The 112,934-nt window shown below is 63.9% G+C and carries 110 protein-coding genes, 2 tRNA genes and 2 pseudogenes (2 of these 114 cut by a window edge); 39 read left to right on the top strand and 75 right to left on the bottom strand.

Annotated features, from left to right (window positions below; genetic code table 11):
- Positions 1–666, bottom strand: partial view of a glucose 1-dehydrogenase gene (locus RX331_RS04040; protein ID WP_317255360.1) — the 5' portion only. It extends 138 nt beyond the left edge of the window; the window shows 666 of its 804 coding nt (coding positions 1–666); its start codon is at positions 664–666; its stop codon lies beyond the left edge, outside the window.
- Between the two features lie 253 nt (positions 667–919).
- Between RX331_RS04040 and RX331_RS04035 the strand changes: the two genes are divergently transcribed.
- The 3 genes from RX331_RS04035 (at position 920) to RX331_RS04025 (ending at position 5,590) form a co-directional block, all read left to right on the top strand.
- A complete protein-coding gene (locus tag RX331_RS04035; RefSeq protein ID WP_317255359.1) occupies positions 920–2,947 on the top strand; it encodes a TRAP transporter fused permease subunit in 2,028 nt (675 codons plus the stop codon).
- Between the two features lie 28 nt (positions 2,948–2,975).
- The gene (locus RX331_RS04030; RefSeq protein ID WP_317255358.1) at positions 2,976–3,941 is read left to right on the top strand and encodes a TAXI family TRAP transporter solute-binding subunit; all 966 of its coding nucleotides are present in this window, start codon (positions 2,976–2,978) and stop codon (positions 3,939–3,941) included.
- A gap of 428 nt (positions 3,942–4,369) precedes the next feature.
- Entirely contained in the window at positions 4,370–5,590 is a 1,221-nt protein-coding gene (locus RX331_RS04025; RefSeq protein WP_317255357.1) for an EAL domain-containing protein, read from the top strand.
- A 7-nt stretch (positions 5,591–5,597) separates the two neighbouring features.
- Here the strand turns inward: RX331_RS04025 and RX331_RS04020 are convergent, their stop codons facing one another.
- On the bottom strand, positions 5,598–6,074 hold the full coding sequence (locus tag RX331_RS04020; RefSeq protein WP_317255356.1) for a hypothetical protein: 477 nt from the start codon (positions 6,072–6,074) through the stop codon (positions 5,598–5,600).
- Between the two features lie 212 nt (positions 6,075–6,286).
- On the opposite strand from RX331_RS04020, the gene RX331_RS04015 reads away from it, so the two are divergent.
- Complete coding sequence (locus RX331_RS04015; RefSeq protein WP_317255355.1) at positions 6,287–6,589, top strand: hypothetical protein; 303 nt, start codon at positions 6,287–6,289, stop codon at positions 6,587–6,589.
- Positions 6,590–6,731: 142 nt separating this feature from the next.
- On the opposite strand, the gene RX331_RS04010 is transcribed toward RX331_RS04015, so the two are convergent.
- The 3 genes from RX331_RS04010 to RX331_RS04000 form a co-directional block, all read right to left on the bottom strand.
- Positions 6,732–7,925, bottom strand: coding sequence for a hypothetical protein (locus tag RX331_RS04010; protein WP_410708112.1), 1,194 nt, complete (start codon positions 7,923–7,925; stop codon positions 6,732–6,734).
- Positions 7,926–8,183: 258 nt separating this feature from the next.
- Positions 8,184–9,158, bottom strand: a complete 975-nt coding sequence (locus tag RX331_RS04005) for a tripartite tricarboxylate transporter substrate binding protein (RefSeq protein WP_317255354.1) — start codon at positions 9,156–9,158, stop codon at positions 8,184–8,186.
- Between the two features lie 192 nt (positions 9,159–9,350).
- Positions 9,351–9,980 carry a CoA pyrophosphatase gene (locus RX331_RS04000; RefSeq protein ID WP_317255352.1) on the bottom strand — a complete coding sequence of 210 codons (630 nt, stop codon included), beginning with the start codon at positions 9,978–9,980 and terminating at the stop codon, positions 9,351–9,353.
- A gap of 79 nt (positions 9,981–10,059) precedes the next feature.
- Between RX331_RS04000 and RX331_RS03995 the strand changes: the two genes are divergently transcribed.
- From RX331_RS03995 to RX331_RS03985, 3 genes are all read left to right on the top strand, one after another.
- Entirely contained in the window at positions 10,060–10,485 is a 426-nt protein-coding gene (locus RX331_RS03995) for a PaaI family thioesterase (RefSeq protein WP_317255351.1), read from the top strand.
- Positions 10,486–10,631: 146 nt separating this feature from the next.
- Positions 10,632–11,642 (top strand): aldo/keto reductase, encoded by a 1,011-nt coding sequence (locus RX331_RS03990; protein ID WP_317255350.1) that lies wholly within the window; start codon positions 10,632–10,634, stop codon positions 11,640–11,642.
- 127 nt (positions 11,643–11,769) lie between these two features.
- Positions 11,770–12,012, top strand: a complete 243-nt coding sequence (locus tag RX331_RS03985; protein ID WP_317258004.1) for a PilZ domain-containing protein — start codon at positions 11,770–11,772, stop codon at positions 12,010–12,012.
- Positions 12,013–12,131: 119 nt separating this feature from the next.
- On the opposite strand, the gene RX331_RS03980 is transcribed toward RX331_RS03985, so the two are convergent.
- Together RX331_RS03980 and RX331_RS03975 are read right to left on the bottom strand one after the other, a co-directional pair.
- Complete coding sequence (locus tag RX331_RS03980) at positions 12,132–12,422, bottom strand: hypothetical protein (protein WP_283031922.1); 291 nt, start codon at positions 12,420–12,422, stop codon at positions 12,132–12,134.
- Positions 12,423–12,637: 215 nt separating this feature from the next.
- Positions 12,638–12,826, bottom strand: a complete 189-nt coding sequence (locus RX331_RS03975) for a hypothetical protein (protein ID WP_317255349.1) — start codon at positions 12,824–12,826, stop codon at positions 12,638–12,640.
- 170 nt (positions 12,827–12,996) lie between these two features.
- Here RX331_RS03975 and RX331_RS03970 point away from each other — a divergent pair, with 170 nt between their 5' ends.
- Together RX331_RS03970 and RX331_RS03965 are read left to right on the top strand one after the other, a co-directional pair.
- Entirely contained in the window at positions 12,997–13,287 is a 291-nt protein-coding gene (locus RX331_RS03970; protein WP_317255348.1) for a hypothetical protein, read from the top strand.
- A 116-nt stretch (positions 13,288–13,403) separates the two neighbouring features.
- Positions 13,404–13,631 carry a hypothetical protein gene (locus RX331_RS03965; protein ID WP_317255347.1) on the top strand — a complete coding sequence of 76 codons (228 nt, stop codon included), beginning with the start codon at positions 13,404–13,406 and terminating at the stop codon, positions 13,629–13,631.
- 136 nt (positions 13,632–13,767) lie between these two features.
- Here RX331_RS03965 and RX331_RS03960 read toward each other — a convergent pair whose 3' ends face one another.
- From RX331_RS03960 to RX331_RS03950, 3 genes are all read right to left on the bottom strand, one after another.
- Complete coding sequence (locus RX331_RS03960; protein WP_317255346.1) at positions 13,768–14,052, bottom strand: hypothetical protein; 285 nt, start codon at positions 14,050–14,052, stop codon at positions 13,768–13,770.
- Between the two features lie 636 nt (positions 14,053–14,688).
- Positions 14,689–16,620: a M48 family metalloprotease gene (locus RX331_RS03955; protein WP_317255345.1), complete on the bottom strand. Its 1,932-nt coding sequence runs from the start codon at positions 16,618–16,620 to the stop codon at positions 14,689–14,691.
- Between the two features lie 21 nt (positions 16,621–16,641).
- Entirely contained in the window at positions 16,642–17,289 is a 648-nt protein-coding gene (locus tag RX331_RS03950) for a LemA family protein (RefSeq protein ID WP_317255344.1), read from the bottom strand.
- Between the two features lie 139 nt (positions 17,290–17,428).
- Between RX331_RS03950 and RX331_RS03945 the strand changes: the two are divergent.
- Positions 17,429–17,630: pseudogene (locus RX331_RS03945) on the top strand (HigA family addiction module antitoxin); the annotation flags it as partial.
- An 891-nt stretch (positions 17,631–18,521) separates the two neighbouring features.
- Here the strand turns inward: RX331_RS03945 and RX331_RS03940 are convergent.
- The 20 genes and pseudogenes from RX331_RS03940 to RX331_RS03845 form a co-directional block, all read right to left on the bottom strand.
- The gene (locus tag RX331_RS03940) at positions 18,522–19,703 is read right to left on the bottom strand and encodes a PHB depolymerase family esterase (protein ID WP_317255342.1); all 1,182 of its coding nucleotides are present in this window, start codon (positions 19,701–19,703) and stop codon (positions 18,522–18,524) included.
- 5 nt (positions 19,704–19,708) lie between these two features.
- On the bottom strand, positions 19,709–20,128 hold the full coding sequence (locus tag RX331_RS03935) for a CopG family transcriptional regulator (protein WP_317255341.1): 420 nt from the start codon (positions 20,126–20,128) through the stop codon (positions 19,709–19,711).
- Between the two features lie 776 nt (positions 20,129–20,904).
- The gene (locus RX331_RS03930) at positions 20,905–23,556 is read right to left on the bottom strand and encodes an EAL domain-containing protein (RefSeq protein WP_317255340.1); all 2,652 of its coding nucleotides are present in this window, start codon (positions 23,554–23,556) and stop codon (positions 20,905–20,907) included.
- A 350-nt stretch (positions 23,557–23,906) separates the two neighbouring features.
- Positions 23,907–24,329: a DUF1810 domain-containing protein gene (locus RX331_RS03925; protein WP_317255339.1), complete on the bottom strand. Its 423-nt coding sequence runs from the start codon at positions 24,327–24,329 to the stop codon at positions 23,907–23,909.
- The gene (locus RX331_RS03920; RefSeq protein ID WP_317255338.1) at positions 24,322–24,777 is read right to left on the bottom strand and encodes an NUDIX domain-containing protein; all 456 of its coding nucleotides are present in this window, start codon (positions 24,775–24,777) and stop codon (positions 24,322–24,324) included. The genes RX331_RS03925 and RX331_RS03920 overlap by 8 nt, the downstream gene beginning before the upstream one ends.
- 136 nt (positions 24,778–24,913) lie before the next feature.
- Positions 24,914–25,462, bottom strand: a complete 549-nt coding sequence (locus tag RX331_RS03915) for a DUF488 domain-containing protein (RefSeq protein ID WP_317255337.1) — start codon at positions 25,460–25,462, stop codon at positions 24,914–24,916.
- A 12-nt stretch (positions 25,463–25,474) separates the two neighbouring features.
- Positions 25,475–25,684, bottom strand: coding sequence for a DUF2945 domain-containing protein (locus RX331_RS03910; RefSeq protein WP_317255336.1), 210 nt, complete (start codon positions 25,682–25,684; stop codon positions 25,475–25,477).
- A 180-nt stretch (positions 25,685–25,864) separates the two neighbouring features.
- Positions 25,865–25,940 (bottom strand) — tRNA-Phe (locus tag RX331_RS03905).
- A 139-nt stretch (positions 25,941–26,079) separates the two neighbouring features.
- Positions 26,080–26,274: a DNA gyrase inhibitor YacG gene (gene yacG / locus RX331_RS03900; protein ID WP_317255335.1), complete on the bottom strand. Its 195-nt coding sequence runs from the start codon at positions 26,272–26,274 to the stop codon at positions 26,080–26,082.
- Positions 26,264–26,887 carry a Maf-like protein gene (locus RX331_RS03895; protein ID WP_283031906.1) on the bottom strand — a complete coding sequence of 208 codons (624 nt, stop codon included), beginning with the start codon at positions 26,885–26,887 and terminating at the stop codon, positions 26,264–26,266. The genes yacG and RX331_RS03895 overlap by 11 nt, the downstream gene beginning before the upstream one ends.
- A gap of 283 nt (positions 26,888–27,170) precedes the next feature.
- A complete protein-coding gene (locus RX331_RS03890; protein WP_317255334.1) occupies positions 27,171–27,635 on the bottom strand; it encodes an arsenate reductase ArsC in 465 nt (154 codons plus the stop codon).
- 44 nt (positions 27,636–27,679) lie between these two features.
- A complete protein-coding gene (locus RX331_RS03885) occupies positions 27,680–28,183 on the bottom strand; it encodes a UPF0262 family protein (protein ID WP_317255333.1) in 504 nt (167 codons plus the stop codon).
- The gene (gene hisD, locus RX331_RS03880) at positions 28,180–29,475 is read right to left on the bottom strand and encodes a histidinol dehydrogenase (RefSeq protein WP_317255332.1); all 1,296 of its coding nucleotides are present in this window, start codon (positions 29,473–29,475) and stop codon (positions 28,180–28,182) included. Before hisD ends, RX331_RS03885 begins: the two co-directional genes overlap by 4 nt.
- A 164-nt stretch (positions 29,476–29,639) precedes the next feature.
- The gene (locus RX331_RS03875) at positions 29,640–30,092 is read right to left on the bottom strand and encodes a DUF2948 family protein (RefSeq protein ID WP_317255331.1); all 453 of its coding nucleotides are present in this window, start codon (positions 30,090–30,092) and stop codon (positions 29,640–29,642) included.
- A 35-nt stretch (positions 30,093–30,127) separates the two neighbouring features.
- Entirely contained in the window at positions 30,128–31,417 is a 1,290-nt protein-coding gene (murA, locus tag RX331_RS03870) for a UDP-N-acetylglucosamine 1-carboxyvinyltransferase (protein WP_317255330.1), read from the bottom strand.
- Between the two features lie 225 nt (positions 31,418–31,642).
- Positions 31,643–32,467 (bottom strand): alpha/beta hydrolase, encoded by an 825-nt coding sequence (locus RX331_RS03865; protein WP_317255329.1) that lies wholly within the window; start codon positions 32,465–32,467, stop codon positions 31,643–31,645.
- A gap of 88 nt (positions 32,468–32,555) precedes the next feature.
- Positions 32,556–33,056 carry a hypothetical protein gene (locus RX331_RS03860; RefSeq protein ID WP_317255328.1) on the bottom strand — a complete coding sequence of 167 codons (501 nt, stop codon included), beginning with the start codon at positions 33,054–33,056 and terminating at the stop codon, positions 32,556–32,558.
- 193 nt (positions 33,057–33,249) lie between these two features.
- Positions 33,250–33,561, bottom strand: a complete 312-nt coding sequence (locus RX331_RS03855; RefSeq protein ID WP_317255327.1) for a UBP-type zinc finger domain-containing protein — start codon at positions 33,559–33,561, stop codon at positions 33,250–33,252.
- 18 nt (positions 33,562–33,579) lie between these two features.
- Positions 33,580–35,218: pseudogene (locus RX331_RS03850) on the bottom strand (FAD-dependent oxidoreductase).
- Between the two features lie 69 nt (positions 35,219–35,287).
- Positions 35,288–35,482 carry a hypothetical protein gene (locus RX331_RS03845; RefSeq protein ID WP_317255326.1) on the bottom strand — a complete coding sequence of 65 codons (195 nt, stop codon included), beginning with the start codon at positions 35,480–35,482 and terminating at the stop codon, positions 35,288–35,290.
- Positions 35,483–35,790: 308 nt separating this feature from the next.
- Between RX331_RS03845 and RX331_RS03840 the strand changes: the two genes are divergently transcribed.
- A tRNA-Thr gene (locus RX331_RS03840) sits at positions 35,791–35,865 on the top strand.
- A gap of 158 nt (positions 35,866–36,023) precedes the next feature.
- On the opposite strand, the gene RX331_RS03835 is transcribed toward RX331_RS03840, so the two are convergent.
- The 3 genes from RX331_RS03835 to RX331_RS03825 form a co-directional block, all read right to left on the bottom strand.
- Positions 36,024–36,191 carry a hypothetical protein gene (locus RX331_RS03835; protein ID WP_317255325.1) on the bottom strand — a complete coding sequence of 56 codons (168 nt, stop codon included), beginning with the start codon at positions 36,189–36,191 and terminating at the stop codon, positions 36,024–36,026.
- Between the two features lie 119 nt (positions 36,192–36,310).
- On the bottom strand, positions 36,311–36,481 hold the full coding sequence (locus RX331_RS03830; protein ID WP_317255324.1) for a hypothetical protein: 171 nt from the start codon (positions 36,479–36,481) through the stop codon (positions 36,311–36,313).
- A 152-nt stretch (positions 36,482–36,633) separates the two neighbouring features.
- On the bottom strand, positions 36,634–37,674 hold the full coding sequence (locus RX331_RS03825) for an HD-GYP domain-containing protein (protein WP_317255323.1): 1,041 nt from the start codon (positions 37,672–37,674) through the stop codon (positions 36,634–36,636).
- A 340-nt stretch (positions 37,675–38,014) separates the two neighbouring features.
- Here RX331_RS03825 and RX331_RS03820 point away from each other — a divergent pair, with 340 nt between their 5' ends.
- The gene (locus tag RX331_RS03820) at positions 38,015–39,004 is read left to right on the top strand and encodes a family 16 glycosylhydrolase (RefSeq protein ID WP_410708108.1); all 990 of its coding nucleotides are present in this window, start codon (positions 38,015–38,017) and stop codon (positions 39,002–39,004) included.
- A gap of 2 nt (positions 39,005–39,006) precedes the next feature.
- Positions 39,007–40,467 (top strand): GH1 family beta-glucosidase, encoded by a 1,461-nt coding sequence (locus RX331_RS03815; RefSeq protein WP_317255322.1) that lies wholly within the window; start codon positions 39,007–39,009, stop codon positions 40,465–40,467.
- Here RX331_RS03815 and RX331_RS03810 read toward each other — a convergent pair.
- Positions 40,464–40,697 carry a hypothetical protein gene (locus RX331_RS03810; protein ID WP_317255321.1) on the bottom strand — a complete coding sequence of 78 codons (234 nt, stop codon included), beginning with the start codon at positions 40,695–40,697 and terminating at the stop codon, positions 40,464–40,466. The two genes, RX331_RS03815 and RX331_RS03810, sit on opposite strands and share 4 nt — an antisense overlap.
- Before the next feature lie 102 nt (positions 40,698–40,799).
- Between RX331_RS03810 and RX331_RS03805 the strand changes: the two genes are divergently transcribed.
- From RX331_RS03805 to RX331_RS03790, 4 genes are all read left to right on the top strand, one after another.
- The gene (locus RX331_RS03805) at positions 40,800–41,120 is read left to right on the top strand and encodes a hypothetical protein (protein ID WP_317255319.1); all 321 of its coding nucleotides are present in this window, start codon (positions 40,800–40,802) and stop codon (positions 41,118–41,120) included.
- 435 nt (positions 41,121–41,555) lie between these two features.
- Positions 41,556–42,284 carry an outer membrane protein gene (locus RX331_RS03800; RefSeq protein WP_317255318.1) on the top strand — a complete coding sequence of 243 codons (729 nt, stop codon included), beginning with the start codon at positions 41,556–41,558 and terminating at the stop codon, positions 42,282–42,284.
- 224 nt (positions 42,285–42,508) lie between these two features.
- Entirely contained in the window at positions 42,509–44,635 is a 2,127-nt protein-coding gene (locus RX331_RS03795) for a HAMP domain-containing methyl-accepting chemotaxis protein (RefSeq protein WP_317255317.1), read from the top strand.
- Between the two features lie 173 nt (positions 44,636–44,808).
- Entirely contained in the window at positions 44,809–45,870 is a 1,062-nt protein-coding gene (locus RX331_RS03790) for an MBL fold metallo-hydrolase (RefSeq protein WP_317255316.1), read from the top strand.
- Between the two features lie 104 nt (positions 45,871–45,974).
- Here the strand turns inward: RX331_RS03790 and RX331_RS03785 are convergent, their stop codons facing one another.
- Together RX331_RS03785 and RX331_RS03780 are read right to left on the bottom strand one after the other, a co-directional pair.
- Entirely contained in the window at positions 45,975–46,292 is a 318-nt protein-coding gene (locus RX331_RS03785) for an addiction module antidote protein (RefSeq protein ID WP_317258002.1), read from the bottom strand.
- Complete coding sequence (locus RX331_RS03780) at positions 46,292–46,612, bottom strand: type II toxin-antitoxin system RelE/ParE family toxin (protein ID WP_317255315.1); 321 nt, start codon at positions 46,610–46,612, stop codon at positions 46,292–46,294. Before RX331_RS03780 ends, RX331_RS03785 begins: the two co-directional genes overlap by 1 nt.
- 126 nt (positions 46,613–46,738) lie before the next feature.
- On the opposite strand from RX331_RS03780, the gene hemA reads away from it, so the two are divergent.
- Together hemA and RX331_RS03770 are read left to right on the top strand one after the other, a co-directional pair.
- On the top strand, positions 46,739–47,968 hold the full coding sequence (hemA, locus tag RX331_RS03775; protein ID WP_317255314.1) for a 5-aminolevulinate synthase: 1,230 nt from the start codon (positions 46,739–46,741) through the stop codon (positions 47,966–47,968).
- Positions 47,969–48,127: 159 nt separating this feature from the next.
- Positions 48,128–51,637, top strand: a complete 3,510-nt coding sequence (locus RX331_RS03770; RefSeq protein WP_317255313.1) for a PAS domain-containing hybrid sensor histidine kinase/response regulator — start codon at positions 48,128–48,130, stop codon at positions 51,635–51,637.
- Between the two features lie 21 nt (positions 51,638–51,658).
- Here the strand turns inward: RX331_RS03770 and RX331_RS03765 are convergent, their stop codons facing one another.
- A complete protein-coding gene (locus RX331_RS03765; RefSeq protein WP_317255312.1) occupies positions 51,659–52,330 on the bottom strand; it encodes an HAD-IA family hydrolase in 672 nt (223 codons plus the stop codon).
- A gap of 7 nt (positions 52,331–52,337) precedes the next feature.
- Positions 52,338–53,012 (bottom strand): response regulator transcription factor, encoded by a 675-nt coding sequence (locus tag RX331_RS03760; protein WP_317255311.1) that lies wholly within the window; start codon positions 53,010–53,012, stop codon positions 52,338–52,340.
- Between the two features lie 345 nt (positions 53,013–53,357).
- Here RX331_RS03760 and RX331_RS03755 point away from each other — a divergent pair, with 345 nt between their 5' ends.
- The gene (locus RX331_RS03755) at positions 53,358–54,980 is read left to right on the top strand and encodes an MFS transporter (RefSeq protein ID WP_317258001.1); all 1,623 of its coding nucleotides are present in this window, start codon (positions 53,358–53,360) and stop codon (positions 54,978–54,980) included.
- Positions 54,981–55,071: 91 nt separating this feature from the next.
- Here RX331_RS03755 and RX331_RS03750 read toward each other — a convergent pair whose 3' ends face one another.
- From RX331_RS03750 to RX331_RS03740, 3 genes are all read right to left on the bottom strand, one after another.
- Positions 55,072–55,545: a secondary thiamine-phosphate synthase enzyme YjbQ gene (locus RX331_RS03750; RefSeq protein ID WP_317255310.1), complete on the bottom strand. Its 474-nt coding sequence runs from the start codon at positions 55,543–55,545 to the stop codon at positions 55,072–55,074.
- Between the two features lie 170 nt (positions 55,546–55,715).
- Positions 55,716–56,252, bottom strand: coding sequence for a hypothetical protein (locus tag RX331_RS03745; protein WP_410708105.1), 537 nt, complete (start codon positions 56,250–56,252; stop codon positions 55,716–55,718).
- Between the two features lie 166 nt (positions 56,253–56,418).
- A complete protein-coding gene (locus RX331_RS03740; protein ID WP_317255309.1) occupies positions 56,419–57,042 on the bottom strand; it encodes a 2-hydroxychromene-2-carboxylate isomerase in 624 nt (207 codons plus the stop codon).
- A 276-nt stretch (positions 57,043–57,318) separates the two neighbouring features.
- Here RX331_RS03740 and RX331_RS03735 point away from each other — a divergent pair, with 276 nt between their 5' ends.
- The 5 genes from RX331_RS03735 to RX331_RS03715 all read left to right on the top strand — a co-directional run bounded on the left by RX331_RS03735 (position 57,319) and on the right by RX331_RS03715 (position 59,899).
- Positions 57,319–57,690, top strand: coding sequence for an AtpZ/AtpI family protein (locus RX331_RS03735; protein ID WP_317257999.1), 372 nt, complete (start codon positions 57,319–57,321; stop codon positions 57,688–57,690).
- Between the two features lie 69 nt (positions 57,691–57,759).
- Complete coding sequence (locus RX331_RS03730) at positions 57,760–58,515, top strand: F0F1 ATP synthase subunit A (protein ID WP_317255308.1); 756 nt, start codon at positions 57,760–57,762, stop codon at positions 58,513–58,515.
- Positions 58,516–58,570: 55 nt separating this feature from the next.
- A complete protein-coding gene (locus RX331_RS03725; protein ID WP_028348038.1) occupies positions 58,571–58,801 on the top strand; it encodes a F0F1 ATP synthase subunit C in 231 nt (76 codons plus the stop codon).
- A gap of 57 nt (positions 58,802–58,858) precedes the next feature.
- Complete coding sequence (locus RX331_RS03720; RefSeq protein ID WP_317255307.1) at positions 58,859–59,407, top strand: F0F1 ATP synthase subunit B'; 549 nt, start codon at positions 58,859–58,861, stop codon at positions 59,405–59,407.
- Between the two features lie 6 nt (positions 59,408–59,413).
- A complete protein-coding gene (locus RX331_RS03715; protein WP_317255306.1) occupies positions 59,414–59,899 on the top strand; it encodes an ATP F0F1 synthase subunit B in 486 nt (161 codons plus the stop codon).
- A gap of 68 nt (positions 59,900–59,967) precedes the next feature.
- On the opposite strand, the gene RX331_RS03710 is transcribed toward RX331_RS03715, so the two are convergent.
- The 10 genes from RX331_RS03710 to RX331_RS03665 form a co-directional block, all read right to left on the bottom strand.
- Positions 59,968–60,576, bottom strand: a complete 609-nt coding sequence (locus tag RX331_RS03710; protein WP_317257998.1) for a hypothetical protein — start codon at positions 60,574–60,576, stop codon at positions 59,968–59,970.
- A gap of 130 nt (positions 60,577–60,706) precedes the next feature.
- Complete coding sequence (locus RX331_RS03705) at positions 60,707–61,294, bottom strand: GNAT family protein (protein ID WP_317255305.1); 588 nt, start codon at positions 61,292–61,294, stop codon at positions 60,707–60,709.
- 215 nt (positions 61,295–61,509) lie between these two features.
- On the bottom strand, positions 61,510–62,799 hold the full coding sequence (locus RX331_RS03700) for a pitrilysin family protein (protein ID WP_317255304.1): 1,290 nt from the start codon (positions 62,797–62,799) through the stop codon (positions 61,510–61,512).
- Entirely contained in the window at positions 62,796–64,214 is a 1,419-nt protein-coding gene (gene thrC / locus RX331_RS03695) for a threonine synthase (protein ID WP_317255303.1), read from the bottom strand. Before thrC ends, RX331_RS03700 begins: the two co-directional genes overlap by 4 nt.
- Positions 64,215–64,557: 343 nt before the next feature.
- Positions 64,558–65,829 (bottom strand): lipoprotein-releasing ABC transporter permease subunit, encoded by a 1,272-nt coding sequence (locus RX331_RS03690; protein WP_317255302.1) that lies wholly within the window; start codon positions 65,827–65,829, stop codon positions 64,558–64,560.
- A 117-nt stretch (positions 65,830–65,946) separates the two neighbouring features.
- On the bottom strand, positions 65,947–68,154 hold the full coding sequence (gene paoC, locus RX331_RS03685) for an aldehyde oxidoreductase molybdenum-binding subunit PaoC (RefSeq protein WP_317255301.1): 2,208 nt from the start codon (positions 68,152–68,154) through the stop codon (positions 65,947–65,949).
- Between the two features lie 3 nt (positions 68,155–68,157).
- Positions 68,158–69,108 (bottom strand): xanthine dehydrogenase family protein subunit M, encoded by a 951-nt coding sequence (locus RX331_RS03680; protein ID WP_317255300.1) that lies wholly within the window; start codon positions 69,106–69,108, stop codon positions 68,158–68,160.
- Positions 69,105–69,755: an aldehyde dehydrogenase iron-sulfur subunit PaoA gene (gene paoA, locus RX331_RS03675; protein ID WP_317255299.1), complete on the bottom strand. Its 651-nt coding sequence runs from the start codon at positions 69,753–69,755 to the stop codon at positions 69,105–69,107. Before paoA ends, RX331_RS03680 begins: the two co-directional genes overlap by 4 nt.
- Positions 69,756–69,954: 199 nt before the next feature.
- Positions 69,955–70,167, bottom strand: coding sequence for a hypothetical protein (locus tag RX331_RS03670; RefSeq protein ID WP_317257997.1), 213 nt, complete (start codon positions 70,165–70,167; stop codon positions 69,955–69,957).
- Between the two features lie 128 nt (positions 70,168–70,295).
- Entirely contained in the window at positions 70,296–70,508 is a 213-nt protein-coding gene (locus RX331_RS03665; RefSeq protein WP_317255298.1) for a hypothetical protein, read from the bottom strand.
- Positions 70,509–70,709: 201 nt separating this feature from the next.
- Here RX331_RS03665 and RX331_RS03660 point away from each other — a divergent pair, with 201 nt between their 5' ends.
- Positions 70,710–70,946 carry a hypothetical protein gene (locus RX331_RS03660; protein WP_317255297.1) on the top strand — a complete coding sequence of 79 codons (237 nt, stop codon included), beginning with the start codon at positions 70,710–70,712 and terminating at the stop codon, positions 70,944–70,946.
- Between the two features lie 123 nt (positions 70,947–71,069).
- On the opposite strand, the gene RX331_RS03655 is transcribed toward RX331_RS03660, so the two are convergent.
- The gene (locus tag RX331_RS03655) at positions 71,070–71,714 is read right to left on the bottom strand and encodes a response regulator transcription factor (protein ID WP_317255296.1); all 645 of its coding nucleotides are present in this window, start codon (positions 71,712–71,714) and stop codon (positions 71,070–71,072) included.
- A gap of 117 nt (positions 71,715–71,831) precedes the next feature.
- Between RX331_RS03655 and RX331_RS03650 the strand changes: the two genes are divergently transcribed.
- The gene (locus RX331_RS03650) at positions 71,832–73,139 is read left to right on the top strand and encodes a histidine kinase (protein WP_317255295.1); all 1,308 of its coding nucleotides are present in this window, start codon (positions 71,832–71,834) and stop codon (positions 73,137–73,139) included.
- An 18-nt stretch (positions 73,140–73,157) separates the two neighbouring features.
- Here RX331_RS03650 and RX331_RS03645 read toward each other — a convergent pair whose 3' ends face one another.
- From RX331_RS03645 to RX331_RS03635, 3 genes are all read right to left on the bottom strand, one after another.
- Positions 73,158–73,601 carry a nuclear transport factor 2 family protein gene (locus RX331_RS03645; RefSeq protein WP_317255294.1) on the bottom strand — a complete coding sequence of 148 codons (444 nt, stop codon included), beginning with the start codon at positions 73,599–73,601 and terminating at the stop codon, positions 73,158–73,160.
- 120 nt (positions 73,602–73,721) lie between these two features.
- The gene (locus RX331_RS03640; RefSeq protein WP_317255293.1) at positions 73,722–74,486 is read right to left on the bottom strand and encodes an SURF1 family protein; all 765 of its coding nucleotides are present in this window, start codon (positions 74,484–74,486) and stop codon (positions 73,722–73,724) included.
- Complete coding sequence (locus RX331_RS03635) at positions 74,483–74,869, bottom strand: DUF983 domain-containing protein (RefSeq protein WP_317255292.1); 387 nt, start codon at positions 74,867–74,869, stop codon at positions 74,483–74,485. Before RX331_RS03635 ends, RX331_RS03640 begins: the two co-directional genes overlap by 4 nt.
- A gap of 641 nt (positions 74,870–75,510) precedes the next feature.
- On the opposite strand from RX331_RS03635, the gene RX331_RS03630 reads away from it, so the two are divergent.
- A complete protein-coding gene (locus RX331_RS03630; RefSeq protein WP_317255291.1) occupies positions 75,511–77,088 on the top strand; it encodes a hypothetical protein in 1,578 nt (525 codons plus the stop codon).
- A 128-nt stretch (positions 77,089–77,216) separates the two neighbouring features.
- Here the strand turns inward: RX331_RS03630 and RX331_RS03625 are convergent, their stop codons facing one another.
- From RX331_RS03625 to coxB, 6 genes are all read right to left on the bottom strand, one after another.
- A complete protein-coding gene (locus tag RX331_RS03625) occupies positions 77,217–78,110 on the bottom strand; it encodes a cytochrome c oxidase subunit 3 (RefSeq protein WP_317255290.1) in 894 nt (297 codons plus the stop codon).
- A 105-nt stretch (positions 78,111–78,215) separates the two neighbouring features.
- Positions 78,216–78,860 carry a cytochrome c oxidase assembly protein gene (locus RX331_RS03620; protein ID WP_317255289.1) on the bottom strand — a complete coding sequence of 215 codons (645 nt, stop codon included), beginning with the start codon at positions 78,858–78,860 and terminating at the stop codon, positions 78,216–78,218.
- A gap of 5 nt (positions 78,861–78,865) precedes the next feature.
- Complete coding sequence (locus RX331_RS03615; RefSeq protein WP_283031857.1) at positions 78,866–79,030, bottom strand: CoxF protein; 165 nt, start codon at positions 79,028–79,030, stop codon at positions 78,866–78,868.
- A gap of 18 nt (positions 79,031–79,048) precedes the next feature.
- Complete coding sequence (locus RX331_RS03610) at positions 79,049–79,987, bottom strand: heme o synthase (protein ID WP_317255288.1); 939 nt, start codon at positions 79,985–79,987, stop codon at positions 79,049–79,051.
- Between the two features lie 59 nt (positions 79,988–80,046).
- Positions 80,047–81,666 (bottom strand): cytochrome c oxidase subunit I, encoded by a 1,620-nt coding sequence (ctaD, locus tag RX331_RS03605; RefSeq protein WP_317255287.1) that lies wholly within the window; start codon positions 81,664–81,666, stop codon positions 80,047–80,049.
- Positions 81,667–81,738: 72 nt separating this feature from the next.
- Positions 81,739–82,575: a cytochrome c oxidase subunit II gene (gene coxB / locus RX331_RS03600; protein WP_317255286.1), complete on the bottom strand. Its 837-nt coding sequence runs from the start codon at positions 82,573–82,575 to the stop codon at positions 81,739–81,741.
- A gap of 538 nt (positions 82,576–83,113) precedes the next feature.
- Here coxB and RX331_RS03595 point away from each other — a divergent pair.
- The 4 genes from RX331_RS03595 to RX331_RS03580 all read left to right on the top strand — a co-directional run bounded on the left by RX331_RS03595 (position 83,114) and on the right by RX331_RS03580 (position 86,707).
- Entirely contained in the window at positions 83,114–83,650 is a 537-nt protein-coding gene (locus RX331_RS03595) for an invasion associated locus B family protein (protein WP_317257996.1), read from the top strand.
- A 97-nt stretch (positions 83,651–83,747) separates the two neighbouring features.
- Entirely contained in the window at positions 83,748–85,172 is a 1,425-nt protein-coding gene (tldD, locus tag RX331_RS03590; RefSeq protein ID WP_317255285.1) for a metalloprotease TldD, read from the top strand.
- Positions 85,173–85,222: 50 nt separating this feature from the next.
- Positions 85,223–85,957, top strand: coding sequence for a signal peptidase I (gene lepB / locus RX331_RS03585; protein ID WP_317257995.1), 735 nt, complete (start codon positions 85,223–85,225; stop codon positions 85,955–85,957).
- A 183-nt stretch (positions 85,958–86,140) separates the two neighbouring features.
- Complete coding sequence (locus RX331_RS03580; protein WP_317255284.1) at positions 86,141–86,707, top strand: nucleotidyltransferase family protein; 567 nt, start codon at positions 86,141–86,143, stop codon at positions 86,705–86,707.
- A 21-nt stretch (positions 86,708–86,728) separates the two neighbouring features.
- Here RX331_RS03580 and RX331_RS03575 read toward each other — a convergent pair whose 3' ends face one another.
- From RX331_RS03575 to RX331_RS03565, 3 genes are all read right to left on the bottom strand, one after another.
- On the bottom strand, positions 86,729–87,283 hold the full coding sequence (locus tag RX331_RS03575; RefSeq protein ID WP_317255283.1) for a PAN domain-containing protein: 555 nt from the start codon (positions 87,281–87,283) through the stop codon (positions 86,729–86,731).
- Positions 87,284–87,484: 201 nt separating this feature from the next.
- Positions 87,485–88,855: a glutamate--cysteine ligase gene (locus RX331_RS03570; RefSeq protein ID WP_317255282.1), complete on the bottom strand. Its 1,371-nt coding sequence runs from the start codon at positions 88,853–88,855 to the stop codon at positions 87,485–87,487.
- 96 nt (positions 88,856–88,951) lie between these two features.
- Entirely contained in the window at positions 88,952–89,440 is a 489-nt protein-coding gene (locus tag RX331_RS03565) for a MarR family winged helix-turn-helix transcriptional regulator (RefSeq protein WP_317255281.1), read from the bottom strand.
- A 121-nt stretch (positions 89,441–89,561) separates the two neighbouring features.
- On the opposite strand from RX331_RS03565, the gene gstA reads away from it, so the two are divergent.
- On the top strand, positions 89,562–90,176 hold the full coding sequence (gstA, locus tag RX331_RS03560; RefSeq protein ID WP_317255280.1) for a glutathione transferase GstA: 615 nt from the start codon (positions 89,562–89,564) through the stop codon (positions 90,174–90,176).
- A gap of 177 nt (positions 90,177–90,353) precedes the next feature.
- On the opposite strand, the gene RX331_RS03555 is transcribed toward gstA, so the two are convergent.
- From RX331_RS03555 to RX331_RS03540, 4 genes are all read right to left on the bottom strand, one after another.
- Entirely contained in the window at positions 90,354–92,567 is a 2,214-nt protein-coding gene (locus RX331_RS03555; RefSeq protein ID WP_317255279.1) for an FAD-dependent oxidoreductase, read from the bottom strand.
- 160 nt (positions 92,568–92,727) lie between these two features.
- Positions 92,728–93,936 (bottom strand): acetyl-CoA C-acetyltransferase, encoded by a 1,209-nt coding sequence (locus RX331_RS03550; RefSeq protein ID WP_317255278.1) that lies wholly within the window; start codon positions 93,934–93,936, stop codon positions 92,728–92,730.
- 62 nt (positions 93,937–93,998) lie between these two features.
- Positions 93,999–95,789 carry an acyl-CoA dehydrogenase C-terminal domain-containing protein gene (locus tag RX331_RS03545; protein ID WP_317255277.1) on the bottom strand — a complete coding sequence of 597 codons (1,791 nt, stop codon included), beginning with the start codon at positions 95,787–95,789 and terminating at the stop codon, positions 93,999–94,001.
- A gap of 178 nt (positions 95,790–95,967) precedes the next feature.
- On the bottom strand, positions 95,968–96,357 hold the full coding sequence (locus tag RX331_RS03540) for a nuclear transport factor 2 family protein (protein WP_317255276.1): 390 nt from the start codon (positions 96,355–96,357) through the stop codon (positions 95,968–95,970).
- A 129-nt stretch (positions 96,358–96,486) separates the two neighbouring features.
- Between RX331_RS03540 and RX331_RS03535 the strand changes: the two genes are divergently transcribed.
- From RX331_RS03535 to RX331_RS03515, 5 genes are all read left to right on the top strand, one after another.
- Positions 96,487–97,083, top strand: coding sequence for a PadR family transcriptional regulator (locus tag RX331_RS03535; protein ID WP_317255275.1), 597 nt, complete (start codon positions 96,487–96,489; stop codon positions 97,081–97,083).
- Positions 97,084–97,273: 190 nt separating this feature from the next.
- Positions 97,274–100,582 carry a hypothetical protein gene (locus RX331_RS03530; RefSeq protein ID WP_317255274.1) on the top strand — a complete coding sequence of 1,103 codons (3,309 nt, stop codon included), beginning with the start codon at positions 97,274–97,276 and terminating at the stop codon, positions 100,580–100,582.
- 386 nt (positions 100,583–100,968) lie between these two features.
- Positions 100,969–101,679 (top strand): hypothetical protein, encoded by a 711-nt coding sequence (locus RX331_RS03525; RefSeq protein ID WP_317255273.1) that lies wholly within the window; start codon positions 100,969–100,971, stop codon positions 101,677–101,679.
- A 220-nt stretch (positions 101,680–101,899) separates the two neighbouring features.
- Positions 101,900–102,826, top strand: a complete 927-nt coding sequence (locus tag RX331_RS03520) for a sulfite exporter TauE/SafE family protein (protein WP_317255272.1) — start codon at positions 101,900–101,902, stop codon at positions 102,824–102,826.
- 17 nt (positions 102,827–102,843) lie between these two features.
- Entirely contained in the window at positions 102,844–103,605 is a 762-nt protein-coding gene (locus RX331_RS03515) for a TIGR02186 family protein (RefSeq protein WP_317257994.1), read from the top strand.
- Positions 103,606–103,690: 85 nt separating this feature from the next.
- Here RX331_RS03515 and RX331_RS03510 read toward each other — a convergent pair whose 3' ends face one another.
- From RX331_RS03510 to RX331_RS03500, 3 genes are all read right to left on the bottom strand, one after another.
- Positions 103,691–105,052, bottom strand: coding sequence for an Nramp family divalent metal transporter (locus tag RX331_RS03510; RefSeq protein WP_317255271.1), 1,362 nt, complete (start codon positions 105,050–105,052; stop codon positions 103,691–103,693).
- Between the two features lie 92 nt (positions 105,053–105,144).
- A complete protein-coding gene (locus RX331_RS03505; RefSeq protein WP_317255270.1) occupies positions 105,145–105,924 on the bottom strand; it encodes an MBL fold metallo-hydrolase in 780 nt (259 codons plus the stop codon).
- Positions 105,921–106,850 carry a DMT family transporter gene (locus RX331_RS03500; protein WP_317255269.1) on the bottom strand — a complete coding sequence of 310 codons (930 nt, stop codon included), beginning with the start codon at positions 106,848–106,850 and terminating at the stop codon, positions 105,921–105,923. The genes RX331_RS03505 and RX331_RS03500 overlap by 4 nt, the downstream gene beginning before the upstream one ends.
- Before the next feature lie 97 nt (positions 106,851–106,947).
- On the opposite strand from RX331_RS03500, the gene RX331_RS03495 reads away from it, so the two are divergent.
- A complete protein-coding gene (locus RX331_RS03495) occupies positions 106,948–107,811 on the top strand; it encodes a LysR family transcriptional regulator (protein ID WP_317255268.1) in 864 nt (287 codons plus the stop codon).
- Between the two features lie 218 nt (positions 107,812–108,029).
- Here RX331_RS03495 and pdeM read toward each other — a convergent pair whose 3' ends face one another.
- The 4 genes from pdeM to RX331_RS03475 form a co-directional block, all read right to left on the bottom strand.
- Positions 108,030–108,701: a ligase-associated DNA damage response endonuclease PdeM gene (pdeM, locus tag RX331_RS03490; protein ID WP_317255267.1), complete on the bottom strand. Its 672-nt coding sequence runs from the start codon at positions 108,699–108,701 to the stop codon at positions 108,030–108,032.
- Between the two features lie 51 nt (positions 108,702–108,752).
- On the bottom strand, positions 108,753–111,329 hold the full coding sequence (locus RX331_RS03485; protein ID WP_410708101.1) for a ligase-associated DNA damage response DEXH box helicase: 2,577 nt from the start codon (positions 111,327–111,329) through the stop codon (positions 108,753–108,755).
- A gap of 201 nt (positions 111,330–111,530) precedes the next feature.
- Positions 111,531–112,760, bottom strand: a complete 1,230-nt coding sequence (locus tag RX331_RS03480; RefSeq protein WP_317255265.1) for an ABC transporter substrate-binding protein — start codon at positions 112,758–112,760, stop codon at positions 111,531–111,533.
- 106 nt (positions 112,761–112,866) lie between these two features.
- Positions 112,867–112,934 carry the 3' end of a class I SAM-dependent DNA methyltransferase gene (locus RX331_RS03475; RefSeq protein ID WP_317255264.1) on the bottom strand. It continues 859 nt past the right edge of the window, so only the last 68 of its 927 coding nucleotides appear in the window; its start codon lies off the right edge, out of view; the stop codon is at positions 112,867–112,869.

The following is a 112,934-nucleotide window of genomic DNA, read 5'->3' as shown; positions in this document are numbered from 1 at the left end:
GTCGCGCGCCCGCCACATCGCCTCGACGTCGCCGCCGGAATAGCTGGCGGCAAGCCCCGCCGAATGCGCGACCATCGGCGTCTTCATCAGGCCGGGCAGGATGCAGTTGACGCGGACATGATCCTTCGCGAACTGCACGGCCGTAGTGCGCGTCATCTGGTTCATCGCCGCCTTCGAGGCGCCGTAGGTGACGTAGGAAATGCCGACATGGCGGATCGAGGCGATCGAGGAGATGTTGATGATCGAGCCGCCGCCCTGCTTCTGCATGATCGGAATGACATGCTTCATAGCGAAATAGGCGCTCTTGAGATTGACCGCGAACACGCGGTCCCATTCCGCTTCGGTCACCTCGACGACGCTGCCCATCTCGGCGATGCCGACATTGTTGTCGAGCACGTCGATGCGGCCATAGGCTTTCAGGCAGGCCGTCACCATCGCCTCGACCTCGGCCTCGCGCGAGACGTCGGCGGTGAAGGCCGTCGCCTTGCCACCCTCGCCTGCGATGATATCCACGGTCTCCTGCGCCGCGGCGGCGTTGCGGTCGACGCAAAATACCTGCGCGCCCTCGCGCGCGAAGGTCACCGCGGTCGCCTTGCCATTGCCCCATCCGGGGCCGATCGAGCCCGCGCCGACCACCATCGCCGTCTTGCCCTTGAGCCGTTCCATCGACTTTCTTCTCCCTGGTTAAGTGTTTTCCCGTAGCCCGGACGCGCGTGACGTCCGGAAGTCCAGCCTGGCGTTTCCCCGGCTATCGCTTTGCGCATCTGGCGAGCCCGGGTCAAGCCTCCGAAAAGCTAACGAGACACGCGCGATATGGGCCTACAAGGCCCTTGCCACGGTTGCCCAAAATGGACTGAATGCGCCCCGCGAAAGGCCCGCGGAAGCCGGGTCTGGGAATAGACAGGTCCCCGGGGAAAGCATGGCTCAAGACAAGACAACGCCGCCCAATGATGAAGTCGTCGCGGTTTCCGACGAAGCGCTGCAAAAGGCAGAAGCCTTCGTCGAAGCGGAAGAAGGCGCCGCCAACCGCCTGATGGGGTGGGCAGGAAAGATCTCGACCACGATTGCCGTGGTCATGAGCCTGTTTCACCTCTATGCGGCCTACGCCATCGTTCCGACCCAGGAACTTCGCTATACCCACGTCGCGTTCACGCTGGTCCTGAGCTTCCTGCTGTTTCCGCTGGCGACACGCTTTCGCAACCGCGTGCGCTGGTGGGACATCGTGCCCGGCATCGTTGCGGTCGCGACCATCATCTATGCGCTGTGGGGCGGCGAGGATTTCACTGACCGCGCCACCGTGCCCGACCGCTGGGACGTGATCGTCGGTGTGGTTTTCATCGTGCTGCTGCTGGAGGCGACGCGGCGTACCACCGGCGCGATCATGCCCGTGGTGTCGCTGCTGTTCATCGCCTATGCGATGCTGGGACCCTACCTGCCGGCGCCGTGGACTCACCGCGGCTATGACCTCGCCCGCCTGGTCGGCCACCTCTTCATTACGCTGGAGGGCATTTTCGGCGTCGCCGTCGACGTGTCGGCAACGCTGATCATCCTGTTCACGATCTATGGCGCGTTCCTACAGCATTCCGGTGCCGGCAAGTTCTTCATCGATTTCTCGCTGGCCTTGATGGGCGGCAAGCCGAACAGCGCCGGCCGCACCGTGGTGCTGTCGTCGTTCCTGCTCGGCGGCCCCTCCGGCTCGGGTGTCGCCACCACCGTGATGATCGGCACCGTGGCGTATCCAATGATGGCCAAAGCGGGCTTCGAGCGGAACGCCGCGGGCGGCCTGCTCGCCGCCGGCGGATTGGGGGCGATTCTGTCGCCGCCGGTGCTTGGCGCCGCCGCGTTCCTGATCGCCGAGTTTCTCAAGATCAGCTATCTCGACGTGATCTGGATGGCGACCATCCCGACCTGTCTCTACTACATGTCGCTGCTGTTCATGGTCGAACTGGACGCCAAGAAGTTCGGCGCCAAGGACGTCACGTTCAAGCCGGAATTGTCACTCGGCGAAATGACCAGGCGCTACGGCTTCCACTTCATCTCGCTGCTCGCCGTCGTCGTCTTCATGGTGATCGGCTACTCGCCGACACTGTCGGTGTTCTACGCCATCTGCGTCACCTTCGCGCTGAGCTTCCTGCGCAAGGAGACTGCGCTGATGCCGAGCAAGCTGGTCAAGGCGCTGGCTGACGGCTCGATCGGCGCGCTCAATGCCGCCGCCACCTGCGCCTGCGCCGGCATCGTGGTCGGCGTCGTGACGCTGACGGGCCTCGGGCTGAAATTCTCGTCGATTGTCATCAGCTATGCCGGCGGCAGCCTGCTGCTGACCGCGATCTATACCTCGCTGATCGTCTGGATCATCGGACTCGCCGTGCCGGTGACCGCCTCCTACATCATCTGCGCTGTCATCGCTGCGCCGGCGCTGATCAAGTTAGGGGTGCCCGATTACGCTGCGCATATGTTCATCTTCTATTACGCGGTGCTGTCCGAGGTCTCCCCGCCGACCGCGCTGTCGCCGTTCGCGGCCGCCGCCATCACCGGCGGCGATCCCTACAGGACCACGCTGCAGTCCTGGAAATACACGCTGCCGGCGTTCCTGGTGCCGTTCGTGTTCGTGCTCGACCCGCAAGGCCCCGGCCTCTTGCTGTCGATTCCGAAGGGCGGGTCCTGGGTCGATATCGTCGAGATCACAATCAAGACGACCTTCGGCCTTTTGGCGCTGGCGGCGTTTGCCCAGAACTGGGCGCTGCGACAAAATACAGCGGTCGAGCGCGGCCTACTTCTGCTATCGGGGTTGCTGCTGGTGTTCCCGAGCCTGATCGAGGCGATTGTCGAAGGGATCATCGGCCGCGATATCAGCTACACCTACGTGCCGGGCCTGATCATCGGCCTCGGCGTGGTGCTGTGGCAGGCGAGGACACGGTCGCGCACGCGGCCGGCGCTAACAACGTAAGTCAGGGAAGCGATTGAGGATGAAAAAAATGAAGAAGACCGTAGCCATACTGGCCATGACGATTTCTGCCACGCTCGCCTTCGCAGGCGCGAGCCACGCGCAGCAAAAGACGATGTCGATCGGCACCGGCGGCACCGGCGGCGTCTATTATCCGCTCGGCGGCGCCGTAGCCAACGTGCTCTCGAAAAACCTTCCCAACGTGCAGGCCACCGCGGAAGTGACCGGTGGCTCGGTCGACAATCTCAAGCTGATCGGCGCGGGGAAAAGCGAGATGGGCTTCACGATGGCTGACGCCGCCCTCGATGCTTTGCAAGGGCAGGACAAGTTCAAGAGCGGCAAGGTGCCGCTGCAGGCGCTGCTCGTGGTCTATCCGAACCGCATGCATGTGGTGACGGTGGAAGGCCGCGGCATCAACACCATGGCCGACCTGAAGGGCAAGCGTGTGTCGACTGGGTCGCCCGGCAGCGCCACCGAAGTGATGGCCTTCCGCGTCATTGAAGCCGCTGGCCTCGACAAGGACAAGGACATGAAGCGCGAGCGGCTCGGCGTCGCCGAATCCGTCAACGGGGTCAAGGACGGCAAGATCGACGCCTTCTTCTGGGTCGGCGGCATTCCGACCGCCGCAGTGACCGATCTCGCGGCAACGCCCGGCATCAAGATGAAGCTGATCGACCATGGCGACCTGGCCGAGAAGATGAACGCCAAATACGGCAAGCTCTACTCGCCGAGCACGATCAAGGCTGGCTCCTATCCCGGCTACGACAAGGATAATTCCATCACTGAGGTCTGGAATCTGATCGTGACCGGCGACAAGATGAGCAACGAGGACGCCTACACTATCGTCAAGACGCTGGTCGAGAAGAAGGCCGATATCGTCGCCGTGCACAAGGAAGCCGAGAGTTTTTCGCTCGACAACCAGGTGCAGGACCGTTCACCGATTCCGTTCCATCCTGGCGCACTGAAATATTTCAAGGAGAAGGGCATCGGCGGCTAGCTTCGCCGGCCGCGACACGGAAGCGATATTTGAACGGAGACCGCGGCCCGACGGCCGCGGTCTTTTTTTGGGACGCAAGCTTGCGTGCAGTGCGTCATTGCTGCTTCTGCGAAGGAGCGCGCACGTATTTGAGTGGGATATTCTCGAGGCGCCAACGTCGCGGCATCAACGCACGGTCACAGGCGTTAACATGCGGGGCTGACCAATTTTTGCACAGGCAAGGCATCGGCGCAGCGAAGTCCAATGAAATCAACCGATCAGCCATCTGATCGGGCTGAGCCGCGACATCGGACAATCCCCTGAATGCATTATTCTCGCCTGCGGCTTTAACCCTACTGAAGTAATCATGTGAGCTGTCACAAAATTCCATCATTGCGACCTCAACGGGGATGTACCACTGGCGCCGGGGTATCTGTTGGGAGGGCGGCATGGAGCAAATCAACTTCAGCGAGTACTCGCGCGCAGGGCATTTCGGGCATCGGAAGCTGACGCCCCGGGCCTGCGTCGTGGACAGCAAGAAGCATCTTCGGCTGTTCCTTTCTGACGCACTCGAGGACCTCGGCTTCATCACCTGCGAATGCGGCCAGGCCGGCGATCTGGCCGGGCTGCTGCAGTCCGAGCAGCCGGATCTGATCGTGCTCAGCGTGTGCGTCGACGGGCTCAATGTCGGCGAGATTCTCGAAGCCATCGTCCGCAAGAATTTTGGTGGCAAGGTTCTCGTGATCGGCCAGCCGGATTCGATCATGGTCAAGGCGGTCAGGCAGATCGGCGAGGAATACGGAATCGCCATGCTGGCTTCGCTTCCGACGCCGTTCGGCACGGCGAGCCTGCGCGCGACCGTCGCGGAGCTGTTGCCGGCCGAACCGGCGCCAAGCCCCGCCGTCGATGTCGCCGAAGCCCTGAAGGCCGGCTGGCTCGAATTGTGGTATCAGCAGAAGATCAACGCGCGCACGCTGATGCCGAATGGCGCGGAGGCGCTGGTGCGGATGCGGCACCCGGCATGGGGCGTGGTGCCACCGGCTTACTTTATTCCCGACGACAAGGACCCGCATTTTCGAGCGCTGTCGGATTTCGTGGTCGGGCGCGCGATCGAGGACTGGCGCTATCTGCTGGAGAGCCAGGGCCCGGTCGATCTGTCGGTCAATCTTCCCGTGACGTTCTTCGGCAATACTGAGGCGGTGCGCGACCTCTGCCGCGCCATGCCGGCCCATCCGGCTTTCGGTGGGCTCGTGATCGAAATCGACAGCAGCGAGGTCATCGACCATCCGGAGCTTGCGGTCGATGCCGCGCGGCGGCTGCGCCTGCACAATATCGCGATCGCCATCGACAATGTCGGCGCGGAATGGCCGTCGCTGCTGGAGATCAGCAATTTCCCGTTCGCCGAATTGAAGGTCGACCCGAAATACATCGATGGCTGCGCGGATGACCGGCTAAAGCAGACGGTATGCCGAAGCATCATCGAATTGGCCCGCAACAACGAAGCTCGCGTGGTCGCGCAGGGTATCGGAACCCGAGCCGATTACCTCGCCACACACGACATGGGCTTCGATCTGGTCCAGGGCCAGTTGTTCGGCAAACCGGTGGCGGTGCGGAAATTTGCCCGCTCCCGTCCGCAGCTCGCAAGTGCCGCCGCCGGCAGCACGTCCTGAGCCGGGTTCACTCGAACTTCATGTCGATGCATTTCGCGATGTCGGAGCCGAGGCCGGACGAGATGATGATGCAGCCGCGTACCTTCAGATTATTGTTGTCGCTGGCCCACACCGCATAGCCGCCGGGACCGAAGAACGAGTTGGTGTTCGGCGACTCGGTCTCGGTAGCATCGAACGAATATTCCCCGTCGGTATCGAAGATGCGCGGCTTCCTGGCGCAGCTGCCGTCGGCCTGCACGTTGATGACTTCCTTGTTGTCGCGCGTCAGCGCCAGCGAGACCTGGCAGCGGAAATATTCCGAAGTCTTGGTGTTGAACACATACGCGAAGGATTTGCAGGTCGCCGTATTGAGCTTTCCCGGGGCCAAACCGCGGCTGCAGGCGATCCGCTGATTGTTGGAGAGCTTGAAATTATCGGCCGCTGCGGAAGCGAGCGTCATGAATGACAGCGCAACACCGAGACCGATCTTCATGACGTGGTTCATCCGAATCATCCCCTGACCTTTTCCGCATTGCATGCTTGTAGCGGGAAAGGCGAACATAGTCGCGAAGTCGAATGCGGGAAATCACAAAGTCTAATTCAGAAGGTCTCAAGGCGATGTGATGCGTCGAAGGTGCCAATTGACTGCACAATGCCGTTCGTGATTTGTTCAAAGCCTGGGGCAAGGCGCCGAACGGCTGATGGGGAGGATGGATGATGACGAGGGTTTCAACGAAAGCACTGTTGACGGCGGCCGTGCTGGCGGGATTTTCGACCGGCGCATTCGCGCAAGCCGCGCCGACACCCTGGGAGCTGAAGCCGGACATGGGCTATGCCTATGGCAAGGACGGCAAGACGCTTTCCTACAAGATGGGCACCAACAATGCGGGCCTCTTGCTCAAGGGCGCCAAGAAGGTGCCAAGGGGCACGCTGTTCTTCATCGGCCAGAATGGACAGCTCTACATGCGTAGCGGTCCCTATCTCGAGGGCGACGGCAGCTTCATGTTCGGCTCGAATTGAGCGGTGTTGCGATAAGCCATGCTGTCATCATCTGCGAAGGCGGATGATCCAGTACGCCGCGCTGGTCATGGCCTTTCCGATAGCGCCGATTACTGTCATGCCAGGCCTTCGCGGGGCATGACAAGCTGGCGCTGCAGCATGACTAAAACGCCGCCGCCAGCTCCTTTGCGCCGGGCTTGCTGCTGTTGAAATCCATCCGCTCGTCGGTCACCGCCAACAGCTTGGCCACGGTGTTGTGGCGGATCGCGACGGGGTTGCGCTCATAGCCGCCGCGCTGGAAGAAGTTCGAGGTCGGCACCTGCTCGCGCATCGCCTGCGGCATCGTCACCATATCGAGGCCGGTGCCGTCGCCGGTCAGGTTCATCATTTCGAGTTCGGCCGCGGTCAGTGGACGATTGTAACCCTTGGCGCGCGCGAAGATCACCGACGTCAGCAGCTTGTGAGTCTGCAGCATCGGCCCGACATCGACATCGAGCACCATGGCGTGCACCGCCCAGCCCTGCGGCGTATTGGCGAGCTTTTCGTGCTCCGACCAGGTGTCCGGCACCGAGCGCGTGAACGCCACCATCTTCTTCAGCACGGCAAGCTTGTGCTCCATCGCCTTGCGCGGCGCCCCCGACAGCTGCGCGGTCCGCGCCGTCAGCTCCTTGATGAATTCGTGGCCCTGCTCGGCCAAAAGTTCGACGCTGTTGGTGGTCAGGAGCTGGTTGTAGCCGATCGCGGTCGAAATCGCGCGCGAGCCCGGCTTGGCGGGATTGAGCCCCGACTGCATGTCGTAATTGCCGTTGCCGCCGGTCTCGAACGAATAGACCCGTATCGCCTGCTCGCGCGTCAGGCCGGCGGCCAGCGCGTAGCGCGCATAGGCACGCTTGAATTCGACTTCGGATGACGGCCGTTGCGGCACGAACTGGAAATGATCGGCGGCGGCCTTGAGGAAATCGGCCACCACCGGCAGCGGCTTGCGCTCGCGGGGCGGCTTTTCTTCTTCCGGCTCCGGGCTGACCGGCCTCCTCGGACCGGTGTAGACCGGCGGCTGCGTCAGCACGTAATCGTCGAGCGTGATGGTCTGGCGCTCCCGGCGCTTGGCGTTGCGGCCCTTTCGCTTCTCGGAGATCGCCGTCCAATAGGCGCCCGCCTCCTCTTCGAACGCGGCGCGCGCCTCCTGATACTCTTTCAGCTTGCGGCGATATTCGGCGATGGCCTGCGGCGAGGCGGCTTGCGCCATTGCGTCGGCGGCTGAAGACGGCAGCGGCTCGCTTGCCGCGGCAGGCAGCGCACCCGCCAATAGGGCGAGCGCGACACATCCGGACCCCATGCGAATCAAAGGCAGGCGCATACCACCCTTGTAGCAAGCGAGCCTGCGAAGTCAGCCCCTGAAGGGAGCGACAATAGGTGGCGTTCTTCTTCCTTCTCCCCTTGTGGGAGAAGGTGGATCGACGACGCGAAGCGGCGGCGAGACGGATGAGGGGTCTGTCTCCGCGGAGAGAACCCCTCATCCGGCGCCATAGCCGATGCGAAGCATCGGCGTTCTAAGAGACGGCGGCCAAAGGCCGCCTATGCCAACTTCTCCCACAAGGGGAGAAGGGAAGAGCCGTCACTCCTGCTCGACACCGCTCGCTCTGACGAGCTGCGACCACTTCTTCTCGTCCTTGTCGATGAATTCGGCGTAATCTTCCGGCGTCCCGGGCGTGATCTCGGTCCCGTCATTGCCGAGCTGCCTCTTCACTTCCTCGCTGGCAAGCGCATTACGCAGCGTCTTGTTGAGCTTGTCGACAACCGGGCGCGGCGTGCCGGCCGGCGCGACCAGCCCGTAATAAAGCGAGGCATCAAAGCTCCCGAGGCCCGCCTCGACCATCGTCGGCACCTCCGGCAACAGGCCCGAACGCGTGACGCTGGTGACCGCGAGCGCGCGCAATTTGCCGGCGGCGACATTGGCATGCGAAGCCGGGATCGGCGCAAATGCCATCGGGATGTGGCCGCCGAGCAGATCCGTCAGGGCCGGCCCGGTGCCTCTGTAAGGGATGTGCCCGAGCTTGATGCCGGCAGCGCGGGCAAAATATTCGCCGGTGATGTGGCTGGCGGTGCCGGCGCCCGCCGAGCCGAAATTGACCTTCTCGGGATTGGCTTTCGCATAAGCGATCAGATCGGCAACGGTCTTGGCCGGGAACGAGGGATGCACCACCAGCGAATTCGGTGCGTTGCCGATCATGCCGATCGGCGCGAAATCCTTGCGCGGATCATATCCGGGATTCTTGTAGAGCGAGGGGCCGATCGCCAGCGTGCCGGTGTAGCCGAGCAGCAGCGTGTAGCCATCGGGCTCGCTCTTCGCGACCGCCTTGGTGCCGACCGTGCCCCCGGCACCAGGGCGATTGTCGACCACGACCTTCTCGCCGAGCAGTTCGCTCATCTTGTCGGCGATGGCGCGGCCGACGATCGAGGTGCTGCCGCCCGGCGCGAACGGAATGACGAGCGTAATGGCGCGGGCGGGATAGTTTTGGGCGTGGGCTGCGGGCGCGATCAGGCCGAGGATAATAACGGCGGCACAAATCCACTTGTTGCGCGAGGGCATGATGGGCGAACTCCCGGACTGTTTTTCTTGTTGGTCCGACATCGTCGCCTAAACGATCGACGTGCGCAACCCGGGCTACTGCAGTACGGGCAGCGAAGCGTGCCCACCATCGCTGTTGGCGCGCTCATCAAGCATGGTGGGCACGGCGCTCACGCGCCTTTGCCCACCCTACCGCACTTTCGCGATGACGGATCACCGCCATGCAAACACCGGCTGTTCCAGCTCCGCCACGCGCGTATCGCGGCCCGCGAGCACTTCGGCAAACTGATAGATCAGCGCCGCCGTCGGCGCGTGGATGTGCTGGCCAGCATGGTGGAAGCGAATCACGCGCCGCGTGCTTTCGGGAATCATAGCGAAGCTGAAGACGTCGGTGCGCTCGATGTCGTCGAGCGCGACGCGATGCACGGAGGCGACCTCCGCCGGATTGGGGACGATATCGGCGACGGCGCCGACCCAGACCACCACAGGCGTGATCAGATAGCCCGAGCGCGTCGGATAATCGTCGAGCAGGCCAAGCACGTCAGTTTCGCGCAAGGCGACGCCGAGTTCTTCGTGCAGCTCGCGCAGCGCCGCCTGCGCCTGCGTCTCGCCGTCGTCGCAGCGACCGCCCGGCAGCGCCCATTGGGCGGCGTGGGAGCGCAGGGTCGCCGCGCGACGGGTCAGGAGAAACGCGGTGCCGCCACCCGTCTCCGCCTCGGTCAGCGCAAAGGCCACCGCAGCGCGCTTCAGGCCCGACGTCGCCTCGGCAGATGGTGCCCGCGTGAACGCCGCGCAGAGCTCTGCGATTTTCCGCCGTGTGGTATCGTCAAATGACCGGGCCATCCTGCTTGACTACAACATCGGCGCATCGGATGAAACGATCCGGACAGCATGACAGATCGCAGGAAACGGAACGCACGACATGACAGCCAAAGCCGCGGACAAGCTCAAATCCGACGGCTGGAAGATCGTCGAGACGTCAGGCTTCCTGCACCTGATCGGCCCACTCTGGCAGCGCGTGGTCGACGGCACGCATGAATATGCGCTGCTGACCGAGGACAAACACCACAACCGACGCGGCCTGGTGCAGGGCGGCGTGATCATGACATTTGCGGATCGAACCTGCGGCATGACCGCCCGCTTCGTGTCAGGCAAGCCGACGCTGGCGACCGTGCAGCTCGATACCCACTTCGTCGAGGCCGGCAAGATCGGCGAGCTTCTGGTGTCTAAGCCGCATGTGGTACGCTCCACCCGCAGCCTGATTTTCATCACGACGGAAGTGACCGTCGATAAGCGCTGTATCGCGATGGCGAGCGGCGTGTTCAAGATATTGAAGAGCGAGGGGTAGGTTGTGTCATTGCGAGCCAACGGGTCGCGCGAACGCGCGCCCGATGACAGGCTCCGCGAAGCAATCCATCTGTCCGCTTGCTGAGACATGGATTGCTTCGTCGCTTCGCTCCTCGCAATGACGGGCATACGAAGGAGACGAGTCCCATGCAATACCGCCAACTCGGCCGCAGCGGCCTGAAGATTTCGCCGATCTGTCTGGGCACCATGATGTTCGGCGGCCCGACCGATGAAGCGACCTCCTCGCGCATCGTCACGAAGGCGCGCGAGGCCGGCATCAATTTCATCGACACCGCCGACGCGTACAATGGCGGCCAGTCCGAGCAGGTGGTCGGCCGCGCGATCTCGAACCAGCGCGCGGGCTGGATCCTCGCCACCAAACTCGCCAACCCAATCGGCGACGACCCCAATCGCGGCGGGCTGTCGCGGCGCTGGGTGATGCAGGCGGCGGAGGAGAGCCTGACGCGGCTCGGCACCGATGTCATCGACATCTACTATCTGCACAAGGAAGACCACGCGACGCCGCTGGAGGAGACGGTGCGCGCGATGGGCGATTTGATGCGGCAGGGCAAGATCCGCTATTTCGGCGTTTCGAACTATCGCGCCTGGCGCGTCGCCGAGATCTGCAACATCTGCGACGACAACGGCATCGATCGCCCGATCGTCAGCCAGCCCTATTACAACGCCATGAACCGCATGCCCGAGGTCGAGCACTTCCCGGCCTGCGGCTATTACGGGCTCGGCATCGTGCCCTATAGCCCGCTGGCGCGCGGCGTGCTGACCGGCAAGTACGCGCCGGACGCGGCACCGGACAAGGAAACCCGCGCCGGCCGCGCCGATAAGCGGATGATGCAGACCGAATGGCGGCCGGAATCGCTCAAGCTCGCACAGCAGATCAAGCAGCACGCCGAGGCCCGCGGCATCACCGCCGGGCAGTTCGCGGTCTCCTGGGTGCTGAACTCGTCCTTCGTGAGCGGGGTCATCGCCGGCCCGCGTACCGAGGCGCAATGGGACGATTACATCAAGGCGCTCGACTACCGTTTCACGGCGGAGGACGAGGCTCTGGTCGATCGCCTCGTCGTGAGTGGCCACCCCTCGACGCCGGGCTTCAACGACCCGGCCTATCCGATCGAGGGACGGCGGGCGCGGACGGGCTAGCGTCGGCCACTAGCGCTCGGTGCGGCCGCTAGCCATCACCCTTCGTTGTATAGCAGCCGGAATTCGCGGTAACGGGATAGTAACGCCCGTGGCGGATTCTTACCCGTTCATCGCGGAGGTCCATGCGGTGGACGAGCACAGAACAACACCACGGCGCCGGCTGTTGAAGACTGGCAAGATGTCGTTCGGCGGCGGAGCAATCGATTGCACGGTGCGTAACCTTTCCGAGACCGGCGCCGCGCTCGAGGTCAGCTCCCCCGTCGGCATTCCCGAACACTTCACGCTGGTGATCGAGGTCAACCATATCCACGTGCCATGCCGCGTCGTCTGGCGGAAGGAGACGCGGATCGGGGTTCATTTCGAATCCTGACCGGCGCGCAGGCATCTCCCGGGCATCCGGCCATCGCCGCCGCGCGCGGCACGCGGCCGCACGCGACACATCTCTTGGTTCAGCCTTGACGATCCAGCCGCGCTAGCGGCCTCGCAGCATCAGTGCCTGGACTCCAGGTTGATCATGACGCCGGTCGGCTCGGGTTCATGCGGCGACAGCTTCGTCAGGGTCTCGTCGCTCCAATAAGCGAGGTTGACGATCATGCCAACGGGCGTCTCCGGCTCGGATGTCTCGGCCGGCTCCAGCACGTTGAGGCCGCCGCTGTCGATGAAGAACGTGTGATCGCCAAACATGCTGCTCAGTTGCGGAACCACCGGATGATCGTCGGGCAACGCCTGCGCCTCGAATTGCGTCAACGCGCGCTCCACCTGTGCCGAGTTCAATTTCATGCACGACTCCTTCACTTGGCTTCTGGTTCTCACTTGGCTTCTGGTTGCTTCAATCCGCTCGCTCTGGCGCGATTGAATTCGGGACAGTGGGGGCTGTTTCCGCCACTTCAACCCGGCAACGGAATTAAATTGGCAATGTTCCGCCATCCGCTGTTTGAACTTCGCTGGATAGCGGCGGGGAACAGGATGGAACACGCGTGTGCGCGGCGGGGCGGCTATTTCCCGTCGGGAATGGGATGGCGTCTCGCCAGCTCATCGATCGGCAGATGCGCCTCGGCATCATCAAGCGCGAAGCGGACGATGACATCCTGACGGCCGATCTGGCCCCACAGCCCCTCCGACGACCATTTCTGCGGCATCGGGCCGCGCAGACCTTCGACCCAGACAAAATACCATTCGGTCATGGATGCACCTTATCAGGCCCGCTGACGCCGCGACCGGCCCTGTTCATACCAGGCCATTTTAGGCATTTCGCCGCGGAAATCAGCCATTTCAAGGCCTCGCACCCGGGAGGGTTGAACCTTTTCCGGCAGGGCCGCGACAATCCGGATCATTGCCTCGAGGATCGCCCGTCATGAATTCGCCAGAGCCAGCCGCCCGGCCTGCCTCGCACAGCAGTTCCGCCCGCCGCATTGCGGTGGCGGTCGTTCTCGGCGGACTGGTCTTCGCCGTGCTGTGGATCACGATGTTCAGCATGGTCGTCTCGATGCTGATCGGCACGACCTGCTGCGTCGTGATCGTTGCCGCAAGTAACCTCTCTGACGTGGTTGAACTGCTGCTCGATGCGGTGGCGTTCGTCGTCTTCGGCATCGCTGCCGTGATCGCGGCGATCTTCGGCGCTATCTTCAGCATCTTTGGATTTTAGCCGCGCGCGTCGCGTCGCACGCCATCGGTCGCTGGATGGCGCTGTGCTTGCCACCCAAATCGAGGCCAGGCTTACGGGGCACGGGAACGGAGCGCACTTGACGACGTTCGTCCTTCATGACTGAGACGACGCCAGCCATCCTTGCCAACTCCTTCCAGATCGCCTGGGACTATCTGGAGCGAACGGGCGAGCTCGGGAACCCCGATCAGACCGCGCAGCACCTGCTCGACACCATCGAGGCGCTGCTCCGGGAGGGCGAGCGACGGCCGCTGCTGCTGTCCAACAAGGCGATTGCCGCCTACCAGCGCTTCCGGGCGGAGCAAGGCCTGCCGATGGCCTCGTAGGGACAGGGCATTAGACACGCTCAGACATGCCGTGCGAATGCGTTTATGCGGGCGGACTCGAGGAGCCTGACGCGGGCCCGGCTCCTCAAGAGCAAATCCTCTAAAGCCAGGCTCTCGAAGCCCCTTCCACGCGCCGTTAGCGCCGCGCCGTGTTCCGCCGATTATACGGCGAGCGGTTCACCGGCCGCAAAGAAATCCCCTCGCGCTGCGCCTTGCTGGCGATCGACGCCGGCGGACGCTGCATCTTGAGGCTGATTACGCCCGTCGGCGTGTTCGCCTTGACCAGCGAGCGAAGCTGCTTCACCTCCTTGTCGCTCCACGGCTGGCGCGAACGGCGCTTGTATTTCGGGTCTGTCTTGCGCGGCCCCTTCTTGCCGATCGGTGATCCCTGCCGTTTCCATGCAGATTGTCGTGCTGCCATGAGTACCTCCTGATGAGGGTATTAAGGCGCGAATCGGCCTAACTGTTCCTGAGGCTCACATGAGGGAAATGAGACGCGCGATGGGCATCGGCCAAAGACTGGATCTCGCTTCCGCCCGTTGAAACTTCGACGGATGGACCACCGATCCAGTGATACGCCTGCCGCGCCCATAGGCCCACCCAACCAAATATCGAAAACAACCCCATGCACAGTAGCCGGGAGCTGCCGGCATCTTGGCGGGCACATTGCGAACCATTTGACACGTCGGGCAAATCACCGGCACGATGGCATCATTGGCGCGGGAAAATCCGGCGATCAAAGCCGCATGGTGTGGCAGGAACCGCATTCAAATGCTTAGATCGCCGCCCAAGGGGCGCATGCGGTCAGCCAATGCTGTGGTACGTGATCTTCATTTCGGTCGCCACGACCGGCGCGTTTGCGTGGTTTGCGCTCGAGCTCGTTGGCCGTCCGGTTCGAAAGTTCTTCGATCTGCGGCGGACCGTGCGCGATCAAATGCTTGTCCTGGCCGATGTCCCGACGCCGCAGGCGCGCGAGACCTGCGTCACGTCGGAACAGATCCGGCAATACGACCGGGACCTGAAAAGAGCGCGCAAGGCACAGGGCGTCTTGCGTGATCTAGCCTCGCAAATGTTCGCATTCGCCGAGAGCGAAAGAGCGGCGTGTATCGCCCTCAGGCCGTTTGGTTTTGATCCCTCGACGGCTGGCAGCGGCCTGATCAAGCTCGCCAATGCGCTCGACCGCCATGGGCCTGAGCGCGCCAGATTTCACAAGAATGTGGCGAGCGCATTGCGGCTTTAGCCAACCCGCTGGCTCAAGCCTTCCTTCGCCCGAACTCCCTGGCTGGACTGTGAACGTCCTGCCGCCACGGCGGGGGTGGCGGGCTCGCCCGCTCGAAGCTGGCTGTCGTGATGGGTCGGGCGCGGCCGGGCGGGAGATGATCTGTTTTGGCTCGACGTGGCCGAACAGGCGCCGCAGCAGCTTGGGTCTGAAGATGCCAATGAGCACCAAGGTGAACAACAGAAGCGGCATGGTGTTCGACGGAAGCTCAGGGCGCTCCGTGGCGCGCGCCGATGAAGCGACCATGCCACCCGGCCGCTGGCTATTGAAAGTGCCGGTGCGGTTCGCCGGCGGCTCGGCAACCTTATAGGCATTCGCGGGCGGAAGGACCGGCTTGTCCTTGGCACCGGGGCATTTGCCGTCCGGATAGGACGGACCGGAGCAGAACGGCCCTGAATTGACCATGCGGGCGATGTCGACCATCTCGGCCGGATTGAACGTGCCGATCAGCCGGGTGAGATTACCGTCCTTTGGCCACCAAATGTAGAGTGCGACGATGCAGCTCACGGCAAGCGGGATCATCAGCTTGGGCGCCAGGCCGATGACGTTGCGGCGCTCGTTCAGTTGCCACTCTTCCCAGGCGATGCAGGCGTTGTGGTATTCGCGGAACGTCTCGCGATCGGTGAGATACAGCCAAAGAATGTTGGTGGCGGGCGGCCGCGGCTTCTCGAGCGGCTTGCCTGACGCATCGAGCGGATAATTCAACGCGGCCGATCGCGGGCGGCGTCCGAACTGCGGCTGCGCCGGGCCCCGGCTGTCGCGGCGCGACCGCGCGGGATTCATCAGCTCCTGCCCCAGCGTGGCGATGGCATCCAGCCTGTCGTTGATGCTGGGATGGCTGCCGGCGTCATGATCGGCCGACCCATCGAACAGCAGGCCCTCGACGCGCGCGCTGCCGTGGAAGGCGCCGCGGCCGCCGATCTTGCTGATGGCGCTGATCAAGGCTTCAGGAAAATGCGTGACCCTGATCGCCTCGCCGTCGGCAACATGATCGCGGCCGAGCTTCAGACTGCGCCGCGCGGCACGCGCCAGCCGCAGCGACAGCGTCGTCGCCGCGGTGCCGGCAAGCAGCACGATCAGCATCGGCGGCATCGCCAGCGGAATGATCATCTGGCGCCAGTCCTCGAACCGCAGTGGATTGTTCATCCGCATGATGACGGCGGTTCGCATCAAGGCGTGATTGGCGGCCAGGAGTTTCGTATCGCCGTGGCGGATGTGCGAGGCCTCATGGGCGAGCACGGCCGCCAGCTCGTCATCGTCGAGCCTCTCCAGCAGACCGCGCGTGACCGCAATCAGCCCCGCCGTCGGCCCCTCGCCCACCGTCACGGCATTGGGTTCGCTGGCCTCGATCACGCCGAAGCGCGGCAGGCGCACGCCGAGCGCGGTGCATTGCTCCTCGGCGATTTGCACGAAGCGCGGCTCGTCCCCGCGCGACACGAGCCGCACGCCGAGCGTCTCCATCACCGCCTTGGCATGGCCGCGATACATCCACCAGAACATGAAGCCGGTCAGCGCGGCGATCGGCAGCGCATAGCGGACGGCATAGCCGACCGGGTTCGAGAGGATGGTGTGCTCCTGGTCCCACATCAGCAGCGGCATCGTCAGCACAAACGCGCCGATCACCTCGAAGGAGACGATATAGGCCAGCACCAGCCACGCCGTGCAGCGCCGGTTATGCGCGGCATGCGTGATGTAGCCGTGAACCGCCATTGCGCCGGCTCCCTTGGGGGATCAGAGGTTGACCTTGACCGGCTCTGCGAATTCCGAGCGGCGCTCGCCGAGCGTGAATTTTTCTCGCGCAGTATTGGCGCCCAACCGGGCGATGAGGTTGCCGGGGAAGGCGCGGCGAACGCCGTTCAATTCCTCGACCGCCAGATTATAGAACTTGCGCGCCGCCGTGATGCGATCCTCGATCCGGATCAGGTCGTTGCGCAGCGTAGAGTAATGCGCGGCGCTGGCCAGCGCCGGATATTTTTCGCTGACGGTGAAGAGGTTTTGCAGCACATTGGCGATCTGCGTATCGGTCTGGATCACCCCACCGCCGCTGCTGAGCGCTTCCAGCGCGTCGATGCGGGAGTCCAGCACATCCCGGATCACGTCGTGCTCCTTCGCCGCGAAGGCGCGGACCACCTCGACCAGATTGCCGATCAAGGTGTGCCGTTCGATCAGCAGCGCATCGACATCGCCGAACGCGGCATCCGCCCGCTCGTCGAGCTGGCCGATCAACGCATGGTGCGAACGGATCTTTAAGCCGAGCCAGAGCACGGCGCCGGCCAGAAGCCACAGCCACCAGTGATCCAGCGCAAAGTTGGCAGCGCGGGCAAGGCGCCCAGAGAAGTCGATCGCTTGAAGGAAGGTTTCGCCGGAGGCTGAAGACATGACAATGGTTTCCTGAAATATGTTTTTCGGAAACCTGTACATTCGGCCGGCTAAGAATCTGCGCTGGCGATGGTTCAAATTGTAACGAGTTCGGTGAGGTCGGTTAAAAGAAGCACCGACTATCACTAGGAGCTTGCAGATGGCAAAGAAACTTCCGCCGATTCACCCCGGCGAAATCTTGCGGGAAGAATTTCTCGTTTCGCTTAAGCTGACACCTTACGATGTCGCCGCTGCGCTACACGTGCCGCGCATCCGGATCGAACGCATCGCGCGCGAAGAATCCCGTGACGGCCGATACGGCGCTGCGGCTAGGCAAGTTCTTCAAGACCGGGGCGGCGTTCTAGCTAGATGAACATTCAGGCATGCTGCGATTCTCGAAACGGCCGAAGACGTGCTCGCACCGCAGATCAAGAAGATCGCGGCTTACAAGGCGGCATGAGCGACAAGTAGCCGGCATGAGCGAAGCGATATGCGGGACGCGACCAGGATCCGGATGTCGCTTCGCTCATCCGGGCTACGCTTGCTACACCTTCTGGAATTAGTCGTATCAAGAGGTTAGGATATAGCGTGGCCCGCGTTTCTTAGGAGGTCCGATCATGACACGGCACCCTTTTCTCGCCGTTGCGCTGATTGGCACCGGAGTGCTCCTCAACTCACCTTCCGACGCACAGCTTTTGCGATGCGAAGACAGAGCCGCGAATTGCCTGGGCAGGTGTACCGACAGGCTAGCTGGGATAAGCGACTGGGGACGCATGAACAAATGTTGGCGCTGCGACCGGCAAGTGGTGAAATGCATGATCGACGCGAACCTGCGCCGGCATAGTACCGACTGAACTCGATGCGCATGCCCGTGCCGGCGTGCCTGGAGGCGGTATGCCCCCTCTAACCGCAAGTCTTGTCGCCGTCTTGCTGATGGCTTGTCCTGCCGTTGCGAATGCGCAACCGAATTGCGAAGCGATACCTCGCGGACCGGCACGCACCGACTGCTACCTCGCCCTGGCGCAGTTCTATCGCGCGCAATCGGATCTTGCCGCGGACAGGGCACTCGCACAATCAGACGCCGCCTGGTATCGGGCAATTACCGGGACAGATCCTCCAAAATACAAACCGCGTCGGCGACGATAGAGCAGCAAGTAGCCTGCACCGAAGCGATAGGCAGGATCAGCGCAACCAGCAAGAACGCGGATGTCGCTTCTCTCATCCGGTTAACGCTTACTGTCGGTGCTTTCCCTTCACCTCGCATGAGACGTCGGCAGTGAATGCTCGAGGAAGAAGCGCAGCATTTCCTTCGTCGCATCCGGTCCTCGCGGATCGGTGTAGGAGCCGGCAGGGCTGCCTCCCGACCATGCGTGCCCAGCGCCGTGGACGTTCCAGTGCTCAGAGATTGCGCGCCCGCTCGCGTCGATGTGGATGGTGCGGGTATAGGCGTGCCCTCCAGGTATCCGCCCGCGATGCACCTTCGTTTTGGTGTTCGTTGTTTTTATGGACTGCTCGAGAATTTGATGGCTATTGCTTGGATGCACCGTAATGTCGCGATCGCCGTGAAAGGCGATGGTCGGCACAGCTGGTCCACCATCTAAAATTCCGTTGCCATCCGCGCCCTGTCGCATGGCGACAAACGCCGAGGGAAGATCAACCGCGGCCCCACAGGCCAGGCCAGAATGTACGCCGATTGCGGCGTAGAGATCGTTGTAAGTTGCCCCCATGATCGCCGCAGCCGCCGCTCCGGCCGACAGTCCACCAACATAGACGCGCTTTGCGTCAACCGAATAATCGTGCATGACTTGGCGAGTGATGCCCGCGATAAGCGAAGGTTCACCTCTGCCCCGCTGCTGGTCCTCTGCGCGAAACCAGTTCCAGCATTTCGCGTGGTTTGCATCGCTGGGCTGTGCTGGATAGACCACAAAGCAGGATTTTTCTTCCGCGATGAAGTTCATCCTCGTACCAGCGGCGAAATCGTCCGGGGATTGGGTGCAGCCGTGCAGCATCACGATCAAGGGAAGCGATCGGTCCTGATGGCGGCTGGGGATGAAGAGCTTGTAGGCACGGCTTCCCGCCGGATTGCTGTAGGTACCTTCGATGAACCGTGTGCCGTCAGGCACGATATCTGAGGGCGACAGCGGCTTGCGCCCAGGCACAGTCCGCAGGTTGAACCTACGGCGCTGCTTTGTGCGATCGAGCAACTCGCGGTGCAAGCGAGGCTCCGCCCGCGCCAGCTCCGGGCTATTCTCCTCAATGGCATTGGCCTTCGCGTCAATGATTGACGGCTGTTTGAGTGTGGGCTGACGGGCGGGCGATATCGGGTCCGGCGCGCTTTCACCGCGCAGCATGCGTTGCAGCAGCTCGGTGGCCTCGACGAGGCGGCCAGCGCGGGTGAGGCGTGTGGCTTCTCCAATCATGTCGTGTCTTAGCATTGCGTTCACCGCGTTCTGTCAGCGAGGGCGGTCTTGACCGCCGGACTGGCCTGCAAAGCGCCCAGCACGCAAATGGAGGCAATTGTGGCGCGAGCGAGTTCGGGCGTGACGTCTTGAGCGATACTGGCAAGCCCCAGAACGTTGATGTGCAGCATCTCCCCGGCTCGCCCCGCTGCTTCGAGATCCTCTCGGCTGAAGTGCCTTAGACCCAGATCCAAATTCTTTCGGGTCGCTGACCGCTTGAGGACGTCCGCGTGACGTTCCAGTTGGTTGCGGATTGCGGTTCGGATGAAATCGGTTCGGTTCGAATAGAAACCTTCCTGAACCATCAGGTCGACCTGGCCAAGATCGACGTAGCCAAGATTGATCGTGATCTTTTCGCTGTCCGAGGGCTTTGGCCGAAGTTCGCTGACGTTGTTTGTCATGATCCAGACCCATCCATTATCCATCCACATGGATGGTGTAGGGATGGATAGTTCGTTTGTCAAGCGTGCCGGAAAGCCGGTGGGTTCTCCTTCTTTGACGTGCAAGGGGAGGTGAAATCATGTTTCCGATCTTTTCCGCGAGCGCCGCTTTCAGAAAGTCGATTGGCGGCGTGCTGGAAAATGCGGGGTACGGGCCGCATGAATTGGCGTGAATCGCCTTTGAACATCCCGATTTTCGACTGCGCCGCTAGGCACAGTTAGCGGCAAGCTCTTTCCCAGCCTTGATTGTGCCCGCGCCAGATCAAACAGGCATACATATTCGATCTCATGCCGAAGGTGAGCGTAGCGCAGCGTCTCATCCAGGCGATTTGCCATCTACTTCTACGAATGGACAGAGGAACCGGATGGCAGTTCGAACCTCGTCAGCAAACTCGTACTTATTGAGGCCCCCTGAAATTAGGCGAACAGGCCGGGGCGCTGGGCGCGGTTTGTGCGATCCTCGCCAACAGTACCGCACGGTTCTGTCCCCAGAGGTCTGCTCGACCTGACGAGCGTTGCCGCGGTTCCGGAAGAATTCGTCATAGGGCGATATAGCGATAGCTGCGCAAGCTTGCTGGATCTGGAAGCGTTAGCAATCCATCTTGCCGTTATTCGTTGGAGTCTCGACGAGTTCGCGCCCAGCGCACTAAATTCAGCGATTTTGCGCTCGCCCTGCGCGCTTCGCATTCAATGACTGTCATCGTAATACATTCGGTTAACATGCAGCGGAGATGCCGCTACGCAACCGCCTGCCGCTCCTTCGCGGACACCGCCGGCAGCAACAATTCCCCGAACGGCACCGGCTCGCTGAAGAAATTCCCCTGGCCGAGGCCAATGCCGAGCGCGCGGATCTTTTCGAGCTGTTCGTGGCTTTCGACGCCCTCGGCGACGATCGAGAGGTTCAAGGTCCTGGCGAGCTGGACGATTGACCCGAGCACGGCAACCGTCTCGGAGCGGCCGATCCTCTCGATGAAGGACTTGTCGATCTTGACCTTGTTGAACGGGAAAGCGGTCAGATAGGACAGCGATGAATAGCCGACGCCGAAATCGTCGAGCGCAATTGAAATGCCGAGGTTCTTCAGGCGTTCGAGGGTCTTGAGATTCTCCTGGCTGTCGGCGAGGAAAACGCTCTCGGTGATCTCAAGCTCCAGCCGGGCCGGTGCAAGGCCGCTGTCGGCCAGGGCGCGCGTCACGGATTCGACGAGATTGCCGCTGGCGAACTGCAGCGCGGACAAATTGACCGCGACCTTGACGTCGTCCGGCAGCCTCACCGCATCGCGACACGCCTTGGCGAGCACGAGATTGCCGAGCTCGACGATCAGCCCGCCCTCTTCCGCCGCCGGAATGAATTCGGCCGGAGCGATCAGGCCTCTGATCGCGTGGCGCCAGCGCGCCAGCGCCTCGACCGATGTCGCGCGGCCGGTGCCGAGCTCAAGCACCGGCTGATAGAACACCTCGATCTCGTCGCGCCAGATCGCCTCGCGCAGCTCGATTTCGAGAATGTTGCGCTCGTCGGCTTCGGCCCTGAGCTCCGCCGAGTAGAGATGGAAGCAATTCCGGCCGGCGTTCTTCGACTTGTAGAGCGCCAGATCGGTATTGCGCAGGATTTCATCGATGCGCGTGCCATGCTCGGGCACCATGGCGACGCCGATACTGCATCCGATCACGACCGGGTGGCCGTCGATTTCATAGGGTTCGGCAATGGCCTGGACCAGCCGGCCGGCCAGCTTTGCGGCGCCGTCCCGCAGGGTGGATAGTCCTGGCGACATGACCAGCGCAAACTCGTCACCGCCGATCCTGGCCGCGATATCGACATCGGTGGCCTGCGCCTTGATACGGCCGGCGACCTGCTTCAGCAGCGCGTCGCCGCAGTGGTGACCGAGCGCATCATTGACGAACTTGAACTTGTCGAGATCGAGCAGGAGTACCGCAAACGGCGTATGGTCCTGCGAATACTTCTCCAGCGCATAGTCAAGCGACGCCCTGAACAGGTTGCGATTGGCGAGCCCGGTAAGGCCGTCATAGTGAGCCAGCCGCTCGATCCGGTCCTCGGAAGCCTTGCGCTCGGTGATGTCTTCATGCGTCGCGACCCAGCCGCCGCTCTCGCGCCGGCCATAGGAAATATAGATGGCGCGCCCGTCAGGAAACTGCACCGTGTTCGAAGTGTGCTCTGCCTCCGCGAGCCGGCCCTTCAAATCGGCCAGATAGGCATCGAGATCGCGCACGGCGTCCTGGTTTGCAAACACCTCCCGGAAATCCATGCCGATCCTGATCTTGTCAGGCGAAAGCCCGTAGGCATCGAGCCATTGCCTGTTGAACGCGATCAGGCGGTCGTTACCGTCAAACATGCTGAGGCCTTGCGGAAGATTTCGCAGCGAGTCCTCGAACTTGCTCACGGAGTCGCGCAATTCACGCTGGGTGCGGTCGAGCGCCTTCTGTCGTCGCCAATGCAGCGCCGTCGCCACCAGGATGATGAAGGTGAGCAGCAACGCGCCGCCGAGATAGATCTTCTGCCGGGCTTGCGTCCGCGAATAGATCTCCTGCTCCGACACGCCGGCAGTGAAGATCAGCGGAAGAGCGTGCGACCGGCGCGCGGTGATCAGCCGGTTGCTGCGGTTCGGGCGGCCTTCGTTGCCGCTCCAATTCCAATATTGGGCATAGAAGCCGTTCCGCAACTCGCGTTCGACATGGCCGGGATTGCGCTGTCCCAGCACCGTGCTCTGGTCTATGCCCCGCGCGGCGAGCACGACATAGTTGGCGTTTCTGAGCACGAGGGTCCCGCCGACGCCGAGCTTTGCGGTGTCGTAGAACCGGCCGATCACGTCCACGCTGATCGAGCCGACCACGATGCCCGCCGGATTCCCGTTCCGGTCAAACAGTTTTCTTGCGAGCTGGATGGTCCATTTTTGCGATGCCCGCCCCAGCACCGGCCTCGCAACATAGAGCCAGTCCTCCGCCATCTGCGTCACCTTGATGAAGTGCTCGCGGTCGCCGAGGTAGAGCGCCGGCCCGGAATAAGCGGCCGTCGTATCGATCAGATAGCCGTTCGACCCGATCAAGGCGAACTGGACAACGTCGCCGGTCGCGATCTGCGCCTTGCCGGCCCAATATTTCAGGTTGAAGGTGGCGGGGTCTTGCGCATAAAGCGCGCGCACGATCTGCAGCGACTGATCGACCCTTTCGAATATCCGCTCGGTATTTTCCTCGAACAGTTCGGCGACGCTGTCGACATGCGCGCGCGCCTGCTGCAACGCGTCCGTCCGCTCCGACGACGTGATCGCGAAATAGCCGATCCAGACCAGCGGCAGGAAGAACAACGCGGCCTGCAGCGGGGCGTTGCGGAAAAATCCCTTCGCAGCTCTGCGGATAAATCGGCGCACGGGAATCACGGCTTGCGATTCCCCGCAAGCCGGAGCCGCTCGGTTGAATTCTCAGAGCATGGCAACGCCGGCCAATATGACATCGAATATCTCCGCCTGAAGCTCTCAAACTCCACGTTGGTCGTGGCCAGGCACCGCCGAGATTTGCAATGCTGTCACGCTAGCGTCGGCAGCCTTAAGTTTCTGTTCCTGCATAGCCTCAATGTTTTGTTAAACCTCCGTGAGATCACGGGGTTAGCGGCGAGGTCCAGGGGCGGCGGTCACGACGCGTGGGTGAGGCATGCTGCTTGCCCGCCCGGAGCGAGCGGGGATCAGCACAACAAACCCGGATGTCGCTTCGGTCATCCAGGCTATGATTGTTAGCCGCCGAGCAGCTCGAGCGTCCGGCGATCGGCCACACCACCATGGTATTTGCCGATCGCGGCAGGAAACGCGGGATCGGAAGACACGGCGGCGAACAAGGTCATCGACGAGCGAAACTTCAGATCGTCGGGGCTGCCGAGAATCTCGCGGATGGTCTTGCCTTCAACGGCGTTGACGAGAGCGGTGCATTCGAGAAGCCGAGGCCCCAGGATATCGTGCTTGAGATAGGCGATCGCCTCGTCGCGCGAGACGATCGCATAGCGCTGCGCCATTTCGCTAAAGCCGAGGCCGGCGAGCTGAGGGAAGATGAACCACATCCAGTGGCTTTGCTTGCGGCCACGGCTCAGCTCGGCCACGACGCGCTGGTAACCCGGCGCTTGCGCGTCGACAAAACGCTTCAGATCAAATGGATCATTCATGGCGGCTTCCTGATTGGCCGACAAGCTCGGCAAGGCGATCGAGCAGCGGCCGCTGGCCTTCGAGAATCTTGGCCCGTGCCGCAGCGAGGTCAAACCATTCCGCGCGATCGATCTCCGGGAATGACTGCATCTTGCCGCTTCCCGGTGGCCATTCGATCTCAAACGAATTGCTCCTGAAGGCGTGAACATCCAGATCACCCTCGACGGCGAAGGCGATCACCCGCTTTCCGGCACGCTGGCGAATTTCGCCTAGCGGTTCGAGTGGCTGCCCCGCAAGCACGACGCCGGTCTCCTCGGCAAATTCACGCGCAGCAACAGCGCTGGCATCCTCCTCGCCATCCATCTCGCCCTTCGGGATCGACCATGCACCCGCGTCCTTGCGTCGCCAGTAAGGTCCGCCCGGATGCACGAGCAGGACTTCCAGCCCCGTCCCGCTGCGACGGTACATCAGGATGCCTGCGCTCAGGGATGATCGACGTGCCGCCTTCAATGATCCTTGCTCCAGCAAGTAGCCATCGCCACGATTTCTTTCTTTATTGACCACCTCTGCGGCTCGCGGTTCTCAAGCGGGCATCCATCGGCGGTCATGAGTCCGGCTGATTCATGGCTGGATAGACGACCGTCCCGTCAGGTTGAACGACGGCGCCTTGCGTAAGGCGGGCAGGCTCCAGGCGACCCTGCCCCATGATGTGGAGAACGGTTTCCCCGCACGCGATGAGATAGTCGGTGACGATCCGACGGTGACAGCGCCACCACACCGCTTCCGAACACATGATCGCGCAACGGCGCTGGTGGCCCGCGTCGCGCAGATGCGAAAGGCCCGCGTGAAACTGCGCCGACAGCGCATAATCGGCATAGTTATGAAAGCTCTCGTTGGTCCAGAAACCGTTGACGGCCGGAGGCACGCTTCGTGTCTTGCCGCGAAGACCGCCTAGATCAGCCACATGCTCATAGGCGATGTCGAAACGCGCCAGGGTTTCGGGAAGCGTATCCTTGTTGAATTGCGGATTGGCTCTCGACCGCGGCACCGTTCTGATGTCTGCGACAAGGTTGATCTCGTCTCCGGTCACGAGCGCAACGAATTCCTCGAGGCTTCGGTTGGAGTGGCCGATCGTGAAGAACGGAAGCGTCACGCGCTGCCTTCGCTAGGCATGATCAAGCGCGCCGCCCTTATGGGCCGCGATATGGTCGGTCTTGTCGCTCTTGATTTCATATTGCGGATCGTCCGGCGAGGCGTGGCGCACATGACCCTTGTAATCGAAATCATGGGTGTGAATGGCGATGATGGTTCCCGAGACTCGACCGGCCTCGGAATTCCATCTGACATGATCGCCGATCTTGAACCTCTTGGGCATTCGAGGCTCCTTCAGGCGCGGAAACTTGGCCGGGGACCGAATTGTGAAGAGGAAATGAGCTTCGCCTGGTCCAAACGATTTTTGGAGCAATCAGGTTCCAGCGCATGATTGGTCGCGCTATCGCGCTCCGCGACGGCGCATAGCGCCCTCACGTCAGACCAATCCGAATTGAGCCAGGAATGGTGCCCAGGGGCGGGATCGAACCACCGACACTGCGATTTTCAGTCGCATGCTCTACCAACTGAGCTACCTGGGCATACCCGAGGGCTGAAAAGCCACGACCGAGCGGGCGGTTTATAGAGAGGTCGGAAGCGCCTGTCCACCCGGCTTCGCCGTTGGCTATGCCGGGCGCGGCCCGCCTCGTGCTCCATCCCCAAGTTATTGGTGGATCGCCCTTATTCGGCGTCTTCGGGGTCCGTGGGGCGGCCGGGGATGACGTAGGTGCCGGAGAGCCAGCGGTTCAGGTCGACGTCGCGGCAGCGTTTGGAGCAGAACGGGAGCGTGGCAGGGTCGGCCGGCTTGCCGCAGACCGGGCAGGGTTTTGGCGGCGGCTTGGCCCCGCCCGCCTCCTTGGGAGGCCTAGCTGGCATTGAGCCAGCCGAAGCGGATCGGAAAGCCCTCCCCGCCCATCAGCGTGACGGTCTCATAGAGCGGCAGGCCGACCACGTTGGTGTAGGAGCCGACCATCTTGACCACGAAGGAACCGGCGATGCCCTGCACGGCATAGCCGCCGGCTTTGCCGCGCCATTCGCCGGAGCCGATATAGGCCTGGATGTCGTCCTCGCTGAGGCGCTTGAAGCGCACCCGCGTCTCGATCAGGCGCTGGCGGAACGCCTCCTTCGGCGTCACCAGGCAGATCGCGGTGTAGACGCGGTGATTGCGCCCCGACAATAGCCGCAGGCACTGCGCGGCCTCGTCGACCAGGTTGGCCTTGGGCAGGATACGGCGGCCGACCGCGACCACCGTGTCGGCGGCGAGGATAAAGGCGCCGCGCAGTTCGTCGTCGAGCTGGACGGATTTCAGCGCCGCATCGGCCTTTGCACGGGCGAGGCGGTTGGCGCAGGCGCGCGGCAGCTCGCCCCGCCGCGGGGTCTCATCGACATCGGCCGGGCGCAGCGCGTCAGGCTCGATGCCGGCCTGGTTGAGCAGGCTGAGCCGCCGCGGCGAACCGGAAGCAAGAACGAGTTTGGGACGGCCAAGCATGCGAGGGTTTTGTCGGAAAAGGATTCGGGTGGGGACGCGCGCGCGGAAACTATCGGAAGGCCGTCTATTCCACAACCGGGGGGCAAGTGGTTGTTATTACGAATCTTTCGTCGTCCCTGCGAACGCAGGGACCCATACCGCGTGATCCCTCGACGGCGCGCGGTCGCAAACACTCTGCCAACGACCGCTGTCGCTTGCTGAACCGAAGCCGTCTTCCCGCTTGCCCCTTCCGCTGGCCGCAGCGTATGGGCCCCTGCGTTCGCACGGGCGACTGTAGAGGCCTTCACCCGCTCGCCGCGCCCGCCTTGGCGAACCGGCGGCGGATGCGCATTGACAGGCCGTCGCAGACTTCGCGGTAGGCGGCGAGTTTCTGCTCGCGGCTGCCCTCGGTGGTCGTTGGGTCGGGCGTCGGCCAGTATTCGACATCGGCGGCCATGGTGCGGGTCAGCTCCAGCGCCTTGTGATGGGCTTCCGGCGACAGCGTGATGATGAGATCGAAATTGAGCCCTTCCCAATCCTCCAGCTCCTCGAAGGTCATCGGCTTGTGCGAGGAAATATCCTGGCCGAGCTCGGCCATCACGGCGACCGCGAACGGATCGAGCTCCCCTTTGCGGGCGCCGGCGGATTTCACATAGAGCGCCTGCGGGAACATCTGCTTGAGCAACGCCTCCGCCATCGGCGAGCGCACGCTGTTCAGGCCGCATGCGAACAGCACGGCCTGCGGATGGCGCGCGCGGGGCGCATCCATGCGTTACGAGTCCCTTTCGGGAAACCGCTTCGCACTTTTCGGCGTCATGCGTCCTGCCCCTTCCAGTGCAGCACGCAGATCAGCGTGAACAGGCGGCGTGCGGTTTCGAAATCGACGCGCACCTTGCCCTTCAGCCGCTCCTGCAGCGTGCGCGAGCCCTCGTCATGGATGCCGCGGCGGCCCATGTCGATCGCCTCGATCTTGTCGGGGGTCGCGGTGCGGATCGCCTGGTAATAGCTGTCGCAGATCATGAAGTAATCCTTCACGATCCGCCGGAACGGCGTCAGCGACAGCAAATGCGCGACCACGGGCGAGCCGTCCTCGCGGCGGATGTCGAACATCAACCGGTTGCCTGTTATCGCAAGATGCAGCGTAAACGGGCCCTGCACATCGCCATCAGGCGCGAACAAATTCTGCTCGATCAGATCGTAGATCGCGATCGCGCGCTCGTGCTCGATGTCGGGGCCGGAACGGCCGATCGATTCCTCATCGAGCGTCACCGCGACGATGCGGTTGTGCTTGTCATCGTCTGGTGGCGGCTTGTTCATGGCAGATTGAGGCGCAGTCCGACGGAGCGTGAATGGGCATCAAGTCCCTCGGCCTTGCCCAGGGTCATCGCGGCCGGCCCCAGCGCGCGCAACTGGTCCGGCCCGCATTTGAGAATCGAGGTGCGCTTCATGAAGTCTAGCACGCCGAGCCCCGACGAAAACCGCGCCGAGCGCGCGGTCGGCAGCACGTGGTTAGAGCCGCCGACATAGTCGCCGATCGCCTCTGGCGTATGGGCGCCGAGGAAGATCGCGCCGGCATTGCGGACTTTTGCCGAGAGCGCCTCGGCATCCGCGGTCATGATTTCCAGATGCTCGGCGGCGATGGCGTTGGCAAGCTCGACCGCGTCGTCGAGCTTTTTCACCATGATGATGGCGCCGAAATCATTCCACGAAGCGCGCGCGATTTCCGCGCGGGGCAAGGTCGCGAGCTGCGATTCCACCGCGCGCTCGACGTCCGCGGCAAGCTGCGCGCTGTCGGTGATCAGGATCGACTGCGCGCTGGCATCGTGCTCGGCCTGCGCCAACAGATCGGCGGCGATCCAGCCGGCATTGCCGGTGTCGTCGGCAATGACCAGCACCTCGGAAGGCCCCGCAATCATGTCGATGCCGACTTTGCCGAACACCAGCCGCTTGGCGGCGGCGACATAGGCGTTACCGGGGCCGACGATTTTTGCGACCGGCGCGATGGTCGCGGTGCCATAGGCCAGCGCCGCCACCGCCTGCGCACCGCCGACGCGGTAGATTTCCGAGACCCCGCCGAGATGGGCGGCCGCCAGCACCAGCGGGTTGAGCTTGCCATCCGGCGCCGGCACCACCATGACGACGCGCGGCACGCCGGCGACGCGCGCCGGCACCGCGTTCATCAAGACCGAGGACGGATAGGCCGCGGTGCCGCCGGGCACGTAGAGCCCGACCGCATCGACCGCGCTCCAGCGCCAGCCGAGTTCGACGCCTTGGGCGTCGGTGAAGCGCTCGTCCTTCGGCAGCTGCCGCTGATGGAAGGCCTCGATGCGGTCGCGGGCGAATTTCAGCGCGTCGACGGTTGCGGCATCGCAGGCCTTCATGGCGGCCTCGATCTCTTCCGCGGTGATGCGCAGGTTGGCGGCGTCGATATCCAGCCGGTCGAATTTTTTGGTCGCCTCGATCAAAGCGGCATCGCCACGGGCGGCCACGTCGTCGACGATCGCCCGCGTGGCGCGCTCGACATCGGCCGACACCTCGCGCTTGGCGGCGAGGAAATCCTTGAAGCGTGAGCCGAAATCGGCGCTGCTGGTATCCAGGCGAACGGGCATGGGGGCTTTCTTAAGGCGAGTTCGAAAGGCCCCTGCTCAATGGCGCGGCTGCCAAGGGCCGTCAACCCTCGGGGACCGTCATTCCGGGGCGATGCGCAGCATCGAACCCGGAATCTCGAGATTCCGGGTCTGGTCATTCGGACCATCGCGGAATGACGTTCTCTTCACCGCTCCGGGCCGATCGGGGCGAGAGCGGCGTCGCTGACGCCGAGATCGTCGGTGCCGAGGTCGGTCAGCTCGCATTCCAGGCATTCGACGTCGAGCCTGAGCGCGCCGCCATGGGCGAACAGCAACAGCGCGCTGCCGCCGGGGGCATCCGTGGGATAGAATTCGATCCCGACCAGTTCCAGCACCGCTTCCGGCTCGCCCAAATCGATATTGCGCGACTTGCAGGCCAGCACGCGGTCGAAGCGCAGCGCGGCGATCAGCCGGCGCGGCTCGGTTCCGCCCGACAGCGTCTGCTCCCAGTCAAGCCGGAACATGCCGACCACCAGCCGCTTCTCGTCCTGCCGCCAGACGATGTCGGCGGGCTTGACGCGGGCGTCCTGCACATGGGCCGAGATGACCGCGAGGTCGTCGGCGTCGAGTGCAATCAGTTTCAGCGGATCCGCTGGCATCCCAGATTTCCTAACTCGCTCGCCCCAGCTCAGCGTTAATCGCTGATGCGCTGGATCGAGGCACCGCAGGCCGAAAGCTTTTCCTCCAGCCGCTCGAAACCGCGGTCCAGATGATAGACGCGGTTGACCATGGTTTCGCCCTCGGCGGCAAGGCCTGCGATGACCAGCGACACCGAGGCGCGCAAATCCGTGGCCATGACCGGCGCGCCGCGCAGTTTTGCGGTGCCGTCGATGGTCGCGGTCTCGCCATCCAGCGATATACGCGCACCGAACCGCGCGAGTTCCTGCACATGCATGAAACGATTCTCGAAAATCGTTTCCGTGATCTGCGAGGCGCCGCCGGCGCAGGCCATCAGCGCCATCAATTGCGCCTGTAGATCGGTCGGGAAACCCGGGAACGGGGCGGTCGACACCGTCACCGGCCGGATGCCCGCACCGTTCCTGATAACCCGGATGCCGTCATTGTTGACGGTGATGGTGGCGCCGGCCGCGGTCAGCACGTCGAGCGCGGACTGCAACAGTTCCGGCCGGGCGCCGGAAAGCTGCACGTCGCCGCCGGTCATGGCGACCGCCATGGCGTAGGTGCCGGCCTCGATCCGGTCGGGCAGAACGGTGTGCCGCGCGCCGTGCAGCCTTTCGACGCCCTCGACCACGATCCGCGGCGTGCCCGCGCCCGCGATGCGCGCGCCCATCTTGTTCAGGCAGTCGGCGACATCTGTGATCTCGGGCTCGCAGGCGGCGTTGCTGATGGTCGTCGTGCCCTTCGCCAGCGTCGCCGCCATCAGCGCCACATGCGTGCCGCTCACCGTCACCTTGGGGAAATCAATGTCCGCGCCGCGCAGGCCGCCGGGCGCTTTCGCCACGACATAGCCGCCGTCGATGACGATCTCGGCGCCGAGCCGCTCCAGCGCCATGATCAACAGATCGACCGGCCGCGTCCCGATGGCGCAGCCGCCCGGCAGCGAGACCTTGGCCTCGTGCATGCGCGCGAGCAACGGGGCGATCACCCAGAAACTGGCGCGCATCCGCGACACCAGCTCATAGGGCGCGGTGGTATCGATGATATCGGCTGCAGAAATATGCAGGGTCTGGCCCTGATAGGCACGGTCGCCGGAGCGTTTGCCGGCGGACATGATGTCGACGCCGTGGTTGGCGAGAATGCGCTGCAGCTGCGCGACGTCGGCGAGCCGCGGCACGTTGTCCAGGATCAGCGTCTCCTCGGTGAGGAGGGCGGCGATCATCAGCGGCAGGGCCGCATTCTTCGCGCCTGAAATGGAGATGGTGCCGTTGAGCTTGCTGCCGCCGACGATACGAATGCGGTCCATGCCACCCCCCTGCTCTGCACAAATTATGAGCGCGTCTGCAACAGAAGCGGCGATGTTTGCGGCGAATTGATGGGGTGAGGTGTTCCGCCCGCCATCGGTCATTCCGGGGCGCTCGCGAAGTGAGCGAACTATGGGGCGCCCTTTGCGCCCCTGAGAATCTCGAGCTGATAATCTCGAACTTCCGGGTTCAGCCCTGGCGGCCTGCCCCGGAATGACGGTCACGTCTCACGATCTGATAAACGCCAGCAGGTCGGCATTGATCGTGTCGGCGTGCGTGGTGGGCATGCCGTGCGGAAAGCCCTTGTAGGTCTTCAGCGTGCCGTTCTTCAGGAGCTTTGCCGACAACGGCGCGGAGTCCTCGTAAGGAACGATCTGGTCGTCGTCGCCGTGCATCACCAGCACCGGCACCGTGATTTTCTTGAGGTCTTCGGTGAAGTCGGTCTGCGAGAAGGCGACGATGCCGTCGTAATGCGCCTTCGCGCCGCCCATCATGCCCTGCCGCCACCAGTTCTCGATCACTGCCTCCGACGGCTTGGCGCCCGGACGGTTGTAGCCATAGAACGGGCCGGCGGCGAGGTCGCGGTAGAACTGCGTGCGGCTGGCCAGAAGTTGCGCCTGCAGTCCGTCAAAGACTTCCTTGGGCAGGCCGCCGGGATTTGCCTCCGTTCGCACCATCAACGGCGGCACCGCGCTGAGGATCGCCGCCCTCGCCACCCGGCTGTCGCCGTGGCGGGCGATGTAATGCACCACCTCGCCGCCGCCGGTGGAATGGCCGACGTGAACGGCGCCCTTCAGATCGAGATGCGCGGTCAGCGCCGCAAGATCGTCGGCGTAATGGTCCATGTCGTGGCCGTCGGCGACCTGGCTCGACCTCCCATGGCCGCGCCGGTCATGAGCGATGACGCGAAAACCGTTGTTGAGGAAAAAAAGCATCTGCGTGTCCCAATCGTCAGATGACAGCGGCCAGCCATGGCTGAACACGATGGGCTGTCCCTTGCCCCAATCCTTGTAAAAGATCTCGACGCCGTCTTCGGTCGTGATGGTGGGCATAGGAATTCTCCTCTTGCTTGCAGGTCAAGGGCCCGTCGTCCGGTGAACTGGTGCTCGTCAGGTCAGGGACGCGGGTCGATAGAATCGATCACGCCGGGCGGAAGCGCCGCCATACGCCGATGATCATGATGACAAAAAACACCAGCACGATGCCCTGGGCGACGGCGAACGGCGGCTCAGCCGGCGGCACGCTCGGCGCCAGCGCGTGCAGCGCCGGCACTTTCAGGAAGCTCTGGATCACCAGCACGAACACGTTGAGGTAAAGCGAGACCAGTGCGGTGACGGCATAGATCCAGCGCCAGGGACCGACCAGCTTCATGACATAGAGCGCGATGCAAGCGATCGTGAGCAGGACCAGCGAGAGAATACCGATCATGTGCGAGGGCAGCAGCTTGTCGGTCAGAAAAGGCGGAATCACAAAGCCGGTGGCGTTGGTCAGGATGGTGAGTACCAGGAAGATCGCGGTGAGGCCCGACGGACGCTTCGAGCCGAGCATTCCGAACATCACGACAATGCCGGCGACGATGGCAATCAGGCTGATGATCGTATGGATCACTATCAAAGTCGCTACGCTCATACCCAATACCATCACGCGCCCCCGTCGTTGGAAAACTTTCTCGGACGTTACGACGTGGCATGGAAAATATCCACACGCATCGCGTGGGGCAGCGACAATGCAGGCATGTTCGCGAAACAATGACGCATCAATCAAAGTCGTATGATGCGCGAAATATGTGCAGTTTTTTCACAAAAGCCCGAAAAGCCATCCGGCAATTTGTAATCTAGTAGTAGCGCGGGATCGGTCCGTTATGCGGCGTCTTGCGCTTCGACAGATCGAACAGCACTTCATCGACATAGCACCAGCCCCAGCCTTCTGGCGGATCGTAGCCCTCGATGACGGGGTGGCCAGTGGCATGGAAATGCGCGGTGGCATGCTTGTTCGGCGAGTCGTCGCAGCAGCCGACATGGCCGCAGGTGCGGCAGATCCGCAAATGCAGCCACTTGCTGCCACTCTTCAGGCATTCCTCGCAGCCGAGCGCGCTTGGCGTCACCGTTTGAATGCCGGCGATATGGCTGCAACCCTGTTTCGGCATCGCTTCACTCCAGTCCCATCAAAGCGACGGCTTCATCGCATCGGCGAGATAGCCGTGCAATGCGGCCACCACCTGGGCGCCCTCGCCGATCGCACCGCCGACCCGCTTGACCGATCCGGAGCGCACGTCGCCGACCGCGAACACGCCCGGCACCGAGGTCTCCAGCGCCGACGCCTGCTGTCCGTCCTTCTGCTGGCACCGCGCGCCGGTCACCACGAAGCCGCCGCGATCGACCATGACGCCGCAGCCGTCGAGCCAGCCGGTGGCGGGGTCGGCGCAGGCGCGCTAGCGCGCCGTCGCCATCGGCTTCGAGGCCGACCACCTCGGTGTTGAACATCAGCTCGATATTGTCGGTCGCCTCGATGCGCTCGATCAGGTAGCGCGACATGCTGGCGCCGAGCCCGCCGCCGCGGATGACCATGTAGACTTTTCGCGCGTGGCCGGACAGGAACACCGCGGCCTGCCCCGCGGAATTGCCGCCGCCAACCAGAACGACATCCTGGCCGAGGCACAGCTTGGCCTCGATCGGCGAGGCCCAGTACCAGACACCGCGCCCCTCGAATGTCTCGAGGTTCGCGATCTCCGGCCGGCGATAGCGCGCCCCGCTCGCCACCACGACCGATTTGGCGCGCATCGACTTGCCGCAATCGGTGGCGAGGCGGAATGCGCCGTCAGTGCGGCTGCAATCGAGCGCATTGATCGAGACCGGGATCAACATCTCGGCGCCGAATTTTTGCGCCTGGTTGAAGGCGCGGCCGGCCAGCGCCTGGCCGGAAATGCCGGTCGGAAAGCCCAGATAATTTTCGATCCTGGCGCTCGCGCCAGCCTGGCCGCCAAACGCGCGGGCGTCGAACACCGCGACCGACAATCCTTCGGAGGCCGCATAGACGGCGGTGGCCAGCCCCGCCGGTCCGCTGCCGACCACCGCGACGTCATAGAGCTTTTCATGGTCGTGCCCGCCGATCATGCCGATCGCATAGGCAATCGCCGGCTCCGAGGGGTTGCGCAGCACCTGGCCATCGGGACAGACGACCAGCGGCAGGTCGGCGCGCGTCGTGGCATAGCGCGCGACGAGATCGGCGGCGTCCTTGTCGGCGGCGGGATCGAGCACGTGGTGCGGCTGGCCGTTGCGCCCCAGAAAGTTCTGCAGCCGCGCCATGTCGCCGAGCGAGGGCGGACCGATCAGCACCGGGCCGCCGGCGCCGCCCTGGATCAGGTTGACCCGGCGCAGGATCAGCGCGCGCATGATGCGCTCGCCGAGTTCGGCCTCCGCCACCAGCAGCGCACGCAACTGGTCCGGGGGAAGCAGAAGCGTTTCGACATCGCCCTCGGCATGGCCGTCGACCAGCGCGAGGCGGCCGGAAAGCTGGCCAATCTCGGCCAGAAATTGCCCCGGTCCTTGATCGATGATCGGCGTGACATGGCCCATGCCGTCGCGCTGGGTGATGGCAACCGTGCCCGACAGCACCACGAACATGCCGGGACCGACCTTACCAGTCTCGAACAGGGCTTCGCCGTCTCGATAGCTGCGCAGTTCGCCGAACCGGCGCATGCGCTCGATTTCGCTCTCCGTCAGCGTCGGAAAGGTCTGCTCGTGACGGGGAAACGCGAAAGCGTTGGCACCGGTCGCCGGGCCTGCCGTGATATCTGCACTCATTGTCGTCGCCCCAAACAGAAATAGAACCTTGCAGAGAGCGTGCCAGAACGACGTGAGGGAATTTTGTCGCTAGGAAGTCGGCTTTTCTCCGCCGGCGTCATCTAGGGATGCCTCGGCGCTTTCGGAAGGTCCGGCATCGCGCCCGCGCGCCTGCGCCTTGCGCCGCCTGAGATTTTCGCGCAGCGCCAGCTTCAGCCGATCCCGCCGCGAATCCTTCGAACCCGCGCTTGGCTTGCTCGCGTCCTTGCCTTGATCGCCTGTCATGCCAGACCCAATAACCGGGATCGCCAAAAATATCCAAACGGCGACATCTGTGCACCGCTATTGGAGCAGGTGTCGCGCGTTGTGGCGTCGCCCCTCGCCACAGGACCTCCGATTCCATGGATTTCGAGGTCAGGAGCTGAGATGGGAACCGAATTTGCCCTGGATTATTCCCGTCCAAGCCGCCCGCGCCGATTTTTGATGAAATTGGCCCCTTCCCGGCCTGCCCACGTGCTTGCGCCAGAGGGGTCGTTGTGGCAAGAACCGGCCGCCTGAGGGGCCGTTAGGCCGATTCCTTAAATACCGGGCATGCTGCCGTAGCTCAGTGGTAGAGCACTCCATTGGTAATGGAGAGGTCGACAGTTCAATCCTGTCTGGCAGCACCATCTTTTTCAGCGAGCGTTAGCGGCACATCGGCCATGGCGTCCCGTGGCGGCTATCGCCCAAACGCGCGTCGCATATCCTCGTCGAACTGTCTCCGTCGCTCTTGTTGCTCCGCCTTCAGCCGCTTGCTGTCCTCACTGTTCTTTCTGATCGACTCCTGTCAAACCTTTTGTTGCGCCCGCGCCTGGGCGCGGGCTTCGCTCTCGGGCGTCGGCGCTGACGCCTGCCAAAATCCGGTGAGATTGGCTGAGACGATGGCGATGCCGATCAGCAAGGCGGTGATCTTGGTGGCCTCCCACCACGACATGGACTTTGGGTTCTCGCCCATCGCAATGCCGCCGGACGTCGGCGCGGAGCGCAGTGGCCCTCGCAGCGCTCGACACGCGCGGAACGCTGGTTCGTGCCGGCTCGACAGACGGCCGTTCTCGAAATGCCAGCCAGCGGGCTTCAGCGGCTTCGCGCAGCGCTCGCTGCCTCAACCGATACGAGCTCGTGGTGCAAGGCCACCTGCATCAGCGAGCCCTTTGGAATGAAGCTGGCCTTCCCGCCGGGTCCGTGCAGCAAGAATGAATCAACGTGGATGCGCTGTTCGTAGAACGGCATCGGCAGCAGGATCACGGTTACATCGCGCAGGATCCATTCATTGTAGTCCAGAGTTCGCGGGGGCCAGAAGAACTCGTCGCGGGTTGGTCGATCTCGCGTCGAGCGTGGTTCAGAGGGCAATCGAGTCAGTTCGAGAAATCAGTGCCGCGGATCAGCCCGCAGGTTCATCACGAACCCAATGCGACGCTGCGGAACGCCCTGACCAGCGCCCCCTCGAGCTTGCCTTCCATGCCGCGCAGGATCTCGTAGGCGGCTTCCCGCGCCATTGGCGGCCGGTAGGCCCTGGATTCGACGAGCGCGGCAAAGATGTCGGAAATCGTCAGCAAGCGGACCAGGTCGGAAATCTGCCCGCCCTTCAGCCCGTCCGGGTAGCCGGAGCCATCGAGATATTCGTGATGATGCCGCACGCCGTCGAGAATCTCCGGAGTGATACCGGACATGCCCTTCAGGAGGTCGTGCCCGATCGCGGGATGGCGGCGGATGATCTCCTCCTCGTCCGGATCGAGCCGGCCCGGCTTGTCCAGGATCGACAGGGGAATGCGGGCCTTGCCGATATCGTGAAGCGTGGCCGCCATTCCGAGCCGCGACACGTCGGTGCTGGAAAATCCGACATCCAGGGCAAAAGCGACGGCAACGCCGGTGACCAGGAGGCAATGCTGAAACGTGCCCTCGTGATAGCGCCGCACCTCGTCGAGCCATGTCGAAAGTCCGCCCTGGCCGACGCGCTTGACGATCTGGGTCGTCGCACGCTGCGCATCGGCAACCTTGAGGGGCCTGCCGTGGCGTACGTTGGAAAACATCGTGGCGAACGCCGCCACGCCTGCATCCATCTCGAGGGCCGGATCCGAGGCGGCGCTTTCCGCGGCGGCCTCCGCAAATTCGATCTGCGCGATCTTCGGCATCGCCTCCTTGGCGCGCGAGATGACCGCGGTGGCGCCGAGCGCATAGGCCTGCGCGATCATCGAGCGGGCATGGGCGGGAACGACGAACAGCCGCTCCGGCATGGCGGCGAGCTCATTCAAAATCGGCCGGAGCTGATCGGCGCGCGGCATCTGCCGCAGATCGACATCCACCATCAGGACGCCATGCGCGCGCACGCCGGTGCCGTCGCCATCGAGCACCCACGGCACGACGGCATGCTGCGGTTCGAGCATCGCACGTATGGCCGGCAGCTTTGCCGGCTCGTCGGTGACAAAGTAGACGAGCATCCCAGGAGTTCCGAAGGCGACACTATCGAACTAGTTGGTTCTCCAAGGTTGAAGAACTGAAAAGAATTTGAACAATCTGCCGAGGGTTCGGAATCCGAAACATCACTCATTGCCATCGGCGCTTCATCGTTCAGGCGCATCCCAGTCTTGAATATCCCGGCTACCTTGCCGTTAAGCATCGAACCCGTATAACTACGTACCCCAAACGAGGTATGCACATCGTTCGGGGTCCGAAGAGCGTCAGAAAACAATCAGAAGATTATCAGGACACCATCAGATCGAAGGGCTTTTGTCCGTGAATGATCTTTTGTCGCATCGAGGCGAATCGGAGACGGCAAGATTGACGTTGCGCGCTTTGGCCGCGATCAGCACCCTGTTTACCATTCCGGCATTCGCACAGACCGATATCGCCGGCGCAACCAGCAAGCTCACGCTGCAGGTCGCGACCGCCATGCTTGGTGAAAAATGCCGCCGCGTCGAAGCGCCGAACCCCGCATCCTTCGCATCGGTATCTCTGCACCGGACCTTCAACGACGATTTCGACATCCATCCGCTGACCAGCGGCAGGTGGGCACCGCATTACGCCGGCGGCGCGGCCTGGCCCGAAGCGCGCTACTGGGGCGGCGACGGCTCCGACTTCAAGCGCAAGACCAGTTGGAACGGCGAGCAGCAGATTTACGTCGATCCGCGTTATGGCGGGCGTGAAACAACGCCGCTCGGCCTCGATCCGTTCAAGGTCAAGGACGGCGTCCTCTCGATTGTCGCCAGCCGCACCCCGCCGACGCTGAAGGCGGTGCTGTTCAACAATGAATATATTTCCGGCATCCTGACCACGCAGAGCAGGTTTTCCCAGAAATACGGGTATTTTGAAATCCGCGCCAAAATACCTGTCGGCACCGGGGTGTGGCCGGCGTTCTGGATGCTTGCCGATGACGGCGGCTGGCCGCCGGAAGTCGACATCATGGAGGGGCGCGGCCAGCGGCCGGGCGCCATCGTAATGACGACGCACTGGCGGATCCCGGCGACCCAGCGCGTCGAACGCTGCGGCTTCGACTTCCGCGTCGAGGACGCGCCGACCGCGTTTCATGACTATGGCGTGTTGTGGCAGCCGGAGCGCATCACCTATTTCATCGACCGCCAGCCGGTCTCCGAAATCAAGGTCCCGGTCGGCTTCAACGATCCCATGTACATGATCGTCAACCTCGCGATGGGCTCGAAGACTCTCGAGGGCGTCGGTTTCGTCGACGGCTTATCGCCCAACACCGTCGCCTTCGAGATCGACAGGGTGTCGGCCTACCAGATTAACGAAACGCAGACGGACCGGAGATGACGATGTTCGGAAAATTCACGCGCCGGCGCCTTGCAAAGCTCGCGGGTATCTCCGCGCTCGGCATGGCGGCGCGCCCCCTCGATGCCGCCGCGCAGGCGGCAGCCAGCCCGGCGCCGGCGAGTTTTCCGAAAGACTTCGTATGGGGCACCGCGACGTCGTCCTATCAGATCGAAGGCGCCGTCAATGAAGACGGCCGCGGCCGCTCGATCTGGGACACCTTTTCGCATACGCCCGGCAAGATCGAGGACGGCACCAGCGGCGACCGCGCCAACGAGCATTATCACCGCTACAAGGAAGACATCGGCCTGATCCGCGACATCGGCGCCAAGGCCTACCGGTTTTCGATCGCCTGGCCGCGCGTGTTTCCGGAAGGGACGGGCAAGCCTAATCCAAAGGGGCTCGATTTCTACGACCGCCTGATCGACGAACTGTTGAGGCAGGGCATCGAGCCCTATGCCACGCTTTATCATTGGGATCTGCCGCAGGCGCTCGAGGACCGCGTCGGCGGCTGGCGATCGGCCGAAACCGCAAAGGCGTTCGGCGACTATGCCGCCTCTGTCGCGGCGCGGATCACCGACCGCGTCAAGTCGGTGTTCACGATCAACGAAGCCGGGCGCTTCGTGAATTTCGGCTATGGCTGGGGCATCGACGCGCCCGGCCTGAAACTGCCTGACGGTGAGGTCAACCAGGTGCGCCACCATGTGGCGCTGGCGCACGGCCTCGCCGTGCAGGCGGTCCGCGCGCAGGGGCGTGCCGGCACCAAAGTGGGAGTCGCCGAAAACATCGCGGCCTGCGTGCCGGCGTTCGACACGCCGGAAAACGTTCGCGCCGCCGAGATGGCGACGCGCGAACTGAACGCCGGCTTCCTCGGCGTCATCCTGGAAGGAAAATACACCGACGGCTTCCTCACATTCGCCGGCAAGGACGCGCCGAAGTTCACCGCCTCAGAACTGAAGATCATTTCGGAGCCGAACGATTTCGTCGGCCTCAACATCTACGCGCCGCAATTCTACATCGCCGCGTCCGACAAGGCGCCGGGCTGGAGCGTGCTGCCCTTCCCCACCTCGTTCCCGCACATGAATTCGGAATGGCTGCGCGTCGGGCCGGAGACGATCTACTGGGCGCCGCGGCTGGCGGCGAAGGTCTGGAACATCAAGAGGATCTACATCAGCGAGAACGGCACATCTTCCGAGGACAAGCTACGCGCCGACGGCAAGGTCTACGACCTCGATCGCATCATGTACCTGCGCAACTATTTGCGGCAGTTGCAGCGCGCGACGGCGGAGGGCGTACCGATCAGCGGCTACTTCCTGTGGAGCCTGATGGACAATTTCGAATGGATCTTCGGTTACCGAAAGCGCTTCGGGCTCTACCACGTCGACTTCGAAACGCAGCGCCGGACGCCCAAGCTCAGCGTCGACTTCTATCGCGACGTGGTGGCGCGGAACGCGATCGGGGTTTAGTACCCCGCCGCCTGCCGCAGCGGCGCCGCGGCCTCGGAGATCGAACGCGTCTTGCCGTCGATTGCCACAGTCGTGGCCGGTTGTTGCGTCAGCTTGCGCGGCGATTCGTGACCGACGAACACGCCGGCAGCGGTAAGCAGCAGCACGATATAAAGTGCGAACACGCCGCCGACCCATTTCCAATACATCGGGCGGGCGTCGGGGACGAGGCTTTCGAGTAATTGACGCATGATTGCCTCCTCATCAGGAAATCTTATGCGCAGGCGTATACGCCCGTCGCCGCCCCCTGTGTGTGATGTACTTCACAGATACCCCTTCAAGACGGAGAACCCGTGACCGGCGCAGAACTGAAGAAACTTCGCGAGCATCTCGGCGAGGCCATCGGCCAGAAGCTGTCGGTGGCCGACATGGCCAAGCTCTGCGGGCTGCCGGCCAAGGACGGTGCCGACACCATTCGCAAATGGGAGGTGACCGGACCGACCGGACCCGTCGCGGAGTTCTTGCGCATCCTGGCCATGGCCAGCGATCGCTACCCGATCCTCGAAATGTTCAATGTGTTCGACCGTCACGACGTGCCGGTAAAGGAGCGCCCCGCCCGCCGACAGGCTTTTCGTGAACAGATGCGCAGCGACGTGCGGCGCCGCATTAGCTAGCAACGCGGCGCTCCCCGGATGCTGCGCAGCGCGATCAGGATCGCGCTTCGCGCGACTCCGGCGGTGCGCTGCTGGTCCGGGGTCCTGCCGGCTGGGTCCCGGCTCTGCGTCGCGGCACCATAGCGTGTCGAAGACGCGCGTAGACGCGCTTATGGTGCCGCGCCGCGTCCGGGACATGAGCCCTCAAGACGGGCGGAAGGCCGCAATGGTGAAGCGAAGCTTACCAAAAGCTCCGGCGAGGCCGCGAAATTAACCCCCTGCTTACCTTTGATTAGGCCTTCGTTAAGTACAAAAAACGTTTGTCAGCCAATGGGTTGGGTTATGAGGCGCTGTCACCTCGGAGTGACAGCATTTTAGATAAATGCCGTCTATGTGCGGGACATTGATGGCGTCCCGGTACCCAGGGTCGCCGAACGGTTTTCGGAGACCAGCACAATGAAAAAGATCCTGCTCGCCCTCGTCGCCATCGCCGCCGTCACCGCCGCAGCCCCGGCCGCCGGCGCCGATCTCGGCGCCCGCCCCTATTACAAGCAGCCCGTTTATACGCCGGCGATGGTCGCCGCCCAATGGACCGGCTTCTATGTCGGCGGCCATCTCGGCGGCGCCTTCAGCGGCAGCAACAATTTCAACGGCGCGGTGCTGGGCGAGTCCAGCGCGCGCCTGCTCGGCGGCGTTCAGGCCGGCCTCGACTGGCAGTTCGCGCCGAACTGGGTGCTCGGCACCGAGGGCCAGTATTCCTGGCTCGGCAAGAACAACCTCACCGCCACCTTCCCCGGCGGCTACGTCTACACCAACGATCAGCGCGGCCTCGGCTCGATCACGGCCCGCATCGGCTACACCTGGGGTCCGGGCCTGGTCTATGTCAAAGGCGGTTATGCCTATTCCGACAACGCCGAGCGGGTGACGCTGGCCGGCGCGCCGATCCCGTTCCTGCTCAATGGCAATCATAGCAACGGCTGGACCGTCGGCGGCGGCGTCGAATACATGTTCGCCCCGAACTGGTCGGTCAAAGGCGAATACATGTACTACGACTTCGGCGACGCCCGCTTCGTGACGCCGGCCGCGCTGGCGCCGTTCGGCAGCTTCACCACCGAAGACCACACCCTCAAGCTCGGCGTCAATTATCGCTTCAACTTCGCAAGCCCGGTCGTCGCCCGTTACTGAGCGCCTTCAACCGCTGATAGCAGAGGGCCGGCCTTCGCGCCGGCCCTTTTTGTTTTTAATGGCATTGTCTGTGTTTTCCGGTGCGCGGAAAAAACCATGCATTTACGCGCACCACTAAAATTATGGCGAAAAAGGCTCCGTTTTTCCAAAACTGTTAACCGGGTATCGCGATACTGCCGCGCCAGGAAACACCTCAAGGTAGCGTAGACGGGGCACGTGGGCAGATGGCGGTACAATCCAAATCGAAAGTCAAAGGCTTCCGCTTGGGGGTCAGAGGCAGCCTGTTCGCCGCCTTCGCCGTGATCGCCGGCATGGCGATCGTCATCTCGGCCGGCGCAGGCCTGATGCTCGGGCGGCTCGGCGGGACCATGGTGGACCTGAGCGGGCGGGACATTCCGCGCCTTGCCGCCAGTCTGCAACTCTCGGCGCAGAGCGCGAGCCTTGCCAGCCAGGGGCCGGCGCTGCTTGCGGCGCGCAGCGAGGACGCGCTGAACGATCGCACCCGCAAGATGAAGGAGACCCAGGCGGTCGCGCTGCAGAAGCTCGGCGAGATCGTCGAGCTCGGCGCCGACAAGGCGGTGGTTGCCGCGCTCACCGAGAACATGAAGAACATCGACGAGGTGATCAAAAGTCTCGGCTCGGCCGCGCTCGAGCGACTAGAACTCGCCTCGCAGCACGAAAAGCTTTATGACGCCGTGCGCAAGGCACAGCGCCGCTTCATCGCCGCCGCCGCGCCCGCGGCGATCGACGCCCAGACCGAACTCTACAGCATCTACGCGTCGCCCAACTTCTCCCAGGCCGATGCGATCAAGGCGCACAAGACGGCTGACCAGCTCGCCGACATCGCCGCCAGCGGCAACATGATGGCGTTCGACATGATCGCCGCGCTGTCGGCGACCAGCGGCGATACGCTCGAGACCATTGCGAAGGAATTCCGCACCGCGCAGGCGCGCGTGAAGGCGAATGCCGAAGCGCTGCCCAAGACCACCGCGATGAATGTCGTGCGCAAGGCAACCCTTGACATGATCGGCCTCGCCGACGGCAAGAGCGGCATCTTCAAGGTCCGCCAGCAGGAGCTGGACGCGGACGATTACGGCCAAACCATTCTGGAGGAAACCCGCAAGCTCAATGTCGGCCTCGGCATCAGCGTGCAGCAGCTCGTCGACGGCGTGCGGAAGGAAACCGACCAGGCGGCCTGGCAGGCGCGCCAGGAGATATCGTTCGGGACCATGGTCATGCTCGCCCTCGGCGTCGGCACGCTGGTCGGCTCGATCCTGTTCGTCTGGCTCTATGTCGGCCGCAACATCCTGCGGCGGATCAGCAATCTGCAGCGCTCGATGCAACTACTGTCGAGCGGCGACCTCGACACCGAGGTCTACCAGACCCACCACCAGGACGAGATCGGCGTGATGGCCGATTCGCTGCAGGTGTTCCGCGAGAGCATGATCCAGAGCCGCGCGCTGTCGGCCGAGCAGGACAAGGACCGCATTGCCAAGAGCGAGCGCGCCGCCCGCATGGAAGCCCGCATCGTCGAGTTCGAAACCACCGTTCGCACGGCGCTCGACAGCCTGCAGAACGCCGCGGGCTCGATGCAGTCGACGGCACAGAACATGTCGGCGACCGCCGACAAGTCCAGCGCGCTGGTGACCACGGTCGCGACCGCCGCCGAGCAGACCTCGGCCAATGTGCAGACGGTGTCGTCCGGCACCGAGGAATTGTCGTCCTCGATCGAGGAAATCGGCCGTCAGGTCGTCACCTCGTCGGAAATCGCCCGCAAGGCGGTCGAGGACGCCGGCGCCACCGACGCCACCATGCAGGGGCTCGCGGATAACGCGGCCCGCATCAGCGTGGTGGTCGACCTGATCCAGACCATCGCCTCGCAGACCAACCTTTTGGCGCTGAACGCCACCATCGAGGCGGCGCGGGCCGGCGATGCCGGCCGCGGCTTTGCCGTGGTCGCCTCCGAGGTGAAGAGCCTCGCCAACCAGACGGCCAAGGCCACCGACGAGATCCGCCAGCAGATCGTCAGCATGCAGACGGTGACGGAAACCGCGGTCTCCGCGATCCGCAACATCAGCGGCACGATCGCCGAGATCAACGAGGTGACCACCGCCATCGCGGCCGCGGTCGAGGAGCAGGGTGCGGCGACGCGCGAAATCGCGCGCAACATCCAGCATGCCGCCAGCGGCACCACCGAGGTCTCGACCAACATCGTCGGCGTCTCCAGCGCCTCGGCACAGGCCGGAACCACCGCCAGCGAAGTCCTGGCCGCCTCCGGCGCGCTGCGCCGCGAGGCCGACGTGCTGCGGGAAGAGATCGACGCGTTCCTGTCGAATATCCGGGCGGCGTAGTCGCCGTCATTCCGGGGCGCATCGAAGATGCGAACCCGGAATCTCGAGATTCCGGGTTCTATGCTTCGCATAGCCCCGGAATGACGGCGTCAGCCCTGCGCGCCCCGCGCCACGCGGACCCCGCCCGCTTTTTTCAACTAGCGCCGCGCCGCCGCTACCGCTAAGCCGGTAGCATGCATTCCAAAACCGACACCGTGCAGTCCTCGGCGGAGGCACTGCGATACCCCTTCGAAAGCCACCCCGGCCATGATCAGGTCGTCGAGGTAGTCCCCGGCGTGCTCTGGGTCCGCCTCAAGCTGCCTTTCCGCCTCAACCACGTGAACATCTACCTGCTCGCCGACGGTGACGGCTGGGCGATGGTCGATTCCGGCTTCGGCAATGAAGAGTCCATCGCGGCCTGGACAACGCTGTTCGAGGGGCCGCTGCGGCATGTGAACATCACGCGGCTGATCGTCACCCATTCCCACCCCGACCATGTCGGCCTCGCGGGCTGGATCACCGAACGCTTCAACTGCCCGCTGCAGATGTCGCAGGTCGAATATCTGCAATCGGTCTATCACCAGAACCGCGGCACCGAGGAGCGGCGCAACGCGCAGCGGCTGTTCTTCCGCCGTCACGGCATGGACGAGAGCCTGACCGACAAACTGCTCGGCCGCGGCCAGGACTATCTGAAGCGGGTCTCGGTGCTGCCGCCCTCCTACCGCCGCATCTCGCATGGCGACGAGGTCGTGATCGGCACGCGGCGCTTCAAGGTGATCACCGGCGGCGGCCATGCGCTTGACCAGGTGATGCTGTACTGCGCCGCCGACAAGCTGTTCCTGTCCGCCGACCAGGTGCTGAGCAAGATCTCGCCCAATGTCAGCGTCTGGGCGGTCGAGCCCGACCAGAACTCGCTCGGCGAATACCTGGCCTCGCTCGCCAGCCTCACCACCACCCTGCCCTATGACGTGATGGTGCTGCCCGGCCACGGCGTACCGTTCTACGGGCTGAAGACCCGCATCAAGCAGCTCGCCGACCATCACGAGGACCGCTGCCGCCTGATCGCCGAGGCCTGCCGGGAAGTGCCGCAGACGTCCAAGGAGCTGGTGCCGGTGGTGTTCCACAAGCACGTGCTGGACGAGCACCAGATGGGCTTTGCCGCCGGCGAGCTGGTTGCCCACGTCAACTACATGCTGGTCGAGGGCCGCCTGACCTCAGAGGTCACGGACGGCGTGCTTCGTTTTCGAACGACCTGACACGGCGTGCGTGCATTGAGAATGTTGCTACATGGCTCACGTGCGTCGTGCGCCACAATGCCATCTTCACGTCAACATCCGACCGAAGCGTCGCCTGGGCCTGATCACGCGACCCGGCGCCTCTTTGACGTTTGTCCACTCGCCGCCGGGCGCGCTGAAAGGGCTAGACCGAGGGCGCGAACGATGCGCATGACCGTGCCGAATTCGGGATTCCCGGCCTCCCCGAGCGCCTTGTACAGGCTTTCCCGGTTCAAGCCGGCCTTCTTCGCAATTTCACCCATCCCACGAGCACGTGCGACGAGACCTAGCGCGTCACGCACGAAATCCGCGTCACCGGATTCGAGCGCCATCGCGATGTAGGCAACCTGACGCTCTTCGGTGTCGAGATAGTCGGCCGCGTCAAATCGTGTTGTCCGGGTCATCACAATGTCTCCGCCAGTTTCTGAGCCTGTTTGATGTCCTTCTGTTGCCTGCGCTTATCGCCGCCACATAACAGGATCACAATCTGGGCTCCGCGATGCACATAGTAGATCCGGTAACCCGGCCCGTAATCGACGCGCATTTCCAGAATTCCCTGACCGACACTTTTGGTGTCGCCGAGATTCCCCATCTCCATGCGGCGAATGCGACCGCTAATGCGTGCGACCGCATTGGCGGGCTGATCCGTTCCGCCTGAGATCACCCCTTGAGAACCCAAGACATCCGCGCAAAGCCGGTGCACTACCGCCTTGATCCCGATCAACATTTGCGCCGGCTAAGTAGCATCCCGGAGGCGCGCCGAAATGGCTGATTTCGCGTAGACATCAAAGCTGGAAAAGCTCTAAAAAAGGCCCGAGCCAATCCGGCCGGTTCCGTTCCAGGTCTTGCGATGGATTATAGCAAATTTTTCGATTCCGCCCTCAAAGCCCTCCGTGACGAGCGGCGCTACCGCGTGTTCGCCGACCTCGAACGGATCGCGGGACGGTTTCCGCACGCGGTCTGGCACTCGCCGAAGGGCAAGCGCGATGTCGTGATCTGGTGCTCCAACGATTATCTCGGCATGGGCCAGCACCCGAAGGTGGTCGGCGCCATGGTGGAAACCGCGACCCGCGTCGGCACCGGCGCCGGCGGTACCCGCAACATCGCCGGCACCCATCATCCGTTGGTGCAGCTCGAGCAGGAGCTGGCCGATCTGCACGGCAAGGAAGCCTCGCTGCTGTTCACCTCGGGCTATGTCTCGAACCAGACCGGCATCTCGACCCTCGCCAAGCTGATCCCGAACTGCCTCATTCTATCCGACGCGCTCAACCACAATTCGATGATCGAAGGCGTCCGCCAGGCCGGCTGCGAGCGCCAGATCTTCCGCCATAACGACCTCGCGCATCTCGAAGAACTCTTGATCGCCGCCGGTCCCGACCGGCCCAAGCTGATCGTCTGCGAGAGCCTTTATTCGATGGACGGCGACGTCGCCCCGCTCGGCAAGATCTGCGATCTCGCCGAGAAATACGGCGCCATGACCTATGTCGACGAAGTCCATGCGGTCGGCATGTACGGTCCGCGCGGCGGCGGCATCGCCGAGCGCGACGGCGTCATGCACCGCATTGACGTGCTCGAAGGCACGCTCGCCAAGGCGTTCGGCTGCCTCGGCGGCTATATCGCCGGCAAGGCTGAGATCATCGACGCGGTCCGCTCCTATGCGCCGGGCTTCATCTTCACGACAGCGCTGCCGCCGGCGATCTGCTCGGCCGCCACCGCCGCGATCCGGCATCTGAAGGCCTCGAAGTGGGAGCGCGAGCGCCACCAGGACCGCGCCGCCCGCGTCAAGGCGATCCTCAATGCCGCCGGGCTGCCGGTGATGTCGAGCGACACCCACATCGTGCCGCTGTTCGTCGGCGACCCCGAAAAGTGCAAGCAGGCCTCCGACATCCTGCTTGAGGAGCACGGCATCTACATCCAGCCGATCAACTATCCGACGGTCGCCAAGGGAACCGAGCGCTTAAGGATCACGCCCTCGCCCTACCATGATGACGGCCTGATCGATCAGCTCGCCGAAGCGCTGCTGCAGGTCTGGGACCGCCTCGGCCTCAAGTTGAACCGCAAGTCGCTGGCGGCCGAGTAACCCTATCCCGCCAAACCCCTCGCAAATTGGGCCGGTAGCGATGCGCTGCCGGCCCAAAGCGTTTATATTGCCCTTTTCCGGCCATGGCGTCCGCACGCCTCCGGCCGGCATGAAGAAGCACGTCCGGATCAAGTGACGGGAGAGGAGGACCCGAGAGCGATGCTGCACGACTGGGGTGTAATCGCCGCCGCGTTCGCCTATATCGGACTGTTGTTCGTCGTCGCCAGCTATGGCGACCGCCTGTCGCCGAGCCAGCGCGGCCGCGCCAGCATGATGATCTATCCGCTGTCGCTGGCGATCTACTGCACCTCCTGGACCTTCTTCGGCTCGGTCGGCTTCGCCACCCGCACCAGCATCGACTTCCTCGCCATCTATGTCGGCCCGGTCCTGATGATCGGGCTGTGCACGCCACTCTTGCGGCGGGTGATCCATCTCGCCAAGTCGCAGAACATCACCTCAATCGCCGACTTCATCGCGGCGCGCTACGGCAAGAGCCAGGCGGTCGCCGCCACGGTTGCTGTCATCGCGATCGTCGGCTCGGTGCCCTACATCGCGCTGCAGCTCAAGGCGGTGGCGTCCTCGCTGGAGACGATCCTGAGCGAAGACAAGCTGTTCTCCTCGATCCCGATCATCGGCGATATCGCGCTGGTGGTGACGCTGGCGATGGCAGCCTTCGCGGTGCTGTTCGGCACCCGCCAGACCGATGCGACCGAGCATCAGCACGGCCTGATGCTGGCGGTCGCCACCGAATCCATCGTCAAGTTGGTCGCCTTTCTGACCGCAGGCGCCTTCGTCACCTTCTGGATGTTCACGCCGGTCGAGCTGATCGAGCGCGCGATGAAGACGCCCGAGGCGGTTCGCGCCATCAGCTATGTGCCGTCGATCGGCAATTTCCTGACCATGACGCTGCTCTCGTTCTGCGCGATCATGCTGCTGCCGCGTCAGTTCCATGTCAGCGTGGTCGAGAATTCCAGTCCCGAGGAGGTGCGCCGCGCCCGCTGGCTGTTTCCGCTCTATCTGGTCGCGATCAACCTGTTCGTGATCCCGATCGCGCTTGCCGGCCTCGTCACCTTCCCGTTCGGCGCCGTCGACAGCGACATGTACGTGCTGGCGCTGCCGATCGAAGCCAATTCCACGCTGCTCAGCATCGCCGTATTCGTCGGCGGCCTGTCGGCGGCGACCGCGATGGTGATCGTCGAATGCGTCGCGCTCTCGATCATGGTCTCCAATGACATCGTGCTGCCGACCGTGCTGCAGGGCAGCCCGACTGCGCGCGACAGCAGCAAGGATTTCGGCTACTTCCTGCTCAGGATCCGGCGCTTTGCCATCTTCGCCATCATGCTGATGGCGTATTTCTATTATCGCGCGCTCGGCAACACCCAGCTCGCGGCAATCGGGCTATTGTCGTTCGCAGCGCTCGCACAGCTCGCGCCGGCCTTCTTCGGCGGTCTGTTGTGGCGGCACGGTACCGCGCGCGGCGCGATGGGCGGCATGCTGGTCGGCATTGCCGTGTGGCTCTACACGCTGTTCCTGCCGAGCTTTTTGGAAGGCAATCCGGCCGGTCTCCTGCTGCTGCAGCAAGGCCCGTTCGGCATCGTGGCGCTGCGTCCGCAGGCGCTGCTCGGCACCGAGCTGCCGCCGTTGATGCACGGCGTGTTCTGGTCGCTCTCGCTCAACATTCTGACCTATGTACTGATGTCGATCGCGCGGCAGCCGTCCGCGATCGAACGCCTGCAGGCGGACCTGTTCGTGCCGAACACGCTGGCGCCGATCGCCCCGAACTTCCGGCGCTGGCGCACCACGGTGACGGTGCAGGACATCCAGAGCACGGTGGCGCAATATCTTGGCCCAGAGCGCGCGGCGCAGGCCTTCGAGAATTTCGCCGCCGGTCATCCCGGCCATCTCGACCCGGCGGCGCCGGCAGATTTCGAGCTGCTGCAATACGCCGAGCGCCTGATCGCCTCGTCGATCGGCGCGGCGTCCTCGCGCCTTGTGATGTCGCTGCTGCTGCGCAAGCGCGCCGTGTCCGCCAAGGCCGCCCTGAAACTGCTCGACGACTCCCATGCCGCGCTGCATTTCAACCGCGAGATCCTGCAGACCGCGCTCAACCATGTGCGGCAGGGCATTGCGGTATTCGACGCCGAGCTGCAGCTGATCTGCTCCAACCGCCAGTTCGGCGAAATTCTCGCGCTGCCGCCGCATCTGGTGCAGCTTGGCATTCCCCTGCAGGAGATTCTCGAATTCATGGGCGCGGTCAGCGCCACCTCTGCCGGCGATCCCGATACGCTGCTGGCCCGGCGGCTGGAAGCCTATACCACCGAAGGCGCGCCCTATCTGGAACGGCTGCCCGACCGCCACATGGTGATCGAGGTGCGCTCCAACCGGATGCCGGGCGGCGGCTTCGTCATCACCTTCTCCGACGTAACGCCGAGTTTTGAGGCCGCCGAAGCGCTGGAGCGCGCCAATGCGACGCTAGAAAAGCGCGTGCGCGACCGCACCGAGGAACTTACCCGCCTGAATTCCGAACTGGCGCAGGCCAAGAGCACGGCCGAGGATGCCAACATCTCGAAAACCCGCTTCCTCGCCGCCGCCAGCCACGACATCCTGCAGCCGCTGAACGCGGCGCGGCTCTACGTAACGAGCCTCGTCGAGCGGCGGAACGGCGGCGAGGATTCCCGCCTGGTCGAGAACATCGACGACTCGCTGGAGGCGATCGAGGAAATCCTCGGCGCGCTGCTCGACATCTCGCGGCTCGATGCCGGCGCGATGACGACCTCGATCTCGAGCTTCAAGATGGCCGATCTGATGCGCTCGCTCGAAATCGAATTCGCGCCGATCGCCCGCGCCAAGGGGCTGGAGCTGACCTTCGTGCCCTGCTCGCTGCCGGTGCAATCCGACCGCTCGCTGCTGCGCCGCCTGTTGCAGAACTTCATTTCGAACGCGATCAAATACACCCCGCGCGGACGCGTGCTGGTCGGCTGCCGCCGTCACGGCCAGTCGCTGCAGATCGCGGTCTACGATACCGGGGTTGGCATTCCCGTGGCCAAGCGCGGCGAGATCTTCAAGGAATTCCACCGCCTCGAGCAGGGCGCGCGGATCGCTCGCGGCCTCGGCCTTGGCCTCTCGATCGTCGAGCGGCTGGCGCGCGTGCTCAACCACGGCATCGCGATCGACGCCAATGCCGGCGGCGGCTCGGTGTTTTCGGTGACGGTGCCGGTCGCCAAGGCGGTCAACCATACCGCCGCCGTGACCAGCGCCACGCCGCTTTCCAGGGCGCCGGTGAGCGGCGCGCTGATCGTCTGCATCGAGAACGATCCAGCCATCCTCGATGGCATGAAAACGCTGCTGAAGGCCTGGGACGCCGAGGTGATCGCGGCCACCGACCCGGACTCCGCGATCGTGGCGATCGAAGCATCCGGCGGACGCGTGACCGGCCTTCTGGTCGACTATCATCTCGACCGCGGCAATGGCGTCGCCGCGATCCGCGAGATCCGCCGCCGCTTCGGCGACAACATTCCCGCCATCCTGATCACCGCCGACCGCAGCCCGAACGTTCGCGCCGCCGCGCGCGAGGAGAACATCGCGATCCTCAACAAGCCGGTGAAGCCGGCCTCGCTCCGCGCCCTGCTCGGCCAGTGGCGCGCCCAGCAGGTGGTGGCGGCGGAGTAGTTGCAATCCCGTACGAGACCCTCACCAGTCCATCTTCAGCGTGACCAGGCTGAGCAACTCGGGATCATCAAAGCTTGCGGCCGTAGCAACCGCGCCGGCGGCGATCAGGTCCTCATGGCCAAGGCTGGTCCGCATGCCGACCGTCGCGATGCCGGCGGCGGAGGCGGCTTGCACGCCGGAGCGGGAATCCTCGAAGGCCAGCGAGTGGCCTGCCGCTGCGCCGGCGGCGCGCAGGCCTTCCAGATAGGGCAGCGGATGCGGCTTGCCGTGGGCAAGCTCGTCGCCGATGATGACGGCCTTGAAACGATGCATGATCTTGAGGCCCGCGAGCATCATTTCGGCGTTGGGCCGCGGCGCGTTGGTCACCGCCACCATCGGAACGCCGGCGCTGTCGGCCATCGCGAGCAGCTTCACCAGGCCCGCCACCGGCTTGATCTGCCCCGACGCCAGCTTGCGAAAGGCTTCTTCCTTCTGCGCCATGATGGCGGCCTGGCGCTCCGGCGGATGGCCCGGCAGAAAGCGTTCGCTGATCGAAATATTGGAAAAGCCCATCAGCTCCTTCGAGGCGCGAGCGCGGTCGAAAACATGGCCATGGGGCGCGAACACCTGGTTGAACGCTTCCAGATGCAGCGCATCGGTATCTGCCAGCGTGCCGTCGATGTCGAACAGCAGCGCCCTGCCGGAGCCGGACATTCCCTGATTACCCCGTCGGCGTGCCTTGGCGCCACTGGCCGCCGGAGATCTTGGCGGCGGCGATCACGGCCTGGGTGCGGCTTTCGACCCCGAGCTTTTGCAGAATCGCCGAGACATGCGCCTTGATGGTCGCCTCGGAGACCCCGAGCTCATAGGCGATCTGCTTGTTGAGCAGGCCCTCCGACAGCATCATCAGCACCCGCACCTGCTGCGGGGTCAGCGTGACCAGGCGGTCGCGCAGCCGCGCCATATCAGGGTCGTCGGCCGACGACAGGTCTGTATCCGGCGGAACCCACACATCGCCCTCCATCACCTTCATGATGGCGTCGCGCAGCGTCTCGACGCCGAAGCGCTTGGGGATGAAGCCGGAGGCGCCAAAATCTAGTGAGCGGCGGATCGTGCCGGCGTCGTCGCTGGCGGATACGATCACCACCGGGATCGCCGGATATTGCGCGCGCAGATAGATCAGGCCGGAGAAACCCGAAATCCCGGGCATGGTGAGGTCGAGCAGGATCAGGTCGACATCGGAATCGCGTTCGAGCAGCGCGGTGAGGTCCTCGAACGATCCGGCCTCGCTGACGGTGGCCGACGCCACGACGCTCGCGACCGCCTGCCGCAGCGCGTCGCGGAACAGCGGGTGGTCGTCGGCGATGACGAGATGGGTGTTGGCAGCGGTCGTCATTCGGCTCTCTTGCTTCTTTCGACTAGTCCGCCCCGCTTTGTCTCCTGTCAGACCGGCCAGCGCAAGCGGCCAATCCTATCATGTTTGAAAGCAGTTAACCCGCGTACTTGTGCGTCGCAATACACCCGCTTGTCGGTCCGAGACCGCACGTAACGAGGTCCCATAATGAGGGAAACACCGTGCAAAGGGCCGAAAGTCGTATTGGGGCTGGTTTCACGGCGATGTTACTTTGCAGCGAAGCCCAGCTAATCCGGCCAAGTTCGGCGAGGGCGGACTCTGCGCATCAATAATTTGGGGAGTGTTGAAATGTCCACTATGACTGCCACATCCGGCAAGGCCGCAGGGATGACGAAGGACGAACGCTTCGTCATTCTCGCATCCTCGCTCGGCACCGTCTTCGAATGGTACGACTTCTATCTCTACGGCTCGCTCGCCAGCATCATCGGCGTGCAGTTCTTCTCGGACTATCCGCCGGCCACGCGTGACATTTTCGCGCTGCTCGCCTTCGCCGCGGGCTTCCTGGTCCGCCCCTTCGGCGCCATCGTGTTCGGCCGCGTCGGCGACATCGTCGGCCGCAAATACACCTTCCTGGTCACGATCCTGATCATGGGCCTGTCGACCTTCATCGTCGGCCTGCTGCCCAACGCCGCGACTATCGGCATCGCGGCGCCGATCATCCTGATCGCGCTGCGCCTGTTGCAGGGCCTCGCGCTTGGCGGCGAGTATGGCGGTGCGGCGACCTACGTCGCCGAGCATTCTCCGATGGGCAAGCGTGGTTATTACACCTCGTTCATTCAGACCACCGCAACGCTCGGCCTGTTCCTGTCGCTGCTGGTCATCCTGTTCACCCGCACCGCGCTCGGCGAGGCCGACTTCGCCAAGTGGGGCTGGCGCATTCCGTTCCTCGTCTCGGTCGTCCTGCTCGGCATCTCGGTCTGGATCCGGCTGCGGTTGAACGAGTCGCCTGTGTTCCAGAAGATGAAGGATGAGGGCAAGGGCTCCAAGGCGCCGCTCACCGAGGCCTTCGCCAACTGGAGCAACGCCAAGCTCGTCATCCTCGCGCTGGTCGGCGGGGTGATGGGTCAGGGCGTGGTCTGGTACACCGGCCAGTTCTACGCGCTGTTCTTCCTGCAATCGATCCTCAAGGTCGACGGCTATACTGCCAACCTCCTGATCGCCTGGTCGCTGCTGCTCGGCACCGGCTTCTTCGTCGTGTTCGGCGCGCTGTCCGACAAGGTCGGCCGCAAGCCGATCATCCTGGCGGGCTGCCTGATCGCGGCACTGACCTTCTTCCCGATCTTCCGCATGATTACCACCAACGCCAACCCGGCGCTGGAGAAGGCGATCGAGAACACCAAGGTCGAGGTGGTGGCAGATCCCAAGGGCTGCGGCGATCTGTTCAACCCGGTCGGCACCCGCGTCTTCAGTGCACCGTGCGACACCGCCCGTGCCTACCTGGCGCAGCAATCGGTCAAGTATTCGACCAGCTCCGGCGCCGCAGGCTCCGGCGTGAAGGTCGTGGTCAACGGCAAGGAAGTTCCCTACACCGACGCCAAGACCTCTAATCCGGCCGTGCTCGCGGCGGTTCAGGCCGCCGGCTATCCCAAGGCGGGCGACGCCGGCATCGTGAAGATGTCCAACCCGTTCGACATCTTCAAACCGCAGGTCGCCGCCATCATCGGGCTGCTGTTCATCCTGGTGATCTACGTCACCATGGTGTACGGGCCGATCGCGGCGATGCTGGTCGAACTGTTCCCGACCCGGATCCGCTACACCTCGATGTCGCTGCCCTATCACATCGGCAACGGTTGGTTCGGCGGATTGCTGCCCGCGACCGCGTTCGCGATTGTGGCCTCGACCGGCGATATCTACGCGGGTCTCTGGTATCCGATCATCTTCGCGTCGATCACCGCGGTCGTCGGCTTCTTCTTCCTGCCGGAAACCAAGGACGTCGACATCACGAAGTAAGAGCTGGTTTCGTTCGGCGGAACGAAATCACGAACCGGCCGCGGAGCAATCCGCGGCCGGTTTGGTTTTTACGGGCTGGTCTTTTTGCGGCTCAGTCCACGCTGCCGGCAAACTGCAGCACGATTTCGCGGCGGTGCGGACGCGCGCGGTGCTCGACGAGATAGATCGCCTGCCACGTGCCGAGCGCCAGCGCGCTCCTTAGCACCGGGACCTGCAGCGAGGTCGCGGTCAGCATGGTCTTGATGTGCGCCGGCATGTCGTCCGGCCCCTCGGTGTCATGGCGCCATCCGGCGTTTTCGGGCGCCAGGCGGTTCAGCGCCGTGGTCAAATCGACCAGCACGGTGGGGTCGGCATTTTCCTGGATCGTCAGCGAGGCCGAGGTGTGGCGGATGAACAGCGTCACCGTGCCTTCGCGCGCGGCGGCCTCGCGGAGGAATTTGGCGACTTCGGCGGTGAGATCGGTAAAGCCCACGCCCGAGGACTCCACCGTCAGCAGCGAGGAGACGATGCTCTTGGCTGCGACGATGGAGGGAGCGGTGCGGGAAAGGGATTTGGATGGGTTCACGACAATCTCTCCACACGTCGTCCCTGCGAACGCATGCGAACGCAGGGACCCATAACCACCAAGCTCAGTTGTTGCGCGCGATATCAACTCTCATCGTGCCAGTTCCAAAGGCCGCGGCGTATGGGTCCCTGCTTTCCAGGGACGACCCGAGGAAAGAGCGCGTTCCCCTGTCAAATCTTGCCGTTGATGTCCCGCTGCACGCGGCCCGCCATTTCCATCAGGCGCCGCCAGGCCTGCTCCAGGAACGACATCATGCGATCCATGTCGCGGTCGCTGGGCAGCGGGATTTCGATCTTGCGCTCGCTTTCCGCGGCCTTCGGCTCGCTCTTTTTCAGCGAGTCCGATTTCGGCAGCGGCTCTTCGATCTTGCCGCTCACGGTGGGCTCGCGCGCGGCGAGATCCGCCTTGAGCTTTTCATTTTGGACCTGCAGCTTGTCGATGTCGGCCTGCAGCCGGCCGATCTCTGCATCCATCGCCGCGCGCTCGTCGGGAACGGCATAACAGGCCCAGCCCGCCCCTGAATTGCTACAGGTCGAGACCGCGCCGGTGCGGGTGTCGAGGCGAAGCGCGCCATCTGCTGTCGTCGACAGCGTATAGCGGCCGTTCTCGGCCTCCGGCATGCCGGCAGCGGCCGCCCCCGCGCCGGCGAGGCCGATGACCAGAATCAGGTACTTCAACAATTTCGCGGACGACTTCGCTGTGCGCATGGGCTTGCTCCCGCCTCAGGACAGGTTCGATTTCCTCGACCGCCGGGGCGCTTTCAAGGCGGCGCTAAAGTGCGATGAGATTTGGGCAAATCGTCATCGCACGTTAGGTGTTTGTTTGAGCATGCTCTCCGCGCAAGCGCATTCGCGTTTGTCGCGAACCGACGCTCTACACCCTTGAGCTATAGGGCGCGCGGGCAGACTTCAACGCATCCTCTAGCAATTCGAGGCGGTCCTGCCCCCAGAACACCTCGCCATCCAGCACATAGACCGGCGAGCCGAACACATCGGCCGACAGCGCATCCTGCCGGTTCTGCTCATAGACCGCCGTAATGTCCTCCGCGCCGGAACGCTCCACCAATCGCTGCCCCGGCAGCCCCGATTCGTCGGCGAGTTTCGCGATCGTCGCGGGATCGGCGAGGTTGAGCTGATTTTCCCAGACGCCCGCAAAGGCCCGGCGCAGATACCGGTCGGGATCGAGGCCCATCTCAAGCGCCGCGATGACGACGCCGTCGGCGAGGCGCGCATTGAACGGCCAGTGCGCCGGCTGCAGGTGAAATTCCAGCCCGCGCTTGTCGCGCCAGCGCTGCAGCTCGACCATCCGGTAGCGCTGCCGCACCGGGTGGCGCTTCATTAACGGCAGGCCGCCGGTCTCCGAGAACAGATCGACCAGCACCACGGGCTTGTGATTTACCTTGAGATCGTAAATACTTACCAAATTTCGAAAAGCTTGATGGCCGATATAGGCCCAGGGCGATTGGATCGAGAAATAGTAGTCGACCTGACGCGGCATGCGCCTCTCCCGGCACGGCTATACCTGCTTCGTTCGGCGCATCCCAACAGAGCGCCCAAACCGGCGCAAGATCGATCCTTGCAACAATAGCTGTTGCACTGCGATGACAGTCCACAGTGTCGCAGGCATTCCAGCAATAAACCCAATCGAATCAATGAAGTAACAGGTTACGGCCTAATCTTGACTTGATTAAACGCGGTAAGTATGGTCCGCGCGGCTTTCAAGGGTGACGGGCGTAATTTCCATCCACCGTTGGCATCGTTTAGTGTCTTGGGCATGGCCGAAGGCAAAAACGACAACGCAAGTGGAAATCGCGACCAGCCGTCGTCCGACGAAGCTGCGCTTTCCGCAAGGCTCGGAAGTCTGGATCAACGGTTGTCCGAAATTCGCGACAGCCGCAAACCCAGGACTGATCAACCCGGTACTGAAAGCGGAGATACGGCCGCCAGAGCATCTGCGATGGCGCTGGGTTTCCGGCTTTCCTCGGAGTTGATTGCGGGCGTTGTCGTCGGAGCGGCGATTGGCTGGGGGTTCGACCGATTGTTGTCGACATCGCCGTTCGGTTTCATCGTGTTTCTGCTGCTCGGCTTCATCGCTGGCGTGGTCAACGTGGTGAGAACTGCAGGCGCAGGTCCAGGCAGGCGCTGAGCGTCGTCGGGAAGTCACGACATTTGAAATTCGATTGCCGGCCAGGCCGGTGGATAAAGAGCCGCGCGGATGAAAATCGACCCGATCCACCAGTTCAATATCGAGCCCCTCTTCACGATCGGCCATATCGGCAACCACACGATCGCCTTCACCAACTCATCGCTCTACATGTTCATCGCCGTCGCGGTGATCTCGCTGCTGATGATCGGTGGCATGGCGGGACGGCAGCTGGTCCCCGGGCGGCTGCAGTCGATCGCGGAAATCTCCTACGAATTCGTCGCCTCGACGATCCGCTCGACCGCCGGCGCGGAGGGCATGAAGTTCTTCCCGCTGATCTTCTCGTTGTTCATGTTCATCTGCATCTCGAACCTGATCGGCATCATCCCCTACACCTTCACGGTCTCGAGCCACATCATCGTCACCGCCGCCCTGGCGCTTCTGGTGTTCTTCACGGTCCTGATCTACGGCGTCTACAAGAACGGCTTCAAGTTCTTCAGTATCTTCGTCCCCCACGGCGTTCCGGGCTACATCCTGCCGCTGGTCATGTTCATCGAAATCCTGTCGTTCTTCCTGCGGCCGGTTTCGCACAGCGTGCGTCTGTTCGCCAACATGCTGGCCGGCCACATCGCGCTGAAGGTGTTCGCGGGCTTCGTCGCCATGCTCGGCGTCTCGCTCGGCGCCCTCGGCTGGGTCGGCGGCGTGCTGCCGCTGGCGCTCACCGTCGCGCTGACCGCGCTCGAGCTGCTGGTCGCATTCCTGCAGGCCTATGTGTTCGCGATCCTGACCTGCATCTACCTCAACGACGCCATTCATCCGGGACACTAAGCGGACCGGGGAATTTCCACCCACACTTTGTCTTATCCTCAAGGAGCTCTAGAAAATGGAACCGGCAGCAGCAAAACTTATCGGCGCGGGCATCGCGGCAATCGGCATGGGCGGCGCAGGCGTCGGCGTGGGCATCATCTTCGGCAACTACCTTGCTGCTGCGGTGCGTAACCCCTCGGCCGCTCAGGGCCAGTTCGGCAACCTGATCTTCGGCTTCGCCGTGACCGAAGCGCTCGGCATCTTCTCGCTGCTGATCGCGCTGCTCTTGCTGTTCGTTCCGCTCTGAGCTGCATCCACTCGCGCCGCCCAAGGGCGGCGCGCCTGACAGCAACAGGAGACCCCCGTGGCTGAAAAAAGTCATGGTACCGGCGCCCACACCGAGGCCGACGGCGGACACGGCGGAGGATTTCCTCCGTTCGAGTCGAATACGTTTGCCTCGCAGCTGGTGTCGCTCGTCATCGCGTTCGTCGCGCTCTATGTCATCGTGTCCCGCTTCGCGTTGCCGCGCGTCGAAAGCGTGATCGACGCACGCCAGAACGCGATCGAGGGCGACCTGGCGGCGGCGCAGAAGTTCAAGGACGAATCGGACGCGGCGCTGAAGGCGTATGAGACCGAACTCGCTTCGGCCCGCGCCCGCGCGCAGGCGATCGGCAACGAGACCCGCGAGAAGCTGAATGCGGCCGCGGAAGCCGAACGCAAGACGCTGGAAGACCAGCTCACCGCCAAGCTCGCCGCCGCCGAAAAGCAGATCGCGGCGACGCGCCAAACCGCGATGAGCAACGTCCGCGGCATCGCCGCGGATGCGGCCGGCGCGATCGTGCAGCGTCTGACCGGCGTCGTGCCCGATGCGAAGACGGTGAGCGGCGCCGTCGATGCTTCGTTGAAGGGATAGGCGTTGATGTTCACCCAACCGGAAACCTGGGTTGCGATCGCCTTCGTCATCCTCTTGGCGCTGTTTGCCTATCTTGGCATCCACAAGACGGTGCTGACGGCGCTCGACAATCGCAGCCAGCGCATCAAGGCCGAACTCGACGACGCCAAACGTCTCAAGGAAGAGGCCGCCAAGCTGCTCGGCGAGTATCAGACCCGCCGCGCCAGCGCGGAGCGCGAGGCCGAGGAAATCATCGCCAACGCCAAGGCCGAAGCCGAGCGCATCGCGACCGAGGCCAAGGCCAAGATGGAAGATTTCGTCGCCCGCCGCACCAAGACGGCCGAGAGCAAGATCGCCCTCGCCGAGGCCCAGGCGCTGGCCGACGTCCGTTCCGCCGCCGCCAACGCTGCGGTCGAAGCCGCCTCGACCATCCTGTCGCAGTCGGTCAAGGGCTCGGTTGCCGACGACCTGCTCGCCAAGGGCATTGCGGAAGTTCGCGCCAAGCTGAACTGATCGGTCCCAACCCAACAAAAAGCCGGCGCGAGATAATCGCGCCGGCCTTTTTATTTATTGGCTACTGGCTATTGCCGCTTCTTTTTCGGCGCCGGGCGTTCGGGCTTCAAGGCCTGCGGGTCGAAGCCGATATAAAAGATGTAGCTGTCACCGGCAGCGCCGGCAGGCACCGGATAGGTCATGTCCTCGGCCACCAGCGTGAACGGCTCGCTGCCGGATTCGGTCATGGTGACCGTGGTCTGATAGGCCTTGGTGGCGATGGTCTTTTCAGACACCCCGCCCTGCACCACGGCGATGCGGATCGGAACCTGCACCGAGGCCGGCGCGCCGGCGGGGCCGGCGATGACGCGGCCCTGGATGCCGATCCGCGCCGTGATCACGCCGCCATTGAGGCTGCATTCGCGGGCCATCTTGGAGATCGTTGCCTGAAAGCGCAGGTCGTTGCCGACCGGCTGCTTGCCCGGTGCCGCGACGGCATAGGTGGACGCGCCCGCCCTGACGGTGACCGGTGGACAGGTCAGGTCGCCTGGGTCCGGCGCCGCCGCCGGCGCGGTGGGAGCCGGCGCCTCCTCGGACTTGCCGCCGAACAGGCTCTTGAAACGGTCGGACAGCGATTGCGCCGATGCCGGCGCGGCCGAGAGGTAGAAAAGGCCACCCGCGACCGCCGCCGCGGCCATCACCCTGGCCAGACTGATATCACCCATGCGACGTCCCAAATCCCATCGTCCCACGCCGTTATTTCAGGCGGCGTTATAGCAGCCCAATGGCGGCGAACCCAAGGCACCTAAAGGGTGTAGGAACGGCGATTCAGCCGCGGAAATCCTCGTGCAGCAGGCCGAACAGCAGGTGGTCCTGCCAGATGCCATTGATGCAGAGATAGCGCCGCGCCAGCCCCTCGCGGGTGAAGCCGCATTTCTCCAGCACCCGGATCGACGGCGCGTTGGTCGGAATGCAGGCAGCCTCGATGCGGTGCAGGTTGAGCTCGCCGAACAGCGTCGGCAGCAGCACCCGCAGCGCCGTGGTCATATATCCGCGATGGGCGTGGGGCTCGCCGACCCAATAACCGATGGTGCCGGCCTGCACGATGCCGCGGCGGACATTGGCAAGGGTGATGCCGCCGATGATGGCGCCGTCGGCCTCGCGGAAGATGATGAAGGGATAGGACCGGTCGGCGGCGATATCCTCTGCGTAGCGGCGCAGCCTTCGGCGGAAGCCGGCGCGGGTCAGGTCGTCCGAGGGCCAGATCGGCTCCCATGGCGTGAGGTAGGCCCGGCTCTGTTCGCGCAGTTGCGCCCACTGCACGAAATCCGCCATCTGGGGCGCGCGCAGCAACAGGCCATGACCGCGCGGCACGAGTGCGGCGGGTCCGCTGGATGGCAAACGAAACAGGGCCATGCCCTCAACTCTCCCGTCCGAGCCACTTTCGCCCTCGCCCCGCTCTTCGCGGGGAGAGGGTCGGGTGAGGGGCTCTTTCCGCGAGTCGTGTCCGTGGAGAGGGCCCCTCACCCGGCGCTTCGCCGTAGCCGAGGCTACGCCTCGGCGTTTCTACCAAGTACGGCCGCCGGAGGCGGCCTATGCTCTCCGCCGCAAGCGCGGGCGAGGTTGAAGCACTAGTGTAGCAGCGACTTTGCCTTCGACCTCGTCAATCCTTCCGCAAAAGATACCGCGGTGTCCAGACCCCTGCCGCTGCCAAGCGCGACCACCGCCGGCCGGCTGCGGGACAGCAGCGCCCGGGCGGCGTTGCGGGTCGATTCGACATTGACCGCGTCGATCCTGGCGACCAGCTCATCCACCGTCTGCGGCCGTCCATACGCCAGAACGTGCCGGGCCAGCTGTTCGGCCCGCGAGGAGCAGCTTTCCAGCGCCATCAGCAGGCCGGCCTTCATCTGCGCCTTGGCGCGGGCGATCTCGGCCTCGGTCAGGGTTTCGACGGCGTCGTTGATGACGTCGACGATCACTTCCATCATTTCCGGCGCGTCGGCGGGATCGGTGCCGGTATAGAGGCCGAAAAAGCCGGTGTCGGAATAAGGGGCATGGAAGGTGTAGATCGAGTAGCAGAGCCCGCGCTTCTCGCGCACTTCCTGGAATAGGCGCGACGACATTCCGCCGCCGAGCGTATTGGTGAAGACCTGCAGCGAGAACAGCGACAGGTCGGTCTGCGGCACGCCTTCGAGCGCCAAGGTCAGATGCGCCTGTTCGAGATCGCGGTGCACGACCCGCGAGCCGCCGTTGCCGAACATCGCCGCTTGCGGCTTCGGCGCCGGGGTGGCGTCGAAGCCGGCAAATTTCTGCGTCACCTCTTCCACCACGCGCTTGTGATCGACCGCGCCAGCGGCGGCCACCACCATGTCGGGACCGCGGTAATGCGTTGCGAGATAACCGCGCAGCATGTCGCGGTCGAACGCCTTCAGCGTCTTGGCGGTGCCGAGCAGCGAGCGGCCCATCGGCTGGTCGGGAAAGCAGAGCTCGTTGAGGTGCTCGAACACGACGTCGTCGGGCGTATCCTGCGCCGCGCCGATCTCCTGCACGATGACGCTCTTCTCGCGCTCGAGTTCGTCGGGCACGAAGGACGGATTGGTGAGGATATCGGAGAGCACGTCGAGCGCCAGCGGCACGTCGGCCTTCATCACCCGCGCATAATAGGCCGTGGTCTCGGTCGAGGTGCCAGCATTGAGATCGCCGCCGACGGCCTCGATCTCCTCGACGATCTCGCGCGAGGAGCGCCTGGTCGTGCCCTTGAAGGCCATGTGCTCCAGAAGATGCGAGATGCCGTGCTCGTTCGGCTTCTCGTCGCGGCCGCCGACGCCCGCCCAGACGCCGAGCGCGGCGGTTTCCAGATGCGGCATGGTGTCGGTGACAACGGTCAGGCCGGACGGCAGCTTGGTTACGTCGACACTCATCCGGCAACTCCCTGCTTCGCGGCGCGGCTCACCGAGCGCACGAATCTTTCCACGTCGGCTGAATCGTTTTTCATCACCGTGATGTGTTCGGATTTGGTCAAGAGACCGTCGAGCCAGGCCGGCAACTCCGGCCGCACGCCGCAGGCGGCTTCCACCGCGTCCGGGAACTTGGCCGGATGCGCGGTCGACAGCACGATGTTGGGGATCTTCGAATCCGAGGTGTCGCGATCGGCCACTGCCAGCGCCACGGCGGTGTGGGGATCGACGAGGTCGCCGGCCTCGCGCCAAGCGGCGCGGATCGCCGCCGAGGTCTCGGTCTCGTCGGCGCGGCCGGCGTCGAACTCCTCGCGGATCGCGGCCAGCATGGCGTCCGGCAGCACGAAGCGCCCGGACTGCTTCAGCGAGGCCATCAGCCGGCGCACGCTGTCGGCATCGCGGCGGCTCGCCTCGAACAACAGCCGCTCGAAATTCGAGGAGACCTGGATGTCCATCGAGGGGGAGGCGGAAGCGTGCACTTCGCGCACTTCATAGATGCCGGTCTTGAGCGTGCGCGGCAGGATGTCGTTGACATTGGAGGCGATGCGCAGCCAGCGGACCGGCAGGCCCATCTTCTTGGCGACATAGCCGGCGAAGATGTCGCCGAAATTGCCTGTCGGCACGGTGAAATCCACCGGCCGGGCGGGGGCGCCGAGCGCCACCGCCGAGGTGAAATAATACACCACTTGGGCGACGATCCGCGCCCAGTTGATCGAATTGACGCCCGACAGCGACACGGCATCGCGAAAGCCGTGGTTGTTGAACATCGCCTTCACGATCGCCTGGCAATCGTCGAAGGTGCCTTCGATGGCGAGCGCATGCACGTTGGCGGCGCCGGTCGTCGTCATCATCCGCCGCTGCACGTCGGAGATGCGCCCGTTCGGAAACAGCACGACCAGATCGACATTGTCGAGCCCGGCAAACGCCTCGACCGCGGCGCCGCCGGTATCCCCCGAGGTGGCGACGACAATGGTGGTACGCTGGCTGCGCTTGGCGAGCACGTGATCCATCAGCCGCGAGATCAACTGCATCGCGACGTCCTTGAATGCCAGCGTCGGGCCGTGGAACAGCTCCAGCAGAAACTGGTTGGGGCCGGTCTGATCGAGCGGCACCACGGCCGGATGGCGGAACGTCGCGTAGGCCTCATTGGCCATGCGGCCGAGATCGGCGTCGGAGATCTCCCCGGCCGCGAACGGCTTGATCACGTCGACTGCGACCTCCCAATAGGGCCGGCCGAAAAAGGAGGCGATGGTCTCGCGCGAAAGCTGCGGCCAGACCTCGGGCACGTAGAGGCCGCCGTCACGGGCGAGCCCGGTCAGCATCACATCGCAGAAACCCAGGACGGGAGCTTCCCCCCGCGTCGAAATATAGCGCGTCAAACCACCCTCCAAAGGCGCAAGCCCTATGCCATGCCTTTGATATTTATCGTGAATTAGATTTCGCCAACCGCGAAGCGAAGGGCCACCATAAAGCGTTTTGCGGCCAAGGGGAAATGGCTCGTGAGTGAAAAGAAAGGGTGCAGTTGTCGCAAACGGCGCAATTTTTCGTATGCTAGGCGGTAATGCCGCGTGCGGACACGCCGCGCCCCATCCCCGTCATTGCTAGCGCAGCGAAGCAATCCATCTATCCCCGGGCCGAGACGTGGATTGCTTCGCTGCGCTCGCAATGACGGCGGATATAGCTTCGGGCTGTCGCGACACTTTGCGGCTGAGGGTGGCACCCTCATCCGTATCTGAGCACATCGACCGGATCGAGCCGGGCCGCCCGCCACGAGGGATAGAGCGTTGCGAGGAATGACAGCATTAGCGCCATCGCCACGACAGCCGCGGTCTCGCCGGCATCGATCTCCGCCGGCAGTTTCGACAGGAAGTAGAGTTTTGGCGGAAACAGCTCGGTGTTGGTGAGCCAGGACAGGAACTGCCGGATGGTTTCTATGTTCAGGCAAACCAGCATGCCAAGGAGCAGCCCGGCCAGGGTGCCGAGCACGCCGATCGCGGCACCCGCGATCAGGAATACCCGCATGATCGCGCCGCGCGAGGCGCCGATGGTGCGCAGGATCGCGATGTCGCTGCCCTTGTCCTTTACCAGCATGATCAGGCCGGACACGATGTTCAGCGCGGCGACCAGCACGATCAAGGTCAGGATCAGGAACATGACATTGCGCTCGACCTGCAGTGCCGCGAAGAACGCCGAGGTGCGCCGCCGCCAGTCGACGAGGAACACCGGCCGCCCGGCAGCATCAGCGACCGGCCGCCTGAAACTGTCGACCCGGTCCGGGCTGCCGACGAGGAAGACCTCGATGGCGCTCACATCGTCAGCACGGTTGAAATAGGTCTGCGCCTCCGTGAGCGGCAGAAAGACCATGACGGAATCATATTCCGACATGTCGATGCTGAACACCGCCGCAACCTTGAACGGCTTGATGCGCGCGGCCGCGCCCTTCGACCTCGTCGTGCCGTCAGGCGCGACCAGCGTGATATTGTCGCCGGCCCGCACCGCCAATTGCTCGGCAAGCCGGCGGCCGATGGCGACGCCCCGCCCTCGGTCGAATCCGTCGAGCGAGCCCTGCTGGATGTTGCTGGAGATCGCGGCAAGGTTGTTGAGGTCATCGGAGCGAATGCCCCGAATGAGCACGCCGGTGGCATTTTGTGCCGACGATGCCAGGGCCGGGCCATCCACCACCGGCGCGGCAAGCCGGACGTCCGGCACCCGACTGATGCGGTCGGCCACGTCCTCCCAGTCCGTCAGCGGCGACTCCAGCGGCTGCACCAGAAGGTGGCCGTTCAGGCCGACGATCTTGTCCACCAGTTCCTTGCGGAAGCCGTTCATGACGGCCATCACGATGATCAGCGTGGCCACGCCGAGCATGATGCCGAGGAAGGAGAACCCCGCGATGACGGAAATGAAGCCTTCCTTGCGACGCGCGCGCAGGTACCGCCCGGACAGCAGCCATTCGAATGCCGAGAACGGCAGGGGACGCGGGGGACTTTCCATCGTCCCTTCATAGCGCGTTTTCGGGACGATTTCGTGGGGCCGCCTCCAAGATTGATCTTCGTCCACCGCCACATTGTCGCGACGCCGGTGGACGTCGCGCGTCCTGCGTCAGCACGCTCAACCGACGTCCGGCATCTGCTCCAAAAGCTTGTCGAGCGTGATCGGATAGTCGCGGACGCGCACGCCGGTCGCGTTGTAGACCGCGTTGGCAACCGCCGCCGCGACGCCGCAGATCCCGAGCTCGGCAACACCCTTGGCTTTCATCGGCGAAGACACCGGATCGGTCTCGTCGAGGAAGATCATGTCCTGGTGCGGAATATCGGCATGAACGGGCACCTCGTAACCGGCGAGGTCGTGATTGACGAAGAAGCCGGCGCGCTTGTCGACCACCAGCTCCTCCATCAGTGCCGCGCCGACCCCCATAGTCATCGCGCCGATCACCTGGCTGCGCGCCGTCTTTGGATTGAGGATGCGGCCGGCCGCGCATACGGCCAGCATGCGGCGGACGCGGATTTCAGCGGTGGCGACATCGACGCCGACTTCGACGAAATGGGCGCCGAAGGTCGACTGCTGGTACTTCTTGTCGAGATCGCCATATTCGATTCCGTCTTCGGCCGAAAGGTCGCCACCGCTAGCTGCCTGCGCCAAAGGCACGCGGCGATTGCCGGCACGCACTTCACCGTCGGTGAATTCGGCCTCTGCGGAATTGAAGCCGAGCTTCTGGGCGATCGCTTCGCGCAGCTTGACGCAGGCAGCATAGACGCCGGCGGTCGAGTTGTTGCCGCCGAACTGTCCGCCGGAGCCCGACGAGACCGGAAAGGCCGAATCGCCAAGATGCACCGTCACTTTTTGCAGCGGAACGCCCATCATCTCGGCCGCGGTCTGCGCGATGATCGTGTAGCTGCCGGTGCCGATGTCGGTCATATCGGTCTCGACCGTGACGACGCCGTTGCCGTCGAGCCGCACCCGCGCCGCCGACTTTGTCAGCAGATTGTTACGGAACGCGGCGGCCGCGCCGATGCCGATCTTCCAGCGTCCGTCACGGACGCGGCCCGGCTGCGGATCGCGCGCGCTCCAGCCGAAACGCTCGGCGCCAATGCGAAAACACTCCGTCAGTTGGCGCTGCGAGAACGGCCGCTCCGGCTTTTCGGGATCGATCTGGGTATCGTTGCGGATTCGAAACTCGATCGGGTCGATCCCGAGCTTCTCGGCCATCTCGTCAATGGCGATCTCCAGCGCCATCATGCCCGAAGCCTCGCCCGGCGCGCGCATCGCATTGCCTTCGGCAAGGTCGAGCGTCGCGAGGCGGGTTGCGGTCATGCGGTTAGGCCCGGCATAGAGCAGCCGTGTCTGGCTGACCCCGCCTTCCGGCCTGCCCCCCGGCAGGTTGCCGGACCATTCCTCATGGCCGATCGCCGCGATCTTGCCGTCCCTGTCGGCGCCGATGCGGATCCGCTGGATCGTCGCCGGACGATGCGTCGTGTTGTTAAACATCAGCGGGCGCTGCAGCGCCACCTTCACCGGTCGTCCTACCTCGCGCGCGCCAAGCGCGGCGAGCAATGCGTCCGAGCGCACGAATAGCTTGCCACCGAAGCCGCCGCCGACAAAGGACGAGATCAGGCGAACGTTCTCCTTGGGGATTCCGAGGGTCTTTGCGACATCGGCTACGCCCCAGGCAATCATCTGGTTCGAGGTCCACAGCGTGAGCTTGTCGCCATTCCACACCGCGATCGAGGCATGCGGCTCCATCATCGCATGCGCCTGATCGGGCGTGGTGTAGGTGGCCTCTAACCGCACCGGCGCTGCCGCGAACGCGCCGGAAAAATCGCCCCGCGCAGTATCGGCCGGACCGCCGAACAACGGCTTGGGCTCGCCGCTGTCCTTCACTGCCGCGAGTTCGAAGGCAGCGCCGTCGGCCTTGACGTAGTCGACGCGGATAAGCTGCGCTGCAGCCCGCGCCTGTTCAAAGGTATCGGCGACCACGAGCGCGATCGCCTGGTGATAATGCTCGATCTCGGGGCCGCCGAGCAGCCTGGCCGTGTTGCGGTCGCCCTTGCCGAGCTTACCGGCACTGTCAGCCGTGACGATGGCACGCACGCCGGGCGCAGCCTTGGCCGCGGCAACGTCGATCCGCCCGATCCGCCCCTTGGCGATCGCAGAGCCGACGACATAGCCATAGGCGGGGTTGGAGACGACGTCGTGACGCTCATAGGCGTACGGCGCCTTGCCCGTGGTCTTAAGCGGACCGTCGACACGGTCGGCGGGCTTGCCGATCACCTTGAGCTGATCGATCGGATTTGATGTGGCTGGGGTTTCGAACTTCATGGATCAGCCTTTCGCCTCGGTCAGCACGGCACTCAGTGTTCGCTCGGCCAGCGGCAGCTTGAATGCGTTCTGGCGTGTGGGCTTCGCGCCGGCGAGCAATTGATTGGCCACGGCCTTGGCGCCGCGCGGCATCTGCGCATCGGCCGATTCCATGCGCCATGGCTTGTGGGCGACACCGCCGAGCGCAACGCGGCCGGTGCCGTCGCGCTGTACGATGGCGGCAACCGAGACCAGCGCGAAGGCATACGAGGCGCGGTCGCGCACCTTGCGATAAATCTGCGTGCCGCCGATCGGCTTTGGCAGCGTGACGGCCGTGATCAACTCATCGGGCGAAAGCGCCGTTTCGATGTGCGGCGTATTGCCCGGCAGATGATGGAAGTCGGCGATCGGAATCGTTCGCGTGGCGCCGTCCGGCTTGACCGTTTCCACCGCGGCATCGAGCGCGCGCATGGCGACCGCCATGTCGCTCGGATGGGTGGCGATGCAGGCGTCGCTGGCGCCCACCACCGCGTGCTGGCGGTTGAAGCCGCCGATCGCCGCACAGCCGCTGCCGGGCCGGCGTTTGTTGCAGGGCTGGTTGGTGTCATAGAAGTACGGGCAACGCGTCCGCTGCAACAGGTTTCCTGCCGTCGTCGCCATGTTGCGCAGTTGTCCCGAAGCGCCGGCGAGCAGCGCGCGCGACAGCACGGCATAATCGCGCCGGATGCGGCTGTCGGCGGCCAGATCGGTGTTGCGCACCAATGCGCCGATCCGCAAGCCGCCTTCAGCCGTCGGCTCGATCTTGTCGAGCGCGAGGCCGTTGACGTCGATCAGATGCGCCGGGGTTTCGATCTCGAGCTTCATCAGGTCGAGCAGATTGGTGCCGCCGGCGATGAATTTGGCGTCGGCATGACGCGCGGCGGCCGCCGCTGCGTCAGCCGGCGAGTTTGCGCGTTCATAGGTGAATGATCTCATGCGGGCCTCCCGGCGACTTCAGTGATCGCCTCGGCGATGTTGGAATAGGCGCCGCAGCGGCAGATGTTGCCGCTCATGCGCTCACGAAGCTCGGCATTGGTCAGTTGCGGCACAGCGTTGAGATCGGCACTGACGTGACTGGGAATGCCGGCCTTGATCTCATCGAGCACCGCGACCGCCGAGCAGATCTGCCCCGGCGTGCAATAGCCGCACTGGAAGCCATCGTGCTTGACGAACGCGGCCTGCATCGGGTGCATGTTCTCGGGCGTGCCGAGGCCCTCGATGGTCGTGATGCTGTCGCCCTCATGCATGATTGCGAGCGTCAGGCATGAATTGATCCGCCGGCCGCCAGATATCACCGTGCAGGCGCCGCACTGGCCGTGATCGCAGCCCTTCTTGGTTCCGGTGAGATGCAGGTGCTCGCGCAGTGCATCGAGCAGCGTCGTCCGCGCATCGAGCGCGAGTTCGCGCTGGCTGCCGTTGACGTTGAAAGAGACCTTCGACATCGCGGCGGCGGGTGCACCTTCCGGCGCAGGAACCCCGGGCGCCTGCGCCTTGACCTCCGACGTGGCGCTGAAAGCCACCGATGCGGCGGTTCCCAGCAACAATTTCCTGCGCGATAGTTCGAAGCCGCTGGGACCCTGCATGCCGTGTTCCCGTTCTGCTGTGTTCGGATGATGTTCGGCACGGCTGTTTCAGCGCGTGCTTCAAGTTTCCTGTAACCACCCCGGCTTTGCCCCGTTCCTGCCCGCCATTCACGTTTGGAGGAGCAGGCGAGGTGCGGCCGAGAAGCAAAAAGGGCCGCAAGCGATGCTTGCGGCCCTCTCTCCTGGAAGGGTCTGTCGTTTACTCGGTGCAGACCTTCATGGTTTTCATGCTGGTTTCGGCTTCGGTCTTGGTCTTGAACGTGCCGTTGTCGACGATGGTGGTCGTCGTCGTGGTCGGCTTGGTATCGACGACCGTGCATTTCTTGGTAGTGGCGTCGCGTACCACATAGAATTCGGCGGCGACCGCACTCCCTGCGAAGGCCGATATGGCAACAGCCGTCGCTCCGATCATCAGTGACTTCTTCAAGGTGTCCTCCTCCGGTGTTTCCCGTGATGCAGCTGACAACCCTCAAGGAAATCGAATGTTCCAGGTATTCCCGAACTAGAAGTGCGGACCAGCCTCCCAACAGGCTGGCGAGCTTACTCTTCGGAACGCCTTTCCAGGCTCTTGAGAAATTTGAGCCCCTCGATCGCCAACGATTCCGTGTCGGATTCTCCTGCATCGCAGCGCTGCCGAATGAACTGCTGGAGGCTGTCTCGCCGCGGGTCGTTGTCGTCGATGCCGCTGTGGATCAGAAGGTAGACACCCCAGGCCCTCGCGAGGGCGCCTTCTACGATATCCAGTCTGTCCATCCAGCTCTCCTTGTCGTCACAGGAGCCCACATCGCCGATTCTTCCCGAAATTGCCACGCAACTCTGAGCGGCACTGGCCGGCACCCAGGCCCAGCCGTGCCGGGATAAATCGGCAAATCCGGGGCGGGCCGTGGCGGGAACAAAATGACGATTCGGGAACTTGTGTCAGACATCGCGATTCCGCGATTGGGAGGACCCTGCATGAGACGTATCGTTCTGATCGGCGCGGCATTGATTGCCTCGCTGGCAATGACCCTGTCCGCTTCCGCCAGGATCGGCATCGCGCCGCTGGCCGCAGAGGACGGCGCCGTGATCCAGGTCAGGCACGGGCACGGCCATCACGGCCATGGACATCGCGGCCGCGGCCATCACTACGGGTGGTACAGGGGCCGGGGCCATCACAAATGGCGTCACCATCGCCGCCACCACCATTGGTAAGCCTTCGCTGCAATTTGGCATCGCCATCCTCATTGCCCGGGCGATGCATGAATTGCAGCGGCGCGAACGGGTCGCGCCCGCACGGCGCGGCCGGTTCAGCAGTATTTGCAACGCTTATCGCGCTCAGCCCAACCCCATTTCGACGGCGATCCGGATCAGGTCCGAGTGGTTCTTGGCGCCGAGCTTCTGCTTGAGCAGCGAGGTGGTGTTGGCCACCGTCTTGTAGGAAATCTCCAGCGCATCTGCGACTTCGACGATCTTGTCGCCGCGGCCAAGCAGCCGCAGGATCTCCAGCTCCCGCGCCGTCATCTGCGAGGCCGGATTGGCCTTGATCGAAGCGCCGGAGAAGGTCACCGCCTCCGCCAGTTGCGGCGAAATGAAGTTGTCTCCCGCGGCGACCTTGCGCACGGCCTTCACCAGCATCCTGGGATCGTCGCCTTTCGAGACATAACCCTGCGCGCCCATCTCGATGGCGCGAACCACGAAGGCCGGATCATCATTCATGCTGAACATGATGATTTTGGCATCCGGATCCTCTTTTCGGATCCGCCGCATCAGCTCGAAACCGGACACATCGGGCAGCTTGATATCGATTACCGTTACGTCGGGCTTGCGGGACATATAGGCACGGTGGCCGGACTTGGCGTCGTTGGCCTCCTCGATTTTCACCGAATTGTCTGACGCAAACAGCGCTCGGCACCCCGAAAGCACCACGGGGTGGTCGTCGACGATCAAGACCTTCGTTGCCGATTTAGTAGAATTCTGCATCATTTATCCCCTTCCGGAATAAATAAGGGGTTGACGGTATTTGAAAAGAGAAATCTTGGGTTGCGGGGAACTATTATAACCAGAATGTGGGAAAGACTTTCGCTTCGGGCGCGGCTCATGCTGCCGCTCGGCCTGATGTTCGTGGCCGCTCTGCTGGCCGGAGCCGTCTCGCTGCGATTCTTCGCCCCGGCGCAACTTGCGGAAGAAATCGAACCGGCGGCTCGCTCGGCCAGAGCGGTCGCGGCTGCCCTCAACGGTGCGTTGCAGACATCAGCCAATCCACAAGCGACGCTCGATGCATTCGTGCAGTCGCTGGGAGATTCCGCGGCCATCCGGTTTCGGCGCCTCGGCAGCGGCCCCGATGGGCATCCGCACGCGGTGCAGACGCCGCTCGGAACGGTGCCCGGCTGGTTCATGCATCTGCTTGCCATCCCCGAACTCAAGGCCGCGTTCCCTGTCGTCATCGAGGGCAAGCAGGTCGGCGCCATCGTGCTTGCTCCCGACCTGTCCGCCGACATCTACGAGAAGTGGATCGGATTTCTGGCGATCGCTGGCTCCGGTATCGCATTGATGCTGCTGACGGTAGCCATTGCCCACTTCACGGCCCGCTCGGCCCAGCGACCGCTGCAGCATCTCGGCGACGGCCTGACCCGGATGCGCGGGGGCGACTACGCGCAGCCGATTATCCCGGCCGGTCCACCCGAGATCCGCAGGAGTGCGCAGCAGGCCAACGAACTCGCCCGCACGCTGCATCAGCTCAGCCAGGACAATCGCAACCTGCTCCGGCAGATCGTGTCACTGCAGGACGACGAACGGCAGGATATGGCGCGCGAGCTTCACGACGAACTCGGGCCGCTGTTGTTTGGAATCCGGGCCAACACGGTCGCGCTCCTGGAATCGACCCCCGCCGGCGAGGGCGAGTTGAGGCGTGCCGCCGAGGGCATCCTGCAATCGGTGGAGACGCTGCAGCAGGCGAACCGCCGCATCCTCGACCGGCTCCGGCCGCTCTACATCGACGAACTGGGCCTTCAGAAGAGCATCCAGACGCTCCTGCAGAATGCAAAGGCGCAGACGCCCGAACTGAAGGTGACCTCGCGGATCGACGCCAGGCTGAACGAGATCGAGGGCCTGATGTCGCAGACGGTCTATCGCGTCATCCAGGAAGCGGTCACTAATGTGCTGCGCCACGCCAAGGCAAGCTCGATGGATGTTGCGGCGGAGATCAGCGGCGGCGAGGTGATCGTGGAAATATCGGACGACGGCATCGGCTTTCCGCCGGACCGGCGGTTTGGCCGCGGATTGACCGGCATGCTGGAGCGCGTCCGCGCGTTGAGCGGAACGCTCGAGCTGTTGCGGGAGGCTGGGCGCACGTCGGTCCGCTGCCGCCTTCCGGCGGGAGAGCCCTCAAGCGGTGAGCGGACCTGACTGAAGGGATCGACGGAGCTAGCCGGCGTAGTCCTGCAGGCCGGCGCGCTGCGGCAACTCTGTCATCGGCAGGCAATGCGTCGCCTGAATCTTTCCGTCGCGCGTAAAGCTGAAGGCCACGCGCACCGGCTTGCCTTCGTGGCTCAGATAATCAAGCACGACGCCGTGGGTGGTCGGCATGATCTCCTCGAGCCCGAATGCGGTGGCAGCGAGCGTATCGAGACGCGGCTTCCAGTAGGATTCGAGGCCAGCACGGCCTTCGCTGATCCTGGCTTCGCCGCACTGGCATTGCAGCGTCGCGTTGTCGGCATAGAGGTCGAGCAGCATCGCAAGATCGCGATTGCGGCAGGCGTCCAGCCAGTCGACCACCACCGCGACCTGATCGAAATTGTCCGCAAGGTTCGCGACGCCCTCCAGGTCGGGGTACCCGGTCCTGAGCGCTGCAGCGGATGATGAAATCAAGCGATCGTCTTGAATGGACACTGAACCAGCCTTTGTCCCGAACGCGACTTTGGAACTTTAGAACAATTCTGCGGAACAATCGTTCCAGCCACTAGCCCGGACGAATACGGGGCAGAACGGTTAACGGCGCCTGCCGCGCCACCAGACGCCGAAGGTGATGATCACCGCTACCGCCAGCGTGAACCAGGTGATGGCGTATTGCAGGTGATCGTCCTTGAGTCGCACCGAGAGCGCGCCGGGCTTCGGGATGCCGCTTTCCGGCATGGGGGATTCGAGATCGATGTAGAACGGCGCGACTGCCCTCGCGCCCTCGCCCCAGCCCAGCGCGCGCGCCATCGCCAGATGATCGCGGGTGAACCAGAGCCGTTTGGCCAGGCTCTCGGGCGGCGTCAGGGCGCCGGCGCTTTCGGGAAAGCGAATGTAACCGGTGAGCTCAGTGGGATCGCCGGTGATCAGCGGGCGCACGGCGCGGTCCTGCTGCTGACGATCCTGCATCGTGTTCTGCACAAAGCCGGCGTTGACCACGACGATCTTGCCGCCAGCCAGCTGCACCGGCAGGAAAGCCCAGGTTCCGGGCCCGGAAATATCGTCGCGAACCGCAGAGCCGGAGCTGTAGACCATCGCGTCCGGCAATGGCGCGTAGGTCGCGGTAAAACTCACGCGGCGGAATTCGTCCCTGGCCGGCGTCAGCGACGGCCATTGCGCTGCCGCCGGCAATGTTTCGGGCGCGGCAGCGAGCCGCTCGTTCAGCCGCGCGATCAGCGCGTGCTTTTCGACCCGGCGCTGCAATTGCCAGACGCCGAGGCCGGCGAAGACCGCGACCATCAACAGCGTGAAGATCGCAAACCCGGCGACCGTCGGCGGCCGTGACGAAGCGCTGGTCATTTCGGCTCGCGGTCCATCAGCCGGCCGGGCGCCGCCTTGTGGTGAAACTGCAGCGCGATCAAAAGCGACTTCATCGAGCGCAGCGGCAACAGCGTGGTCGCCAAGATCAGCGGCAGCCACAGCGCCGCATGCAGCCAGAACGGCGGCTGATATTTGACTTCGACGATCAGCGCCGCGGTGACGACGATGGCGCCCGCCAGCATGATGATGAAGATCGCCGGCCCGTCGCCAGAGTCGATGAAGGCGTAGTCGAGCCCGCAGACCTCGCAATTCGGGCGCAGGTTGAGGAAGCCGGCGTAGAGCTTGCCCTTGCCGCAACGGGGGCAGCGGCAGGCGAGACCGCGAAGAGCGCTCTGGGTGACGGTGGGAAGCGTGTCGTTCATTCAACTCCTCTCCCCTCTCCACTGCGGGAGAAGTGGTGCGCGGACATAGTCTCGATCTGCGGAGACCGGCCGTTCCCCTTCGATGGGCTTGGCGGAAGAACCATACGAGACTTTAGCATTGTGTCCATCGCCCGCCAAAAGCCGCGTAAGCCATTGCAGGGAAGCTTTTTCTCCAAGCCGCGCAAGGCACTCTGCGCCTGCCGTGCGGCACCGAAAAAGTGTCAAATGTGAAGTCATTCACTTCCCTAAACGAGCGGATGCCGTCACTATAATTGCAAGCTTTAGGTGTGGTCTGTGCCGTTGGCTGCCACGCTTGTCAAAGCAGGTCCATTCGGTCGCGGCCGAATAGCCCGATGCGTAAGTTACGCTCAGACGAAGTTACGCTGAGACACGGATGAACATTCCAGGTCACTCAACTTTCCAAGTCGCTTAATATTCCGGGGGTCAGCGGGGGCAGCACCATCGCAATGGCAGGGCCTGACAGAACGAAAAGCTCCGGCAGGGGCGGCCGATCCGATCGTGTCGACAAAGCGGCCAGAGCAAACAAGGCAGCGCGCGCAACGCGAGGTGATCGCGCTGAATCGGCAGAGAGAGAGGACGCCGCCGCCTTTCAGGCGTCCGCAAATGCAGTGGGGGCTTCCATGACACGACCAATTGACGTGGTTCGCGCTGTCGCACCTTTGGCGAAACCCAACTATATCGCCGCATTTCAAAATTGCAGTGCACTTCTGGTTCAGCATGAGATCATTACTCCGCTCAGGCTGGCGCACTTTCTCGCGCAGATATTGCACGAATCCGGCGAACTGCGCATTGAATGGGAAAACATGAACTACAGCGCTGAACGGATGCTCGAAATCTTTGGAGCCAGTCATTCAGCGAAGGTCAAGCCCGCCGAGGCGGCAATGCTTGCGCACAAGCCGGAATTGATCGCCGAGCGCGTTTACGGCCTTGGCAACCCGAGCAAGGCCGCGGAACTAGGCAACACACATCGTGGAGACGGCTTTCTCTACCGCGGCGGCGGACTGATGCAGACGACCGGCCGGGCCAACTACAAGCGAATGGGGCAGTTGTGCGGTGTCGACTTCGAGAGCCACCCCGAGCTGGTCGTGTCTGCGGAGCACGCCTTGAAGCCTGCCTTGGGGGAATGGTCCCAGGGAAAACTCAATCAGTTTGCCGACCAGGACGACGTGCTCTCGATATCCAAGGCGATCAACCTGGGCAATCCGCGCTCTCCTCGTACCCCGATCGGCCTCGCGGAGCGGCGGCGCCTGCTCGCCAAGGTAAAATCCGTGATTGGAGACGTGGTGACCTTGACCGACGCGCCGGCCGACACACCGGACCTCGAGAGCGCCATGGACCTGCTGGAGATCAAGCGTCGGCTTCGTGAGAAGGAACTGTACCGCGGCGAAATCAACCGCGATTACGATCGCGCAACAGACGAAGCCGTGAAGGCGTGGCTCCTCAACCAGGGTGTAAGAAATTTCGAGGAATGGCCGGAGCTGAGGTTGATCATTGCCGCGGCACAGGCCCTTTGCCGTGCCGAGGGGATCGACACGGGCGCGATCGACGGCCGCCTCGGCCCGCAAACCCGCTCCGCGTTTGAAATCTACGCCGCCCGGCGCGCGAACGGCGGCGCTGCCCTGGAGGCGGTTGCGCTCTTCCGCGACGAAACCGATGCCGCCGCAGTTCCCGCCGCCGCTGCCGCCGTTCCCGCTGCTGCCGCCGCAGCGCCGCCCGCCGGCGGACCATCGCTCCGTTGGCCAACCGAGAGCGACGTCGAGCAGTTCTTTGGCCCGCCGGGCAGCAATCAAGTGCTCTTGCAGTTGCCATTCCCCATGCGGCTTGCATGGGATCTCGATACGGTCATCCGCCGAGCATCGTGCAACGCCAAAGTCAGAGACAGTCTCGATCGCATCTGGACGCGTGTTCTCCAGACCTATGGTCTGGACGAAATTCGTCGCCTTCGCCTCGATCTATTCGGCGGCTGCCTGAATGTACGGCGCAAGCGCGGCGGATCGGGCTGGTCAATGCATGCCTTCGGCATCGCTTGGGACGTCGACCCGGACCACAACCAGCTGAAGATGGGCCGGGACGAGGCAACGCTCGACGGCGCCGAATACAATGACTTCTGGAATATCGTTTACGACGAGGGCGCGATTGGTCTCGGCAGGGAAAGAAACTTCGACTGGATGCACTTCCAGTTTGCCAGGCTTGGATAGGCGCACCCGGCCATCCAGGGCATGATGGCCGCACGCATAGGAATGAAAAAGGCGGCCTTTGGCCGCCCTTCTTTATCTGACAGGCTCCTTGCTTCGCTCACGCGAACCGCTTCGCGTGGAAGCGTAGATCAGTGGCCGCCGGCCGCCGGCCCCGCGCCACGGAACCAGACGTAGATGCAGATGAACAGGAACAGCCACACTACGTCGACGAAGTGCCAGTACCAAGCGGCGAACTCGAAGCCGAGATGCTGCTTCGGGGTGAAATGGCCGGCATAGGCGCGGAACAAGCAGACCAGCAGGAACACGGTGCCAACCAGCACGTGGAAGCCGTGGAAGCCGGTCGCCATGAAGAAGGTCGCGCCGTAGACGTTGCCCGAGAAGTGGAAGGTGGCGTGGGCGTATTCGTAGGCCTGCACGCAGGTGAAGGCGGCGCCCAAGAGCACGGTGAGGATCAGGCCGTATTTCAGGCCCTGACGGTCGTTCTCGAGCAGCGCGTGGTGCGCCCAGGTCACCGTGGTGCCCGAGGTCAGCAGCAGCAGCGTGTTGAGCAGCGGCAGGTGCCAGGGATCGAAGGTCTCGATGCCCTTCGGCGGCCAGGTGCCCGGCACGTTGCAGGCGCCCATCGCCGTGCCCGGACCGCAACCGAACACCGCGTCGCGGGTGGCGTGGACCGCGTCTGCCGGGAACAGGGCGGAATTGAAAAAAGCCCAGAACCAGGCGACGAAGAACATCACCTCCGAGGCGATGAACAGGATCATGCCGTAGCGGTGGCTGATCTGCACCACGCGGGTGTGGTCACCCTTGTATTGGGCTTCACGGATCACGTCGCCCCACCAGCTTGCCATGGTATAGAGCACGCCGATGGTGCCGGCGCCGAAGATGAACGGGGCCGCGGCGAACATGTGATGCATCCAGGTGATCGCACCTACCGCCATGATGAAGGCCGAGATCGAGCCGACGACCGGCCACGGGCTCGGATCGACGAGGTGGTAGTCGTGGTGCTTCGCGTGCGCCGTAGCCATTGCGGTCTCTCCGTTGCATGCGCCGTTCCCTTCGGCGCATATTCGTCTCAAATTTGGAAGCCGAAATCCCGTCAGATACGGAAGCCGGCGGTCACTGGTTTCTCGTCACAGGTTCCCCTTGCGCTTGTCGCTTTCGCCGGCCGCGACCGGCTTCGGCGCCACGTCGCGCACGGGATAGAAGGTGTAGGATAGCGTGATGGTGTTCAGGCCGTCGTTCTCGCTGTCCTTGGCCAGCGCCGGATCGACATAGAACACCACGGGCATCTCGCGCTTCTCGCCCGGCCCCATGGTCTGTTCAGAGAAGCAGAAGCAGTTGATCTTCTGGAAATAGGCGCCGACGGTGAGCGGCGCGACGTTGTAGGCGGCAACGCCGGTAGTCGTGCGCGCGGCCTGGTTGGTCACGGTATAGAAGACGGTGACGACTTCGCCGATCCGCACCTCGATCTCGTTCTGCTCGGGTTCGAACTTCCAGGGCAGGCCGGGGCCGACATTGGCGTCGAACCGCACGGAAATCTTGCGGGCAAGCGGTCCTTCCGCCGGCGCCGAGGTTGCGACCTGCGTGGTGCCGTTGAAGCCGGTGGCGCGGCAGAACCAGTCGTAGAACGGCACCGCCGCATAGGACGCGCCGACCATGAACACGACGACGAAGCCGCAGATCGAGGCGACGACCGCATCGCGCGATAGGGTGCGGCGCGGCGCGACCTTGTCGCCCTCCGTTACGCCCTCGCTGATGTGCGGCCCGTTTTCCATCTCAATCACATCGGCCGGACGAGAACGGCCGGCCCCTTGACCAAGGTGACGGCAAAGAACAGCACGACAAGAACGCCGAGCGCGAGCGCAATGGCGATCGAGCGATGACGGCGGCTTCGCTTCTGCGCCTCAGTGAGGACGATTCCATCTGGCTGCTGCTTGTCGTCCATTCGCGTTCCATGCGCCCCCTACCCGATCAGGGGCACGACCGCGCGGACCACGACCTCGAGCAGGAGCGTCGCAAACAGCGCAAACAGATAAAGGATCGAGAAAGCGAACAGCCGGCGCGTCGCGCGGCCCGCCTGCTTGCCCTCGCGGTGGCGATAGACCTCGATGGCGAGCCACATCATGCCGGCGCCGAGCGCCAGCGAGGTAACACCATAGACAGCATCGAAATAGCCGAGTGGCCAGGGTGCCGCCGCGATCGCGACCAGCACGACCGTGTAGAGCAGGATCTGCAGCCGCGTTGCGTCGGGGCCGGCGACGACCGGCAGCATCGGAATGCCGGCGCGCGCATAGTCGTCGCTGCGGAACAGCGCCAGCGCCCAGAAATGCGGCGGGGTCCAGAAGAAGATGATGAGGAACAGGAGCACGGGCTCGATCGACAGCGAGCCGGTGGCCGCGGCCCAGGCCACGACCGGCGGCAGCGCTCCAGCAGCGCCACCGATCACGATGTTCTGGGCGGTCCAGCGCTTCAGCCACATGGTGTAGATCACCACATAGAAGAAGATCGTGAACGCCAGCAGCGCACCGGCCAGCAAGTTGACGAGGATGCCGAGCGTCAGCACCGAGAAGAAGGCCAGCGTCAGGCCGAATGCCATCGCCTCGCCCTGCGTGATGCGTCCGCGCGGGATCGGCCGGTTGGCGGTGCGCGTCATCAGCGCGTCGATATCGCCTTCCAGGGCCATGTTCATCGCACCTGAGGCGCCGGCCCCGACCGCGATGCAGAGGATCGAGGTGAAGGCGATGATCGGATGGATATGGCCAGGCGCAATGAAGAAGCCGACCAGCGCAGTGAAGATCACGAGCGACATCACCCGCGGCTTCAACAGCGCGATGTAGTCACCGACTTCCGCCTCGGAAATCCGAGGCCGAGCATCGATGGCGTTGTGGTCGACTACCGACAAGATCTTTCTCGCTTTACCAAAACCGCGGCGCGCAACAGGCGCGCGCCGCGAAAAGTTGCTTACTGCACGCGCGGCAGCACTTCGAACTGGTGGAAGGGCGGCGGCGACGGCAGCGTCCATTCCAGCGTGGTGGCGCCGGCGCCCCACGGATTGGCCTCGGCCGCACGCTTCTTCATGAAGGCGTCGACCACGCCGTAGATGAAGATCAGCACGCCGAAGCCGGAAATGTAAGAGCCCCACGAGGACACCTCGTTCCAGCCCGCGAACGCATCCGGATAGTCGACATAGCGGCGCGGCATGCCGGAGAGACCAAGGAAGTGCTGCGGGAAGAACACCAGATTGACGCCGATGAAGGTGACCCAGAAGTGCAGCTTGCCGATGGTCTCGTTGTACATGTAGCCCGACATTTTCGGGAACCAGTAGTACCAGCCGGCGAAGATCGCGAACACGGCGCCGAGCGACAGCACGTAATGGAAGTGCGCGACCACGTAGTAGGTATCCTGCAGCACGCGGTCGACGCCGGCATTCGCCAGCACGACGCCGGTGACGCCGCCGACCGTGAACAGGAAGATGAAGCCGATCGCCCACAGCATCGGGGTGCGGAATTCGATCGAGCCGCCCCACATCGTGGCGATCCAGGAGAAGATCTTAACGCCGGTCGGCACCGCGATCACCATGGTGGCGGCGACGAAATAGGCCTGCGTCGCGCTGGACATGCCGACCGTGTACATGTGGTGCGCCCACACCACGAAGCCGATGCCGCCGATCGCGACCATGGCGTAGGCCATGCCGAGATAGCCGAACACGGGCTTGCGCGAGAAGGTCGAGACGATCTGGCTGATCATGCCGAAGCCGGGCAGGATCAGGATGTACACTTCGGGGTGACCGAAGAACCAGAACAGATGCTGGAACAGCACCGGGTCGCCGCCGCCGTCGGCGGAGAAGAAGGTGGTGCCGAAGTTACGGTCGGTGAGCAGCATGGTGATGGCGCCCGCGAGCACCGGCAGCGACAGCAGGAGCAGGAACACCGTCACCAGGATCGACCAGACGAACAGCGGCATCTTGTGCAGCGTCATGCCCGGCGCGCGCATGTTGAAGATCGTGGTGATGAAGTTGATGGCGCCGAGAATCGACGAGGCGCCGGCCAGATGCAGCGACAGGATCGCGAAGTCCACCCCTGGTCCCGGATGGCCCGAGGTCGACAGCGGCGCGTACATGGTCCAGCCCGCACCGACACCGTTGGCGCCCGGCTCACCCTCCACGAAGGTCGACATCAACAGCAGCCCGAACGATGCCGGCAACAGCCAGAACGAGATGTTGTTCATGCGCGGGAACGCCATGTCGGGGGCGCCGATCATCAGCGGCACGAACCAGTTGCCGAAGCCGCCGATCATCGCCGGCATCACCATGAAGAAGATCATGATCAGGCCGTGCGAGGTCACGAACACATTGTAAGTGTGGGATTCGTGGAAGATCTGGACCCCCGGAAACATCAGCTCTGCGCGGATCGCGATCGACATCCCCGCGCCGATGATGCCCGCAAAGATCGCGAAGATAAGGTACATCGTGCCGATGTCCTTATGGTTCGTCGAATAGACCCAGCGCTTCCATCCGGTCGGATTGGCATGAGCATGGTCATCATGGGCGTGATCGTGGTGTGTCGCTGACGTCGTTGCCATTTTGAAATCCTGCCTTGCAGTCCCTTTGCGGACCTTTCAGGTCCCGTCGCCCTTGTCCCTAAAGCCCGCGCCTTACTGCGCGGCCTGCCCACCAACTGAGGCGAACGTGTTCGCCGGGTTGGTCGCATATTTCTTCTTCGCCGCCTCGGTCCAGGCCGCGAATTCCTGATCGGTCACCACCTTGACCGCGATGGGCATGAAGGCGTGGTCCTTGCCGCACAGTTCGGAGCATTGGCCGTAATACATGCCGACCTTGGTCGCCTTGAACCAGGTCTCGTTGAGGCGGCCGGGGATCGAGTCGATCTTGATGCCGAACGAGGGCACGGCGAAAGCGTGGATGACGTCGGCGCCGGTGGTCTGGACGCGGATCACCTTGTTGACCGGCACCACCATCTCATTGTCGACGCCGAGCAGGCGCGGCTGCTTGTCCTGCGCCATCAGCGAATCGAATTCGAACTTGCCGTTATCCGGATAGGCGTAGCTCCAGTACCACTGCTTGCCGGTGACCTTCACCGTGAGATCCGCCTTGGGAATATCGAGCTGCTGGAACAGCAGGCGGAACGATGGCACCGCGATGCCGACCAAAATCAGCACCGGAATCAGCGTCCAGGCCACCTCGATCAGGGTGTTGTGGGTGGTCCGCGAGGGGACCGGATTAGCCTTGGCGTTGAACTTCAGCACCACGATGACCAGCAGCGCCAGCACGAACAGGGTGATCAGCGTGATGATCACCAGCAGCAAATTATGAAAGCTGATGATGCTTTCCATCACCGGGGTGGCCGCTTCCTGCAGCGTCATTTCCCACGGCTTGGGCTGTGCCCCAAAAACCGTCCCGCCGGCCGCGAGCGCCATGCCCGCCACCGTCAACCCCAGCAATCGCCGGCCCATCTGGCCATTCGACATCTTCATGCCGCTCGCGCTCCTTAAAGAATAGTCCCCTACGCATTCCCGCCGGATGGCCGGGGATGCCGCCACGATCGCCCTTACAAACGGCCTACCGGAGGTACTTGGAAGTCCACCTTCGAAAGTACCTGCAACGATATTGGTGCAGTACCTTGGGCCCGATCGTTAGAACGCGTCGAAATCCAGCCTCTCAAACCATAATTCTTGGGGTCTCGCAATGCAGTAGTAGGCGGCAAAGCCATGCGTCACCTGCTATTCGCCAGGGGCCAGATTTTCCCGGCAATTTCGCAAAAACCCGCCGATTTGCGCGGCTACGCCGCTTGACAGCCCGATTGCCGGATGTAGGCACAGTTGCAGCGTTCCCGGGCGGGCTGATTCGCGCCTGGCCGGACCCGTCGCTGAGGGCGTGGATTGGCGCTCGGGCCGCCTTCAAGGCGCCGTCATTGCGTTTCAGTCCGGATGAAGCTCAGTTACAATGTGTGCTGCCGGCCTTGGGCCGGAAATGTCACCGGCGCTGCCGGATATCGTGAGAGGATCGACCCGGATGGGGCGTTCGAAACATCAGGCGGGATATGGCCTGGAACCGGCCCGCTGGCTTGGCGGCCTCTTTGCTGTGGCCTTCCTGCTCGGCCTGAACCAGGCGGCAAATGCGCAAGGGGCCGTGCGGTCGGTCCATGGCGACTGGCAGATCCGCTGCGACACCCCGCCCGGCGCCCAGGGCGAGCAATGCGCCCTGATTCAGAGCGTGGTGGCCGAGGACCGTTCCAACGCCGGGCTCACCGTGATCGTGCTGAAAACCGCCGACCAGAAGAGCAGGCTGATGCGGGTGGTCGCCCCGCTCGGCGTCCTCTTGCCCTCCGGGCTCGGCCTGAAGCTCGACAACCAGGATGTCGGCCGCGCCGGTTTTGTCCGCTGCCTGCCCAATGGCTGCGTCGCCGAGGTGGTGCTGGAAGAAAAACTGCTCGGCCAGCTCCGCAGTGCCAAAACCGCAACTTTTATCATCTTTGAGACGCCCGAAGAGGGCATCGGCTTTCCGCTCAGCCTGAACGGGCTCGGCGAGGGGTATGACAAGCTGCCGTGAGGGGGGCCTCCCCTTTCGTTGCGGTCATGACTATCTTTCAAACCATCGCCGTCCCTTGCCAAGGCGGGGACGATTTTTGCGCTGAATCGGAGTCTGCATGACCAATCCCGCCACGACCTCCCTCCTGGACCGCGCCAATCTCGACCGCGATGCCGTCAAACGCGAGATCGCGCGGGGACTTTTGGGGTCCGACGATGGCGAGCTGTTTCTGGAATACGGCCAGACCGAAGCGCTGGGCTTCGACAATGGCCGGCTGAAGCAGGCGACCTACGACACCAGCCAGGGGTTTGGTCTGCGCGCGGTGAAGGATGACGCGGTCGGCTATGCGCATTCCTCCGACGTCTCGCTGCCGGCGCTGATCCGTGCGGCGGACGCCGTGGCGGCCGTGCGCGGCGGCTACAGCGGCAATTTTGCCGCCGCACCGGCGCATACCAATGTGCGGCTCTATGGCGATGAGAACCCGCTGGATGCGCCGGGCTTCGAGGCCAAGGTAAAACTGCTGGCCGAGATCGACGCGTACGTGCGCGACAAGGACCCGCGGGTGCGGCAAGCCTCAATCAGCCTGGGCGCCACCTGGCAGGTGGTTGAAATCCTCCGCCCCGACGGCGAGAGCTATCGCGACATCCGCCCCTTGGTGCGGGTCAATATTTCCGTGGTCGCCGGCCAGGGCGACCGGCAGGAAAGCGGCAGCAAGGGCTATGGCGGCCGCGAAGGCTATGCCCGATTCATCGAGACCAAGGCGTGGCGCGAGGCCGCCGACGGCGCGATCCGCGAGGCGCTGGTCAATCTGGAATCGGTGCCCGCCCCCGCCGGCGAGATGGACGTGGTGCTGGGCGCCGGCTGGCCCGGTGTGATGCTGCATGAAGCGGTCGGCCACGGGCTCGAAGGCGACTTCAACCGCAAACAGACTTCGGCCTTCGCGGGATTGATGGGCAAGCAGGTCGCCGCCAAGGGCGTCACCGTGGTCGACGACGGCACCATGGCCTCGCGGCGCGGCTCGCTGTCCATCGACGACGAGGGCACGCCGACCAACCGCACCGTGCTGATCGAGGACGGCATTCTGGTCGGCTACATGCAGGACCGCCAGAACGCGCGGCTGATGAACATGAAGCCGACCGGCAATGGCCGCCGCCAGAGCTATGCCCATGTGCCGATGCCGCGCATGACCAACACCTACATGCTGGCGGGCGACCGCGAGCCGGCGGAGATCATCGCGTCGGTGAAGAACGGCGTCTATGCCGCCAATTTCGGCGGCGGCCAGGTCGACATCACCTCGGGTAAATACGTGTTCCAGTGCACCGAGGCCTACAAAATCGAGAACGGCAAACTCGGCGCGCCCTTGAAGGGCGCCATGCTGATCGGCAACGGGCCGACGGACCTGCATCGGATCACCATGGTCGGCAACGATCTGGCGCTCGATACCGGCATCGGCACCTGCGGCAAGAACGGCCAGGGCGTGCCGGTCGGCGTCGGCCAGCCGACGCTGCGGATGGAACGGATCACAGTCGGAGGAACGGGCTAGTGAGCGACGAGAAGGCAGCAACCGACAAGGAAGTCTCTCCCGGCAAGCCGATGAGCTGGCGCGGCCAGGCCGTGCAGCTCGCCGCGATCGTGGCCGTGGTGTTCATCGCCAAGGGCGCGATCGCCGAGCCGTTCTATGTACCATCCGGCTCGATGGAGCCGACGCTTCTGATCGGCGACGCTCTGGTCGCGTCGAAATTCCCCTATGGCTATGGCGCGGCGTCGCTGCCGATCCAGATCACGCTGCCGGAGACCGGCCGCCTGTTCGGCGAGACGCCCAAGCGCGGCGATGTCGTCGTCTTCCGCTGGCCCGGCGACCGCTCGCAGGCCTGGGTCAAGCGCGTGGTGGGATTGCCGGGCGACCGCATCCAGTTGCGGGAAGGCCAGCTCTTCATCAACGATCATGCGGCAACGTTGAAGCCTGACGGCGTCGGGCAGGCCGAGGACGACCGCGGCAATTCCGAACGGGCCTACCGCTTCATCGAGACGCTGCCCAACGGCGTCAGCCACGCCATCTTCAAGATGCGCGACAATGGCCGGCTCGACAACACGCCCGAGGTGACGGTGCCGCCGGGCCAGTTGTTCGTGCTCGGCGACAACAGGGACAATTCCGCCGACAGCCGCGTTCCGGTGCGCGAGGGCGGCGTGGGCCTGCTGCCGATCGACAATCTGATCGGCCGCGCCGACGCCGTGGTCGGCTCCTGGGATCTCGGCATGCGCAGCCAGCCGATGTGGACGTGGCTGTCGGGTTTTAGACTAGCGCGGTTTTTCACCTCCGTGCATTGAGCGCACATGGACCGGGGCAAAGGCACGTAAGCGCCGTGCCGCCCAACAACCTGTCAGACTCATCCTGAGGAGCACACGTCAGCGTGCGTCTCGAAGGATGAATGGCACCGGCGGAGCTACGTGGTTCGAGACGCGCTTTGCGCCTCCTCACCACAAGAGTTCAACAGTCACAGCGGCGCTTGCATGGACAAACACCAATTCCTCAGTGCCGCCCTGCGCAATCCCTTCAACGAAATCGTTGCCGAGGAGCTCTATCGGCTCGCGCTGCCGGACGCATGGCTGGTCTCGGGCTGCCTGGTGCAGACGGTGTGGAACGTGCTGACGACGCGCGCGGTCGATTACGGCATCAACGACTACGACGTATTCTATTTCGACCCCGATACGTCGTGGGAAGCGGAAGACAAGGTCATCCGCCAATTGAACGACCGCCTTGCGCCGCGCGGCATTGCGGTCGAGGCACGCAACCAGGCGCGGGTTCATCTCTGGTATCCAGAGAAACATGGCCTGCCCTATCCGGAGCTGCGCTGTTCGACGCAGGGCATCGACCGCTTCCTGACGAAGAACACGCAAATCGGAATCCGCCGCGCCGGAGAGGGCTACGAAGTGTATGCGCCGAACGGCCATGACGACGTCGCTGCGCTGATCGTGCGGCCGAACCCGGGACCGAATTTTTCGGCGGCGAAATATGAGGTCAAGGCACGACGGTGGAAGGCGCTGTGGCCGGAGATCACGGTGCTGCCGGCCGCATAATAGCAACAATCATCGTCGTCCCTACCTTACCACGCCCGAGGTGAATCCCGCCTTCCTTCGCGGTGGCTTGATCTCCTTCTTCAGGAAGCAGTGCGCTTCCTTGCCGGCATAACCCGGCCGGGCGTAGGTCCAGGCGCGGCATTTGTTGTCGGCGGCGCAGGCGGCCTTGCAGGCTTCCTCGCCGTCGCTGCGCTTGAGATCAAAACTCTTGTAGTCGCCGCCGAAGCGATCGATCGAGGTCTCGACTGCCTCGTTGCGCCGTTCGACGACGCCGGCGCCGCGGATGCCGGAGACGCAGCAATCGCTCTCGATCCGGGGCGGTACGTTGCTCTTGAGCCAGCACACCGCGCGATTGACGAGGTCGGTCGGATAGTTGAAGCTCCAGGCCCGGCAGCGCCGGTCGCGCTCGCACACCAGGGCGCATTCCGCCGGATCGCCCGAAATCACGGGCGCACTGAGGTAGTCGCCGCCGGGACGGTCGAAATTGGCCTGGGCCAGCGCCGGCTGCGCGCCGATGGCCGCCGCCAGGAAGGCAACCGCCACCACACACGCCCTGAGCAGGCGAATAGTCCCCATTCGCGGGTGCTTTCGAGTACGCGTTTGCAAGCGCGGGACGACCTTCCTCGGAAGCGCCGTCCCGCCCCAGTTCATTGATTTGAACATGATTTTCCGAAAAACCGGCGTCCGGCCTTCCGGGTCATGATCCATCTTTCGTCATTTGAGCGCCATCAACCTGTACGGTGGATGAACGGCCCAAATGCCAGGCAACCCGTTTGGTCAGAACGCGTATTCCTGATAGACGGGCTCGACGGAACCGCCCCACTCGCCATTGAACTTGTCCAGCATTTCTTCCGCCGGCGTGCGGCCGGATTCGAGGATACGTTCCAGCGGCTCGAGGTAGCGGCTCTCGTCGCGGCCGAGCTGGTCTATGCGGCCACGCCGCCGCAGGCCGGCATGCGACAGTTTCAGGCATTCCTTGGCGATCTCGAACAGATAGCGGTCCTTGATCCTGGCCTTGAAACCGAAGCGCGGCACGTCGTCGCGCAGCGCCTGACGCTCGGCCGCGGTCCAGTGGCTGACCAGATCCCAGGCCGCATCCAGGCTGTCATTATCGTACAACAGCCCGACCCAGAACGCCGGCAGCGCCGGCAGCCGGCCCCACGGCACGCCGTCGGCGCCGCGCATTTCCAGATAGCGCTTGAGGCGGACTTCCGGAAAGATCGTCGACAAATGGTTGGCCCAATCCGACAGGGTCGGACGCTCGCCGGGCAGAGAATTGTTGCGGCCCTCGAAGAAGGCGCGGAACGAGGAGCCGGCGACGTCGATATAGGTCTCGTCCCGCTTGACGAAATACATGGGAACGTCGAGCGCATAGTCGACCCAGCGCTCGAACCCCATGCCGTCCTCGAACACCCAGGGCAGCATGCCGGAGCGCGCGTTATCCGTGTCGCGCCAGATCTCGGAGCGGAACGACAGGTAGCCGTTGGGCTTGCCTTCGGTGAACGGCGAATTGGCGAACAGAGCGGTGGCGATCGGCTGCAGCGCCAGCGACACCCGCAGCTTCTTGACCATGTCGGCTTCGGAGGAGAAGTCGAGATTGGTCTGTACCGTACATGTCCGATACATCATGTCGATGCCGTATCGGCCGACCTTCGGCATGTAGTTGGTCATGATCTTGTAGCGGCCCTTGGGCATCAGCGGGATCTGTGACCGCGACCAGGATGGCGTCATGCCGAGGCCGAGGAAGCCGATCCCGAGCGGTGTCGCGATCTCGCGGACCTGCGCCAGGTGCGCCATCAGCTCGGATTGGGTCTGGTGCACGTTTTCGACCGGCGCGCCCGACAATTCGAATTGGCCGCCAGGCTCCAGCGAAATCGCGCCGCCGCCGGTGACGTCATAGAGCCCGATGATGTTGCCGCGCTCCATGATCGGCTCCCAGCCGAGCAGGAGCTGCATGCCTTCAAGTAGCGCGCCGATGCCGCGCGCACCTTCGTACGGCACGGGCTGACGGCCCTCCAGCGTGAACGGCGTCTTCTCGTGCTCGGTCCCGATGCGGAACTCGGACGGCGGCTTGATGCCGGCCTCGAACCACGCAACGAGCTCGTCACGCGATTGCAGCGGCGTCATATCGATCTGGTCACGCGCCATGAAAAAATCCGGATAAGGGGCGATTCGACCGAACACGCCGTGTAGCCAAGGGGATGCGGACGACGTGGTCCGCAATAACGAAAGGTGTGAGGGCCTTCATCGCGCCGGCACGCCGTCGCGGGCAGCGGCCGCCTTGACGTCGGAGCATGAGCAGCCGAGACGGTCGAGCAGACCGCACAGCTTCATGGCGTCGGCATCGGACAGTTTGGAGCCGACGTGCTTTTCGATCGCTGCCGAATAGGCGGTCCACATCTTCTTCTGCAGCTCGCGCCCGGCCTCGGTGATCTCGACGAACTGGCCGCGCTTGTCGATCTTGCATTCGCGCCGCGCCGCCAGGCCCTCGTCGACCAGGCGGTCGATCAACCGCGAGGTGGAATATTGCGGGATCAGCATCTGCTTTTCCAGCTCCACCGGACGCATCTCGCCGGACGGCGCGCGCGACAGTTCCAGCAGCGCGTCATACCAGGCGAGCGGCGGAAAGCCCGCCTTCTTCAAATCCTGCTCGACGGCGTCGAGCACCCGGCTCTGCACCCGCATCAGGCGGATCCAGGCGGCGGTCGCCTCGGTCGATGGTTTGCGTTTCATGATCCGGTCCGTATCTATCGCTGATCAGTGTACCCCACTAAATGCAGGTGCATCAATCTTGACTATTCCATGCAGATGCATTTAGTCGGTCCGCCGACAATTGCGAGGGAAGGAAAAACCCATGAAACTATATTATTCCCCGGGCGCTTGCTCGCTATCCCCCCATATCGCCCTTCTGGAAGCCGGTCTGCCCTATGAACTGGTCAAGGTCGACCTGCGCGCCAAGAAACTGGAAAACGGTGACGATTTCCTGAAGGTCAATCCCAAGGGCCAGGTGCCGGTGGTGCAGTTCGAATCCGGCGAACTGGTGACCGAAGGGCCCGTCATCGTCCAGATGATCGCCGACAAGGCGGGCAAGGATCTGGCGCCCGCCCGGGATTCGCAGGAGCGCTACAAGCTGCTCGAATGGCTGAACTTCATCACGACCGAGCTGCACAAGAATATCGGGCCGATGTTCTCGCCGCTGCTCGCCGAGGAAGCCAAGGGCTTCTTCAAGGACCGCGCGATGGCTAAGTTCAAATATCTGGAAACCGCGCTGGCCGGGCGCGACTACCTGATGGGCAAGCAGTTTACCGTCGCCGACGGCTACCTGTTCACCATGCTGATGTGGGCGACGGACCGGTTGAAATTCGACCTCTCCGATATGCCGAACCTGCTCGCCTACAAGGCCCGCGTCGCCGCCCGCCCGAAGGTGCAGGAAGCGATGACCAAGGAAGGGTTGCTGAAGGCAGCGTGAGGCGGTTAGCAATCGTAGAATAGGAAAGGGCCGGATGCATGATCCGGCCCTTTTGTTTGAGCACGTCATTCCGGGATGGTCCGAAGGACCAGACTCGGAATCTCGAGATTCTCAGGGGCGCAAGGGCGCCCCATAGTTCGCGTCTACGACGCGCCCCGGAATGACGAAAGCGCGTAGTTACGCCGCCGCCTTCTTCGGCGCGAAGCGGCCGTAGAAGGTTTCGCCGCGGGCGGCCATGTCCTCCAGCAGCTTCGGGGGGGTGAAGCGGGAGCCGTATTTGGCTTCGAGCTTGTGGCAGAGTTCGACGAACTTCCGCGCGCCCATGAAGTCGATATAGGACAGCGTGCCGCCGGTGAACGGCGCGAATCCGAAACCGAGGATCGAGCCGACATCGGCCTCGCGCGGATCGGTGATGACGTGATCCTCCACCGTGCGCGCGGCCTCGACTGCCTGCACCACCAAGAAGCGCTGCTTGAGCTCCTCCACGTCGAGCGTGTCAGGATCGAGCTGCTTGGGCTGCAAGGCTGACAGCCCCGGCCACAGGCTCTTCTGGCCCTTGCCCTTCTCGGGATAGTCGTAAAAGCCCTTGCTGTTCTTGCGTCCGAGGCGGCCCTGCTTCTCGACCATCTCCACCATCAGCTTCTTCTGATCGGGGTTGATCGAATTCGGGCCAAGATCGGCTTCCGTCGCCTTCATGACCTTCAGCCCGAGGTCGAGGGCGACTTCATCCGACAGCGACAGCGGACCGACCGGCATGCCGGCCATCTTGGCGCAGTTCTCGATCATCGCCGGCGGCACGCCTTCCAGGAACATCTCGTTGCCTTCGGCAATGTAGCGGCCGACGCAGCGGTTGGCGTAGAAGCCGCGGGAATCGTTCACGACGATCGGCGTCTTGCCGATGATGCGGACGTAGTCCAGCGCGGTCGCCAGCGCGACATCGCCGGTGTTCTTGCCGAGGATGATCTCGACCAGCATCATCTTCTCGACCGGCGAGAAGAAATGGATGCCGACGAACTTGCCCTGCTCCTTGAAGTTTTCGGCCAGCGAGGTGATCGGCAGCGTCGAAGTGTTGGAGGCGAAGATCGCGTCCGCCTTGAGGTACTGCTGCGCCTTGGCGAAGGTATCCGCCTTGACCTTGCGGTCCTCGAACACGGCTTCGATCACGAGGTCGCAATCGCTGAGCGCAGCGTAATCCGCGGTCGGCGTGATGCGCGCCATAATGGCGTCGGCCTCGGCCGGCTTGGCGCGGCCCTTGGCGATCAGGCCGTCGATGACGCCCTTGGCGTGGGCCTTGCCCTTGTCGGCGCTTTCCTGGTCGCGGTCGATCAGGACGACATTGAGGCCGGCGCGGGCCGAGACGTAGCCGACGCTGGCGCCCATAAAGCCGGCGCCGATCACGGCGATCTTCTTGACCTTGGTCGCCGGCACGTTTGTCGGACGCCGCGCGCCCTTGTTCAATTCCTGCATCGACAGGAACAGGCTGCGGATCATCGCAGCCGCTTCCTTGGAGCGCAGCACTTTGGTGAAGTAGCGCGACTCGACGCGGAGCGCGGCGTCGATCGGGAGCTGAAGCCCCTCATAGACGCAGCTCATGATGGCGCGCGCCGCCGGATAATTGTCGTAGGTCTCGCGGCGATAGATCGCGTTGCCGGCCGGGAACATCATCATGCCGGCCTTGGAGAACACCGGCCCGCCCGGCAGCCTGAAGCCCTTCTCGTCCCACGGCGCGACCGCCTTGCCGCCGCCCTTGATCCAGTCCTTGGCCGCCTTGATCAGGTCGGCGGCCGGCACGATGGCGTGAATCAGGTTGAGCGATTTCGCTTTGTCGACGGTGACCGGATCGCCCTTGAGCAGGATGGTCATCGCATCTTGCGGCGGCACGAGGCGCGGCACGCGCTGGGTGCCGCCGGCGCCTGGGAAAAGCCCGACCTTGACTTCCGGCAGCCCGAGGCGGGTTTTTGGATTCTCCGCCGCGACGCGGTAGTGGCAGGACAGCGTCACCTCAAAGCCGCCGCCGAGCGCGAGCCCGTTGATCGCGGCCGCCCATGGCTTGCCGCAGGTCTCGATGCCGCGCAGCACCAGCGAGAAGCGGCGGCTCTGGTCGAACAGCATCTGGTTCGCCGCCACCTCGCCCTTTTCTTTCAGGACCTTGGCGTATTCCTGGTTCATGCCTTCCAGCATCGAAAGGTCGGCGCCGGCGCAGAACGCATCCTTGGCGGACGTGATGACGATGCCCTTCACCGCGGTATCAGCCGTGGTCTGCTTCAGGATCTCCTCAAGCTCGCTGGTCGAGGTCTCGTCCAGCACGTTCATCGAACGTCCCGGGATGTCCCAGGTGACGAGCGCAATGCCGTCGGCGTCGGTCTCTAGATTGAAATTCTTGAAGGCCATTTGGTTGCTCCCTCGGTGCCGGCAGCCGATCTCAGGCGCGGCGGTTGAATTCGGATCTCGTAGGGTGGGCAAAGGCGCATTTGCGCCATGCCCACCATTTCTTGCGGAGAATTCGATGGCGGGCACGCTTCACTCTGCCCACCCTACGCATTGCGTCGCGTCACACCCGCTCGATGATCGTCGCCGTCCCCATGCCGCCGCCGATGCACAGCGTCACCAGCGCGGTCGACTTGTTGGTGCGCTCCAGCTCATCGAGCACAGTGCCGAGGATCATCGCCCCGGTCGCGCCGAGTGGATGGCCGAGCGCAATCGCCCCGCCATTGACGTTGATCTTCGCATTGTCGATGTCGAACGCCTGCATGTAGCGCAGCACGACGGAAGCAAAGGCCTCGTTCAGCTCGAACAGATCGATATCCGACTTCTTCATGCCGGAACGCGCGAACAACTTTTCGGTGACGTCGACCGGGCCGGTCAGCATCATCGCGGGCTCCGAGCCGATATTGGCGAAGGCGCGGATTTTGGCGCGCGGTTTCAACCCGTGTTTCGCGCCGGCTTCCTTGCTGCCGAGCAGCACGGCGCCTGCGCCGTCGACGATGCCGGAAGAGTTGCCGGCATGGTGCACGTAATTGACGCGCTCGATCTCGGGATGCGACTGAACTGCCACCGCATCGAAGCCGCCCATCTGGGCCATCACGGTGAAGGACGGCTGCAGTTGCGCCAGTGACTGCATGGTCGTGGTCGGGCGCATGTGCTCATCCTTGGCGAGGATGGTGAGGCCGTTGATGTCCTTGACCGGCACCACCGACTTGTTGAAGCGGCCCTCGTCCCAGGCCTTCGCCGCGCGCTGCTGGCTCTGCACGGCGTACGCATCGACGTCGTCGCGCGAAAAACCGTATTTGGTCGCGATCAGATCGGCCGAGACGCCCTGCGGCATGAAATAGGCCGGCACCGCCATCGAAGGGTCCATCGGCCAGGCGCCGCCGGAGGCGCCGATGCCGACGCGGCTCATCGATTCGGCGCCGCCGCCGATCACGAGGTCATGCTGGCCGCTCATGATCTGGGCGGCGGCGAAATTTACGGCGTCGAGGCCGGAGGCGCAGAAGCGGCTGATCTGCACGCCCGGTACGGCCTCGCCGAGGCCGGCCTTCAGGGCGGCGAAGCGCGCGATATCGCTGCCGGCCTCGCCGACCGGATCGACCACGCCGAGCACCACGTCGTCGACGACGTCTTCAGCGAGGTTGTTGCGCTCCTTCAACGCCTGCAGCGGCACGGTGGCGAGCGCCAGCGCGGTGACCTCGTGCAGCGCGCCATCGGGCTTGCCGCGGCCCCGCGGGGTGCGAACGTGATCGTAGATAAATGCCTCAGGCATGACGCCCTCCTGGTATGAGGATCATAATATTATAGGCGAAAGGTCGGAAACGGCAGAAAAATTCAGAACGCTTCCGCCGCCAATTCCATGGTCGTGGCGCAGCCCGACTGGATGCGCGCGAGATGAACATGGGTTTCCGGCAGCATCCGCTCCATGAAGAAGCGGCCGGTCACCAGCTTGGTGCTCAGGTAGGGCGTTGCGCCAGAGGCCGCGATCTTGTCCTGCGCCACCTTCGCCATCCGCGCCCACATGAAGCCGAAGGCAACGAGGCCGAACAATTGCATGTAGTCGGTGGCGGCAGCGCCGGCATTGTCGGGCTTGGTCATCGCATTCTGCATCAGCCAGCCGGTGGCCTGCTGCAGATGGCCGAGCGCGGTCGACAGCGGCGTGACGAACGGCTTCATCGCCTCGTCGCCGCCGTGCTCCTTGGCGAAGGCGCCGACCTCGGCGAAGAACGCCATTACCGCACGGCCGCCATTGCGCGGCAGCTTGCGGCCGACGAGGTCGAGCGCCTGGATGCCGTTGGCGCCCTCGTAGAGCATGGCGATGCGGGCATCGCGCACGAACTGCTCCATGCCGTGCTCGGCGATGTAGCCGTGGCCGCCATACATCTGCTGCGCCAGCACGGCGTTGGAGAAGCCGACATCGGTCATCACGCCCTTCATGACCGGGGTCATCAGGCCCATGTGGTCGTCGGCCGCCTCGCGGTCCTTTGGATCGGCGGAGCGGTGGGCGACGTCGCTCTTCAGCGCGGTCCACACCACCATGGCGCGCGCCGCCTCGTTGAAGGCGCGGATGGTGAGGAGCACGCGGCGCACGTCCGGGTGCACGATGATCGGGTCAGCCGGCTTGTCGGCTTCCTTGGCGCCGGTCAGCGCGCGGCCCTGCAGGCGCTCGCGCGCATAGGCCACCGCGTTCTGATAGGCGACTTCGGACTGCGCGAGGCCCTGCACGGCGACGCCAAGGCGGGCCTCGTTCATCATGACGAACATGCCCTGCATGCCCTTGTTCTCTTCGCCGATCAGCCAGCCGGTGGCGTTGTCGTAGTTCATCACGCAGGTCGAATTGCCGTGAATGCCCATCTTGTGCTCGATCGAGCCGCAGGACACGCCGTTGCGCGCGCCCAGCGAGCCGTCGGCATTTACGAGGAATTTCGGCACCACGAACAGCGACACGCCCTTGATGCCGGCGGGCGCGCCTTCGATCCGCGCCAGCACCAGATGGATGATGTTCTCGGCAAGATCGTGCTCGCCGGCGGAGATGAAGATCTTGGTGCCCGTGATTTTGTAGCTGCCGTCCGCCTGCTTCACCGCGCGGGTGCGCAGCAGGCCAAGATCGGTGCCGCATTGCGGCTCGGTGAGGTTCATGGTGCCGGTCCACTGGCCCGCCACCATCTTCGGCACATAGGTCTTCTTCTGTTCGGCGTCGCCATGCACCAGTAGCGCCGCGGTCGCGCCCATGGTGAGACCGCCATACATCGAGAACGCCATGTTGGCCGCGCTCTGGAATTCGGTGACGACCTGGCTCAGCGTCACCGGCAGCCCCTGCCCGCCATATTCCGCCGGCGCCGACAGGCCGAGCCAGCCGCCTTCGGCCACCTGCTTGAAGGCTTCCTTGAAACCCTTCGGCGTCGTCACGCTGGCATCGTCATGCCGCTTGCAGCCCTCGAGATCGCCGACGCGGTTGAGCGGCTGCAGCACCTCTTCGGAGAGCTTGGCGGCCTCGCCGATGATCGCCTCGCGCACATCGGCCGAGGCGTCGGTGAAGCCGGGCAGATTATCGTAGCGATCGATCTGGAACACGTCGTTGAGCAGGAAGGTGACGTCTTCCACGGGGGCTTTGTAGATCGGCATGGTGTTCTCCCGGCAGCGGCAAGCTTGGAAATGGGCGGCGGCGCTTGACTTGAAATGACGGTGCTCCGGAAAGCGACCTTATCCGGTTCCCGATACTCTAGGGAGTGAGCAGGTAAGTGAAATTTCCGGACAGCCATTGCGACATAGGCGGCGGCCGCGGTCTTCGCTCCCTCATCCCTCATCCCTGCTTGGCGAGTTGCTCTCCCATCAAGCGGTGCAGCAAATTGATTCCCTTCAATGGACGTACCATCACCTTGAAGTGCGTGATCTTACCGTCATCGCTGAAGGTGATGATGTCGACGCCGTTGATCTTGATGCCCTCGATCTCGTTTTCGAATTCGAGAACCGCGCCATTCGCGCTGCGCCACTCGCCGACATATTTGAAGCCGGGGCCGCCCAGCACCTTTTCGGCGCTCGCCAGATATTTGAAAGTGATGTCGCGGCCGCGCTGCGGCGTGTGGACGACGGGGCTTTCGAACACCGCGTCGGGGTGTAACAGGTCCCACAACGCCGCCGTGTCATGCGACTTCATGTAGCCGTACCACTTGTCGAGGCCGCTCATGGTCATCATGTCTCCTTGCGCGGGCGATGACGGGCTGGATGCCGGGGACACACCTCTCCGGAGCTTATGCGCATTGACGCATATGCAACTTTATGCATAAAGTCAAATCACAATTGAAAGCCGGAGGCCGGTGTCATGGCGCTTGGTGATGCGATCCTTGCCTGCCTGACCGAACGCCCGATGACGGGCTATGAGCTCGCCAAGACGTTCGACAACTCCATTGGATTCTTCTGGAAGGCCGACCACCAGCAAATTTATCGGGAGCTCACCCGGCTGCGCGACCGCGGCCACATCCAGGGCCGCGAGGTGGTGCAATCCGGCAAGCCGAACAAGCTGGTCTACACGCTAACACCCGAGGGCCGCGCCGCGCTCCGGCACTGGGCCAAGCGGCCGAGCGTGCCGGCCTCGATCAAGGACGACCTCCTGGTGCGGCTTTATGCCCTCGACAGCGTCGACATCGAACCGCTGCGCACCGACCTGATGGCGCGGCTCGAACATCACCGCGACCGGTTCACCCGCTACGAGCGCCTGCTCAACAAGCGCTTCCCCGATGGCATCGCGCCGCCGGCCGACGTCGGCAAGCTGCTCGGTCTCCGCATCGGCATGAGCCACGAGCGCGCGGTGGCGGAATGGTGCGAAGAGGCGATCGAAGCGCTGTCGGTGCTGGCATCAGGCACCGAGCGGTCCAACGTTGTTGCGATTGAGGCCGGCAAGCGAGAAAATAACGGCTGAAGGCCGCCTAGCGGGCCACCCGGTAACTTTTGCGGCGGGCCATTCCATTCCTTAACCCGTTATTTACCGTAAGGAACAAAAGTCAGGTTCTGAGGCAGACGACCTGCGCAAAATTCGATTGTCTCTTCAGTGGGACGCGCGGGGAGGCTGATGGCGCAGGTGGGGCGCCGTAGCGGAACCGGACCAGAGCATGAATTCGCGCGTATCGTGGAGCGTTGACGACATCGATCCTTCCGTCCGCGAAAGGGCCGAGGCGGCCGCGCGCCGCTCCGGAATGTCACTGAACGACTGGCTCAATTCCACCCTTGGCGAATCCGCGTCGTCCAGCTTCGGCGCGTTTTCGGCGCAGCGGCCCGCTGCGCCTGCCCGGCAGATTCCCGACGTCTCCGACATTCACCAGCGGCTGGATTCGATCACCCGGCAGATCGAGCAGATCTCGCGGCCGGCGCCGCGCAGCGAACCGACGGTGGCCCGCCAGCTCAACGACGCCATTTCGCGCCTCGACGCGCGGCTGTCACAGATTTCGAATTCCGCGCCGGCACGGCAGGCCCAGATGCACGAGAGGCAGCGCCAGAGCGACCTGGTCGAGCGCGCCGCCGCCCAGGTCTATCGTCCCGCGCCGCCGCTCAGCCCGGCCTCGATGGATTTTGCGATCGCCGAAATCACCGCGCGCCAGAACGAACTCGATGGCGCGCCGGCGCAGCCCGCGCAACCGGCGGCCCCCGCCGGGCCGGACTTCTCGTCGCTCGAGCGTCACCTGCTCAAGATCACGAGCCAGATCGAGGCGCTGCAGCGGCCCGATCATATCGAACAGTCGATCGCGGCGTTCCGCAGCGAGCTCGCCGAAATCCGCCAGGCCATCACCGAGGCGGTGCCGCGCCGCGAGATCGAATCGCTCGAGAATGAGATCCGCTCGCTGTCCCGCCGCATCGATGACAGCCGCCAGCACGGCTCCGACGGCCAGGTGCTCGCCAATATCGAGCGCGCGCTCGGTGAAATCCGTGACGCGCTGGGCTCGCTGACGCCGGCCGAGCAGCTCACCGGCTATGACGAGGCGATCCGCAACCTCGGCGCCAAGCTCGACATGATCCTGCGCAGCAACGACGATCCGTCGACCGTGCAGCAGCTCGAAAGTGCGATTGCGGCGCTGCGCGGCATCGTCTCCAACGTCGCTTCCAACGACGCGCTGGCCCGCCTTTCCGACGACGTGCACACGCTGTCGGCCAAGGTCGATCAGCTCTCCCGCTTCGACGGCAACAGTGACGCCTTCGGACAGCTCGAACAGCGCCTGGCCGCGCTGACCTCGACGCTGGAAAGCCGGCCGGCCGCCGCAGCGGGCGAACCTTCGGAATATTTCGAGAACGCGTTGCGCACGCTGTCGGAGCGGCTCGACCGCATCCCGGTCGGCAACGACAATGCCTCCGCATTTGCCCATCTCGAACAGCGCGTTTCCTATCTGCTGGAGCGCCTGGAAGCCTCCAACGACCGATCCGCCGCGCCGGCCATCGATCTCGGACGGGTCGAGGAAGGCCTGCACGACATTCTGCGTTCGCTGGAGCGCCAGCACGCCAGCCTCGTCGCCCTCGCCGACTCCAACCGTAACGCCAGCGGCGCCGCCCAGCCGATGGATACCGGCATCGTCGATCTGGTGAAGCGCGAACTGTCCGATATCCGCTTCAGCCAGTCGGAGACCGACCGCCGCACGCAGGAGTCGCTCGAAACCGTCCACGGCACGCTCGGCCATGTTGTCGATCGCCTATCGATGATCGAAGGCGATCTGCGCACCGCCCGCCCGGCGCTTAGCACGCCCATCCTTCCGCCTGCAGCGGCCGAAATCATCGAGGAACTGCCCCGCCCGACCACGCCGCTGAAAACCTACGCGCAGCAAACCAAGCCGGAATTGCCGAACCCTGCCGCGCTGCAGGCGACGGCGGCGCCGGAGGCGTTTGCCGCCGCCCCGCGTGACTTCCACGCGGCGCAGCCGCCGGCCGCGCCGGTCGCCGCCCCGCCCGCGCCGCCGCGCGCGATCAGCGAAATCCTGGAGCCGCATGCCGCCGCGCCGCGCACGGTAATCGCGCCCGACTTGCCGCCCGATCATCCGCTCGAGCCGGGCACACGGCCGCCCGCGCGCATGGCTACGCCATCGGAACGGATCGCGGCTTCGGAAAACGCGATCAGCGAGATCGCGGCCGGGCCGAAAGAGCCGGTCAGCTCCTCAAGCTTCATTGCCGCCGCGCGCCGCGCCGCGCAGGCCGCGGCTGCGGCGCCCCCGCCCGAGAAGGCCGGACGTGCGGCGAAGGCTGCGCCCAAGGACAAGGGCGGCGACAAGGCCAAGGCGAAGGCAGACGACAAGACCCCCTCGAACATCTCCTCCAAGATCCGCTCGCTGCTGGTCGGCGCGAGCGTGGTCGTGATCGTCCTCGGCACGTTCAAGATGGCGATGACGCTGCTCGATACCGGCAGCGTGCTGCAACTGCCGATGATGGAACAGCCGGGCGAGCCGGCTCCTCCCGCGGCGCAGGCGCCCGCGCCGGCAGAGACGGTCCGGCCCGCAATGGCTCCGACGCAGACCCCGGCACCGATGATGATTTCGCCGACGCCGGTCGAGAAGCAGTCGAACAATTCCTCCGCACCGAATACGCTCGACAGCGCGCGGATCGCGCCGCCGCCGCAGGCGCCGATACTGCCGCAGACCTCGGTGCCGCAGGCCGCGGCCAGCGATATCACCGGCGCGATAGCGACAGTGCCGCCAGCCGGCGCCAAGCTCGCCATGGTCGCGGTGCCGCCGACCGAGCGGCTGCCCGATGCGATCGGCGGCCCGGCCTTGCGTACTGCCGCGCTGAAGGGCGACCCGACCGCGGCTTACGAGATCGGCGTCCGCTTTGCCGAAGGCAAGGGCGTTGCGCCGAACCTCGACGAGGCCGCGAAATGGTATGACCGCGCGGCGCAGGCCGGCATCGTGCCGGCGTTGTTCAGGCTCGGCACCTTCTATGAGAAGGGCTTGAGCGTGAAGAAGGACGTCGATATCGCGCGGCGCTACTATCTGCAGGCGGCCGAGCGCGGCAGCGCCAAGGCGATGCATAATCTCGCCGTGCTGGACGCCGATGGCGGCGGCAAGGGCGCCAATTACAAAAGCGCGTCGATCTGGTTCCGCAAGGCCGCCGACCGCGGCGTCGCCGACAGCCAGTTCAACCTCGGCATTCTCTATGCCCGCGGCATCGGCGTCGAACAGAACCTCGCCGAATCCTTCAAATGGTTCAGCCTCGCAGCCGCCCAGGGCGACGCCGACGCCGGCCGCAAGCGCGACGATGTCGCCAAGCGACTGGACGCCCAATCGCTGGCGGCCGCCAGGCTCGCCATCCAGACCTTCACGGTCGAGCCGCAGCCCGAAGACGCCGTCAACGTGGCCTCGCCCGCCGGCGGTTGGGACTCGGCGCCGGCCGCCGCCAAACCCGCCGCCAAGCCCGCTGCGACAAAGCGCACCGCCGCCATCCACTAAACTTGGAGCCGCGATGCCGTTGGGCATCGCCAGATGCGAGTCCAGCGCATGGGCCCCGGCTCTGCAGCGCACCGCTGTAGCGCTGCGCTGCGTCCGGGGAACGGGAGAAAATTTGTCGGCCTCAAATGCTCTCGTGTCCCGGACGCGTCGCGGCACGCAGTGACGCGATGCAGAGCCGGGACCCATGAACCGGCCTTGCCATATCCGCGACCATAAATTCGTGTATGGCTTCAGGCCAGCCTGCCCTCTGACAGGGTCCGGCGGACAGAGAGAATCGAGTGTCGACGGAAGATAGCCCGGGGGAAAACCGTTTCCGCAGGTCGCCGACTGGCCCCGCGGTCGCACCGCCGCGCATTCCACCCGGTCAGATCCCACCAACTCAAAATATGGCGCCGCCGCCGGTCCAGACACCGCGGCCCCGATGGCATTTCTGGTCGGCCACGGTCTTCCTCATCCTGCTTTCCAGCGTCGGCATTCGCGCCTACCGGGATCTGTCGCGGCCGGAGGCCTGGCACTACTGGAAGGACCAGTACGTCTCGCCGAGCCTGACATCGGAAGTGATCGACACGCTTTATCTCGACGGTTCGAGCCGCGGCCAGCGCGCGCTGTTCGTCAGCGGCACCATCGGCCCGGCCGCCGCGAGTTGGTTTCGCTCAAGACTGGAGGCGGCTAATCTCGCCGCCGGCGACATCGTCCTGTTGGCTTCGCCCGGCGGCGATCTGAACCAGGCGATGATCATGGGCGAAATCATCCGGCAGCGCTCCCTCGCCACCGCGGTCGGCAGCACCGACGCCTCCGGCCGCATCAAGCCTGCCTATTGCGCCAGCGCCTGCGTGCTCGCCTATGCCGGAGGCAAGCCCCGCTTCGGCGTATTAGGGTCGGCGCTCGGCGTTCACAGGTTTGTCACAACCCGGCCCGTGAACGACCCCGTGGCGGAGGCCCAGCGGATATCGGGGGCCGTGCTGGGCTACATGACCAAAATGGGCGTCTCGTCCTCGATCGTCGAAGCGATGTCGGAGACCCGGGAGATCCGCTGGCTCAGCCCCCGGCAGGCGCTGACGATGAACCTCGTCACCGATCCCATCGAAAAGCCCTGAGCCTACCGCTCGGGCATGTCAGGCAAAAATTTGCCTTCTGGGGCATTTTTAGTCCCTCATCACGGCGAATTCAGTTATGCAAAGGGTGCGGGAACCGGCGCCACGCACGCAATGATGCATGCGCAAACCGGCGCCCACTGCCGGCAAACCCGATAGAAACCACGTCCCGAGCGGTCTCCCCGGCCGCCTCGTGCGGCAAAGCTACAAAAAGCAGGCGCGCGTGCAGCTCTACCTCCCGATCGCCGATCTCCCGGTCAATGTCTTCCTCATCCTGGCGATGGGCGCGGCGGTGGGATTCGTCTCGGGAATGTTCGGGATCGGCGGCGGCTTCCTGATGACGCCGCTGCTGATCTTCGTCGGCATCGCGCCCGCGGTCGCGGTCGCCTCGGTCGCCAGCCACATCGCCGCCTCCTCGTTTTCCGGCGCGATATCCTATTGGCGGCGGCGCGCCATCGATCCGGTGCTGGCCGCCGTCTTATTGACCGGCGGCAGTCTGGGCACGGCGCTGGGGGTCTGGACCTTCACGCTGCTGCGCTCGCTCGGGCAGCTCGATCTGATGATCGCGATGTCCTACGTCATCCTGCTGACCACCGTCGGCGGCCTGATGTTCTGGGAAGGCCTGCGGGCGCTGCTGCGGGCGCGCAAGGGCGGCCCGGTCACGATGCGCCGCCCTGGCAGCCATGTCTGGATCCACGGCCTGCCGCTGAAGATGCGCTTCAAGCGCTCGAAGATCTATCTGTCCGTCATTCCGGTCGTGGTGATCGGGCTGATCATCGGCTTCGTCGGCGCCGTGATGGGCATCGGCGGCGGCTTCATCCTGGTGCCGCTTCTGATCTACGTGCTGCGGGTGCCGACCTCGACCGTGATCGGCACCTCGATGGTGCTGACCCTTGTCACCATGGTGTTCGCCACCATGCTGCATGCGGTGACCAATCATTTGGTCGATGCCGTGCTGGCGCTGATCCTGATGATCGGCGGCGTCACCGGCGCGCAATTCGGCGCCCGCGCCGGGCAGAAGATCCGCGGCGAACATCTGCGCCTGCTGCTCGGCCTCTTGGTGCTGGCCGTCGGCATCCGCTTCGCTGTCGAGCTCGTGATCCGGCCCGAGGATCTCTTCACCGTGCGGGAAACGGGGGTGACGGGATGACTGCACGCCTCACCCGCATGCTGGGATGGCTGGCGCTGTGCGCCCTGCTCGCCGCATCGCCGGTGCAGGCCGAACGGCTGATCGTGTCGGTGTCGAACCACCGCGTCACCGTGACGCCGAACTATTCCGGCGAGGAGCTGGTGCTGTTCGGCTCCGTGGAAAAGGACGCCAACACGCCGCCGGGCCGCACCTACGATCTGGTAGTGACGGTTGCCGGCCCGCGCGCCGACATGGTGACGCGGCGCAAGGAGCGGCGGTTCGGGATCTGGATCAACACCGACTACAGGCAGTTCTTGAGGGTGCCGACCTATCTGGCGCTGTTCTCCAACCGTCCGTTCGATGCGATTGCCTCGCCGGAGGTGCAGCGGCGGCAGCAGCTCGGGCTGAACAACGTGCTCCTGACCCAGCGCGTCAGCGGCGACTATGCCGACGTGGTACCTGACGACGCGTTCCGCAGCGCCTTCGTTCGGCTGCGCCGCCAGCATGGCCTCTATCGCGAGGAGACCTCGGCGGTCACCTTCCTGACGCCGACGCTGTTCCGCACCGGCATTCCGCTGCCGGCGGAAGTGCCGATCGGCCTCTACAACGTCGAGATCAAGCTGTTCGCCGATGGCCAGCTGGTGACCAAGACCGACACCGCGTTCGAGATCGTCAAGGTCGGGTTCGAGCAGTTCGTCGCCACCACCGCGCAGCAGCACGGCTTCGTCTACGGGGCGATCACCGCCTTCATGGCGCTGATGACGGGATGGATGGCCTCGATCGTGTTCAGGAAGGATTGAGGGCGTGCCGCAAATGCGGTGCGTAGGTTGGGTGGAGCGCAGCGATACCCAACATCTGATGATGATGGTATCGCTGCGCCCCATCCTACGACTTCCCGACAAAAAATCCGATGCTCATCGCAATGACACTGAGCATCATCGCGGCCGTGGAAAGCCAGCCCAGCCAATAAAGCGCGCCTTTGTTGACCACGAACGTGCCCATCACCTCGTGTCGCCGCGCCATCAACATCAGTAGAACCATTACCGGCACGGCGAGAACGCCGTTGACGACCGCGCTCCAGTACAGCGCCGAGATCGGGTTGATCGGCGTGAAATTGAGTGCGATCCCGATCCCCGCCGACAGCGCCAGCACGGCATAGAACGCAGCGGCTTCCTTCGGCTTGCGGGCAAGGCCGACCGGCCAGCGCCGCCCCTCGCCGACCGCGTAGGCCGTGGCGCCGGCGAGCACCGGAATCGCCAACAGGCCGGTGCCGACGATGCCGAGGGCAAAGATCATCTCGGCCAGGGCGCCTGCGATCGGGCGCAATGCTTCGGCGGCTTCCGCCGAACTCTGGATGTTGGTCTTGCCGGCCACATGCAGCGTCGCCGCCGCGGTGACGATGATCGAAAGCGCGATCAGATTGGAGAACGCCATGCCGATGATGGTGTCGGCGCGGATACGGCTGAATTCCCGCCGCGCGCCATAATGCTTTTCGATCAGGGGACGCTTGGTCTTGTCGACACGCTGGTCCTCGGCCTCCTGCGAGGCCTGCCAGAAGAACAGGTAGGGCGAGATCGTGGTGCCGAAGATCGCGACGATGGTGGTGAAATAGTCGAGATTCCAGGAGAGACGCGGGAGTAGGATGCCGGCGAGCGCATCGCCCCATGACACCTTGGCGAACGCAAGCGCCGCAACATAGGCGAACAGGCTGAGCGTCAGCCATTTCAGCACCGCGACGTAGCGCTTGTAGTCGAGGAAGATCTGCGCGCCGACCGAGATGAGGCCGAACAGCAAGACATAGACGATGCTGTGGCCGCCGATCAGCAGCTTGCTGGCGTCCGCCATGGCGCCGAGATCGGCACCGATATTGATGGTGTTGGCGATGAACAGCAGCGTCACCACGACGTTCAGCAGCCAGTTTGAATAGTGCCGGCATACATTGCCCGATATGCCGTGACCGGTGACGCGGCCGACCCGCGCGGAGATTTCCTGGATCGCCGCCATCAGCGGAAACGTCAGCAGCATGGTCCAGCCAATGGCGTAACCGAACTGCGCGCCTGCCTGACTGTAAGTGCCGATCCCGGACGGATCGTCATCGGCCGCGCCGGTGATCAGGCCGGGGCCGAGCGCTTTGAGCGCATCGCGGGAGCTGAATGTCCGCTGCGGCCCGGTTTTTTCGGCTTGCTTGGAATGACTGGAGGCCGCGCTCGCGTGACGCTTGGAATTTGATTTGGTTCGATTTGCCATGCTTGATCCAGTCGCACCGACAACGACCCAGAACGGTTTCGGTTCCTGAACAGGAACCTAGTTCAAGGTCGCGCGGCTGGATACAAGTATGGCTACGCCCGATGTGCCGTTTCGATGATGGTCGCGACGCCGGGCTCCAGGATGCGCAGCCGCGAACCGAAACCCAGCGTATCGAAGCTGGCACGAAGATCGCCGGCGCTTTGCTTGAAGTGTTTCCAGCCGTCGGTATGCACGGGCACGATGACCGCATCGGCAAAGGCGCGCGCGGTCTCGATTGTATCGTTGGTGTCCATGGTGAGGTGAAACGGACCGCGGGTTTGCGCGGCCCCGGCGAACGGCAGCACCACGCCGCATTTGAAGCGCCTGGCCACTTCCGCGACGCCATCGAACCAGGTGGTGTCGCCGCTGATGTAGATCGGGCGGCTGCCCGGCTTGCTCGATTCCAACACGAAGCCGATCACGTCACCCGACAGCGGCTCGATACCGGCCGGTCCGTGGCGGGCCGGCGTCGCCGTGATGACGAGCGACTGGCCGCCCTTCTTCAGCTCGGTCGATGCCCAGGGCGCAAAGCCCTCGGCATTGCCGCCGAGCCGTTTTGCGCCCGCTTCCGTCGTCAGCACGCGCTTCGTCTCTTTAAGGAAATCGCGGCCGGAATGGTCGAGATTGTCCGAGTGCTGGTCGTGGCTGAGCAGCACCGCATCGATCGCGCCGACATCGCGTGCGCTCATCGCGGGTCCGGTCAGTTTCTCCAGCTTCACATGCGGCAGTTGATAGTCGCCGGGGCCATCGAAGGTAGGATCGGTGAGGAGACGGAAGCCGTCAAATTCGATCAGGGCGGTGGGGCCGCCGATCAGGGTGATGGAAAGACTCATGTCGCGCTCCTCTTGATCGATGCCAGCGCCGCCGGGCGGGTCACCAGGTAGATGCCGAGCGCCACCGGGACGATGCCGAGCAGGTCGCGGAATTCGACATGCTCGCCGAGCACGAGGAAGGCGAACAGCATGCCGAGCGGCGGCATCAGGAAATGATAGGCACTCGCGGCCGTCGCGCCACACACTTTCAGGAGATGAAACCAGAGCAGGTAAGCGAGGATCGAGCCGCCCAGCACGAGGAAGGCGAAGGCGCCCAATAGCCGCGCGCTCGGCACGACCTCGCTGATGCTAGACAGCGTGAACGCGAACGGCATCACCGCAAGGCCGCCTGCGATGTTCTGGATGCCATTGCCGATCCAAAGCGAGCCCTTCGGCGCCAGCACCTTGAACAGGATGGTGCCGGCCACGATCGAGACCAATGACGCCAGCGTGAACAGGATGCCGTGGCAGTCATCTGATCCGACCGACATGCGATGCCAGACGATGAAGGTCACGCCCGCGATGCCGAGCAATAGGCCCGTCACCTTGCGCAAGGTCATGGCTTCGCCGAGGAACAGCGCGGCCAGCATCGCGGTGAAGACGGGGTTGGCCGACACGATCAGGCCGCCGAGACCTGCAGATACTGTCTTCAGTCCGGTATAGCCGAGACCGAGATAGAGCGCGTTGTTGGCGACGCCGAGCACGGCGAACACGACGGCGTCACGCCAGGACAATTCCCATTTTTCGCTGCGTAGCGCGGAGATGCCGAGGATCAGGATGCCGGCCAGCGAGAAGCGCGCGGCGAGCAGGATCAGCGGCGGACAATCGGTGACGCCGATCTTGCCGGCGACAAAAGCGAAGCTCCACAGCAGGCAGAAGGCCGCGATGTAGAGCGGGAGCGGGTTGAAGGTCGTGCGGGGAACCGCGACCGAGGGCGCGAGCGACATGACAAGTCTCCTTTGCCTATGATCTAGGGCCGCGCGTTGATATTTGGAAATTAAATGATAAGATGACATCCAGTGGATTTATAAATGGAGCATTCATATGCTCGATCTGGAACTTTTGCGCAGCTTCGTTTCCGTCGTCGACGCCGGCGGCTTCACCCGCGCCGGCGAGCGCGTCCACCGCACGCAATCCACCGTGAGCCAGCAGATCAAGCGGCTGGAAGACGATCTCGGCCAGCCGCTACTCAACCGCATCGGCAAGGACGTGACGCCGACGGAAGCCGGCGAGCGGCTGCTGTCCTATGCGCGGCGCCTGTTGGCTCTGGCCGAAGAGGCGCGCGACGTGGTGGCGCGTCCCGAGAGCGAGGGCGCGGTCAGGCTCGGCGTGCCCGAGGATTTCGCCGCCTATCGCTTGGCGAAACTCCTGGCGGCATTCTCGCGCTCGCATCCCGGCCTGCGGCTCGACGTGCGCGCCGATCAAAGCGCCAACCTCAAGCGCGAGCTGGAGCGGGGCGAACTCGATCTCGCATTGTTCAAGCGTGCGGCGGGAGAAAAGGGCGGCATCGCGGTGTGGCCGGAGCGCGTACACTGGGTCACCAGCAAAAGCCACCCGCGAGATACCCGCACCGGTTCGGTGCCGCTGATCGGCTTTCCTTCGGGCTGCCTGTATCGGGCGGGCGCGATCCATGCGCTGGAGAGCGCCGGACGTAGCTGGCATATGGCCTATACCTCTTCCAACCTCTCCGGCATTCAGGCCGCGGTCGCCGCCGGCATGGGTCTTTCCATTCTCTCGGAAATGGCGATACAGGCCGATCACCGCGTGCTGACAGCGAAGGATGGCTTCGCACCGATCGACCGCACCGAAGTCGCGCTGGTGGCCTCGCCCGACGCCAGCCCGGCGACGCTGCGGCTGGCCGAGCGCCTCGCCGAGTTCTGCAGCAATGTGCAGGCAAAGGCGGCGTAGGACAACGCGACGCCGGGCGGTGCGCTCCCTCGCCCCGCTCTTCGTGGGGTCGAGACAAGCGAGGCTTGCTCTTGGAGGGTCGGGGTGAGGGGCTGCCTCCGCGAGTACAGAACGCGGTGAGACCTGTACCACCTCACCCGGATCGCATCTCCGATGCGATCCGACCTCTCCTCGCAAGCGGGGCGAGGTTAAGAAGAGGTGCAGCAGGGGTCGAAAACTCAATAACACCGCGATGCGACAATCGAGTGCAGCCTGTTGTCACCGAGCACATGCGCTATGAAATCGGGCGCGCCGAAAATATTTGCGAAGGCGATATCGCGGATGCTCAGCCCCCCGGTATAGGCGCCGAACGCCGGCATCACCGCGCGCTCGCCATCGGAAACGAAGCAGCGGCGTTCGATCGATCGGCCTCGCGTCGGCACCCGCGCCTTGGGATGCAGGTGGCCGGCGATTTCGCCGGCGGCGCCGGTCGGCTCGTGGCGGAAGGCGATCGGCCCGATCGCGACCTCGTTCGCCACCGTGCCACCGAGATCGGACGGCAGGGCCGGATCGTGATTGCCCGAGATCCAGATCCAGTCGCGCCGCGCCTGCATTGCCACAAGCGCATCGCGATCCGGCTCGGACAGCCGCTTATGCGCGTCAGAATCATGAAAGCTGTCGCCGAGCGCGATCACCATGCGCGGGTCATGCCGCGCGATCACGGCGGCGAGACGGCTGAGCGTCGCCACCGTATCATAGGGCGGCAGCAGCACACCACGCCTGGCGAAGCTCGAGCCCTTTTCCAGATGCAGATCGGAAATGACGAGCAGGCGCTGCTCCTGCCAGAACAGCGCGCCCGAGACATCGGCGACAAACATCACATCTGCGATTGTGACCTTCGAGGCGCGCATCTCTTGACCGTCTTCCGAAGATTGCGCCCCCGCCGTCACGTATCGCCCTGCCTATCCCATCGCCTCTTTGACGAGTTCATCGGCGGCTTCCGCCAGCAACTCGTCCGATGCTTCGCCATAAACTGACTCGCGGCCGATTTCCAGCATCACGGGCACCGCGAGCGGCGAAACATGCTCGAGTTCCCGGTGGGTGATTCGCCCCTGGATGCGCGCGAGCATATCACCCAATCGCTTCAGATCGAGCAGGCCGGTGGCGGCGTCGGCGCGCGCGGCGCGCAGCAGCACGTGATCTGCCTGGTGCTTGCGCAACACGTCGTAGATCAGGTCGGTCGAGAACAGCACCTGGCGACGGCTTTTTTCTTCCCCGGTAAATCGCCGCGCGATCAGGCCGGAGATGATGGCGCAGGTGCGGAAGGTGCGCTTCATCAGCGCCGATTCGGCAAGCCATGCTTCGAGATCATCGCCGAGCATGTCAGGCTCGAACAGCGCGTTGAGATCGAGCTTGCCGTGGCGAATCATGAACGACATGTCGCCGAGACCCCACGCCGCCAGCGCATATTCATTGGCGACGAAGCCAAGCGGCCGCACCCGCGCCCGCTCCATCCGCCGCGTCAGCAGCATGCCGAGTGTCTGGTGCGCGAGCCGCCCTTCGAACGGATAGCAGACAAGGTAATGCTTGCTCGCGCGGGGAAAGGTTTCGACCAGCAGCTCGCGCACCGCCGGCACGCGCGAAAAATCCTTCTGCAGCGACAGCCAGTCGCGTACCTGTTCGGGCAGCGCATTCCATTGCCGCCGATCGTCCAGCAGTCTGCGCACGCGCTCAGCCAGATAGGTCGAGAGCGGAAACTTGCCGCCCATATAGGACGGCACCTTGGCGTCCTTGTCGTTGGCGCGCGAGACATAGACAACGTCCTCGGCCAGCGCCTCGTAGCGCACGACCTCGCCGCCGAACACAAAGGTATCGCCGATCACGAGACCTTCGATGAAGGCTTCCTCGATCTCGCCCAGCATCCGCCCGCCGCGCCCGAGCGCACCGGTCGAGCCGGACCCGCCGCTGCGGGAGCGCACCAGCCGCACTTTCAGCATGGTGTCTTCGACAATGGTGCCGACGTTGAGGCGATAGCTCTGCCGCACTTTTGGATTGGCGACGCGCCAGCGGCCCTGCTTGTCCTGCTTGATGCGGGCAAAGCGCTCATAGGTCTTCAGGGCGTAGCCGCCGGTGGCGACGAAATCGACCACGTCGTCGAAATCATTTCGCGTCAGCGACGCGTAAGGCGCCGAGGTCAGCACCTCCGCGTAGAGTTCGTCGGACAGGAACGGTTCGCCGCAGGCGCAGCCGAGCACGTGCTGCGCCAGCACGTCGAGCGCGCCGGTGCGCAGCGGCGGCGTATCCTGAGCATTCTCAGCGATGGCATCGATCGCGACGCGGCATTCCAGCACCTCGAAGCGGTTGGCCGGGATCAGGACCGCACGCGAGGGCTCATCGAGGCGGTGGTTGGCGCGGCCGATGCGCTGCATCAGGCGCGACGAACCCTTGGGCGCGCCGACATTGATAACGAGATCGATGTCGCCCCAGTCGATGCCGAGGTCGAGCGAGGAGGTGCAGACCACGCCGCGCAGCTTCCCGGCCGCCATCGCATCCTCGACCTTGCGGCGCTGGGCGACATCGAGCGAGCCGTGATGCAGGGCGATGGCAAGGCCGTCGTCGTTCATGCGCCAAAAATCCTGGAACAGCATTTCGGCTTGGCTACGCGTGTTGACGAAGATCAGCGTGGTCTTGTTGCGCTTGATCAGCTCGTACATTTCACCGAGCGCATGGCGCGCGGTGTGGCCGGCCCAGGGCAGCTGCTCCTTGGTGTCGAGCATCTCGACAATGGGCGCCGCCGCGCCGCCGGCGACGACGACGTCGGCGGTCTCCCTGCCCTCGCGCTGCGGCACCAGAAATCGCGACAGCGATTCCGGCTCGGCCACCGTCGCTGATAGCCCGATCGCACGCATCTCCGGCGCCAGCCGCCACAGCCGCGCCAGCCCCAGCGACAACAGATCGCCGCGCTTGGAAGTGACCAGCGCATGCAGTTCGTCGAGCACGATGCGCTTCAGCGAAGAGAACAGAAACGGCGCGTCGTCCGACGACAGCAGCAGCGCCAGTTGCTCCGGCGTGGTGAGCAGGACATCAGGCGGATAGCGCCGCTGCCGCTGCCGCCGCGACACCGGCGTATCGCCGGTGCGGGTTTCGACCTTGATCGGCAGTCCCATCTCGGCAATCGGCGTTTCCAGGTTGCGCGCGATATCGACCGCGAGCGCCTTCAGCGGCGAAATGTAGAGGGTGTGAAGGCCGCCGGTGCGCTTCACACTGCGGCCGGTGGAGATGAGGCTTTTCGTGCCTTCCCCCCGTTGGGCAGCGGGCTGCGACAGCTCTACCAGCGTCGGCAGGAAGCCGGCCAACGTCTTGCCGGCGCCGGTCGGCGCAATCAGCAATGCCGAGCGGTCCTTGCCGGCCTTGGCCAGCAGTGCAAGCTGATGCTCGCGCGGCGACCAGCCGCGCGCGGCGAACCAGCGCCGGAAGCGGTCGGGCAAGAGCGCTGCCGTTTCGAGCGGCGCGAAGGGCAAGGGTTGGGGCGACGGCACAGCAAAGAGGTAAGCCGTCGGAACGGGTTCGTCGAGAGGCCTCGGAAGTCACCTCGCCCCGCCCTTCGCGGGGAGAGGTCGGATTGCGAAGCAATCCGGGTGAGGGGCTCCCTCCGCGGACATCATATCGACCGTCTGCGCGGAGAAAGCCCCTCACCCCTGCCCTCTCCCCGCAAAGAACGGGGCGAGGGAGAAGAGCAGCTACTCCGTCACCGGCTTGTCCGAAATATCCCAGTCCTTGCCGTTGAAGATCGAGATGTAGAGCGTCTTCATCGGCGTGTAGTCCTCGGGCGTGTAGCTGTAGTTCACGCCGTCGAGGAAATAGGGCGAGTGGAAGCCGGCCAGCATCGTCGCCTGCTTCAGCACGTTGGCACGGGTCAGTTCGTCGCCGCAGCGGCGCAGGATTTCGGCCATTGACGCGACCTGGCCATAGCCGGCAAAGGCGATGGTGTTGTCAGGATCGACATTGGGCAAATATTTCTTGCGCAACTCCTCGAATGCCAGCACGTCGGGATCCTTCTCGAAGCGCGGCACGCCGACTTCCTTGGCGTATCTGATCGCGACGATGCCGGTGGCATTGTCGAGGCCGGCGGCGTTGAGGATCGAACGGCCGGTCGAACCCGCCGACAACAGATGCAGCGGCTTCCAGCCGAGCTCCGCGACTTTCCGGATCGACTGTGACGACGCCTTGCCGGTCGAGATGTTGTAGAAAACGTCGGCGCCCGATTTCGAGAGGTTGATGAGCTGCGAATCGACCGTCGGATCGGTCAGATCGTAGGTCTGCTCCATGATCACCTTGGCGGTGCCGCCGGCATCGGCCAGCACCTTCTTGAAGGGAGCAAGGAAGTCGCGGCCGAAATCGTCGTTCTGGTAGAGGATGCCGATCTTGGCGTCCGGCCTCACGCCGACGACATGGCGGGCGAGAATGCGCGCCTCGGTGGGATAGAGCGGCAGGCCCGCCATCGTCCATTTGAAGTTCTTGGGGTCGTTCCATTTCGACGCGCCGGTATTGAGCAGGAGCTGCGGCACGCCCTTTGAATTGAGATATTTGTGCACTGCGGTCTGCGGCGCGGTGCCGAGCGAGCCGTACAGCGCCAGCACTTCTTCCTGCTCGACCAGCCGCCGCGTCGCCTCGACGCATTTCGGCGCGCTATAGGCGTCGTCCATGGAGAAGAATTTCACCTTGCGGCCATTGATGCCGCCCTTCTCATTCAGCATCTGGAAATAGGCCTCGCCGACACGCCCGAGCACGCCATAGAGCGAGCCGGGACCGGAATGCGGCACGGTTTGCCCGATCTTGATTTCGGTGTCGCTGGCGCCCGGATCGTATTTTTTCTCGGCCGCCCAGACGAAGGGCGCGGGGACCGAGGATGCGAGGACGGATGCGAGCGCGGTGGCGCCGAATTCGCGCCGGGTCTGCTTGTTCTTCATTGTTGTTCTCCCTTGTGGCAGCTTTGATCCGGCATTCCGCCGCCAGTGGCAATAGCTGACATGTCGCACGCAACGCCGCCATTCGCGGCGTGCGTAGCGTCTAGACTCAAGTTTTTGCAGCGACCGCGACCAGGCCGGGAACCGGCGTGTTGTCCTCGTTGCGGGCGGAGCGGT

Source organism: Bradyrhizobium sp. BWA-3-5, assembly GCF_032917985.1.
Classification (GTDB): Bacteria; Pseudomonadota; Alphaproteobacteria; order Rhizobiales; family Xanthobacteraceae; genus Bradyrhizobium.
Note: the sequence above shows the minus strand (reverse complement) of the source record. Positions and strands in the feature narration are given on the sequence as shown.

Coding starts and splice junctions, on each gene's coding strand:
- RX331_RS03835 (WP_317255325.1), bottom strand. CDS start 36,191: ATGGGCGAGAACCCAAAGTCCATGTCGTGGTGGGAGGCCACCAAGATC.
- ctaD (WP_317255287.1), bottom strand. CDS start 81,666: ATGGCAACGACGTCAGCGACACACCACGATCACGCCCATGATGACCAT.
- RX331_RS03630 (WP_317255291.1), top strand. CDS start 75,511: ATGACACGACCAATTGACGTGGTTCGCGCTGTCGCACCTTTGGCGAAA.
- RX331_RS03895 (WP_283031906.1), bottom strand. CDS start 26,887: ATGCTTGGCCGTCCCAAACTCGTTCTTGCTTCCGGTTCGCCGCGGCGG.
- RX331_RS03515 (WP_317257994.1), top strand. CDS start 102,844: ATGCTGGGATGGCTGGCGCTGTGCGCCCTGCTCGCCGCATCGCCGGTG.
- RX331_RS03940 (WP_317255342.1), bottom strand. CDS start 19,703: ATGCTAAGACACGACATGATTGGAGAAGCCACACGCCTCACCCGCGCT.
- lepB (WP_317257995.1), top strand. CDS start 85,223: ATGAGCTGGCGCGGCCAGGCCGTGCAGCTCGCCGCGATCGTGGCCGTG.
- RX331_RS03555 (WP_317255279.1), bottom strand. CDS start 92,567: ATGGCCTTCAAGAATTTCAATCTAGAGACCGACGCCGACGGCATTGCG.
- RX331_RS03705 (WP_317255305.1), bottom strand. CDS start 61,294: ATGGCCCTGTTTCGTTTGCCATCCAGCGGACCCGCCGCACTCGTGCCG.
- RX331_RS03625 (WP_317255290.1), bottom strand. CDS start 78,110: ATGGCTACGGCGCACGCGAAGCACCACGACTACCACCTCGTCGATCCG.
- RX331_RS03510 (WP_317255271.1), bottom strand. CDS start 105,052: ATGGCAAATCGAACCAAATCAAATTCCAAGCGTCACGCGAGCGCGGCC.
- RX331_RS03725 (WP_028348038.1), top strand. CDS start 58,571: ATGGAACCGGCAGCAGCAAAACTTATCGGCGCGGGCATCGCGGCAATC.
- RX331_RS03975 (WP_317255349.1), bottom strand. CDS start 12,826: ATGACCGAATGGTATTTTGTCTGGGTCGAAGGTCTGCGCGGCCCGATG.
- RX331_RS03765 (WP_317255312.1), bottom strand. CDS start 52,330: ATGTCCGGCTCCGGCAGGGCGCTGCTGTTCGACATCGACGGCACGCTG.
- RX331_RS03855 (WP_317255327.1), bottom strand. CDS start 33,561: ATGCCGAAACAGGGTTGCAGCCATATCGCCGGCATTCAAACGGTGACG.
- RX331_RS03885 (WP_317255333.1), bottom strand. CDS start 28,183: ATGAACAAGCCGCCACCAGACGATGACAAGCACAACCGCATCGTCGCG.
- RX331_RS03650 (WP_317255295.1), top strand. CDS start 71,832: ATGCTGCCGCTCGGCCTGATGTTCGTGGCCGCTCTGCTGGCCGGAGCC.
- RX331_RS03535 (WP_317255275.1), top strand. CDS start 96,487: ATGGCGCTTGGTGATGCGATCCTTGCCTGCCTGACCGAACGCCCGATG.
- RX331_RS03480 (WP_317255265.1), bottom strand. CDS start 112,760: ATGAAGAACAAGCAGACCCGGCGCGAATTCGGCGCCACCGCGCTCGCA.
- RX331_RS03935 (WP_317255341.1), bottom strand. CDS start 20,128: ATGACAAACAACGTCAGCGAACTTCGGCCAAAGCCCTCGGACAGCGAA.
- RX331_RS03845 (WP_317255326.1), bottom strand. CDS start 35,482: ATGACAGGCGATCAAGGCAAGGACGCGAGCAAGCCAAGCGCGGGTTCG.
- RX331_RS03960 (WP_317255346.1), bottom strand. CDS start 14,052: ATGGCAGCACGACAATCTGCATGGAAACGGCAGGGATCACCGATCGGC.
- RX331_RS04025 (WP_317255357.1), top strand. CDS start 4,370: ATGGAGCAAATCAACTTCAGCGAGTACTCGCGCGCAGGGCATTTCGGG.
- RX331_RS03740 (WP_317255309.1), bottom strand. CDS start 57,042: ATGCCGCGTCAGGTCGACTACTATTTCTCGATCCAATCGCCCTGGGCC.
- RX331_RS03575 (WP_317255283.1), bottom strand. CDS start 87,283: ATGGGGACTATTCGCCTGCTCAGGGCGTGTGTGGTGGCGGTTGCCTTC.
- RX331_RS03505 (WP_317255270.1), bottom strand. CDS start 105,924: ATGAGTCTTTCCATCACCCTGATCGGCGGCCCCACCGCCCTGATCGAA.
- RX331_RS03745 (WP_410708105.1), bottom strand. CDS start 56,252: ATGCGCACAGCGAAGTCGTCCGCGAAATTGTTGAAGTACCTGATTCTG.
- RX331_RS03990 (WP_317255350.1), top strand. CDS start 10,632: ATGCAATACCGCCAACTCGGCCGCAGCGGCCTGAAGATTTCGCCGATC.
- RX331_RS03550 (WP_317255278.1), bottom strand. CDS start 93,936: ATGCCTGAGGCATTTATCTACGATCACGTTCGCACCCCGCGGGGCCGC.
- RX331_RS03980 (WP_283031922.1), bottom strand. CDS start 12,422: ATGAAATTGAACTCGGCACAGGTGGAGCGCGCGTTGACGCAATTCGAG.
- RX331_RS03655 (WP_317255296.1), bottom strand. CDS start 71,714: ATGCAGAATTCTACTAAATCGGCAACGAAGGTCTTGATCGTCGACGAC.
- RX331_RS03890 (WP_317255334.1), bottom strand. CDS start 27,635: ATGGATGCGCCCCGCGCGCGCCATCCGCAGGCCGTGCTGTTCGCATGC.
- RX331_RS04010 (WP_410708112.1), bottom strand. CDS start 7,925: ATGCGCCTGCCTTTGATTCGCATGGGGTCCGGATGTGTCGCGCTCGCC.
- RX331_RS03800 (WP_317255318.1), top strand. CDS start 41,556: ATGAAAAAGATCCTGCTCGCCCTCGTCGCCATCGCCGCCGTCACCGCC.
- RX331_RS03955 (WP_317255345.1), bottom strand. CDS start 16,620: ATGGCGGTTCACGGCTACATCACGCATGCCGCGCATAACCGGCGCTGC.
- RX331_RS03950 (WP_317255344.1), bottom strand. CDS start 17,289: ATGTCTTCAGCCTCCGGCGAAACCTTCCTTCAAGCGATCGACTTCTCT.
- yacG (WP_317255335.1), bottom strand. CDS start 26,274: ATGCCAGCTAGGCCTCCCAAGGAGGCGGGCGGGGCCAAGCCGCCGCCA.
- RX331_RS03715 (WP_317255306.1), top strand. CDS start 59,414: ATGTTCACCCAACCGGAAACCTGGGTTGCGATCGCCTTCGTCATCCTC.
- RX331_RS03760 (WP_317255311.1), bottom strand. CDS start 53,012: ATGACGACCGCTGCCAACACCCATCTCGTCATCGCCGACGACCACCCG.
- RX331_RS04000 (WP_317255352.1), bottom strand. CDS start 9,980: ATGGCCCGGTCATTTGACGATACCACACGGCGGAAAATCGCAGAGCTC.
- RX331_RS03525 (WP_317255273.1), top strand. CDS start 100,969: ATGGCGCCGCCGCCGGTCCAGACACCGCGGCCCCGATGGCATTTCTGG.
- RX331_RS04020 (WP_317255356.1), bottom strand. CDS start 6,074: ATGAACCACGTCATGAAGATCGGTCTCGGTGTTGCGCTGTCATTCATG.
- gstA (WP_317255280.1), top strand. CDS start 89,562: ATGAAACTATATTATTCCCCGGGCGCTTGCTCGCTATCCCCCCATATC.
- RX331_RS03785 (WP_317258002.1), bottom strand. CDS start 46,292: ATGACCCGGACAACACGATTTGACGCGGCCGACTATCTCGACACCGAA.
- RX331_RS03540 (WP_317255276.1), bottom strand. CDS start 96,357: ATGACCATGAGCGGCCTCGACAAGTGGTACGGCTACATGAAGTCGCAT.
- RX331_RS03965 (WP_317255347.1), top strand. CDS start 13,404: ATGACTGAGACGACGCCAGCCATCCTTGCCAACTCCTTCCAGATCGCC.
- RX331_RS03495 (WP_317255268.1), top strand. CDS start 106,948: ATGCTCGATCTGGAACTTTTGCGCAGCTTCGTTTCCGTCGTCGACGCC.
- hisD (WP_317255332.1), bottom strand. CDS start 29,475: ATGCCCGTTCGCCTGGATACCAGCAGCGCCGATTTCGGCTCACGCTTC.
- paoC (WP_317255301.1), bottom strand. CDS start 68,154: ATGAAGTTCGAAACCCCAGCCACATCAAATCCGATCGATCAGCTCAAG.
- RX331_RS03970 (WP_317255348.1), top strand. CDS start 12,997: ATGAATTCGCCAGAGCCAGCCGCCCGGCCTGCCTCGCACAGCAGTTCC.
- RX331_RS03910 (WP_317255336.1), bottom strand. CDS start 25,684: ATGCCCAAGAGGTTCAAGATCGGCGATCATGTCAGATGGAATTCCGAG.
- RX331_RS04005 (WP_317255354.1), bottom strand. CDS start 9,158: ATGCCCTCGCGCAACAAGTGGATTTGTGCCGCCGTTATTATCCTCGGC.
- RX331_RS03825 (WP_317255323.1), bottom strand. CDS start 37,674: ATGCTCGTCTACTTTGTCACCGACGAGCCGGCAAAGCTGCCGGCCATA.
- RX331_RS03665 (WP_317255298.1), bottom strand. CDS start 70,508: ATGGACAGACTGGATATCGTAGAAGGCGCCCTCGCGAGGGCCTGGGGT.
- RX331_RS03815 (WP_317255322.1), top strand. CDS start 39,007: ATGTTCGGAAAATTCACGCGCCGGCGCCTTGCAAAGCTCGCGGGTATC.
- RX331_RS03860 (WP_317255328.1), bottom strand. CDS start 33,056: ATGGTATTGGGTATGAGCGTAGCGACTTTGATAGTGATCCATACGATC.
- RX331_RS03500 (WP_317255269.1), bottom strand. CDS start 106,850: ATGTCGCTCGCGCCCTCGGTCGCGGTTCCCCGCACGACCTTCAACCCG.
- RX331_RS03615 (WP_283031857.1), bottom strand. CDS start 79,030: ATGGACGACAAGCAGCAGCCAGATGGAATCGTCCTCACTGAGGCGCAG.
- RX331_RS03680 (WP_317255300.1), bottom strand. CDS start 69,108: ATGAGATCATTCACCTATGAACGCGCAAACTCGCCGGCTGACGCAGCG.
- RX331_RS04030 (WP_317255358.1), top strand. CDS start 2,976: ATGAAGAAGACCGTAGCCATACTGGCCATGACGATTTCTGCCACGCTC.
- murA (WP_317255330.1), bottom strand. CDS start 31,417: ATGGACCGCATTCGTATCGTCGGCGGCAGCAAGCTCAACGGCACCATC.
- RX331_RS03995 (WP_317255351.1), top strand. CDS start 10,060: ATGACAGCCAAAGCCGCGGACAAGCTCAAATCCGACGGCTGGAAGATC.
- hemA (WP_317255314.1), top strand. CDS start 46,739: ATGGATTATAGCAAATTTTTCGATTCCGCCCTCAAAGCCCTCCGTGAC.
- RX331_RS03530 (WP_317255274.1), top strand. CDS start 97,274: ATGAATTCGCGCGTATCGTGGAGCGTTGACGACATCGATCCTTCCGTC.
- pdeM (WP_317255267.1), bottom strand. CDS start 108,701: ATGCGCGCCTCGAAGGTCACAATCGCAGATGTGATGTTTGTCGCCGAT.
- RX331_RS03635 (WP_317255292.1), bottom strand. CDS start 74,869: ATGAACGACACGCTTCCCACCGTCACCCAGAGCGCTCTTCGCGGTCTC.
- paoA (WP_317255299.1), bottom strand. CDS start 69,755: ATGCAGGGTCCCAGCGGCTTCGAACTATCGCGCAGGAAATTGTTGCTG.
- RX331_RS03865 (WP_317255329.1), bottom strand. CDS start 32,467: ATGCCCACCATCACGACCGAAGACGGCGTCGAGATCTTTTACAAGGAT.
- RX331_RS03690 (WP_317255302.1), bottom strand. CDS start 65,829: ATGGAAAGTCCCCCGCGTCCCCTGCCGTTCTCGGCATTCGAATGGCTG.
- RX331_RS03545 (WP_317255277.1), bottom strand. CDS start 95,789: ATGCCGATCTACAAAGCCCCCGTGGAAGACGTCACCTTCCTGCTCAAC.
- RX331_RS04015 (WP_317255355.1), top strand. CDS start 6,287: ATGACGAGGGTTTCAACGAAAGCACTGTTGACGGCGGCCGTGCTGGCG.
- RX331_RS03565 (WP_317255281.1), bottom strand. CDS start 89,440: ATGAAACGCAAACCATCGACCGAGGCGACCGCCGCCTGGATCCGCCTG.
- RX331_RS03925 (WP_317255339.1), bottom strand. CDS start 24,329: ATGAATGATCCATTTGATCTGAAGCGTTTTGTCGACGCGCAAGCGCCG.
- coxB (WP_317255286.1), bottom strand. CDS start 82,575: ATGAAGATGTCGAATGGCCAGATGGGCCGGCGATTGCTGGGGTTGACG.
- RX331_RS03710 (WP_317257998.1), bottom strand. CDS start 60,576: ATGGCCGCGGCGGCGGTCGCGGGTGGCCTTTTCTACCTCTCGGCCGCG.
- RX331_RS03700 (WP_317255304.1), bottom strand. CDS start 62,799: ATGAGTGTCGACGTAACCAAGCTGCCGTCCGGCCTGACCGTTGTCACC.
- RX331_RS03670 (WP_317257997.1), bottom strand. CDS start 70,167: ATGATCGGAGCGACGGCTGTTGCCATATCGGCCTTCGCAGGGAGTGCG.
- RX331_RS03735 (WP_317257999.1), top strand. CDS start 57,319: ATGGCCGAAGGCAAAAACGACAACGCAAGTGGAAATCGCGACCAGCCG.
- RX331_RS03920 (WP_317255338.1), bottom strand. CDS start 24,777: ATGTACCGTCGCAGCGGGACGGGGCTGGAAGTCCTGCTCGTGCATCCG.
- RX331_RS03570 (WP_317255282.1), bottom strand. CDS start 88,855: ATGGCGCGTGACCAGATCGATATGACGCCGCTGCAATCGCGTGACGAG.
- tldD (WP_317255285.1), top strand. CDS start 83,748: ATGACCAATCCCGCCACGACCTCCCTCCTGGACCGCGCCAATCTCGAC.
- RX331_RS03875 (WP_317255331.1), bottom strand. CDS start 30,092: ATGCCAGCGGATCCGCTGAAACTGATTGCACTCGACGCCGACGACCTC.
- RX331_RS03790 (WP_317255316.1), top strand. CDS start 44,809: ATGCATTCCAAAACCGACACCGTGCAGTCCTCGGCGGAGGCACTGCGA.
- RX331_RS03620 (WP_317255289.1), bottom strand. CDS start 78,860: ATGGAAAACGGGCCGCACATCAGCGAGGGCGTAACGGAGGGCGACAAG.
- RX331_RS03770 (WP_317255313.1), top strand. CDS start 48,128: ATGCTGCACGACTGGGGTGTAATCGCCGCCGCGTTCGCCTATATCGGA.
- RX331_RS03660 (WP_317255297.1), top strand. CDS start 70,710: ATGAGACGTATCGTTCTGATCGGCGCGGCATTGATTGCCTCGCTGGCA.
- RX331_RS03580 (WP_317255284.1), top strand. CDS start 86,141: ATGGACAAACACCAATTCCTCAGTGCCGCCCTGCGCAATCCCTTCAAC.
- RX331_RS04035 (WP_317255359.1), top strand. CDS start 920: ATGGCTCAAGACAAGACAACGCCGCCCAATGATGAAGTCGTCGCGGTT.
- RX331_RS03795 (WP_317255317.1), top strand. CDS start 42,509: ATGGCGGTACAATCCAAATCGAAAGTCAAAGGCTTCCGCTTGGGGGTC.
- RX331_RS03595 (WP_317257996.1), top strand. CDS start 83,114: ATGGGGCGTTCGAAACATCAGGCGGGATATGGCCTGGAACCGGCCCGC.
- RX331_RS03640 (WP_317255293.1), bottom strand. CDS start 74,486: ATGACCAGCGCTTCGTCACGGCCGCCGACGGTCGCCGGGTTTGCGATC.
- RX331_RS03755 (WP_317258001.1), top strand. CDS start 53,358: ATGACGAAGGACGAACGCTTCGTCATTCTCGCATCCTCGCTCGGCACC.
- RX331_RS03730 (WP_317255308.1), top strand. CDS start 57,760: ATGAAAATCGACCCGATCCACCAGTTCAATATCGAGCCCCTCTTCACG.
- RX331_RS03810 (WP_317255321.1), bottom strand. CDS start 40,697: ATGCGTCAATTACTCGAAAGCCTCGTCCCCGACGCCCGCCCGATGTAT.